Raw genomic sequence first — 115,343 nt, forward strand, 5'->3', positions numbered from 1 at the left:
ATTGCATCTGGTACATAAGCACGAACAACGCATGAAGCTGCGTGCGGAACTGGTTCAGGTGCTTGAGGTTTGCGAACCGGAGCTAAAGAGGAAAACAACGGAACTTTTTGATACAATAGTAGGGATCGATTAAAACATAGAAAGTCCAGAAGCAGGAGGTGAAGCGCATGGCATTTGAAGGATTGGCAAACCGGTTGCAGAACGTTTTCGGTAAGCTGAGAAGCAAAGGTAAGCTGACGGAAGAAGATGTAGGCGAAGCGCTTCGCGAAGTACGATTGGCGCTGCTTGAAGCGGACGTTAACTTTAAAGTAGTCAAAGACTTTATTGCTAAGGTGAAGGAACAGTCCATCGGACAGGAAGTATTGAAATCCTTCACGCCAGGCATGGTCGTTATCGATATCGTTAACAAAGAGCTGACAGCACTTATGGGCGGTACACAAAGTAAGTTAGCTCGTTCGAATCGACCGCCAACAATCATCATGATGGCAGGCTTGCAAGGGGCAGGTAAGACAACAACCTCTGGTAAGCTAGCGAAGATGCTCATTAAACAAAACCATAGACCGCTTCTTGTAGCCTGTGACATTTATCGTCCGGCTGCGATCAAACAGCTGCAGGTTCTTGGAGAACAGCTCAATGTTCCGGTATTTTCACTTGGGGATCAAGTAAATCCTGTTGATATTGCGAAAGCAGGACTTCAGCATGCCAAAGATAATGGTAATGATTATGTCATTATCGATACCGCAGGTCGTTTGCACATTGATGAAAACCTGATGGACGAGCTGAAAAATGTTCGAACTGCTGTTGAACCGGATGAAATATTGCTCGTTGTCGATGCAATGACCGGGCAGGATGCAGTCAATGTTGCAGAAAGCTTTCATCAACAGCTTGAACTTACAGGTGTTGTACTGACCAAGCTGGATGGCGATACCCGCGGTGGCGCGGCGTTATCGGTTAAAGCAGTCACAGGATGCCCAATTAAGTTCGTGGCTAGCGGTGAGAAAATGGATGCTCTAGAACCATTCTTCCCTGATCGTATGGCATCAAGAATTCTTGGTATGGGCGATATGCTTACTTTGATTGAGAAGGCACAAGCGGGTATCGACATGGACAAGGCGAAAGAGATGGAGCGCAAAATGCGCAACGCCGAATTCACCTTCGAGGATTTTCTTGATCAAATGGAGCAAGTAAAGAAGATGGGACCTCTGGATCAAATTCTTGAGATGCTGCCAGGAGCTAATAAGATCAAGGGCATGAAAGATATGAAAGTTGACGACAAACAAATGGCACGTGTTGAAGCTATTGTGAAGTCGATGACAACCGAAGAGAAACGCAAGCCTGAACTTCTCAATGCGAACCGTCGCAAACGGATTGCTCAAGGCAGTGGCAACTCGGTGCAAGAGGTCAACCGTTTCATCAAGCAGTTTGACGATATGCGTAAAATGATGAAGCAGTTTTCCGGCATGATGGGACCTAAAGGTGCCAAAGGAATGAAGAAGTTAGGCAAGGGTTTTAAATTTCCCTTTTAAATAAGCATTTTATTCTAAGTAGGAGGTGATTTTTCATGGCAGTACGTATTCGTCTTAAACGTGTAGGCGCTCATAAAGCTCCTTTTTACCGTGTGGTGGTTTCGGATTCCCGTTCCCCGCGTGATGGTCGTTTTATCGAAGAAATCGGTACTTATAACCCAATTGCTGAACCAGCAGCTGTAACTCTTGATGAGGAGAAAGCGCTGAAATGGCTTCAAACTGGCGCTCAACCGTCCGATACAGTTCGCAGCCTGTTCTCAAAAGCAGGTCTGATGACTAAGTTTCACGAGCTGAAATTACAGAAGTAATCTGTTATCTTTCGGAGGGTGGGTTCATGAAGGATCTTATCACCGTAATTGCTAAGGCTCTTGTCGATCATCCGGAAGAAGTACGTGTCGCTGTGGTGGAGAAAGATGACAAGATCGAGTACAGGCTTTCTGTCCACCCCGACGATGTCGGTAAAGTGATTGGCAAGCAAGGCAAGATTGCGAAGTCGCTCCGCACAGTTGTCACGTCGGCAGCAGTGAAAGAGACGAAACGGGTAGCCGTTGAAATCGTTTCATAAGAAACTAGGTTAGGATATAGTTCCTAACCTTTTTCTTGTATGGTTTTGAAGGTAAATTAATGTGGAGGTTGGGCAAGCGCATATGAGCGAAAAACTTGTGACAGTTGGTCGAATTGTGAATAGCCATGGTATTCGTGGAGAGCTAAAAGTGGTTCCGGAAACTGATTTTCCCGAGCGTTTTGATAAAGGAAACGCATTGATTATTGTAGATTCTCAAAATAAGCAAACGCCGGTGACGGTGCAAACCTCCCGCTTACATAAAAATATGTTTATCTTGCAGTTTGATCAATTCTCTAACATTAATGATGTTGAGAAATACAAAGGCTCGCTTCTCAAGATTGAAGCTAAGGAGCAACAGCCTCTTGAAGAGGGAGAATATTATTATCACGAGATCATTGGTTGTAAGGTCGTTACGGAAGAAGGCCAGGAGTTAGGGCTTGTTTCTGAGGTGTTGACACCGGGAGCTAATGACGTATGGGTCGTTTCTTTGCCGAAAGGCAAACAGTTGTTGCTTCCAGTCATCGATGATGTGATACTCGATGTGGACATTGCCAACAAAACGATTCGTATTCATCTGATGGAAGGATTAATGGAATGAGAATCGATGTATTGACCCTGTTCCCGGAAATGTTCGAGGGTGTGTTTTCGTCCAGCATTTTAGGGAAAGCACGTGACAAGGGAATTGTTGCTCTTAACACGGTTAATTTTCGAGATTATTCCAATAATAAGCATAACACAGTAGATGATTATCCTTACGGCGGCGGTGGGGGGATGGTTTTAAAGCCAGAGCCGATATTTGCTGCTGTTGAGAATCTGCCCGTACATCAAGAAGATGGACAAGACCCAGTGAAGCCGCGAGTGATTCTCATGTGCCCACAAGGTGAGACGTTCACACAGAAGAAAGCGGAGGAGCTGTCAAATGAACAGCATCTCGTGTTCATATGTGGTCATTATGAAGGCTATGATGAGCGCATTAGGCAGTATCTAGTGACGGATGAGCTGTCCATCGGTGATTATGTATTAACAGGCGGCGAGTTACCCGCAATGGTCGTTATAGACAGCGTAGTGAGGCTGCTGCCTGGTGTGCTTGGCAATGAGATGTCAGCGGTGACAGATTCGTTTTCCACAGGCTTGCTAGAGTATCCTCACTACACGAGGCCTGCGAAGTTCAGGGACTGGGACGTGCCTGAGATGCTGTTATCAGGGCATCATGAAAATGTGAAGCGTTGGCGCCGCAAGGAGTCTCTGTTCCGAACGCTAGAACGTCGTCCTGATTTGCTTGAAGGAAGAGAACTATCCAAAGAGGAAAAAGCTTGGGTGGTTGAATGGAACGGGCGGAAGCAAGAGGAGTAAGCCCCCAAAAACTTCTCTATTGAATTTCTTTCCTGTCTATGATAATATATATTCTGTTGTGAATTTTTCAACAGTTCGAGTCTGGTGGTCCTCTACGCATAACAACTAAGAACGACTATGCTAATAAGCGGAATGAACACCTGTGTGGAAGGAGGGAGTCAACTATGAATCTTATTCAAGAGATTACGAAAGAGCAACTCCGTACGGATATTCCTAATTTCCGTCCAGGAGACACACTTAAAGTACACGTAAAAGTTATCGAGGGTACACGTGAGCGTATTCAGCTGTTTGAAGGTGTTGTTATTAAACGCCACGGCGGTGGAATCAGCGAAACGTTTACAGTTCGTAAAATTTCTTACGGTGTGGGTGTGGAAAGAACTTTCCCATTCCATTCTCCGAAGATTGACAAGATTGAAGTGGCTCGCCGTGGTAAAGTTCGTCGTGCGAAACTTTATTATCTGCGTGGTCTTCGTGGTAAAGCAGCAAGAATTAAAGAAATTCGATAAGAAAACGGGGGGCTTGTTCAGGCAAGTCTCCTTTTCATTTTCATGGTACATAATGGTACATAATAGATATAAACCAAAACTGGAAAAGAGGCAATCAGTGATGGAACACAATAATCAAGAACAGCCTTACATAGAGCCGGATACAACTACAGAAACGACTCCCGTTAAAACAGCGAAAAGCGAAACATGGGAATGGATTAAAGCATTAGTAATCGCGGGAGTGCTCGTGATTATCATTCGTTGGTTCCTGTTCTCTCCTTTTATTGTTGATGGAGATTCCATGCGTCCGAACTTTCAAACAGGTGAACGACTCATTGTCAATAAAATTGTTTATGATATTCGCTCACCTAAACGCGGAGAAGTTATCGTTTTCCATGCACCGGAAGGTAAGGATTACATTAAACGCATAATTGCTCTCCCAGGTGAGACCGTAAGGGTTACTGGTGACAAGGTGTTCATTAATGGTCAAGAGATTGATCAGCCTTATATCAAAGATGCGATTGAGCAGGCGAAAAAAGAAGGACATGCGTATAATACGTTATCCGATTTTCAAGAGAAACAAGTGCCTGAAGGTGAAATATTCGCAATGGGAGATAACCGCGGAAACTCCAAAGACAGCCGAGCGATTGGCTTCATTCCTTACAACAAAATTGTAGGTCGTGCGGAAGTCATTTTTTGGCCAGTGAGCAAAATTAGTTTCATACATTTTTGAGGTGAAGTAGAATGACCATTCAATGGTTTCCCGGTCACATGACCAAGGCTCGACGGCAGATTGAAGAAAAGCTTAAGTTGATTGATGTTGTGATCGAGCTCTTGGATGCCCGCATACCGCTCTCCAGTCGGAACCCGATGGTAGATGAGATTTTAAAAGGTAAACCGCGCTTGGTTCTGCTTAACAAGAATGACTTGGCAGATCCGCAAGTGACGGCAGATTGGGTTAAGTATTTTGCTGATCAGGGCCTACCAGCATTACCGATTGATGCAGCAACCGGAACGCACGTCAAAGAAATTTTGCCGCGAGTTAAGCAGCTTTGGGCACATAAAATTGAACGGCAGCTTAGCAAAGGGATTAATCCTCGTGCTGTAAGAGCGCTTATAGTAGGTATCCCAAACGTTGGGAAATCGACGCTGATTAATCAGTTAGCAGGTAAAAAGATTGCAGCAACCGGAGATAAGCCGGGTGTTACGAAGGGGCAGCAATGGATTAAAGTTGGAACCGAAATGGACTTGCTTGATACGCCGGGTATTTTGTGGCCAAAATTCGAAGACCAATTGGTTGGAATGAGATTGGCAGCAACGGGCGCTATTAAGGAAGAACTTCTTCATTTAGACGAGATTGCACTCTTTGTCGTTAAATACATGGTTCAGAACTATGGGGCCGGTATTCAAGAACGATTTGGAGTTCAAGACCTTCCAGAGGATTTGGACGACATACAGGAAATGGTCAAAGTCATGGAAGCTATCGGTCGTAAGCGTGGAGCGATTGTGAGCGGGGGCAAAGTGGATTTGGACAAAGCCTCATTAATCATTATTCGTGAGCTTAGAGCAGGTAAGATGGGGCGCATTTCTTTGGAGAGACCCCTTGATAAAAGGTAGTCAGGTCATTAAATTATAGGTCACTTTTGGACTCAGCTGATTAGGCGGGTCCGGGGTGGCTTTTTCTTTTTATTCAGAGAATGTGAAAAAAATGGGTGTGGCTTGACTAAGCGCCAATCCTTTATAATGAGGAAATGGAAAGGGGCGAAAGCCATTGCTAGAGCATGAAAAACAACTGTGGGAGCAAGGGTTTACTCTTATTGCGGGTATCGATGAGGTAGGAAGAGGATGTTTATTCGGGGATGTCGTCGCGGCTGCGGTTATACTTCCAATGGGATATTTGCTGGAGGGTGTGGATGATTCCAAGAAGCTTTCTGAAAAGAAGCGAGATATCTTCTATGATCAAATCATGGCTGAGGCTTTGGCTGTTGGTGTAGGCATTGTGGATGTAGATAGAATTGAAGCGATCAATATCAAACAGGCGGCCAGACTTGCTATGAAGCAGGCAGTGGAGCAGTTAAACATAGCACCTGATTTTCTTCTTGTGGATGCGGAGAACGTTGATGTGGACATAGAACAATCCGCGATCATTCATGGAGATGCACTTAGTCAATCTATTGCAGCTGCATCGATTATTGCTAAGGTTACCCGTGATCGTATGTGTGTGGATTGGGATGAGCAGTTTCCCGAATATGGACTTGCTATACATAAAGGATATGCAACAAAGCACCATAGAGAGATGCTCTTGCGATATGGTCCTACACCGCTGCACCGGAAATTATTTATACGTAAAGTGATGGCGCAATTGGAAGAGAAAGAGATTGTGCTCGAGTCTGAACAGCTGGAATTGGATCTCATTTAACTTATTATTGTAACGAAAAGGCAACAAGCCGCCGATAATATACATAAGTGTTTAGGAAGATTTGAGGTGAGCACCATGAATATTAGTGGTTTAATTCGCAGTTTAGTCGGTGACTTAACAGCATCTGAAAGTAAGGTGCTTGAACTAAAAGTAGGACAAATTGTAAAAGGTGTCGTGCTTCAATTGCTCAGTGACCAAGAAGCGTTGATTAATATTGGCGGCGTGCAGGTGCGTGCCAAGTTGGAAACACCCCTTAAGCAAGGGGATGTTACGATGCTGCAAGTACAGCCCGAATCCAGTGGAGGTCAAATCCTGCTCAAGCCACTAACGGCATCGGATGTACAAATTACGGAGGATTCGCTTAGTGAGCTGTTAAAGGCATTCACGATAAAAGATACGGCTGGGAATCGTCAAATGGTACAGCAGATGCAGCAGGAAGGCGTTCCGGTATCAAAAGAGAATGTGAAGGCATTTGAGGCTGTGATGCGCAGCATGCCTGAGGGTGTCAATAAGGAAGAATGGGCACAGGCGGCTGTACTTGCCTATAAAAAGGGATTGCCACTTACAGAGGCGACGGTGGGGGCTTTGAGACAGGTTACCACGGGGCCGCCTGTGGGTAAGGTGCTGGAGCAGATAGAGCAGCAGGCGACAGCCCTGCTTGAGCAAGAACCGGCACATCCGGCGGCTGATACCGCGAAGCAGGTGGTATCGCTGCTTAAGGAGCTGCGTGCTTCTGCCGCTGCTACGTGGCCTTCTGCGCGGCCGCCGGAGGCGCCGGCCGCGGATGCCGTTACGCCAGCTGCTCCGCAGGCTGGCGGTGGTGCCAAGGCGGCTCCCGCAGGGGCGCCGCCTGCAGTAGTGCCCGGCAGCGCGCCTGCGGCCGCTGCCGTTACGGCTCCGCCCGCTGCAGCAGCTGCTGCGGGCGCGGAGCTTCCCGCGGCGGCTGCGCCACGCGCGGAGACCGCTACCGCCGCCTGGGCGCAGCCGGCGGCGGGGGTGCAGGCCGCCCGCGCAGCGGAGGCGGCCTCGCAAGAGGCTCAGGCGCGCAGCGCTGAGCCTGTAAAAGGCGAACCGCCCGCGGCGGGTTCGACAGTGAACTTAGAGCCGCCTGCGAAGCAGAAGGCAGCTCCACCAGAGGCGCAGCAGCGCAGCGCTGCTGCGGGCGTGCCCGAGGCTAATCCAGAGCCAAACTGGATCAGCCGCATGCTCAAAGCCGTAGGCGTGGAGCACGAGTCTCATCTAGCAGTGAAGCTAGATGAGCGCGCAGACGCTATCCTACGGGGGCGCAACAACACTGACGATCAGCTGCCTAATCTGATCGCCACAGCATCCCAGCAGGACGACTCCGTCAAGCCTGCTGCTGACACACTGAAGAGTCTGCTGCTGCAGCTTACAGCCTCTGATGACACTCCAGCGCCGCTCAAAGAGGCGGCGCAGCAAGCCATTGGGCAAATTACAGGGCAACAGCTCATGTTGACTGGCGACAAGAGTTCTATGTTTGCACATATGACATTGTTTGTCCCCTTCATGGATGGCACTGGTCAGCAATCTGCCGCCATTCACATCCAATCCCGCAAAGGAAAGCGCGGGGAAGTTGACGCGAGCAATTGTCGTTTGCTGTTCGACCTGCAAATGAAAGTGATGGGCAATACTTTGCTCGATGTGCATGTCGTCAATAAAATCGTATCTTTGAACATTCATAATGATCATCCTGCGTTAGCTCCCTTAATGGAGGAGTCCAAAGAAGAAATAACAGCAGCCATGCATAAAGCAGGTTATCAATTTATCTCATTAAAATGCTCGCCATATCCACAACCGCCTGTTGTGGAGAATGAAGCTTCCAAGCAAGGGGCATCTGATGGTAGAGTAGATCTTCGAGCGCTCTATCAGCCAAAAGCCTACAAAGGGGTGGATTTCCGAGCATGACTAAGCAAAGGAATGCATCTGTGGAGTCGCAACCGACTCCTCTTAAGAAGGCTGTGGCGCTTCGTTACTCACCTGAAGCACAAAAAGCCCCAACCCTCATTGCGAAAGGGAAAGGGCACATGGCAGAAGCTATTCTTCAGAAAGCCAAAGAGAATGGGATCCCCATTCAAGAGGATTCCTCTTTGGTTGAAGTGTTGTCTAAGCTGGATTTGGATCAAGAAATTCCCCCGGAACTGTATCAATTGGTCGCTGAGGTATTAAGTTTTATCTATCGTTCTGATAACCGAATGAGATCGTCGAGGAATAATGGATGACGGAACTTCGTAAAGATGACCGGAAGCAGTTGGGGAAGCTTGGCGAGGAGTTGGCTGAAGTATTTCTAAGTGAGCGTGATTACCGAATTGTGGAACGTAATTGGCGCTGTCGTACTGGCGAGCTTGATATTATTGCAGAGAAAGCCAATAAGTTAATTTTTGTTGAGGTCAGAACAAGGCGCCCTTCAAGTCGTTTTGGCTCAGCCAAAGAATCCGTCGATTATCGCAAGCAGTTGAAAGTCAAAGAGACAGCACAATTTTACTTGCATCGATTTCAAAAATATGAGCAGTCCATTCAATTTGATGTGATCACCGTAGAACTATCCGTGGATGGAGCAGCACCTCATATTGAACACATACAAGGAGCCTTTTGAAAGTCGTCTGTCGATATGACAACGCGTCAAATGGCTCTTTTTTTGAGGTATAAACATATTTAGATGCTATCAATCGTTTATAACATTAGATTTCAATCTCTTCAATCCGCTGCTTTTTATCCAAATTACGGTATTGGATTGCCTCTGCTAGGTGCTGCGGCTGGATACGGTCACATTCCTCAAGATCAGCAATGGTCAGGGCTAACCGGAGGATGCGATCATGGGCTCTTGCGCTAAGTCCCAAAGCTTCAAAAGAGGCACTGAGCAGTTGATCACCTTCTGGTGTTAGATGACAAATTTGTCTCATCCGCTTACCGCTCAATTCATTATTGTATTGGATGCCAGATCCTGCATAGCGTTGTTGTTGTCTTTGTTGTGCGCGCATAACTTGGATTAACATTTCTTTTGAGGACAAGTGATTGGTTCGTTCCTTTAGTTGTGTGTAACTTGGTTTAGGTACTTCGACATGAAGATCGATGCGATCAAGCAAGGGACCTGATATCTTAGAACGATAATGAACAATTTTTGCTGGACTGCAGATGCAAGCATTAGCTTCTGTTTCGGCTCCATAATACCCGCAAGGACATGGATTCATGGCGGCAGCCAATATAAAGTGAGAGGGGAATGTGTAAACCGCTCTTGCTCTTGCAATTGTAACATGACGATCCTCAAGCGGCTGTCTAAGTACTTCGAGGGCAGTTCTCGTGAATTCCGGTAGTTCATCAAGAAAAAGAATGCCTCGATGAGATAAGCTAACTTCTCCAGGTTTGGGTATTGTTCCGCCTCCGACAAGTCCGGCGGGTGAAATCGTATGATGCGGGGCTCTGAAGGATCTTGTACGCATGAGAGTTGAGCGATCAATAAGCTTTCCTGAGGCACTGTATATTTTCGTGACTTCTAATGCTTCTTTGTCTGACATAGGGGGCAGAATCGAGGGCATGCGCTTCACAAGCATCGTTTTCCCGGTTCCGGGAGGACCGATTAATAAAATATTATGCATCCCTGCTGCAGCGATCATCATGGCACGCTTCACTTGATGCTGTCCGTTCACATCGGCATAATCTTCGACAAAGTTGTGTTCTTCGGCAGAAATTGTCGAAAGTTCACTATGTTTATAATTAATGCCATTAAATATAAATTCGTGATGAGATTGCTTGTTCCAGGACTTAAAATCAGAAAGGTTAGTTATCGCACACACCTCAATACCTTCTATTAAAGCAGCTTCTGGAGCATTCGCGAGGGGAAGGCAGACGCGTTTTATCCCTAGCTTTTTCGCGGCATGCGCCATAGAAAGAACACCCGGTATGGGGCGAAGAGAACCGTCCAATGCAAGTTCACCTAGAAACAAAGTGTTAATAAAGCTGTCCATTGGCACCTGACCGGTTGTAATTAGAATTCCTACCGCAATGGCTAAATCAAAAGATGAGCCTTCTTTGCGTAAATCAGCTGGTGCGAGATTGACCGTAATCCGATCCATGGGGAATATGTACCCACAATTTTTGATAGAGGAGCGCACTCTTTCAACAGATTCCCGAATGGCCGAGTCGGGGAGACCAACCAAGTTAATTTGGGGTAAGCCACTTGAAATATCGACCTCTACTTCAATCGTTTGTCCTTCTATACCCTGCAAGCAAGCGCTCATAACTTTGCCATACATGAAAAAACACCTTCCTCTCCATAGTTATGCAGCTGTTTCGAGCTGACATAAAGTAGGATAAAAGGTGCTTCCTTATTGATCCGTTTTATACTTTGTCCTTATTGTATACGAAAATGGTAAAATTACGCAATCCGGAAATGATCACGGCGTACGTTTTAAAAATGCACGGCTTGCACATACTGGAACTAGAGGTGATGATATGCAGGAGAAACCGTATTTTTGTCCCAATTGTCGTTCCAATCGTATCAAGTTCAATGTAATTACTAGCTATTCTCAGTCGTTTTTGAAGGACGCTCTATCAGGAAATATTACAGAATTCAAGGATCCTGACGTAATTCCAGAGCCAGAACCTACGATTCAATGCTTGGTGTGCAGTTTCACGGGTAATGAGCTTCGCTTCATTAAACAAGCGGAACGTGAACCGCGGATGAATTCACCAACAACGCCGCTCTACTAAAAAAGTCGAAGTTAGACGTATTTTTCAGTAATTGAAAATGCGTCTTTTTTTATGTAGATAAGAAAGTATAAGTTTTATACTTTTGCTTCGCATCTACCTTGACAAACGCGCTCGCCCAAAAGGACGACGGAGTCGTTTATCCTTGGTTGTAAGTGATAGCTAAAGTTTTTCAGCCTGAAAGGAAAGTTTGAACGCATTAACGAAAAAAATAAGGAAACTGTCGAAAATTAGTGATACAATGGTTAGGGCTTGTGAAGAAGTGTGATACTAATTCCGGCAGCAAGATTTATTTCGTGCACTACACAAATAGGAAATTACACTTTTTCCCTGTATAGCACGTTTAGAAAGTCCATACTGATAGGAGGATTTTAGGAAATGAATATCCATGAGTATCAAGGCAAAGAAGTCCTGAGACAGTACGGAGTCAACGTTCCTAACGGAAAAGTTGCTTTTACCGTTGACGAAGCTGTTGAAGCAGCGAAAGAACTCGGAACATCCGTCGTTGTTGTAAAGGCGCAAATTCATGCCGGAGGTCGCGGGAAAGCAGGCGGCGTTAAGGTAGCCAAAAGCCTCGATGAAGTTCGTACATATGCAAGCGAAATTCTGGGTAAAGTTCTTGTCACTCACCAAACAGGTCCTGAAGGCAAAGAAGTTAAACGCCTCTTGATCGAAGAAGGCTGTGACATTAAGAAAGAATATTATGTTGGTGTTGTTGTTGACCGTGCAACAGGTAGCGTCGTTTTGATGGCATCTGAAGAGGGCGGTACGGAGATTGAAGAAGTTGCTGAGCATTCTCCTGAGAAAATCTTCAAAGAAGTTGTGGATCCTGCGATCGGTCTTCAAGCTTTCCAAGCACGCAGACTTGCATACTCCATCAACATTCCTAATGAGCTTGTTAACAAAGCGGTAAAATTCATGCTAGCTCTTTATAAAGCATTCGTAGAGAAAGACGCTTCCATTGCAGAAATCAACCCTTTAGTTGTTACTGGTTCTGGCGACGTTATGGCTCTTGATGCCAAATTGAACTTTGACTCCAACGCTCTTTTCCGTCACAAGGATATCGTTGAACTTCGTGACCTTGAAGAAGAAGATGCGAAAGAAATTCAAGCTTCTAAATTTGACCTGAGCTACATTGCTCTTGATGGTAACATCGGTTGTATGGTTAACGGCGCAGGACTTGCTATGGCCACTATGGACATTATCAAGCACTACGGCGGAGACCCGGCTAACTTCCTAGACGTAGGGGGCGGTGCTACGAAAGAGAAAGTAACAGAAGCTTTCAAAATCATCTTGTCCGATGAGCAAGTTAAAGGGATCTTCGTTAACATCTTCGGTGGCATCATGCGTTGTGATGTTATTGCTGATGGTGTTGTAGCTGCTGCTAGAGAGCTTGGACTTTCCCGTCCGCTTGTTGTTCGTCTTGAAGGAACAAACGTTGAACTTGGTAAAAAGATTCTTAACGAATCCGGTTTGAACATTGTTGCTGCTGACTCCATGGCAGATGGCGCACAAAAAATTGTTGCATTAGTTAAATAATAATTAAACCCGAGCGGTTTCAAATAATATAGGGGATGTGAACAAAAGATCATGAGTATTTTGGTTAATAAACATACAAAAGTCATTACTCAAGGGATTACCGGCGCTACGGGTTTGTTTCATACCAAAGGCGGCCTTGAATACGGCACACAAATGGTTGGTGGCGTAACCCCAGGTAAAGGCGGAACAAAAGTAGATATCACATTGGAAAACGGTGAGCTAGTTCAGCTTCCAGTTTTCAACACCGTTATCGAAGCTAAAAATGCAACTGGTGCAACGGCATCCGTTATCTATGTACCACCAGCTTTCGCTGCAGAGTCGATCATTGAAGCTATCGAAGCTGAACTTGATCTGGTTATCTGTATCACAGAAGGTATTCCTGTTCTTGACATGGTTAACGTGAAGCGTTACCTGGAAGGCAAGAAAACCGTTCTAATCGGACCTAACTGCCCGGGCGTTATTACACCAGGCGAGTGCAAAATCGGTATTATGCCGGGTTACATTCATACGCCAGGTCACGTAGGTGTAGTTTCCCGTTCAGGGACACTAACTTATGAAGCCGTTCATCAATTGACGACTCGCGGCATTGGACAATCCTCTGCTGTAGGTATCGGTGGAGACCCTGTTAAAGGCTCCGAGTTCATCGATATCCTTAAACGTTTTAACGATGATCCAGATACGTATGCTGTCATCATGATTGGTGAAATCGGCGGTACGGCAGAAGAAGAAGCAGCTGAGTGGGTTGCTGCGAACATGACGAAGCCAGTTGTAGGGTTTATCGGCGGTAAAACAGCTCCTCCAGGAAAACGTATGGGCCATGCTGGCGCTATTATTTCTGGTGGTAAAGGTACAGCTGCTGAGAAAGTTGCAACGATGGAAAGATGTGGTATCCGCGTAGCGGCTACACCATCCGAGATGGGCTCTACACTTGTTAGCGTGCTTGAAGAAAAAGGCATGCTGGATAAAGTTATTACAAAAAAATAGTTTTCTTCTAACGAAGGTAAGCAACCTTCCATCTCCCTGATTCAGGGATTTGGGAGGTTTTTTGTTTTTCATGGCTTTGCAATTATTTGTTATTCGAGAAGGGAGTGTATATACTTATGGATAATCGTTTTATTTTGTTTGGACTTCACGAGCTCGAGGGTGTTGGTTGGAAAACGATTCTTCAGCTACTGACCCGCTTTCCAGATCCTCACGTGCTGTTAGAGCTTTCGGCTGCAGCAATTGCCTCCAAAGGTATCCGAGCTTCCATTGCTGAACAAATCGCCACGCGGTTTACACCGTCTTTTATTGAGCAAAAGCTTCAGTTATATAAGAAGCAATCCATTCAAATTCTTACACTTTTAGATGAAGACTACCCTTCGATTCTTAAAGAAATTGCGCAGCCTCCCTGGGTGTTATATGTGAAAGGAAATGTGTCATTATTGAATGGGCGTCTCCTCGGTATGGTAGGAACACGTACCCCTACGCTTTATGGAAAGAAGATTGCTGAGGAGTGGGCAGCAGCCCTTTCTAGAGCGGGATTCAGTATCGTAAGTGGACTGGCAAGGGGAATTGATAGTAAGGCCCATATTGGTGCATTGCAAGGTAAATCCAAAACGGTTGCTGTTCTTGGATGTGCGATTAATCAAATTTATCCGCGTGAGAATGCATTATTATATCGAAATATAGAACAAGAGGGTGTCATCATTTCTGAATATCCTATAGGCACGGGCATGAGGCCAGGTATGTTTCCGCAGAGGAATCGAATCATAGCAGGATTGTCATTAGGAGTTACGGTTGTGGAAGCAGCAGAAGATAGTGGATCACTGATTACAGTTGAGTTTGCCGTGGATGAATCAAGAGATGTATTCGCCGTTCCCGGTCCTATTGACTCTAACCAAAGTAGTGGTGTCCACAAGCTTCTAAAGGATGGTGCTAAATTGGTTACCCGTGTTGAGGAGATTGTAGAAGATTATAAACATATGTTGAGCGAGGAAGATCAGGGTGCAATGAAGAAGCCTTTGCCGACATTTTCGCTTACGGATGAGGAAGGCGAAATCGTTCGAAAGTTGTCGAATGAGCCAGTCTCAATTGATACTCTGTTAGAGGACGGTCAATTTACGTTTGGACATTTGCATGCAGTTCTGTTATCTTTGGTAATGAAAAAGGCGATTAAACAGCTTCCGGGTTCTACTTACATACTAGCATAGGCTAATACGAAGCTTTTCTTCTCGCCAATAGACTTTACCTTGAAACCAAGAGGGGAGGAAGGACGATCCATGGCGGATTCTTTAGTCATAGTTGAGTCACCAGCAAAAGCCAAAACCATCGGCAAATATTTGGGAAGTAAATTTATCGTAAAAGCCTCAATGGGTCATATTCGCGACCTTCCGAAAAGCCAAATTGGCGTAGAAGTGGATCGTAACTTTGAGCCTAAATACATAACAATCCGCGGTAAAGGTTCTATACTGAAAGAATTAAAAGATGCGAGTAAAAAAGTGAAAAAAATATATCTGGCGGCGGATCCGGATCGCGAAGGCGAAGCTATTGCCTGGCACTTAGCTCATTATTTGGATGTAGGTCCCGAAGAACTCTGTCGTGTTGTATTTAACGAAATAACGAAGGATGCGGTTAAGGATGCCTTTAAAACTCCGCGTCGAATTAATCAAGATCTCGTTAACGCACAGCAAGCTCGACGCATATTGGACCGACTCGTTGGTTATAAAATCAGTCCTTTACTTTGGAAGAAAGTAAAAAAAGGATTATCTGCAGGCCGTGTACAATCGGTTGCAGTTAAATTGATACAAGACAGAGAGAATGAGATCAAGGCCTTCGAACCTGAAGAGTATTGGTCGATTACCGTTGTTTTGGATGCAGGTAAAACCCTGTTCGAAGCAAAATATCACAGCATTAACGGTGAGAAAAAGGAATTACATTCGCAAGAGGATGTCGATCTGATTTTAGCTGCGATGGGCAGTGAAGCTTTTACAGTGAAAGAAGTGAAAGAGAAAGAACGCCAACGTAATCCTTCTCCTCCTTTCATTACAAGTTCTATGCAGCAGGAAGCGGCGAGGAAACTTAATTTCCGTGCTTCGAAAACCATGTCAGTGGCACAGCAGTTATATGAAGGAATAGACTTAGGAAAAGAAGGCACGGTTGGTTTAATTACCTACATGCGTACCGATTCAACCCGTATTTCACCAGTTGCCCAAGAAGAAGCCAAAGATTTTATCTTTACTAAATATGGCCCTGCCTTCTATCCGGAGACACCACGCCAGTACACGAAGAAAAATGCTAACGCGCAAGACGCGCATGAAGGTATTCGACCTACATCTGTTCTTCGAGAACCTGATCAAATGAAGGCATTTCTCAGTAAAGATCAATATCGTCTGTACAAGCTAGTCTGGGATCGTTTCGTCGCAAGTCAAATGGCTTCAGCCGTCTTGGATACGATGACCATTGATTTAACAGCTGGTGAAACTGTATTTAGAGCGAATGGTTCCAAGATGAAATTTGCTGGATTTATGAAAGTTTATGTCGAGAGCAATGATGACGGGACGACAGAAGAGGACAAATTGCTGCCGCCTCTGACTAAGGGTGATTCCTTGCAGAAGCAAAGCGTGGATCCGAAGCAGCACTTTACTCAACCGCCTCCAAGGTATACTGAAGCGCGTTTAGTTAGGGCGTTAGAGGAAATGGGCATTGGACGTCCGAGTACGTATGCACCGACACTGGAGACGATTCAGAAGCGTGGGTATGTTGCAATCGAAGAGAAGAAATTCGTACCTACGGAGCTTGGTGAATTAGTTATCCAATTAATGCAGGAGTTTTTTCCAGAAATTCTCGATATCGAGTTCACAGCTCATATGGAAGAAGAGCTAGACTTTGTCGAAGAGGGAAAAGAGGACTGGGTTCGAGTTCTGGATACGTTCTACACATCCTTTGAAAAGCGGCTTATATTCGCTGAAGAAGAAATGAAGGAAATCGAAATCCAGGATGAAATTTCGGATGAGATTTGCGAGAAATGCGGTAAACATCTTGTCTATAAAATGGGGCGTTTCGGTAAGTTTCTAGCATGTTCTGGATTCCCGGATTGTCGCAATACGAAACCGATCATTAAAGATATTGGTGTTACATGTCCAACTTGTCTTACCGGGAAAATTGTCGAACGCAGAAGCAAAAAGGGGCGAGTTTTCTATGGTTGCGACCAGTATCCAACCTGTGACTTTGTCTCATGGGATAAACCGGTCAATAAGCCATGTCCTGTTTGCAGCTCGATGATGATCGAGAAAAGAAGCAAGAATGGCGTGAATATACAATGTACGCAATGTGATCATAAAGAAGAAGTTAATGACGATAATTCAGATGATATGAAAGATTAGAGGTGTCCTATTTTGCCAGAATATCCAAGAGTAACAGTCATCGGTGCAGGATTGGCTGGAAGTGAAGCCGCCTGGCAAATTGCCCGTCAGGGCGTGCCTGTTACTTTATACGAAATGCGTAATGTCCGTAAAACTCCAGCACATATAACTGATCAATTTGCTGAGCTAGTCTGTAGTAACTCTCTACGTTCGAATGGCCTTACCAACGCTGTCGGAGTGCTCAAGGAAGAAATGAGACGTATGGATTCACTTATTCTATCTTGTGCAGATGAGCATGCTGTACCGGCAGGAGGCGCATTAGCTGTTGACCGCGATGGGTTCTCTCAAGCTGTTACATCTACGCTCCGCAACCATCCGCTCATAGAGGTTCGCAATGAGGAAGTTCAAAGCTTGCCTGAAGGCATAACCGTTGTTGCCTCAGGTCCGTTAACATCACCTGATCTTTCTGCAGGCCTCAAAGAGCTAATGGGTGAGGAATATTTGTACTTTTATGATGCAGCAGCTCCGATCGTGGAGAAGGACTCCATTGATATGAATAAGGTGTACTTGGCTTCCCGTTATGACAAAGGAGAAGCTGCTTACCTTAACTGTCCTATGACAGAAGAAGAGTTCAATATTTTCTATGAAGCTTTAATAACTGCTGAGGTTGCTGAGCTGAAGGAATTCGAGAAAGAAATTTATTTCGAAGGCTGCATGCCCTTAGAAGTTATGGCGAAACGCGGTAGACAAACGGTACTGTTCGGACCAATGAAACCAGTAGGTTTAATAAATCCGCATACAGGTATGATGCCGCATGCAGTCGTTCAACTCCGTCAGGATAATGCAGCGGGAACTTTATATAACTTAGTCGGTTTCCAAACCCATTTAAAGTGGGGAGAGCAGAAACGGGTATTATCATTGATTCCAGGGTTAGAGCAAGCGGAGTTCGTACGCTATGGTGTTATGCATCGTAACACGTTTATTAACTCTCCGAAGCTTCTTGAACCTACTTATCAATTTAAACGTCGTGAAGATCTATTTTTTGCAGGTCAAATGACGGGTGTAGAAGGATATGTGGAATCTGCGGCTTCCGGTCTGATAGCTGGAATGAATGCGGGGCGTTTAGCTAAAGGGCAGCCATGTTTGGTTGTTCCGGAGGAAACGACTTTGGGTAGCATGGCACATTACATCACGACAGCTGACTTTAAACATTTTCAGCCGATGAATGCTAATTTTGGTTTGCTTCCACAATTACCCGAACGAATTCGCAATAAAAAAGAAAAATACGAGAAGCTGGCTAATCGAGCTTTGGAGAGTATTCAGAATTTTAAGAAAACATATGCAGAGTAGGTTGTAATTGGACTCTTTGCTATGGTACTATAATTATGTTTTGTAGCATTTTTCATTCGTTTCCTCATACATTTACCTCTAGATGCGGTCATTTCTCGAATTGACCTCGCTAGAGGTTTATCTCATTTATGAGACCGAAACCAACGTATAGAGTAACTTTCATGGTGTATGATTCCATTTGAGAGGTGAGAAGAGATGGATCCTAATCAAGCTACGTTTCATGCGACAACAATCTTTGCCATTCGTCATCAAGGTAAGGGAGCTATTGCTGGAGATGGGCAAGTTACATTTGGCAACAGCATGATTATGAAAAGCACGGCCAAAAAAGTTCGGCGTTTACATAGAGGGAAGGTCATCGCTGGTTTTGCTGGTTCTGTTGCCGATGCGATTACACTTTTCGAGAAATTCGAAGGCAAGCTGGAGGAACACCACGGTAATTTGCAGCGTGCTGCGGTAGAACTTACGAAAGACTGGCGTCAGGATCGCGTTCTGCGGCGGCTTGAAGCAATGATGATCGTTATGGATTCAACTGGTTTACTGCTGCTCTCGGGAAATGGTGAAGTTATTGAGCCTGATGACGGTATTTTGGCTATTGGCTCTGGTGGCAGCTTTGCACTAGCTGCAGGAAGAGCATTGCATCGCCATGCATCGTCGCTAAGTGCTAAGGAAATAGCCCACGCTGCCCTAACAACTGCAGCCGAAATATGTGTGTTTACGAATCATAATATTATTGTGGAAGAAATTGAATAGTTAACGATTGAAAAGTTAATGCTTACGATGTTAGTTTTGCTAAAGCAAAACTAAGCCAATGCTTACGATGCAAGTTTTCCTACGGAAAACTCAGTTTACGCTTACGATGTTAGTTTTGCTAAAGCAAAACTTTTAGGAGGGTACAAAATGGCAAACAGCTCCCTTACACCTAAACAAATTGTCCAAGAATTGGATCGATACATAGTAGGTCAGAAAAAAGCGAAGAAATCGGTTGCTATTGCTCTGCGAAACCGTTATCGGAGAAATCTCGTGGATGAGGCTATGCGGGATGAAATTGTTCCGAAGAATATACTCATGATCGGGCCAACCGGCGTTGGAAAGACTGAAATTGCGCGCAGACTAGCTAAGTTGGTTGGCGCACCATTTATTAAGATAGAGGCCACCAAATTCACAGAAGTCGGCTATGTTGGTCGCGATGTGGAGTCAATGGTACGTGATCTGATCGAAACATCCGTACGTATGGTAAAGGCTGAGCGAATGGAGAAGGTTAAAGACCGTGCTGAGAAGCTCGCTAACGAGCGTCTTGTTACCTTGCTAGCGCCAAGTCCTACGCGCGCCAAAACACAGCGTAACCCTCTTGAAATGCTGTTTGGAGGGCAAAACCAACCGGATCAAGAAGAAAGTACTCCAGATCCTTCACTTGCCGCCAAAAGGGCTCAAATCGCTGAGCAATTGACTAATGGTAAATTAGAGAATGAAGTCGTAGAAATCGAGGTTGAAGACTCTTCACCATCGATGATGGATATGCTGGCAGGTCAAGGCAATGAACAAGCTGGTATGAATATGCAGGAGATGTTCGGCAATCTTCTCCCGAAAAAAATGAAGAAACGTAAGCTGCTTGTAAAGGAAGCTAGGAAAGTGCTAGCTCAAGAAGAAGCGCAAAGATTGATTGACATGGATGAAGTGATCCAGGAATCTGTTAACCGCGCCGAACAATCCGGTATTATTTTTATTGATGAAATCGATAAGATCGCTAGTAATAGCCGCGGCGGTAGCGGACCGGACATCTCTCGGGAAGGTGTTCAACGTGACATTTTGCCTATTGTAGAGGGTTCGACGGTTGTAACCAAATATGGTCCAGTGAAGACGGATTATGTCTTATTCATTGGTGCAGGTGCTTTCCATATAGCTAAGCCTTCTGATTTAATTCCAGAGCTTCAGGGAAGGTTCCCAATTCGAGTAGAATTAAGTAACTTGACCTTGGAAGACTTTGTTTCTATTTTAAAAGAACCCAAAAATGCATTAACAAAACAATATACAGCATTGTTGCAAACGGAAGGTATAACGGTTGAGTTTGCGGACGAAGCTATTTATGAAATTGCTCGTATCGCGGTTGAAGTTAATCAGAATACGGAGAATATTGGTGCTCGGCGATTACACACTATTTTAGAAAAATTGCTGGAGGATTTATCCTTTGAAGCGCCTGAGATTACATTGGAGTCCATTGTCATTAACCCGGAATATGTCCGTGAGAAGCTTAGTGATATTGTTCAAAACCGAGATTTGAGTCAATATATCTTATAATAAAGAACTATCGCATGGTTATGTAAGTAGGAGGCAGTTAAATGAGTTTATTAAATAAAACAAGAAGGCTAAATCGCTTGCTGCAAAAAGAAGCTGGCAATGCAGTTAGCTTTATGGATATGGCCGAGGTTCTGCGTGATATTGTTATTGCGAATATCTACGTCGTTAGCCGCAAAGGCAAAATTTTAGGATATGCGGTAACGAATGATCCTGTTTCACCGGAAATGAATCAGACCATATTAATTGAACGCAGATTTCCGATGGAGTCCAACAATCTGCTCTTGAAGATTGAGGAAACTTCATCAACAGCTGAACCTGACAGTCCATATTTCTATTACACGGAGCAAATGAAAGATATGTTTCCATACACGCATACGACTTTAGTACCAATTATTGGTGGTGGCTCTCGTTTGGGAACGCTTATTTTAAGTCGGAGTGAAGGAACTTTCATTGATGATGACTTAGTTCTGGCTGAATATGGATCTACCGTTATCGCGATGGAAATATTAAGAGAACGTGCCGAAGAAATAGAGGAAGAAGCTAGAAGCAAAGCGGTCGTTCAAGTTGCGATCGGTTCCTTATCTTTCAGTGAAATGGAAGCGGTGGAACACATTTTTGAAGAATTAGACGGTAAGGAAGGTCTTTTGGTAGCGAGCAAAATTGCCGATCGGGTAGGCATTACTCGTTCTGTTATTGTTAATGCACTTCGCAAACTGGAAAGTGCCGGAGTTATTGAAACTCGCTCGCTTGGTATGAAGGGCACTTATATCCGTATTTTAAATGAGCAATTAATACAAAGTATCGAGCAATTAAAAACAAAATTGTAGATAAACACATAGAAAAGCCCTGTCTTGTAAAAGATAGGGCTTTTTTCTTATTGTAAGTTATCGTAATATCTTAGATGATAAGAAGGTCAGCGAAAGTTTTACATATTTCTACAATAAGGACCATTTCGAATTATTTTATGAAAATAATGTCGAAATAAGAAGGAATCGATAAATACAATGTTGAAGTATATGTCAAATATTCTATAGACGGGGGTATCGAAATGTCTTTGTTAGACAAACCAAGTTGGAACTTGATGGAGCGATCGCTTGATGCATCGACTCTAAGACAAAAGGTTGTAGCCAACAACGTAGCCAATGCGGATACACCCTTCTTTAAGCGTTCGGATGTCGTGTTCGAAGAACTTTTACAAGGTCAGATGAATTCATCAACACCCTCTATAGAAGGTTATCGGACAGACCCTAGGCATTTCTTAATAGGGAAATCCACAAATCTGCCAAATTCAGAAATAAAAACAGATGAATCGACAGCGATTAACAACAACATGAACAATGTCGATATGGATTATGAAATGTCGTTAATGGCCAAAAATCAACTTAAATACAATGCAATGATTCAGCAAATGAACAGCGAGTTCAAAAAAATGCGCACAGTCTTAGGAGGGAAGTAATAACCAATGAGGTTAACCAATGGATTTGACATCAGTTCATCGGCACTTACTGCTCAGCGATTAAGAATGGATGTTGTCTCATCTAATATAGCGAATGCGGATACAACACGTGCTAAGTTCGTAGATGGGAAATGGGTTCCCTATACAAGAAAGTTAGTTGCTTTTGAAACAAAGTCACAACCCAGTTTTGCGCAGTCGCTTAATTCAGCAATGGCTGATGGTACTGGTGAAGGTGTAAGGGTGAATAAAATTTTTGAAGATAAGTCGCCATTGAAGCAAGTCTATAACCCAACTCATCCAGATGCGGATGGGAACGGATTCGTTTATATGCCTAATGTCGATGTGCTTAAAGAAATGGTCGATATGATATCTGCCACTAGATCTTATGAAGCGAATGTAACCGCCCTTAATGCAAGTAAATCAATGATAACCAAAGCTTTGGAGATTGGTAGATAACCACTACAGGAGGTTGCATCATGATTGACAAAATAAGTTACAGTCCATTAAACATCATGAGTTCCATTCAACCAAAGGATAACTCCGGTGAAGGGGCTGCTGACCTTGGTAAAAGATTCGGTTCGTTCCTGAATGACGCAATGACAAACTTAAACACGCAACAAAAGCAAGTGGACAATTTGAATCAGAGTTTCATCAAAGGTGAGCTTTCCGATGTTCATCAACTGACAATAGCCTCTGAGAAAGCATCGCTAGGACTTGAGTTGACTGTACAAGTCAGAAACAAAGTTCTTGAAGCTTACCAAGAAATGATGAGAATGCAGCTGTGATTGACTTAGATGCTGCTAAATTTTGGTTCGATGAGGTGACAGAGTGAACGAGAACCTGCTCCAGTACTGGGAAAAGGTGAAGCAATATTGGAATCGTTATAGTAGAACTACGAAAATCACTTTTATAGCAACGGTTGTCCTACTGATTCTTACTGCGGCGATTATAAGTTTTAATTTATCAAAAACGGAGTATTCACTCGCATTTACAGAATTGCAGCCAAGTGATGCTTCAGCCATTAAATCATATCTAGATACAGCAAAGATTCCGTATCATCTTAGTGCTGATGGTAAAAGTATCGAAGTACCAACAAGCGAAGTAGCAAATGTAAAGCTTGGGGTAGAGTCTCAAGGTTTAAATAAGAACGGCTCTTTAGGCTTTGGGGCATTTAGCGACAGCAGCTCATTTGGTATTACAGACAACGAATTCAAAGTGAAATACTTGAACGCGATACAAGGCGAGCTTCAACAGTTGATTAACTCTAATCAAGCAATCGCTAGTTCTAAAGTTCTCATCTCACTTCCAGAAGAAGGACCTTTCTTACAGCAACAGCAAGAGAAAGCAACGGCATCTGTTGTCGTGCAAACCAAACAGGGCTATACATTAGATCAAGCAAAGGTTGATACGATCTATAACTTAGTATCGCACAGTGTTAAGAATCTCCCTCTAGAGAATATAACGATCTCAGACCAGTATGGACAGAGTCTTGTATCTTCGAAGGTAGGCGGAACGTCATCCACGAGTTTAGTCACTAGTCAAGCGGATATTAATAACCAGTTCCGAAATGATTTGCAGAAGAATATCAATACAATGCTGGGTACGATGTTTGGCCGTGACAAAGTGAATGTAAGTGTATTCTCAACAATGAATTTTGATCAAAAGAAAAGCAAAGAGCAGCTTGTCAGCGCTCCGAATCAAGTGGATCAAAAAGGGTTGGAAATTTCCCTGCAGGAAGCAAGTGAATCGTATCAGAACAATGGGGCTGATACGGGTGGTGTACCAGGTACAGGGACTACAGATGTTCCAGGCTATCCGGGGGCGGCCAGCTCAGGCAAGTCTAACTCAGAGAAAAATAATAAGACTGTCAATTATGAAGTCAATCGAATTACTAACGATATTATCTCTACACCGTATGTTGTGAAAGATTTAAGTATTAATGTAGGGATTGAGCCTCCAGTTAAAGATGATCCCAACTCATTGACGGCTGAGACCAAGGCTGCGGTCCAAAGTGCACTAGTAAACATCGTAAGAACAGCATTAGCGGATAATAAGGTTACATATACAGACGAAGATTTACAGAAAAAAGTTACAGTATTCGCACATTCATTCGCAAGACCAACGGACACACTCGCTTCGAAAACGACAACATACATAACGTATGCAGGTTTAGCTTTAGCGGCGCTTGCAATTGGATTAATTGCAGGGTTCGCAATTAGAAAACGTAGAAAAGCTGCGCAGCAACAATTGGAACAAGAAATGAATATTGCAGCAGGTAAGGCAGAGCTTCCAACGATTGATATCGAAAATGTTACTAATGACAATCAAGTACGCAAGCAGCTAGAAACTCTAGCCAAAAAGCGACCAGAAGATTTTGTCAATTTGCTTCGTACTTGGTTAGTAGACGAATAGAGGTGCACTTGTATGGCCAAAGCTGCTCTGCAAGGGTTAACCGGACGACAAAAGGCAGCCATTCTTTTGATCAGTTTAGGCCCTGAGGTGTCTGCTCAAATATTTAAACACTTGCGAGAAGAAGAAATTGAGCAGTTAACGTTAGAGATTGCAAATGTTAGAAAAGTAGATTCTTATGAAAAAGAAGCTATTTTATCTGAATTTCATCAAATTTGCTTAGCTCAAGAGTTTATTTCTCAAGGTGGTATTGCTTACGCCAAGGATATTTTGGAAAAGGCTTTGGGATCACAAAAAGCGCTTGATATTATCAATCGTCTGACAGCAACTCTGCAAGTGAGACCTTTCGATTTTGCAAGAAAAGCAGATCCTGCTCAAATTCTTAACTTCATTCAAAATGAGAATTCTCAAACAATCGCTTTAGTATTGTCTTATTTACAAGCAGATCAAGCATCGATCATCTTGTCGTCACTACCACAGGAAAAGCAAGCTGATGTTGCTAAGCGTATTGCACTAATGGACAGCACATCTCCTGAAGTCATTAGTCAGGTAGAACGCGTTCTTGAACAAAAGCTATCTTCAACTGTAACTCAGGATTACACAAATGCAGGTGGTATTGCTTCCATCGTTCAAATTCTGAATGGTGTCGATCGGGGTACAGAGCGTACCATTCTCGATTCCCTCGAAATTCAGGATCCGGAGCTTGCGGAAGAAATTAAGAAGCGGATGTTTGTCTTCGAAGATATCGTTAATATCGATAATCGTTCGATTCAGCGAATTATTCGCGACATTGAGAATGCAGATTTACAGCTTGCCCTTAAAGTTGCGAGCGAAGAAGTTCGCGATGCCTTGTTCAAGAATATGTCCAAACGTATGGCGGATACCTTTAAGGAAGAAATGGAATTTATGGGACCCGTACGTTTACGTGATGTTGAAGAAGCTCAGACCCGAATTGTTGCAACGATTCGCCGCTTAGAAGAATCTGGTGAAATCATCATCGCACGTGGTGGAGGAGATGATATTATTGTCTAATGTCATTAAATCTTTTGCTTATTTTCCGTTAGATGATAAGAAATTAGTAGAAACAATTTCACCACTTGAATTATTACGCGCAGGTATGTTAACGGATGAAGCCAATCAATTGACTCCTGAACAGCAGCAGGAACTGACAGAAGCCACAAGTATGAAGGAGCAGATCCTTCAAGACGCTGAGACTTTTGCCCATGAACAAATCGATCAGGCAATGCAGGAGTGTTCTGTGCTTCGTGAACAAACGCATGCAGAAATCACGAGTTGGTGGGAGAGCCGGCGTGCTGAAGATGAAGAGCACATCGCGCTATCCAGACAATCAGGATTTGAAGAGGGATACGAGCAAGGGATTGTTCAAGCCGAAGATAATCTCCGACAAGAATACGGTGAGATGTTATCAGAAGCTCGATCCATTTTGGAACAAGCTTACAAGCTTAAGCAGCAAATCATTCAAGAATCAGAACCATTCTTAATTGAGCTTAGCACTTCCATCGCAGAGAAAGTAATTGGGCGTCAGTTAACTTTAAATCCAGAATGGGTCATTGATTTAATTCAGATGGTACTTTCACGTAGACGAGAAAAAGGAATTATCGCGCTTTGTGTAGCACCTTCACAGTTTGCGTACATCCAAGATGCACGCGAAGAGTTATTAACTTCCATTGATTCACAAGCAGAATTACAAATTATCCCGGACTCTACGGTACAAGACCGTGGCTGTGTGATACGTTCCTCATTTGGAAGCATTGATGCCAGAATTGATACTCAGTTAAAAGAGATTAAGTCGGCGCTAAGACAATTGGCAACTCAAAGTGAGGTATCCGAGTTATGAGCAGCAAGCTGCCAAATGCTGATAAATACAAGGAGCATCTACATACGATTGATCCGATTCGAGTGAACGGTAAAGTGACGCAGGTGATAGGGCTGACAGTTGAGTCGGAAGGTCCTGATGTGAGCATTGGCGATCTTTGCTACATATATCCGCACAAGTCTAACAAGCCGCTAAAGGCTGAGGTCGTTGGATTTCGAAGCAATAAAGTAGTCCTAATGCCACTCGGTGATTTGGATGCAATAGGTCCTGGATGCGATGTCGTAGGCACCGGGAAGCCTCTTACTGTCCAAGTTGGGCATGAGCTGCTTGGTAAGGTTTTAGATGGTCTGGGACAACCCTTAGATGGTTCATTCCTACCTTCTAGAATGGCACAATATTCAACGAATAATGTGCCCGGAAACCCGTTAACACGTCCACGCGTTCTGATTCCAATTTCGGTTGGTGTTCGCTGTATTGATGGCTTATTAACAATTGGTAAGGGTCAGCGTGTCGGTATCTTTGCTGGATCAGGTGTTGGTAAAAGTACGTTGATGGGTATGATTGCCCGTAATACATCCGCTGATGTCAACGTAATTGCTCTTATTGGTGAGCGTGGTAGAGAGGTTCTGGACTTTATTGAAAGAGATTTAGGTCCTGAAGGACTTGCCCGATCCGTTGTGATTGTTGCAACGTCAGATCAACCCGCTTTGATCCGAATCAAAGGTGCGATGATTGCAACTAGTATTGCCGAATATTTCAGAGATCGCGGATTGAATGTCATGATGATGATGGATTCGGTCACTCGTTTTGCTATGGCACAGCGTGAAGTCGGACTTGCTGTTGGAGAACCTCCAGCCACACGTGGTTATACGCCTTCGGTTTTTGCCATGCTTCCGCGGCTTTTAGAACGTTCAGGTACGGGGCCAAAGGGCTCCATTACCGCTTTTTATACCGTGCTTGTTGATGGGGATGACATGAATGAGCCTATCGCTGATGCTGTGCGAGGTATTTTGGACGGACATATTGTCCTAAATCGCAGTATTGCTAATAAGGGTCATTATCCAGCCATCGATGTTTTATCCAGCGTAAGCCGAGTCATGAAAGAAATTGTTCCTACTGAACACATGGAAGCAGCTGATCAATTGAAGCGACTTCTTTCTATATATAAAGATTCGGAAGATCTTATCAATATAGGGGCGTACCAAAAAGGTTCTAACCCAAATATTGATATCGCTATGGATAATATCGAGGCAATATGGGATTTCACGAAGCAAAAAACCTCTGAGAAGTTGACGTTTGAAGAAGCTCAACAACGTTTGATTCATGAATTTTATAAGGGATGAGGCTCCTGAATGAATTTTCGTTATTCTTTCCAGCAAATTGTCGATTTGAAAAACAATGAACGAACACAGGCAGAGTGGATTCTGTCTGAGGCAATGGGGCAACTAAGGAACGAAGAAACGAGCTTGCATGGATTGTTTGAGCAAAAAGATAGCCTTCATGACGAAATGGCGAGTGTTTCTAGCAGTTCGGTGTCCATCTCCAAGATGCTGTTGATGCAAAACTACATGAATCATGTTGATCAACAGATTGCTCGCAAGCATTTGGATGTGCAGCAAGCACAGCATGTCGTGCTCAAAAAGCAGGAACATCTTTCGGAAAGAATGATTGATGAGAAGGTATGGTCGAAGGCAAGAGAGAAGGCTTACAACCAATTTCAATCTTTTGTCGCCAAAAAAGAGCAAGAAGCTCTAGATGAAATGGCCACCAACCGTTTCAGACGACTAACGTATTGAAGAAGGCAAAGGAGGGAAGAGGAGATGGCCGATACAAGCATAGAAGGTGCATCTTATAGTGCACTGGAACGATTTCTGATATGGTTTGTCATCCCCTTTGTGTTTACGGCAGTTTTGCTTTTCGTACTCTTGTCAATATTTGATTATGATATCAAAAGCAGTATACAGAAGGCTCTGCACAATACACCGGTCATTGGGACAATCGTCCCTGCTCCCAAAGAAAAAGCATTAGTGACTAGCGATGGTAAAGTACCGACTTCTGAGCAAAGCATCAAGAATAAAGATGAAGAGATTACGAAGCTAAACACAAGAATAGCTGAACTTCAAACGGCATTGCAGAAAGCTGATTCGACAACCGAACAGAAGGATCTTTCATTGAAAGATGCTCAGGCGAAGTTAACCGAACTGGAAGAGAAGCTGAAGAATAAGACGCAAACCGAAGAAGAATACAACAATCAAATTACTCAAATTGCGAGTATGTATTCTAAAATGAATCCAAGTAAAGCGGCCCCTATCATTGAAGCATTGACACCTAAAGAAATGGTACTAGTCTTTTCAATGATGAAAGCAGATAGCCGTGGAGCAATTCTTGAAAAAATGGACCCGACTAAAGCGGCTGAGGCATCTATTGGGGTTAAGGATGTTGTTCCAGCTCGCGATAAACAAATCGCTGCCTTGCAAGAGAGATTGGCAACGAATGGAGCAAAAGACTCGACCAAGGCTGCAACATCCGTAAGTAAATCAGATTTAGGGCAAACTTTTGCCAACATGACGCCAAAAAGTGCTTCAAATGTTTTACTGGAAATGAATAAATCTAATCCTGATAAAGTGTTAGCTATTCTCAGTGGGATGGATAACGCTTCTCGTTCTAAAGTAATGTCTTCTTTGTCAGACGCAAATAAAGAAATCGCAGCCTCAATTACAGCTAAACTTGTTCAGTAATGTCATTGATTTCACGAAGGGAGGTGAAAAAAATGGACGTACAAATGCCAACAGTACCTACTGGAAAAACGGTTTCAACAGCAACAGGTAAAGCAAGTACGACTGAAACGGCTACCAAAGATACTTCTTTTAATCAAGTATTAGATGGTCGAATTGTACAAGAGAGTGCTTCTGGTGATGTAAATGATTCCGATCCAGCCCTTTCTCTGAACATGCTGCTTCAAATGCTTCAAAGCTTGGTATTGCCCCTTCAAGGTGCCGCTGTACAGGAGGTCGGACAAGGGACGGAAGATCAACCTCTACCAGAAATGCTTTTGGAGGCAATGAACAGTAATCCTGCGCTAGCTGAACAATTATTACAAGATCCCAATGTAAAGAAGTGGTTTGAAGATGCTGAGCAATTGTTAAGTACACTTGGCGATGCTCAATCTAACGCGGCTTTCGCACTGCCGAATGGATTGAATCTTCAGCCTGCAGATACATTAAACTTACAGGCTCAGAATACTTTGCTTACACTGACAACTCTGACTAAACAGCAGCCTGACAATCCTATTTTGAAGTTTTTGAACGAGGATTTACTTAGCACTATTGGGCCTTTGCTTCCAGAATTGATGGCGACTCTGAAGGGACCAACATCAATAACTGTTGCAACAACGAATACGTCTAAGACTCTTGAAGGTTTAGTAGAAGGAAGTAAAAGTGATTCCTCATCTGTTGACAGAGCTAGTCATGTTAAACAGGCGAAAAAGTTTGGTGTTGAGCAGAAGATAGATGGAGATTCATTTACACTCGTGCAACCAACAAAGTCAAAACTTGAGCTTTTAGCAATCAAGAATGTACTTCACGCACCAGTTATCGAGTCAACTACAACATCCGAAGAGTCATTAGTAGATCTAGTTGATTTGCCAACTGAAACCGCTACTGCAACGAATAACATTGTTACGATAGGTGATCTGCAGAAATCACAACAGGCCTCTATTGCAGTTGATAAAGTGCCAACAACAACGATTAATGCAGCGAATTTTACAGAAGAAATGACAGAGCATGTTTTGAAGAATATGAAGATTACGATGGCTGGCGGTTTTTCTGAAGCTAAACTATCTTTATTCCCTAAAAATCTCGGTCATATTGATGTAAGAATTTCGATGCAGGATGGACAACTGATTGCACAATTTGCTGCAGATTCCTTAGCTGGTAAACAGATGTTGGAAAGTCAGCTTCCACAGTTAAGACAAGCACTTCAAACACAAGGTTTGCAAGTTGAGAAGCTTGAGGTCACTCAAAATCAAAACATGCAATCCAGTATGTTCCAAGATCAACGTCAACAGCAAACATTTGGTCAATCTCAGCATCAAAGCAAAAATGGATCAAGTAACTACGATGAAGATTCACTTGATTTTAATCAAGAAATAGAAAATGTAGCTCAAATACGAACTGCAGTTAATGGAAACTCCTTCGATGTTATTGCCTAGAAAGCAATAAATGTGAAGAAGTTGGAGGTGAAAGTGTGGCTACAGCCCCGATTTCAGGTAATGTTGCCGATTTGATCAATTCCGGCAAAAATGCAAAAAGCAAAGATAAAGACAACAATACATTAGGCAAAGATGATTTCCTTAAAATCTTGATTACTCAACTTCAAAATCAAGACCCAACGCAACCTTTGCAAGATAAAGAGTTTATTGCACAAATGGCGCAATTCACATCCGTAGAGCAACTTACGAATATGGCTGGTGAAATGAAGCTAATGCGTCAATCTCTTGGTTTTGTTTCAGGCTTGATTGGGAAATCGATCACATGGACGGATATCGATTCATCTGGAGCATCTGTCGAAAAGTCGGGTGTTATTGATTCCATTACATTCAAGGACGGAAATCAATACGCCAATGTGAAGGGAGTGGAAATTTCTCTTGACAAGCTCAAGAAAATTGAGAATGTTGGAGAAACCAAATGACAGAGAGAATATCCATAGGGCAGCTTTATCCTAATGCGGTTTCTCCTGCGTCTACGAGACGAACACCTGTACAGCAGCCGGCATCCAATTCCGGTATTCCAACTTTTCAGAAACTTCTTCAGGAGCAATTTGTTCGTTTCAGTCATCATGCAGAGGTTAGACTGAAAGAGAGAGATATTCAATTAAAGCCAGAGCAATTGGATAAGCTTAACAAAGCAATCGACAAGGCTGCTGCAAAAGGTGCTAAGGATGCGCTTATGATTCTGGGTGGCAATGCTTTAATTGTTAATGTTCCTAACCGAACTGTTGTGACGGCGCTTGATGGAAATGCAATGAATGAACATGTATTTACACAAATAGATAGTGCCATTATTATTTCTTAACCATCAGGCTCGACCGTGCAGGAAGCCTGGGGCTGTGGAGCGATAGAAGCAGCTCATTTTATTTTTAATCCGATTAGGAGGCCTATTAGATGTTAAGATCTTTGTACTCAGGCGTTTCAGGTATGCGTGGTTTTCAAACGAAATTAGATGTTATCGGTAATAATATCGCAAACGTAAATACCATCGGATTCAAAGGCAGCCGTGTTATGTTCAAAGATATTCTTAGTCAAACCGTTGCTGGTGTTAGTGCTGCCGATGAGAACCGCGGTGGTGTGAATGCTCAGCAAGTAGGATTAGGTGTTAGTTTGGCAGCTATTGATACAATACATACGGCTGGAAGTGCAATGACAACGAATGTGACTACTGATTTGCGTATAAACGGTGACGGATTCTTTGCTGTAGGGACAACGGAGCAGGTTGACACGCCATACTTGACAAGATCAGGTAATTTCACTTTAGATGCTACCAGAAATCTTGTTAATGCTGAAGGACTTCATGTTATGGGTGCTGAAGGTGCTGGTCCGATAGTGCTTCCTGATGATATTGTTTCATTCTCAATAGCACAAAACGGAGATATTATTGGTGTTAACAATACAGGAGCAACGGTTACTACAGGTCAGAAAGTTGGCGTCGTTAAAGTAATTAACCCTTCTGGTCTTGAGAAAATTGGTGGGAATTTGTATCGCATGACAGCTAATGCGAACCCAGACCCAGAGACAATTACAGTTGGTGCACCAGGTAATCCAGAAACGGGAACAGGGACACTGATCTCAGGACAATTGGAAATGTCGAACGTTGACTTAACAGGTGAATTCACCGAAATGATTATTGCTCAACGTGGTTTCCAAGCGAATTCTCGGATTATCACGACTTCGGATGAAGTGCTACAAGAAGTCGTTAATCTTAAACGTTAATCTTAAGGTGATGTGAAAGAGGGGAGCTAGTCTCCCCTTATCCTGATACAGGAGGAGAAACATGATTTCTCTCACTCGTTTAAACGGTAAAGCCATTATCCTGAATGCCATACTGATCGAACTTATTGAAGAGACTCCAGACACAATGATCACGTTGACAACAGGTAAGAAAATCACAGTACTCGAAAAGGCAGAGGTTGTGGTAAGCTTAGTGCGGACCTACATGCAGGAGATTGGCTCAGTGCGAGCGACAATAAAGTCCAGGGATGCGGAGGGTTCGTAAGTGTTTAAGAACAAAATTTTCATACTCATTGTTTCCATTCTAATTGCAATTACTCTGATTTTGACGGCTGCCTTCGTATTGTGGAACTTTATGGAGAAAAATAATCAATCCAAAGACCCTGCGGTACAAGCTCAGGAAGCTGTTGCAAGCGTGAAGCCAACGAAAGCGCCATCTGCGGAAGCTAAAAAGGCAAACACTGCTATTATTAAAGATATTTTGACGAATTTGTCTGGCAGTCAAAACTTCATTAAAATCAGTTTCGCTTTTGAACTAGAAAATTCAAAGGGTAAGGCAGAGTTTGATAGTTTGCTGGACTCAGCGGTTAAAGGAACAATCGTACAAGCGCTTGGAGATTTGACAAAAGATCAAATTGAAGGAAGTAAGGGTTCCGACAGTTTAATCTCTACGTTAATGAACAAATTAAACCCCTTGCTACATGAGGGTAAAATTAAGCAAATTTGGATAACCGATAAAGTACTTCAATAACTCGCTGTTGATTTTGCTTAAAGGAGGTGACTCGAATGGTTGATGTTCTGTCGCAAAATGAGATCGATGCCTTGCTAGCTGCTTTGTCCTCAGGCGAAATGGATGCGGATGAACTTAAAAAAGAGGAAACGCAGAAGAAGGTAAGGGCCTATGACTTTAAGAGAGCAGTACGTTTCTCAAAGGATCATATTCGTAGCTTAACCCGGATTCACGAAAACTTTGCACGATTTTTAACAACGTATTTTTCTGCTCAGCTCCGTACGTTCGTACAGATCAGTGTTGTCCAGGTTGAACAACTACCCTACGACGAATTTATTCGTTCGATCCCGAAAATGACCATTTTGAACATCTTTGAAGCGGAGCCTTTAGAGGGTCGAATGGTGCTTGAGGTTCATCCCAATGTCGCATTTGCTATGTTGGATCGTTTGTTGGGCGGTGCGGGTACGACCCCAACCAAAATTAATGCTTTAACTGAAATTGAAACGATTGTGATGGAACGTATTTTTAGCAGAGCATTCGATAGTTTACAAGAGGCATGGAAGACTGTCATTGATATTCAACCTCGTTTAGAGGCCCTTGAAACAAATCCGCAGTTCATGCAGATTGTTTCACCTAATGAAACCATTGCGCTAATATCACTTAGTACCAAAATCGGTGATACAACAGGGATGATCAACTTGTGTATCCCTCACGTGGTCATCGAACCCATTATGCCTCGACTTTCTGTACATCACTGGTTTGTTTCCCAGAAGAAGACGAGAGCACCTGAAGAAGTGGAAGCACTTCAATCGCGCTTGGAAAAAACCAAGCTGCCTCTCATTGTAGAATTGGGATCGTCCGAAATTTCCATACGTGATTTCCTTGGCTTAGTGCCTGGCGATGTAATCCCGCTGCATAAATCCGTCGAAGATTCGCTTCAAGTCAAAGTGGGTGAGAAGCTGAAATATCTCGGAAGCCCCGGTACCTTAAAAGGGAAGATGGCTGTACAAATTACAGAAATCGTAAACGAAGGAGAAGAAGATTATGACGAATAACAGAGATTATTTGTCCCAGGAAGAGATCGATGCTTTGTTGAGACAGTCATCGGACGATAGTTCAGCCTCTTCTTATAGCGGGCCTCCTAAAGTTGAAGACTATTTATCTCCCCTAGAACAGGATGCACTTGGTGAAATTGGTAATATCACTTTTGGAAGTGCAGCCACAGCTCTTTCGACACTGCTTGGAAAGAAAGTAGAAATTACGACACCGAAGGTTTCTGTTATTGGTAAAGAGGAATTGGAAGAGCAGTTTCCAAAACCTCATGTAGCGGTTCATGTTAATTATGTCGATGGTTTCGATGGTATTAATTTACTTGTAATTAAAACAAAAGATGCCCAAGTCATTGCTGACTTAATGATGGGTGGAGACGGTACAGGCGGAGATGAAAATCTCAGTGAAATTCATATTAGCGCTGTGCAAGAAGCCATGAATCAAATGATGGGATCTTCGGCTACATCTATGTCTACGATCTTCAATCGATTTGTCAATATCTCTCCTCCAGGAATAGACATATTAAATTTGTCGAAAGGAGAAGGAAAACTGCCCGACGAGGACGTATTTATAAAGATATCGTTCCGACTCACCATTGGCGATCTTATTGATTCTAACATTATGCAATTATTACCTGTTCCGTTCGCCAAAGAAATGGTATCGATTCTCATGGGTGGTGATTCTGATTCTTCGATGGAAGCAGCACCTGCTGCTCAAGTAACAGCACCGTCACCAGTACCTGTACAGGAAGCACTTACTCCGCCCCCAGCAGCTCCTGGACCGATGTACCAGCAGCAGCAGCCAGTTTATGAACAGCCGATGTATCAACAGCCACCAATGGGACAGCCGATGTATCCACCACAACAGCCTATGTACCCGCCTCAGCAACCCATGTATCAGCAGCCTCCGGCAGCTTATGGTGGGATGCCGAATCGGAATGTAAATGTTCAACCCGTACAATTCGGAAATTTACAATCAGGTTCGTTGGGACAGGCTGATGATACAAATCTTAATTTACTACTGGATATACCTCTTAAGGTGACTGTAGAATTAGGCAGGACGCATAAGGTGATTAAAGACATCTTAGAACTTTCCCAGGGATCGATCATTGAATTGGATAAGCTGGCAGGTGAGCCTGTAGATATCTTAGTAAATAATAAGTTGATTGCCAAAGGCGAAGTTGTCGTCATCGATGAAAACTTTGGGGTCCGTGTTACAGACATTGTTAACCAGTGGGAACGAATTCAAAAGTTACAATAATTTAAATTTAGGGGGATTTTACTCATGGCTAACCGTATTCTAATTGTTGATGATGCTGCATTTATGAGAATGATGATTCGTGATATTTTATCAAAAAATGGTTATGAGGTTTGTGGAGAAGCGAATGATGGTGCTCAAGCCATCGAAAAATACAAGGAATTGAAACCTGATTTAATTACTATGGATATTACGATGCCTGAGATGGATGGTATTCAAGCATTGAAAGAAATCAAAAAAATTGAACCTACTGCAAAGGTTATTATGTGTTCCGCAATGGGGCAGCAAGCCATGGTTATTGATGCCATTCAAGCAGGGGCAAAAGACTTTATCGTGAAACCATTTCAAGCAGACCGTGTTATCGAAGCGATTAAAAAGACTCTAGGCTAAGCCGTCTACGTTCGGTTGAGTCTTACATAAACCGAAAGGGTTGTGACTATGAGAAGACTCCAATCGAAACGACTGATTACTGCAATATTAAGTGTAGTCGCAATGTTATATACCAAATCCTTTACCTTTGCTGAAACAGAGCCGGGGCAAGGTCTTCCAACATCGGAATTTCCGACTACCGACTCGTTTAATTCGTTTGGCATGGTTGTTAAAGTTATTTTCTTTCTTATATTAATTATTCTCTTATTCTTTGTGCTTATGAAGTACATAGCTAAGAAAAATAAAGGTACTATGTTCGGGAACTCAATACGTTCTTTAGGTGGAGTTCCCCTCGGGCAAAATAAATCTATTCAGATTGTTGAAATTGGTCATTCGCTCTTCGTGGTTGGCGTCGGTGAGAACATTCAGTTGTTGGATAAGATCAATGACGCCGATGAAGTTGCGTATATCTCGGAATTGCTTACTTCTTCTCAGGATGATCGGGTGGGCTTTGGTGCAATAAGCAAATGGATAAGCAAGCTTCCTGTTAGAAAGAAAGAGATCGAGGAAGAAGTAGAAATTACTTCATCCTTTCAACAAGTATTTCACGATAGGCTGCAGCGAGTATCAAACCGTAATAAAGATGCTCACGAATGGCTTTCTGATCAAAAACAAACAGATCGGTTGAATGATGAATGAAAAGAAATAAATTAGTTCTTACGCTTCTGATTGTCATGATTTCAGTGTTCCTCTTATCACTGACAGCTTCTGCTGCTGAAACAGTTCCAACCAATCCGATACCTGGGTTAAATGTGAATATTGGGACTAGTGGCACTGCCGGTGGATCTTCTAACACAGTTACGTTATTGCTCTTATTAACCGTATTAAGTCTTGCACCATCTTTTCTTATTTTAATGACTAGTTTCACAAGAATTGTCATCGTGCTTGGATTCGTTCGAACATCACTTGGAACCCAGCAGATGCCGCCTAATCAGGTTTTAATCGGACTAGCTCTGTTTTTAACCTTTTTTATTATGTCTCCTACTTTGGGAGAGGTTAATCAGACAGCGCTGCAGCCTTATTTGAAGGGTGAAATTAATCAGACCCAGGCTTATGAGAAAGCATCCTTACCAATGAAGAAGTTTATGTTCAAGCATACACGTCAGAAGGATCTAAAGTTGTTCTTAGACTACACCAAAGCTAAAGCACCTACAGGCGTAGAAGATATACCGATTACTTCATTAGTTCCGGCATACGCAATAAGTGAACTGAAATCAGCTTTCCAGATGGGGTTCATGATTTTTATCCCGTTTCTGGTCATAGATATGGTTGTATCCAGTACCTTAATGGCAATGGGAATGATGATGTTACCGCCTGTTATGATTTCACTCCCTTTTAAAATTCTACTTTTCATACTTGTAGATGGTTGGTATCTTGTGGTGAGATCATTACTCCTAAGCTATGGTTGAGGATCAAGATATCGGAGGTTTCTAAATGGGATCAGAATTTGTAATACGGATTGCTGGTGAGGCTGTTTATACCGTGCTTAAAGCAAGTGCGCCCATGCTTATTATTGGGCTTGTCGTTGGTCTGATCATAAGTATTTTTCAAGCTACAACGCAGATTCAAGAACAAACACTAGCGTTTGTTCCCAAAATCGTTGCGGTTCTGCTGTCTATTTTAATATTTGGACCTTGGATTATGAATACACTGGTTGACTTTACCTTTAATTTACTCAACAACCTTTACAAATTCGTTGGATAGGTTGTGAGCGATATGACATACTTTTTCCAAGTTATCCCTATCTTTCTGCTTATTTTTTGTCGAATTACATCGTTCTTTGTCGTAGTCCCCATTCTTTCTTCAAGAAATGTTCCAATGATGTTCAAAATCGGTCTATCAGTATTCATCTCGTTAATCATTTTTGCGACTATGGGGTTGGATAAACCCATTCCCATGGATGGTGAATACATTCTATTGATTATTCGTGAAATGCTTGTTGGCGTTTTACTTGGTTTTCTCGCCTATATCTTTTTTACGGTTGTCCAGACAGCCGGCTCTTTTATGGATATGCAAATTGGCTTCAGTATGGCGAGTGTGATTGATCCTCTAACGGGAGTCTCAACCCCAATGTTAGGTAACCTTAAATATATGGTCGCCGTTCTGCTTTTTCTTTCTTTTGATGGGCACCATTATTTGATCAGAGCAATTATTGACAGTTACCGCTGGATACCGCTGGACAATCAACTGTTCTCACGCATCTATGATGGACAAATTTCGAATTTCTTGTTTCAATCGCTATCAAAAATGTTTTATCTCTCGTTTCAACTCGCTGCTCCTATCATAGCAGCCCTTTTTTTGACAGATTTAGGACTAGGGCTCTTAACGAGGGTGGCTCCGCAATTCAATATTTTCGTTATTGGAGCACCTTTGAAAATGATTCTTGGTTTTTTCCTGCTAGTCATTCTGTTTCCTGAATTAATATCACAATTTCAACATTTATTTGCAACAATTTTTGATTACATGGAGAAGTTGCTTCAACTGATTAGCGGCACACAGCAACCATCACCTAAGTAGGAGGTAAGCCGTGTCCCAAACATTTCGATTGAAGCTCGATTTACAATGGTTTGCTGGGGAAAAGACGGAACCTGCGACAGCAAAGAAAAGGCAAGATGCTCGTAAAAAGGGTCAAGTTGCGAAGAGCATGGACCTACCTGCGGCATTTATATTACTCTTTTCATTTCTATCATTCCTCATGTTCGGTGGTTATATGAAAGAGAAGTTGGTAAACATCTTTCGCAACGTCTATGAGAATCAACTGACGATGGACATTACAGCCGCAAACGTTCAGGTATTATTCGTAGATTTAGTCCAACAAGGGTTAATCATTTTAGCTCCTATTTTCATCCTTGTAGTTTTAGTAGCCTTTATTGGAAATTATGCACAAATTGGCTTTATGTTCATTGGCGACCCCCTGATGATGAAGTTTAACAAGATCAATCCGATCGAGGGTTTCAAACGAATTTTTTCACTGCGAACCGTCATGGATTTTCTTAAGTCGACAATGAAGATGTTAATTATCGGTTATGTCGTGTATACGACATTAATGGGTGAAAAAGCTAAACTGCTAGGTCTTGGCCACGCTCCTCTAGAGAGTACATTTTCATTTATTGCCTCAGTCACGCTAAAACTAGGGATCAAAATTGGAGCGATTTTAATTGTCCTTGCCATTTTTGATTTCATATATCAAAAGTATGAGTACGAGAAAAGTCTCAAAATGTCCAAACAGGATATCAAGGATGAGTATAAGAAGAGTGAAGGGGATCCACTTATCAAAGGAAAGATCCGTGCGAAGCAGCGTCAGATGGCCATGCAGCGCATGATGCAAGAAGTCCCCAAAGCAGATGTTATTATTACTAATCCAACCCACTTTGCGGTTGCTTTGAAATATGATTCGAACAATATGCAAGCCCCGACAGTTATTGCTAAGGGCGCGGATTATGTTGCTTTAAAGATTAAAGAAGTTGCGAAGAAAAACGGTATTATGACAATGGAAAATAAACCGCTTGCTCGAGCGATCTTTGCACAAGTGGAAATTGGTGACTCGATTCCCGCTGAGCTGTTCCAGGCTGTCGCAGAAGTATTGGCTTATGTATATAAAGTGAAGGGCAAAACGAACTAATGAGGAGGGAGGTACAATCAAATGAAGATCAAGGATTTATTGGTTCTTATAGGCATTATCGGTATTGTATTAATGATGATTGTACCGGTTCCAATCCCTTTGCTGGATTTTCTTTTAATTATTAATATATCGATTGCCTTAATGATTATTTTGGTTGCTATGAATACAAAAGAAGCTCTTCAGTTCTCAATCTTCCCATCTTTACTTCTGATTACGACTTTGTTTCGGTTGGCGTTAAACGTCTCAACTACGCGGAACATTTTGTCGCATGCAGAAGCAGGCGACGTGGTCAGAACTTTTGGTTCTTTCGTTGCTCAAGGCAATATCGTCGTGGGATTCGTCGTGTTTCTCATCCTTGTCTTGGTACAATTCATCGTAATTACCAAAGGTTCTGAGCGCGTTGCCGAGGTTGCAGCGAGATTTACACTCGATGCGATGCCGGGCAAACAAATGAGTATTGACGCAGATTTGAATGCAGGTTTAATCAACGAGGTCCAGGCTCGTGAACGTAGACAAAAGATTGAACGAGAAGCTGATTTCTACGGAGCAATGGATGGTGCGAGTAAGTTCGTAAAAGGGGATGCCATTGCCGGCATCATCATCCTTGTCATCAATTTGATTGGTGGCTTCATTATTGGGATGACTATGAAAGGGATGCCTTTTTCTCAGGCACTTGAAACATTCTCGATATTAACCATTGGTGATGGACTCGTCAGCCAAATTCCAGCCCTGTTGATTTCAACGGCTGCTGGTATTATCGTAACACGAGCATCATCTGAAGGTAATTTAGGCCACGATATTACGAAACAATTAACAGCACAACCTAAGCTTCTTTATATTGTTGCCGGGACTCTTATGGTGCTTGGCATATTCACTCCAATTCATTGGTTCACTACATTCCCGATTGCCGGATTGCTAATTTTCGCAGCATTTAGAATGCAAAAGAATCTAGAGCGCGAAGCGATCAAAGAAGAACAATTGGTGGAAGAGCAGCAAATTGAGGAAGTGCGGAGTCCTGAAAGTGTCATTTCCTTGCTACAAGTCGATCCCATTGAGTTTGAATTCGGTTATGGTTTAATACCCCTTGCTGATACTCAACAAGGTGGAGATTTATTAGATCGGATTATCTTGATTCGCCGACAGTGTGCGCTTGAGCTTGGGGTTGTCGTACCCGTTATTCGCATCCGTGATAATATTCAACTACGGCCGAATGAGTATATCATCAAAATAAAAGGCAATACGGTTGCACGCGGCGAACTACTTCTTAATCACTACCTAGCTATGAGTCCTGGTATTGATGATGATTCAATAGCAGGTATAGAAACGACTGAGCCAGCCTTTGGATTGCCTGCTATATGGATAGATGAAGTGACCAAAGAAAGAGCGGAGCTATCTGGCTACACAGTCGTTGATCCTCCTTCCGTAGTGGCTACACATTTAACCGAAATTATTAAGAAACATACACATGAACTTCTGGGTCGTCAAGAAACCAAAGCACTTATTGAGAATGTTCGCGAGTCTTATCCAGCACTTGTAGATGATCTTATTCCTTCCGTATTGTCAGTTGGGGACGTTCAGAAGGTGTTGGCAAAGTTACTGCGTGAGAAAATTTCTGTACGTGATTTGGTAACGATTTTGGAAACTCTTGCGGATTATGGCACTTATACAAAGGATCCTGAAATACTGACTGAATATGTTAGACAATCATTATCGAGACAAATCACTCAACAGTTTACATCTCTAGGTGATTCCTTAAAAGTGATTACGGTTGGTCCTTCTGTGGAAAAGAAAATTGCCGATTCTGTTCAGCAATCAGATCAAGGAAGTTACTTAGCACTTGACCCATCCTCTTCACAAATCATTTATCATCGCGTCAGCGAGCAAGTGACTAAATTGATTCAATCCGGACAACAGCCTGTTATTTTAACCTCACCAACAATTCGGATGTATTTAAGACAATTGCTTGAGAGAACTTTGCAAGATATACCTGTATTATCCTACAGCGAATTAGAGCCTAGCGTTGAAATTCAGAGTATGGGGGTAGTCAATTTATGAGAGTAAAAAGATATGTTGTCGATTCCATGCCGGACGCTTTGCAAAAAATTCGCACGGATTTAGGCAAGGATGCGGTAATCCTCAATACCAAGGAAATTCGCACAGGTGGTTTTCTTGGTCTATTCGGTAAAAAAAAGATTGAAGTTATCGCTGCAATTGATGGAGCAAACACGAATTCAGGTGGGGCCGCTCAGCGGTTTGCACCTCAGCCTCAACAACAGAAAGTCATGAGTCAAGATCAACCTGTAAGAGCCCAAACGCATCTATCCGATTTTCCTGATGTCCCAGATGTGATCGCTCCCATTTCAGCTAAAAAAGTACCAGTTACCGTTAGCGCAGGAGTTGAGACGCAGCAGGCTTATACATCACAGCAGTCTTACTCACCTGTTTCGGTAAATGCACCTAATAGAGTCAGTCTCAAAGATGAGCACCTCCTGGAGGAGCTCAAACAAATGAAGGAAATGATGAGAAAGCTTACTCACGCATCCGACGTGTCGAGTCTCCCTGAACCTTTACAGAAGATTGAACAACGATTATTTGACCAAGAAGTAGATCCTACGTTAGTTCGTCAAATTTTGGATGAAGTAGTGGCTGATTTTCAGCTTGCAGATGAGCCTGTAACGGATGAGTCAGCTCTTCAAGTCGTGCGATCCAAGCTGGGGCAAGTACTACAGTCCAATCGCAGCAAACAAATTTCACCACAAACACGCGTGGTACATTTCGTAGGTCCAACAGGTGTTGGAAAAACGACAACCATAGCAAAGTTAGCAGCGGAACAAGTGTTGAAGTATCAACGTAAGGTTGGTTTTATTACTTCGGACACGTATCGAATTGCGGCAATTGAGCAGTTGAAAACTTATGGAACCATCTTGAATGTACCCCTTGAAGTTGTTTTCTCACCGCAAGATTTAGCGAAAGCATTTCATAATCTAGAAGAATGTGACGTTATTTTCATGGATACGGCTGGACGCAATTTTCGAAATGAAATGTATGTTTCGGAGCTTAACTCTTTGCTTAAGACACAAGGAAATAGTGAGACCATTCTGGTTCTGAGCTTAACAACAAAGTATCGGGACATGAGAGCGATCACGAACAATTTTAATAAGTTTAAGCTAGATAAAGTATTATTCACTAAGATGGATGAAACAGATTCCTACGGTGCTATTGTAAATGTTGTTCACGAGTTCTCACTGCAGCTTTCGTATGTTACGAACGGTCAAAGCGTACCCGATGATATTACGGAAATGAATGAGTGGCAAATCATTGATTTGTTATTGGAGGAACCTAGAGCATGAAGGATCAAGCAGAAGGGTTGCGGAACCTGGTACAGATACAGAATGACAGAGGCACAAAAGCAACCAGGATTATTACCGTGACTAGCGGAAAGGGAGGCGTAGGTAAATCGAATTTTACGCTAAACTTTGCTTTAACGCTTCAGTCCCAAGGTTATAAGGTTCTTGTTTTTGATGCAGACATTGGGCTTGCCAACATTGATGTGCTGATGGGGATTTCCTCCAAATACAATTTGTATCACTTGTTGAAAAAAGAAAAAACGATCTGGGAAATTATCCAGAAAGGCTACAATGATTTAGATTTTATTGCTGGTGGATCTGGATTTAACGATTTACTTCGCTTAACCGATGAAGAACTGAACTACTTTGCCGAGCAAGTCATGCAGCTCAACGGGTATGTTGATTTTATCATTTTTGACACTGGGGCCGGATTGTCCAAAGAAACGTTGAAATTTATACTTGCCGCCGAAGAGGCCTTTGTTGTCACAACGCCTGAGCCTACGTCCATAACGGATGCTTATGCCATTATAAAAATGGTTAACTCAATGGGACATGACGTTTCTTTTAAACTTGTTATCAACCGAGTAACCGATGCAAAAGAAGGCAAGCACACGGCCGATAAAATTTCTTTAGTAGCTAAACAATTTCTGGATATCCAAATCCCTACCTTAGGATTCGTTGACGATGATGCGGCTGTATCTAAGGCGGTTAAAAAACAGATACCTTTTACTGTTGCTTTTCCGAATTCGGCAGCATCACGAAGTCTTCAATTATTAGTCGATAATTATTTGAATGGTTATCGAGTAATCGACGCACCAACATCCGGTGTCAAGGGCTTTTTAAATAAAATGATGAAACTTTTAAAATAGGATTTTCGCAAATCGTGTCGAATATGCTCATAAGAGGGAGGGAAGCAGCATGGCACCATATAACATTCTTGTCGTAGACGACTCCGTCTTTATGCGAAAAATTATAAGCGATTTGATTTCAGATAATCCTCAGTACAAAGTCATAGGAACAGCAAAAAATGGACAAGAAGCCATTGAACAAGTGAAGCTATTACGCCCCGATGCCGTTACGATGGATGTGGAAATGCCAATAATGAACGGTTTGGATGCTTTGCAGCGAATCATGGCAGAACAACCAACGCCTGTCATTATGTTAAGTTCCTTAACCCAGGAGGGGGCTTCTGAAACGATTAAAGCACTCGAGTGGGGAGCTGTCGACTTTATTCGAAAGCCGTCAGGTTCCATTTCCCTTGACCTGTATAAAGTAAAACAACTTCTTCATGAGAAGCTGCATATGGCAGTTCGAACGAAGTTAAGACCGGTACCGCAGCAGCCTGTGTCTCCGCGGGTTACTCAACTGATAATACCCAAAAGTAACGCCAGTTTGATGAAAGCACCCGATACTAAACTTGCAGTAAAGCATGGTTCAACGTATTTCGATCATCTAGTAGCCATAGGTACTTCTACAGGAGGGCCTCGTGCCTTACATCAGGTGATCTCTCATATTCCTGCAGGTTTTCCTGCGCCGATCTTAATTGTTCAACATATGCCACCTAATTTCACCAAATCATTAGCCCAACGTCTGAATGACATTTCTCAGATACAGGTAGTCGAGGCTGCGGAAGGGGATGTGCTCCAAACGGCAACAGCTTATGTAGCACCGGGAGGATGGCATATGGTCATCTACAAAGATATGGACAAAACGTACAAAATTCGATTGAACAAGGAAGAACCTCGTTCTGGTCACCGCCCCTCAGTGGATGTCATGTTTGAGTCCCTGCTTGGTATGAGTGAGTTGAAGCGGCACATCGTCCTGATGACAGGCATGGGCAGCGATGGAGCTAAAGGCATGCTCTCATTAAAGCAATCTGGCGTATCAACAACCATTGCAGAGTGCGAAGAAACCTGTGTCGTATACGGGATGCCTAGAGCTGCTGTAGAGATCCAAGCTGCGATGCATGTATTGCCACTACAGGATATTGCAACTCGATTAGCTCAATGCGTACTTAATTAAATGAAATTTAGCAAGCAGGTTACATAATGATTCTAATGGAGGTGTGTGGTTTTGGAACTTAGTCAATATTTATCCATGTTTATCGATGAATCGAAAGAGCATTTGCAATCTTTGAATGAGAACTTACTTAATTTAGAAAGCAATCCTCAGGATATTAGTATTGTTCATAACATTTTCCGCTCTGCTCATACGTTGAAAGGGATGTCTGCAACAATGGGCTTCGAGGATATCGCTGCCCTAACGCACGAGATGGAAAATGTATTGGATTTGGTACGTAACAGCAAAATTGAAATGAACCCATTCATTTTTGACTGCATTTTCAAAAGTCTTGATTCATTGGAATCCATGGTCGAAGATATTATTCAAGGTGGTACTGGGAAAGCGGATGTTTCACCTATCGTCGTTGCTCTTCGTTCCATCGTGACAGGTGACTATAAAACCGCACAAGCTCCAGCAGTGACAGCTGCGAAGGAACCAGCAAAAGGGATCGAAGTTGACGAGTTTCAATTTTCTATTCTTCAACAATCGATTGACTCGGGATTCCTTGTATTCTATATCGAAGTAAGTGTAAATGAGAATTGTGTACTTAAGGCAGCAAGGGCATATATGGTGTTCGATGCACTGGAGAGAATGGGCGAAATCGTAAAAGCGACGCCATCCGTACAAGAAATCGAACAAGAGAAATTTGATCGTTCTTTCTCACTATATTTTATTTCTAAAGTTGATCAAGTAACGTTAGAAAAAGAAATTTTGAACGTTTCCGAGATACAATCTGCCGTTATTATCACAGTTGATTCAGAATCACTTGCCGAATTATCCCGCCCAAGAAATGAAGTTGAGGCGGCAAGACAAGAAATAGCTGCAGCGGTAGCAGAAGCGATCACACCAGCTGTATCTGTTGAACCCATACATAATGCTGAGCCAGTTACAGCTGTTGCTAAACCAGCGGCCGGTGGGGCTCCTGTTGCAAGTCGTACAATTCGTGTTGATATTGAACGTTTAGATGCTCTTATGAATCTGTTCAGCGAACTATTAATTGATCGCGTACGATTAGAACAACTCGCTAGCGAGGTTAAACGTAATGATCTGACTGAAACAGTTGAACATATGTCTAGGGTCAGCAGTGATTTGCAAAATATCGTTTTGAAGCTCCGGATGGTTCCTGTGGATTCTGTATTCAATCGCTTCCCACGGATGATAAGAGACTTGGCTAAATCGCTAGATAAGAAAGTAGATTTGGTCATCACAGGAGCAGAAACGGAATTAGATCGGACCGTAATTGATGAAATCGGTGACCCGCTTGTCCATTTACTTCGTAATGCTGTGGATCATGGTATTGAGTCAATCAGCGATCGATTGGCTGCTGGCAAAAGTGAGCAAGGTACCATTCAGTTGCGTGCTTTCCATAGTGGAAATCATGTCTTTATAGAGATTGAAGAAGATGGTAAAGGGATTTATAGAGAAAAAGTATTGAAAACTGCACTCAAGAATGGCCTTGTAACAGCAGAACAAGCAGCGAAGTTAAGTGATTTGGAAGTATACAACTTGTTGTTCGCATCTGGTTTTAGTACGGCTGAGAAAATTTCTGATATTTCTGGACGTGGCGTTGGTCTTGACGTTGTGAAGACGAAGATTCAGATGTTGGGTGGACATGTTCAAGTTGATTCCAAACCAGGCTTTGGAAGTAAGTTCTCTGTCCAATTACCACTGACGCTATCTATTATTTCTGCCATGCTCGTGCGTCTTGGCAGCGAAAAATATGCGATACCGTTGTCGTCCATTGTTGAAACTTCAGCTATTCAGAAAAATCAGATTCGTAATATTCATGGTAACAAAATGGTGGAGTATCGTAATACGGTTATTCCTCTTGTATCGCTCAGTACATTGTTTAATGTACCTGATTTCAATGAGGATCTTGAGGAAGAGACTGAGATTGTTGTTGTGCGCAAAGGGGACAAGCAGGTAGCCTTGATGGTAGACGAATTTATTGGTCAGCAAGAAATCGTTCTAAAAACATTAGGTAAATATTTATCCGGACTATTTGCAATATCCGGTGCAACGATTCTAGGAGATGGACAAGTCGCATTGATCATTGATCCGAATGCATTGATTAAATAATTACATACTTTTAAGGAGGGTTTCACAATGGGAGAAGAGAAAAAGGTAATCGTCTTCGCACTTGGAACGGAAGAGTACGGCGTGGAAGTTGAGAAAGTTAGAACGATCGAAAGAATGCAGCCAATGACGCGCGTACCTAAAGCGCCGGCATTTATTAAAGGCGTTATTAATCTTCGCGGTGTTGTTATTCCTATTATTGATCTTCGTTCAAGATTCGGACTTGAAGAGCAAGTTAACTCAGATGCTACTCGTATTATCATCGTATCTGCCGGTGACTTTGAAGTTGGTCTTATCGTAGATTCAGCGAATGATGTTATTGATCTGGACACAGATAATATTGATAATCCACCAGAAATTGTGGGCGGTATCAAAGCCAAGTATCTGGACGGTATCGCACGTGTCGGCGAACAAAGATTGCTTGTTTTGCTGAATTTAGAGCAAGTCTTGGATCGCGATGAACTTCAACAGTTAGAAAGAGTAGAGGAATAGCTTGTGGATGTGTTTAGTCGTTTAGAGGATTTTCAAATGGACGTTCTCAAGGAAGTAGGTAACATAGGTGCGGGGCACGCTGCTACCGCACTATCTACTTTGCTTGATAAGCCGATTGATATGCTAGTTCCAAAGGTTAGAATGCTTCCTTTCGAAGAAATCTGCGAAAGTGTTGGTGGAGCGGAGACGGTAGTTCTTGCTATCTTCTTGCGTGTGGATGGAGACGCGCCTGGAAATATGTTTTTTATTCTTGATTTAGATGCCGCCAAAAATATGCTAAGGGATTTGATTGGGTTACATATCGAAGATCAAGAAGAGTATTCAGAACTGGAATTATCTGCTTTGAATGAGATCGGGAATATTCTAGCCGGTTCGTATTTATCCTCTCTTGCTGATTTTACGAATTTGAATATGCAGCCTACTGTCCCTGCATTAGCAATTGACATGGCCGGTGCTATTCTAAGCTATGGATTATTGCAATTTGGTCAGATGGGAGATCAAGCACTTCTCATTGATACCAAATTTATGGAAGGGGAAAATGAAGTACAAGGACATTTCTTCTTAATTCCTGATCCGGAATCGTTTGGCAAAATATTTTCGGCATTAGGGGTAGAGTCTCCATGACGTTAGAGAATTTAATTAAAGTAGGAATGGCTGACCTGAATGTTGCTCACCAGACAGGTGTATTGAAGACAACAGGGCTGGGTTCGTGTGTGGGTGTAACATTATATGATAGCCGCTTAAAAGTGGCAGGTATGGCTCATGTGATGCTGCCTTCCTCCGAGATAGCTCGTGAAGGCTCGCTGAACATTGCTAAATACGCGGACACGGCTATTCCTGAGTTAATTTCCAGAATGGAAAAGCTAGGAGCTGCTGTGAATAGGCTAGAAGCTAAGCTTGCTGGCGGTGCTCAAATGTTTGCATTTGCTGGTAATAATGATACGATGAGAATTGGTCCAAGAAATGTAGAATCTTGTAAGGAAATGTTGAATAAATACAAAATTCCGATTCGTGCTGAGGATACTGGGGCTAATTACGGTCGAACGATAGAATTCCATAGTGAAACCGGCATCCTGGTTATTCGAAGTGTCCAATTAGGGGTAAAGGAAATTTGATGATGATTGGAACCATTCGAATTAATGTCATCGTAGCATCATTGGCGGGCTTATTTACATTTGCCTTATCGATCGGCAATAATTTATTACTTTCTACTTGTCTTAAAAGTACATACAGCTTTCTTATTTTATTCGTTCTGACATTTGGTTTTAGATGGGTGTTGGGTGTAATGATAGGAGCTGAACATGCTGCAGGCGGAGCATCTTATGCGAATCCCACGATAGAATCGTCCGTTGGTCAATCATTGGATTTGACTACACCAGATGAGGATGAGGAAACACGTGAGCTGATGAAGGCTAACCTGGGCAGTAATAACTCTATACTATCTAACGAAGCGCAATTTTCACCACTGAATCCACCTAAGCTAGTCACCAAGAATAATTTGGACCCTGAACAACTGGCGGGTGCCTTAAGGCGAATGTCTGAAGACTAAGGATGGTGAAACATAAATCATGATCGAACAAAAGCAATCACAACTAGTCAATATCGATTTATGGAAGCAATGGAAGGAGCAGGGCTGGGTTCCCGCTAAGCAGTCGCTTATCGAGAGTTACCTGCCCTTAGTTGATTATGTTTCCGGACGTATGGCAATAGGACTTCCCAAAAGTGTTTCGAGAGAGGACCTATCGAGCTTTGGTGTGATGGGCCTTATCGATGCTGTGGAGAAATTTGACTATTCACGCGGACTACAATTCGAAACTTATGCTTCTTGGAGAATTCGTGGTTCTATTATTGATGGACTTCGACAAGGGGATTGGGTACCTCGCTCTGTGAGAGAAAAAGCCAAGAAGGTCGAAGATGCTTACCAGAAGCTAGAACAGCAGTATCTACGTTCCGTTACGGATGCAGAGATCAGCAACTACTTGCAAATTAGTGAGCAAGATTTTCAGCAGATGCTTCAGGATATTTCGATTACAACCGTTTGTTCGATTGATGATCCCATCCGAGAGGAAGATTCGGAAACGCGTCTTTCATTACTTGTTGACGAAAAGGCCAAGAACCCAGAGTTTCAAGTAAATGAGTTTTATTTGAAGGAGTCTTTGGCGAAGGCTATTGAAAGATTAACGGAGAAAGAGAGAACGGTTGTCTCGTTATTCTATTTCGAAGAGCTCTCCTTAAGTGAAATTGCTGAGGTTATGTGCTTGTCTCCTTCTCGTATTTCACAATTACATTCGAAAGCAATTCTTCGGCTTAAAGGCGTACTTGGTCGATTTAAGACGCAATTATTTCAAGATACTTAACATACAATCAGAAGGTATGAAAGGTGGTTTGTCTATGCTTGAGAGGAACATGCCTTTGGATTTTTACATTAGTATTTCCATCTCGGATGACAAATTAACAGCTTATTTGTTAATTAACAATGCTGATAACGACTTTCAAGTAACAGCAGGACAATTGGAAGAGTTAGTTCAAACGAATCACATCGTTCACGGTTTAAATCGACCTTTACTTGCTCAAATAGCTGCAAATCCGAAACCTTTTTATCATCAAAAAGTAGCGATTGCAACGGGGACAAAGGCAATAGAAGGACAGAGCGGCTATATTAAATTTATTTTTGATTTTGATGAGGATGAAAAGAAACCGATAGAGCTGGATGACGGCAGGGTAAATTATAAAGAAGTTGTATCTCTTCATAATGTAAGAAAAGGACAGCTTATCGGACAGCGTTTTCTGGCAACGGAAGGCACACCGGGAACAGCCGTTACAGGTGAGACCCTTTTTACTAAAGCGGGGAAAGAAGCTAGATTTAAATTAGGCAAGAATGTGGTTACAGACGCTGAACAAATGGGCCTTTATTCTACAATTGATGGTATGGTAGTAAGAACTGATCGTGACAAAATTAATGTGTTTCCTGTCTATGAAGTGAATGGAAATGTTGATTATAATATTGGGAATATTGATTTTATCGGTACAGTGGTTATTCGAGGAAATGTTCTTCCTGGTTTTAAAATCCGTGCAGCTGGGGATATTCGTGTCACTGGTGGCGTGGAAGCGGCTGAACTTGAAGCTGAAGGTTCTATTGAAATTAGTGCAGGCATTGTAGGGCAGAATAAAGCACATGTTAAAGCAGGGAAGAATGTAAAAAGTTCCTTCATTCAGGATGCTATTGTTGAAGTTACAGGAGAATTAACGGTTTCTCAGAGTATCATGCATTCAACGATTAGAGCAGGCAAGGCTGTAAATTGTAATGGTTCCAAAGGACTCATTGTTGGAGGCACCATACAAGCCGGGGAGCGTGTTACTGCGAGGACGATAGGGAATTCGATGTCAACGACTACAGTTGTTGAAGTTGGCGTTTTACCAGAGCTTCGTAATGAAATGATTGATCTACGCAACCAACTGAAGGTGTTCATGGAAAATATGGATAAAACGGATAAAGCGCTTACGTTATTAAATCAATTAGCAGCAGCAGGTCAACTAAGCCCGGATAAAGTGGCCATGCGAATCAAGTTGACGCATACGAAAAAGCAAGCTTTAGAAGAGCAAAATGCCATTAAAGAGCGTATTCTTGAGATTGAGAAATCATTAGAGGACTCCGAAAAAGCAAAAGTAGAAGTATTGTCTACCATTTATGGAGGAACGAAGATCGTTATTGGTCGGTATACTAAATTTGTCAAAGATCCAACAAACCGCATGACGTTCCGTTTAAGTGAAGGCGATATTTCTATGAGTGCCTATGTGTGAGTGAAGGAGAGGGTAAGCGATGAGTTTTAAAGCCATCGATTTACAGTTCGCCGTACACAAAAACGATGAAGCAGGCATCCGTCAAAATCAGCTTATGCAAAAACCGCGGCAAGACGAAACGATCTTGGAGAATCAAGCTGCTCAAACAACGGAGAAGGATCGCCATCGTAGCAGCAAGCTCGAAGAGAGCGTTCGTACAGATATCAAGGATCATGGCGACCAGCGTCAGCAGTCTAACAAGGGGAAGGCAAAGAACAAAGTTAAAACAGTTTCCGCTTCCCTTGAAGGCAGTCATCAGCCAGATCATCCGTATAAAGGGCATCATATTGATTTATCTTTATAACTAGTTATCTCACATATAGAAAAAGGTGAACCCAATGGCTATGCAGCCGTGGATGTATGTCGTACTTCTAGGACTTGTCTTGATTGTTTATGCACGTTTCCTGCCTAAGGAGCAAGCGTCAGCGTCCAATAAGACGAACGTAGTCCAAGAGATCGAGGAAACCATCGAGCATTTCGCTGCTGAGATGGATGAACAAAATCAAACGCTGCTCAATCTGTTCTCCAAAACGAAACAAGATTACGAGATAGAGCTTGCTAAGCTTGCAGGCAGACTGGAATCATTGGAAAAGCAAAAACATGAACTGTCGCAGGAATTAACGAAAGTGCATGTCAATCATCAAGTGAATCAAAGAACAAATGCGGCAACTGACGTTCTTTCTGATGATCAGCATGCTGTTATCTCGAAAATTCCTATTGCTAATCCAGCCCATTCTGTTCAAGTCACCTCTTCTGAACTTGTTGCGCCTTCTAAAGAATCGGTAGTGGAAGAACCCATCTACACTGGATTGAGCATGAAGAGTAGATACAGCGAGCTATTTTCACTGCATGATCAAGGAAAAGGCGTCGAAGCCATTGCTAAGAAGCTAGGCATGAATAAAGGCGAGGTCAGTCTAATCCTTCAATTATCCAGACAGGAGGAAAAGGCCCGTGTTTAAAAATAGGTCGTACGTTTCTGGAATAGGGACTGGAATTATCGTAGGAGCCTTACTTCTGCAAATTATGTCTGTGCGGGCTAGTGCACCTAGTCAATCGGGCATTGCATTGGATGAAATGGATCCTCAGAAGTTAAAGGTCGAAGCTACGAAATACTACCAAGTTTTCGATAAGAATACAAAAGTATTTACGCAAACTGAGTTCGATGGAGCCGTATTAAAAAAGGTCAAAGAGGAAACAGACAAATTGGCGGCAGCTAAACCTCAGGAACAACCCAAAGCAAATACACCTGAAGTTACTCCGAAAATAATTATATATGTACAGCCAAATCTTGATGCGACAGCTGTCAGTGAACTTCTGGTGAAATCTGGCATTATTACCGATCGTAAAGCTTTCATTACGGAGCTTGAAAAACAAGGTGGCAACACCAAAATTCAAATCGGTTACCATGTTTTCGAAGATGTTACGGATATCCCCAAAGTCGTGACCAATTTAATTACAGTTCAATAGATAGTCCGACAAATGGATCTTAATTATGAGGTCTGTTTTTGTTGTTTCTGTACATATACATGCCTTATGTAGGACAAAATGACTATCATGACAAAAGGTTGCATAGGCATTTCAGTTGTGGTATATTTATTCACGGTGTTAAAAACTCACGCCCGTCAATTTGCATAATGGTGCTTACTTCGGTAAGTTTTATGCAAAGATGCGACAGGCGGCGGATACCAAATAAACCATTTTAGAGGAGGGATTGGGGATGGCAGTTATCTCCATGAAACAGCTTTTAGAAGCTGGCGTACATTTCGGTCACCAAACACGTCGTTGGAACCCGAAAATGGACAAATACATCTTTACAGAAAGAAACGGTATTTACATTATCGATCTACAAAAAACGGTTAAAAAAGTTGAGGAAGCTTACAACTTTGTTAAATCCGTTTCTGAAGATAATGGTACGATTCTTTTCGTAGGAACGAAAAAACAAGCACAAGATTCCGTTGCTGAAGAAGCAGAACGTTGCGGAATGTACTTCATCAACCAACGTTGGTTGGGTGGTACACTAACAAACTTCCAAACGATTCAAAAGCGTATTGACCGTTTGAAAACTCTTGAAAGATGGGAAGAGGACGGTACTTTCGAAGTTCTTCCTAAGAAAGAAGTTATCATTCTCCGTAAAGAGAAAGATCGTCTTGAGAAATTCTTGGGCGGAATCAAGAACATGAAAGGTCTGCCTAGTGCACTTTTCATTATCGACCCACGCAAAGAGCGTATTGCTGTTGCGGAAGCTCGCAAATTGGGTATCCCAATCGTTGGTATCGTTGATACAAACTGCGATCCGGACGAAATTGATTACGTGATTCCAGGTAACGATGATGCGATTCGTGCCGTTAAATTATTAACAGCAAAAATTGCTGATGCCGTTATCGAAGCACACCAAGGCGAGCAAACAACAGCTTAATCTATAGGAATGTGAAAAGGGTGGTTGGAAGGTGTAACAGCCTGTCACCACCCTTTTTTTAAAGAATCAACAGGTATTACATACCAATAACAACTATCGGGAGGTTTCTTTCAATGGCAGTTACAGCAGCACAAGTGAAAGAGTTACGTGAAAAAACAGGCGCAGGGATGTTGGATTGTAAGAAAGCGCTCGAAGAAGCAAACGGTGATATCACCAAAGCAGGCGAATTGCTTCGTGAGAAAGGTCTTTCTGCTGCAGCTAACAAAGCAGGCCGTATTGCTACAGAAGGCGCTGTAGAATCTTACATTCACGCTGGCGGTAAAGTAGGCGTACTTGTTGAGATCAACTGTGAAACTGACTTCGTTGGTAAAACAGAGCAATTCCGTACTTTCTGCAGAGACATCGCAATGCATATCGCAGCGGCTAACCCGACTTATGTACGTCGTGAAGAAGTGCCAACAGAAGCTTTGGAGAAAGAGAAAGAAATTCTTCGTAACCAAGCTTTGAATGAAGGCAAACCAGAGAAAATCATTGACAAAATGGTTGAAGGCCGTATCGGTAAATACTACGAAGAGTTCTGCTTGATGGAGCAACAATTCGTTAAAGATCCAGACAAAACAATCGACCAATTGTTGAATGAAAAAATCGCAGCAATCGGCGAGAACATCTCCATTCGTCGTTTCGTACGTTTCGGCCTTGGTGAAGGTCTTGAGAAAAAACAAGAGAACTTTGCGGAAGAAGTTATGTCCCAAGTTAAACTATAATAGGCATTTAAAAAAGATGGAACACTTGGTGTTCCTTCTTTTTTAGCCAATAAGAGATCTGTACAAGCATTGAAACGGAGGTTATACAAGTTGGGTCAACCTTTTTATAAAAGAATAGTGCTAAAATTGAGCGGCGAAGCTTTGGCAGGACAGCAGGGTTATGGCATTGATTCGGAAGTTATTACTTCCATTGCCCAACAGGTGAAGGATGTTGTGGAGTTAAATGTAGAAGTCGCTATTGTAGTTGGCGGTGGAAACATTTGGCGTGGTATTGCAGGTAGTGAGAAGGGTATGGATCGTGCGACAGCAGATTACATGGGTATGCTTGCAACCGTCATGAATTCTTTGGCTCTGCAGGATGCACTAGAGAATCTCGATGTGCCTACAAGAGTTCAATCTTCCATTACTATGCAGCAAGTGGCTGAACCATACATTCGTAGAAGAGCAATGCGTCACCTTGAAAAGGGTAGAGTTGTTATTTTCGCGGCAGGTACAGGGAATCCATACTTCTCAACGGATACAACAGCGGCTTTAAGAGCAGCTGAAATTGAAGCAGAAGTTATTCTCATGGCCAAAAATAAAGTGGATGGCGTTTATTCAGCAGATCCATTCAAAGATCCAACAGCGAAGAAATTCGAGACGTTAACTTATATGGAAGTTATCAGTAACAATCTTGGTGTCATGGATTCCACCGCATCTTCCCTTTGTATGGATAACAACATCCCGTTAGTGGTGTTCAATATCACAGAAAAAGGGAATATCAAACGAGTGGTCCTTGGCGAGAAAATTGGGACTACAGTTAAAGGGAGTGTCTAAACCATGCCACAATCAGTAAAAAAAAATGCAGAAGATCGGATGGATAAAGCAATAGGCGCATTAAGAAGAGACTTAACTTCTCTTCGTGCAGGCCGTGCTACGCCATCTTTATTAGATCGCATCCAAGTGGAATATTACGGAGCGATGACACCTGTGAATCAACTTGCGAATTTAACAACACCTGATTCACGTACTTTACTCATTCAACCATGGGACAAAAGTTCGATGACATCGATTGAGAAAGCGATTATGAAGTCTGACTTAGGATTAACGCCATCTAACGACGGTTTGGTTATTCGAATTGTTATTCCGGCTTTAACAGAAGAGCGTCGTAGCGATCTTGTGAAAATGACGAAGAAATTTGGCGAAGAAGCAAAGATTGCTATTCGTAACATCCGTCGTGATGCCAACGATGAGATCAAAAAGTTAGAAAAAGCTGGGATATCTGAAGACGAGTCCCGCAAACATCAAGAGGATATCCAAAAGTTTACTGATAAATTCGTAGCTGAAGTTGAGAAAGTTTTGGCTGCTAAAGAAAAAGAAATCATGGAAGTATAAGATAGATATGCCCCCGGGTATTCGCTGGGGGTTTTTCATCTTTCCCTAGTTGGGAGGAACAACTGTGCTCAAGCTAATTAAGAAATGGTTAGGAATCAATGTTAAGTCTGTTTCTTCAGCTATACCAGCTATCGAATTAGATAAAGTGCCAGCACATGTCGCTATCATTATGGATGGAAACGGTCGTTGGGCTAAGCAAAGAGGCTTACCTCGCGTAGCAGGGCATCATTCCGGCATGAAAAATGTTAAGAAAATTACGATGGCTGCAAATGAGATCGGTGTTAAGGTGCTAACGATGTATGCTTTTTCAACGGAAAATTGGAAAAGACCGAAGGAAGAAGTTGAATTTCTGATGAAACTTCCTCAAGAATTTTTTCCTTTAGAAATTGAAGAGCTGATCGAAAACAATGTTCGTATCCGAATGACGGGTTGGAAAGAGGGCTTACCTGATTACACACTCAAAGCGATTGAAGGAGCTATCGAACGAACGAAAGAAAATACAGGACTCATTCTGAACTTTGCCTTAAATTATGGTGGGCGTAAAGAAATGATTGCTGGTGTTCAAGATATGATTCTTGATGTTCAAAATGGCAAACTACAAATAGAAGATTTGGATGAGGCAAGTTTTTCTTCCTATATGTTGACTTCGGATTTACCAGATCCAGACTTGTTAATTCGAACAAGTGGTGAGCTCAGACTAAGCAATTTTCTTCTTTGGCAATTAGCGTATTCGGAGCTTTGGTTTACGGAGGCTTATTGGCCGGAATTCACGGAATCATTATTTATGCAAGCAATTGCAGAATATCAGCGCCGCGGGAGAAGATACGGAGGTATCTAATTACTTCGTAAATTTCCGGCGCGTGTTCATCTAGGGGGATTCAACTTGAAGCAAAGGATCGTCACGGGAGTCATTGCCGGGATCGTTTTCATTACGTTATTAGTACTGGGTGGTTATTGGTACGCTGGGTTAATCGTGTTACTGTCTATTATCGGCTATCGTGAATATATGCAAATGAATGGCTACACGAAGTATAAATTAACAGTGGTTGTTGGTTTAATCTCCTTGTTATTCTTAACGGTGCCGTGGGAGGCGTTTGGTGGTTCACTTCCCGTTTCTTCGACCGCCATTATTTGGCTGACCATGTTTGTCTTGCTTTTCATTACAGTCGCTTCAAAAAATACGATCACAATCGATCAGGTTTCTGTTATTTTACTTGGTGTCATTTACATAGGTTTTGGATTCAATTATATGATTTCTTCGCGCTTAATGGAGCATGGCTTATTTTGGTCAATAGTAGTGTTTGTATGTATTTGGGCTTCGGATTCAGGAGCTTATTTTGTCGGTTCGAAGCTGGGAAAACATCTTCTATGGCCTCAAATCAGTCCTAAGAAGTCAATTGAGGGAGCCGTAGGTGGCGTCGTTATTTCGATGATTGCCGCACTAGGATTCGCCTTGTATGCACCGGATTTGCTTGGGTTTGGCAAGGCATTGGTGCTAGGCTTCGTAATTGCTGTTGTTGGACAAGTCGGAGACTTAATACAGTCGGCTTATAAGCGAGTAAAGGGTATTAAAGATACGGGAACCTTACTTCCGGGGCACGGTGGAGTACTCGATCGGATGGATAGTTGGCTTATTGTATTTCCATTTATTCATTGGCTTGGAATTCTTACTCACTAACAGTCATAGGCGAGGTGGAATATGATGAAACGGATTGCCATTCTGGGTTCAACAGGGTCTATTGGTACACAAACCCTAGATATTGTCCAGCATGCCTCAGATAAATTTCAGATTGAAGCATTATCTGGCGGTTATAATAGTCAATTATTGATTGAACAAGTTAAAAAGTTTCACCCAAAAGTAGTATCAGTAGCGACCAAGGAGCTTGCTGAGGAAGTTTCCAAGAATGTTTCGTCATCGACCAAGGTGTTATATGGTGAAGAAGGATTAATGGAAGTTGCTGCATCAACAGATGCAGACTTGGTTGTAACAGCTTTGGTAGGGAGTCAGGGACTTAAGCCTACAATGGCCGCGATTGAAGCTGGCAAACACATCGGACTCGCAAATAAGGAGACGTTAGTGAGTGCAGGCCATATTGTAAAGGATGCAATTCGTCGAAAAGGCGTGTCTTTGCTGCCTATTGATAGTGAGCATTCGGCTATATTTCAATGTTTGAATGGTGAGAATCGCTCGCAAATTGCGAAAATAACGCTTACTGCTTCTGGTGGTTCCTTTCGAGATCGATCTCGTGAAGAGTTAGAGGGAGTAACGGTCGAACAAGCCCTCCAACATCCGAATTGGTCGATGGGAGCCAAGATTACGATAGATTCAGCAACGATGGTCAATAAAGGTCTTGAAGTCATTGAGGCTCATTGGTTATTTGATCTCTCCTATGACCAAATAGATGTCCTCATTCATCCTGAAAGTGTCATTCATTCCTTTGTAGAATTTATTGACAATAGTGTTATTGCTCAGCTTGGTAATCCGGATATGCGAGTTCCTATCCAATACGCATTGACCTATCCAGACAGATATCCGACGCCGACCAATCGGCTAGATTTGGCTGCCATCGGAAAGCTTCATTTCCGTGAAATGGATTACAATCGGTATCCGTGTTTACGAATGGCCTTTGAGAGCGGCAAACAGGGAGGTACTACACCTACTATTTATAATGCAGCGAACGAAATTGCTGTTGCACGCTTCCTCAAAGGTGAGATTACGTTCTTGCAAATTGAACAGATCATTGAACTTGTTTTGCAGAAACACGAATCCCATTCAAACCCTCATCTAGAAGTCATTCATGAGCAGGATATTTGGGCAAGAGCCTTTGCATCATCCATCGTATTTTAATTTCATGAGAGCTTAGGTCAGCGAGGTTGGCTCGGCTCTTTTTTCAATCTATCACCTAGGCGCTTAATAAAGTAAAGTCTAATTCAAACTCCCAGCTCGTATACTGTGCTAAAAGGGCATAGCTTGTATTCAGCAGTTCAATAATGTTAATCTAAGAACATGCTGTCCATAAGTGGATGCTCAGAAGGCAGGTTTTCAAACGAAAACGTTATGGTTTTTGCAAACATAGGTAAGTTTTCTGAAGAAAACTCGAAGGAGGAAATACGACTTGTCAGCCATAGAAGTTGGATTGAAGGTTATTTTGTTGTTTTTCGTTCTCGTTACGATTCATGAATGGGGTCATTTTTACTTTGCGAAACGTGCAGGCATCTTAGTTCGAGAATTTGCAATCGGCTTTGGACCCAAAATTTTCTCATATAAAAAAGGGGAAACTCGCTATACTTTGCGTATTTTGCCAATTGGTGGATTCGTTCGCATGGCAGGGGAAGATCCGGAAATTGTCCAAGTGAACCCTGGACAAACGGTTGCCGTTAAATTAAATAAACAAAATCAAGTGTCATCTCTTTATCTTGATCAATTAGATCGACGGTCGAATGTTATCATTGGTGTTGTGGAACAAATTGATTTAGAAAGATCGCTTCGAGTATCACTTGATGTTGACGGAGAAAGCGTTACTTATCCCATTGATCCACAAGCTATGATGGTGACCAAAGGGACAGAAACACAGATTGCTCCATATGATCGTCAGTTTGGCTCGAAAACGGTTGGCCAGCGAGCAATTGCTATTGTGATGGGGCCTGTGATGAACTTCATACTTGCGATTGTGTTGTTCTTTATCGTTGTAATTATGTCGGGCGTTTTTACGAACGTTAAGCTAGATTCTGTGCTTGCAGGTAAAGCAGGCGAGAAGTCGGGTCTCCATAAAGGGGATATCATCATATCGATTGATAATCAGCCGATTGGTGATGACCGCGAGAAGCTTGTCACCTCGATTCAATCATCTGCTGGAAAGCCGATGACCTGGGTTGTGGATCGTTCTGGTAATCCAATTACACTACAGGTTACACCTGAAATGGAAGCAGGAGCTGGTAAGCTCGGCGTAGTCATTTCTGGGGATCGCAGAAGCGCAACCTTTAGTGAAGTGTTAACTGGCACATACGAACAAGTCGTTGGAACAACGATTGGCATTGTGACTGGTTTACAGAAGCTAGTTATGCTGCAGTTTAAACTTGATGATCTTGGCGGACCTGTCCGGACAGCTCAAGTATCAGCTGAGTTTGCCAAAATGGGAATAACTTACTTGATCTCATGGGCAGCTACATTAAGCTTGTATCTAGGTATATTTAATCTCTTGCCTATTCCAGCTTTAGATGGAAGCCGACTTCTATTTATGGGTCTAGAGGCATTACGCGGGAAGCCAATTGATCCGAATCGAGAAAGTATGGTTCATTTTGTTGGTTTTGCACTGCTAATGCTGCTCATGGTGGCAGTTACTTACAATGATATTTTAAGATTAATAAAGGGATAGTCCTAATATTGTAGGAGGGTTTATGTCAAACGATAAACAGTTTGTTAAAGAGATTACACCACAGGGAGAGGATTTCTCCCGTTGGTACATAGATGTGATCAAGAAAGCTGATTTGATGAGCTATTCGCCAGTGCGCGGCTGTATCGTGTTTAAACCGGATGGCTATGAAATATGGGAAAACATTCAACGTGAGCTCGATAGTAAATTCAAAGAAACGGGTCACAGAAACGCTTATTTCCCTTTATTTATTCCAGAGAGTTTTTTCCAGAAGGAAAAAGAACACGTAGAAGGCTTTAATCCAGAGCTGCCTTGGGTCACTGAAGCAGGTGGAGAGAAGCTCGAAGAACGTCTAGCTATTCGTCCAACTTCGGAAACGATGATTGGTCACATGTATTCGGAATGGATCAACTCCTATCGCGATCTTCCCCTTTTGATTAATCAATGGGCTAACGTAGTTCGATGGGAGAAGCGCACATTGCCTTTCCTTCGGACTACGGAGTTCTTGTGGCAGGAAGGCCATACCGCTCATGAAGATGAGCAGGATGCTCGCCGTGAAACGATGCAGATGCTGGATGTATACCGTCAATTTGCGGAAGATTTCTTAGCAATCCCTGTTATTGTTGGGCAGAAGACTCCTTCTGAGAAGTTCGCTGGTGCTATCGATACGTTCTCTATCGAGGCGATGATGAAAGATGGGAAAGCGGTGCAAGCTGGCACCTCACACTATCTGGGTACGAACTTTGCAGTCGCTTTCGATATCAAGTTCTTGGACCGTGAAAATCAGCATCAATTTGCTCATACGACATCATGGGGAGTTAGTACTCGACTCATCGGTGCACTTATCATGGTTCATGGTGATGATCGTGGGTTGGTATTGCCGCCTAAAGTTGCCCCAACTCAAGTCATCATGATTCCGATCGGTCCGCCAAAAACACGCGAACAAGTTATTGGCCGGGTAGACGAATTGTATGCAGAGCTTAAGAAAGCTGGCGTTCGAGTTAAAGTGGATGACCGAGCTGACCAAAGCCCGGGCTGGAAATTCAATGAATATGAAATGCGCGGTGTACCGATTCGTGTTGAATTAGGTCCTCGTGACATGGAAAATGGACAAGTTGTTCTCGTTTCTCGAGTAAGCGGGGAGAAGAAAACAGTTCAGCAAACAGATTTCGTTCAGGAAGTTCAAAATTTACTTGCTGAGATTCATCAGCAGATGTATGATAAAGCGAAGCAGTTCCGTGACGAGCATTACATAGCGGTGGATTCCATTGATGAGTTCAAAACATTCTTGGAGACCAAACGCGGGTTTGCTTTAGCTGGCTGGTGCGGCTCTAACGCTTGTGAAGAGCAAGTGAAGCAAGAAACAGGTGCGACTAGCCGTAACATTCCATTCACACCTTCAGAAACGAAGTCAACTTGTCTGGTTTGCGGTGATACTGCTAAACATACGGTCGTTTTTGGCCGAAGCTATTAATTACAATCAAGGGCAAATGGAAGCAACAATTCCATTGCCCTTGGTATTTTTATGGGGAGGCTGTTCATGAGTAATTTGGCTGATAAACGGAATCGCTTTGAGCTTTTGATGCAGCAAGCCGAGATTCCAGCCGATATCGTGCGGTCATTTTTTGCGGAAGGCTACATCGAGCAAGTAGAAATTAGTCGTAAAAATCGCGACTGGACCTTTTATTTGGTGAAAAATGAAATAGTGCCTCAGAATGTTTACCGTTCTTTTTGTAAAATGATTCAAGAGAAGTTCGCTCAGATTGCGAAGATTCGTTTTATTTGGAAATATGAGCAAGCTGATCCCGCTGCTTTGGTGGAGGAATACTGGAGCTTATTTATGGAGTGGCTGCAGCGTGAAGTAGCATCGATTAACGGTTGGATGTCGAAATCAAGGTTTGAGGTACAAGGTCATACACTAACGCTCATTATGCTTGATCAGATCGGACTTGAACTTGCTAAGAAGAAAAATGTAGATATGTTCATACGGAACTTTTTTCATAACTTTTTTCAAACAGAATTAACCGTAAAGTATGCGATGAGTGATTCTACCGAGATCGAAGCTGAGTACGAGAAATTTGCGAAGCAGCGCGAGCAAGGTGAGAAGACCATTACCCAAGAGATCATGATGTCCATCGACATGGAAGAAGAAGAATCCTCATTACCAGATACGGATCTCAAGCTTGTCATGGGTATTGATATCAAAGAGGTGCCGACGCCACTCAAGAACATTCAAGAAGAAGAGAAGAAACTGACGGTTCAGGGTACCGTATTTGGACTAGATGTCAAGGAATTGAGAAATGGAAACACGTTATTTACATTTAACCTGACCGATTTTACAGATTCTTTGGCGATGAAAGTATTTGCGAAAACCAAAGATGATGTGAAAATTATGAGCCTTCTTGCAAATGGAACATGGATTAGAGCGAGGGGGAAGGTCGAGTACGATCGTTTCATGCAAATTCCTGAACTTGTCATGATTCCGAATGACCTGAACGAAGTTATGGCTCCCAGGGATCGAATGGACGATGCAGCTGAGAAGCGTGTTGAGTTTCATTTACACACGACAATGAGTACCATGGATGCTTTGACACCTATTGATCAATATGTGAAAATGGCTGCTAAATGGGGGCATAAAGCCATCGCGGTTACTGATCATAGTAACATTCAATGTTTCCCTGATGCAGGTAAAGCAGCCAAAAAGCACGGAATTAAAGTGATTTATGGTGTGGAAGCAAACGTTGTGAATGACTCTGTTCCTATTGTGATGAATGGTAGAGATATGGATCTGAAGCAAGCAACATATGTGATATTCGACGTAGAGACAACGGGGCTTTCTGTTACCAATAACCGAATTATCGAGCTTGCAGGTGTTAAAATGCAGGACGGTAAAGAAATTGATCGGTTTGCAACGTTCATTAACCCCCACGAGAAAATTCCATATAACATTCAACAATTGACGAACATTAACGATGATATGGTAAAAGATGCGCCTGATATCGAGGATGAGCTACCTAAGTTTGTTGAGTTTGTTGGTGATTGTGTTCTCGTAGCCCATAATGCACGATTTGATATGGGTTTCCTTCAATCGAATTTGAAACGTATGGGATTGCCAGAGGTTACGAACTCCGTACTGGATACCCTAGAGCTTGCTAGATTTTTATTCCCATCAATGAAGAACCATCGATTGAATACATTGTCGGATAAATTTAAAGTAGGCTTGGACAACCATCACCGAGCGATTGATGACTCTATTGCCTTAGGTTTTGTTTTATATCATTTAATTAACGAGGCTAATGATCGACAAATAACGAATCTTGCTAAATTGAATGATTATGTAGGAAAAGATTTGTCTAATCAGCGTCCTTTCCATTGTTGTGTTTACGCGCTAAATGCTGTTGGGAAGAAGAACTTATTCAAACTTATATCCTTATCCCATACAACCTATTTGCAACGGTCTGCTACGATTCCCAAAAGTGTTCTAGTAGAGCATAGAGAAGGTCTTCTTATCACCTCCGGCTGTGAAAAAGGGGAATTCTTTGAAGCCGTTCTGAATAAATCAATCGAAGAAGCCGAGCAAGTGGCTGAGTTCTATGACATTCTCGAGATTCAACCTGTGAGCTATAACATGCATCTGGTAGAGAAGGGTCTCGTGGGGAGTGTCGAAGATTTAGAAAATGCTGTACGACGTGTTTGTGAAATTGGTTATAAGACCGGCAAACCGGTTATTGCTACAGGGAATGCGCATTATCTGAATCCTCGTGAGAAAGTATGCAGAGATATTGCCATTAATGGAATTACCGGGTTTAGTCCACTTAAAGCCATGAAAAAACCTGATGCTCATTTCCGTACGACCAAAGAGATGCTTGAAGAATTCAAGTTTCTTGGTGAAGAGAAGGCGATTGAAGTTGTTATTCGCAGTACGAATGACCTAGCGGATCGCTTTGAAGTCATTGAGCTTTTCCCTGACAAGCTGTTTACACCCATCATTGAAGGTGCCGACGAAGAAATTCGTACCACCTGTTACGATACAGCGAAGAAAATTTATGGTGATGAACTTCCGGAAGTTATTGTGGCCCGTTTAGAAAAAGAACTGGTTCCAATTATTAAGTTTGGTTTCTCTGCCAACTATTTGATTTCCGAGCGTCTTGTGAAAAAGTCGAATGCAGACGGTTATCTCGTAGGTTCAAGGGGTTCCGTTGGTTCTTCCGTCGTTGCGATGATGTTAGGCATTTCCGAGGTTAATCCGCTGCCTCCTCATTATATATGTTTATCTTGTCAGCATAGTGAGTGGTTCCTGGACGGGAGCGTTCCGAGTGGATTCGATCTTCCGAACAAAGTTTGCCCGAATTGCGGGGGTAATTTAAAAGGTGAAGGTCACGACATTCCGTTTGAGACGTTTCTTGGCTTTAAAGGGGACAAGGTTCCCGATATCGATTTGAACTTCTCTGGCGTTTATCAACCGATTGCGCATAATTTTACGAAAGAAATTTTTGGTGAGAAGAATGTATTCCGTGCGGGTACCATCGGTACTGTCGCCGAGAAGACGGCATTCGGATTCGTCAAGAAGTATGAAGAAGAGCAAGGCCAGAAATGGCGCGGTGCTGAGATTAGCCGATTAGCTGCGGGTTGTACAGGTGTGAAGAGAAGTACAGGTCAGCATCCCGGCGGTATTGTCGTAGTACCGGATTATATGGAAGTTGATGATATCACACCCGTACAATACCCAGCAGATGATAAGAATTCGGAATGGAAAACGACCCATTTTGATTATCATGCCTTTGACGCCAATTTGCTGAAACTTGATATTCTCGGACACGACGACCCGACGATGATGCGGATGCTGCAAGACTTAACAGGTATTGATCCAACGACAATTCCAATGAATGATGCGAAAGCGATGAGTATCTTCAACTCGACGGAAGCGATTGGGGTCAGACCGGATCAAATCCGATCTCCAGTAGCCACTTATGGTGTACCGGAAATGGGAACCAAGTTCGTTCGTCAGATGCTTCAGGAAACGCAGCCAAGCTCCTTTGCCGACTTATTGCAAATTTCCGGTTTGTCACATGGAACGGGTGTTTGGTTGGGTAACGCACAAGAGTTAATTAAAAAAGGGATATGTAACATTAAGACTGTTATTGGCTGTCGTGATGATATCATGCTCTTCTTGATTTATAAGGCGGGAATGGATGCAGGTCTTGCTTTCAAAATTACCGAGAGTGTTCGTAAAGGTAAGGGGCTAACAGATGAATGGAAAGATGAGATGAAACGCTGTAATGTGCCAGCTTGGTATATTGAATCTTGTGAACGGATTGAATATATGTTTCCAAAAGCGCATGCTGCTGCTTATGTTATCTCTGCTGTTCGTACAGCTTACTTTAAGGTTTATCATCCGATAGCCTACTATGCGACCTATTTTAGTGTTCGTGCGGCTGACTTTGATCTGGAGCTTCTGTGCCAAGGATATGATGCCATTCTTAAAAAGTTGATTGAGATTGAAGAGAAAGGCTTCCAGGCGCTGCCGAAAGAAAAAGCGATGGTTTCCATTTTGGAGATGTCACTCGAAATGACGTCCCGTGGCTTCAGTTTCAAACCAATTGATATCTATCGTTCGGATGCGACGCGGTTTATTATCGATGGTACGTCACTTATCCCGCCATTTGCGGCAATGTCAGGTATCGGAGATAACGCAGCCAAAAATATTGCCGCTGCCAAAGAGGAGGGCGACTTCCTCTCCATCGAAGATTTCCAGAATCGATCCAAAGCCTCAAAGACGGTCATAGAGATGCTCAGCTCGATGGGATGTTTCCGCGGACTGCCAGAATCGAATCAATTGTCCTTATTCTAATGCTTCTGAAGTCAGCTTTTCTAAAGAAAAACTCAAAAGGTAATGCTTCCGAAGTAAGTTTTCTAAAGAAAACTTTTAGCTGTCAAGTGAAAATGATTAACAAGTTTGCTATTGTAATGCAAAGAATGGTTATGGTATAATTTTTATTGGCAATAATGAGGATATCATCTTGTGATTAAAGAGTGGGGAAACCCACTCTTTACATTTTGATATAGGACTTTTCGGAATACGATATGGGAAAGTCAATTTAGGAGGTACATTTATCTGTGGCTACACAAGCGCAAATCAAATCCGTCATTGAGGACATGCTGAAGGATTTCATTGAACAAAATGGATTTGAACTCGTGGATATTGAATATGTCAAAGAGGGCAGCAACTGGTTCCTTCGTGTCTATGCAGACAAGGAAGGCGGAATTGATATAGATGATTGCGGCCGCATCAGTGAATACTTAAGTGTTCAATTGGATGAAAAAGATCCCATCGCTGATGCCTATTTCTTGGAAGTATCTTCTCCAGGCGCGGAACGTCCGCTTAGGAAGACTCAAGATTATCACAAGGCTGTGAATAGTCATGTATTTGTTACCACCTATGAACCGATAGACGGTTCCAAGGAATTTGAAGGTTTGCTGCTTTCCTTTGACGAGGAAGATCTCGTTATTGAAATTGGCAAAAAGAAAATAATTATCCCGTTCGCTAAAGTAGCAAGTGCTCGTCTAGCTATCGTTTTTTAGTGACCGTTACTTATTGAAAGGGGGGACTCAGTTCAAATGAACACGGATTTTATCGAAGCGCTGTCGGAAATTGAACGTGAGAAGGGTATCTCAAAGGAGTTACTTATCGATGCGATTGAAGCAGCGATGATTTCAAGTTATAAACGTAATTTCAACACCGCACAGAACGTGCGAGTTGATATCAATCGCCATACTGGCCTCATCAAGGTATATGCCCGTAAAACCGTAACTGAGGAAGTATTAGATCCAAGATTGGAAATTTCACTTCACGCTTCTCGTGAAATTAATCCGAATTACCAATTGGAAGATATCGTTGAAATTGAAGTGACTCCTCGTGATTTCGGACGTATTGCTGCTCAAACTGCCAAACAAGTGGTGACTCAGCGTATTCGTGAAGCCGAGCGTGGCTTAATTTATAATGCTTTTATCGACAAGGAAGAAGATATCGTTACAGGTATCCTTCAACGCCAAGATCAACGTAACATTTATGTGGACTTGGGTAAAGTTGAGGCTGTGCTGCCTTTGACTGAATTGATGCCTACTGATAAGTTCAAACAGGGCGATCGGATTAAAGCGTATATCACGAAAGTGGAAAATACGACGAAAGGGCCGCAAATCATTTTATCAAGAACACATCCAGGACTGTTGAAGCGTCTTTTTGAACTGGAAGTGCCTGAAATCTTTGATGGTGTGGTCGAGATTCGTTCGGTTGCGCGTGAAGCCGGTTTCCGATCCAAAATTGCTGTTCATTCTCGCAACGCTGAAGTTGATCCAGTAGGATCCTGTGTAGGACCTAAAGGATTACGTGTTCAAACGATTGTAAGCGAACTGCGCGGCGAAAAAATAGACATCGTTCGTTGGATGGAAAGCGTGGAAGAATACGTCGCCAATGCGCTTAGCCCTTCCAAAGTGCTTGAAGTGCAAATTCATGAAAATGAAAAAATGGCGCGTGTCATTGTACCTGACTATCAGCTTTCTTTGGCTATTGGAATCAAAGGGCAAAATGCTCGTCTTGCAGCCAAATTGACAGGTTGGAAAATAGACATCAAAAGTGAAACACAAGCCGAACAAGAATATGGCAGAGTGAAAACTTATTCAGAAGAAATGCATCAAGATTCTGTGAGTGTCGATTAAGTTTTTGTTTGGAGCAAGGGGTGATCGGAATGAAGCAGAGAAAAATCCCTCTGAGAAAATGCGTGGCCTGCCAGGAAATGATGCCGAAGAGGGACTTGATCCGCATCGTCAAAACGCCTGAAGATGAAATTCTCATTGATCTTAAAGGGAAAAAGTCTGGGCGCGGTGCCTACCTGTGCGGTAAAGTTTCTTGTTTTAAATTGGCAAAGAAAAGTAAAGCCCTGGATAGAGCACTGAAGCATGCCGTCGGTGCCGATATTTATGACCAATTGGAGCAAGATTTCATTCGTGTTGAAGATGAGTTCCTCTCTTCTAAAGAGGAGGAGTCTGAGGATGAATCCTAAATTTCTATCCCAATTGGGCTTGGCGATGCGAGCAGGGAAGCTAGTTACCGGTGATGAAGGTGTGTTTAAAGCGATTCGCTCGGGAGAAGCCAAACTTGTCATTATGGCGGAGGATGCATCCGCTAATACACGTAAGAAATTTCAAGACAAATGCCAATTCTATGGGATTAAACTCATGGAAATAGGTACGAAGTATGAATTGGGCCGCAGCATTGGGAAAGAAATGCGTGTCACCATAGGTGTATTGGACGGAGGCTTCGCGCAGATGCTGCAGAAGAGTCAAGATAATCCTGCGGAGGTGAAACATATTGACCAATAAACAAGACAATAAAGATAAGACTCGCGTTTACGAATACGCAAAGCAACTCAATATGAGCAGCAAAGAAATTATAACCATCCTCAAACGTCTGAATATTCCCGTTAACAATCATATGAGTGTAATGGAAAATGACGCAGTGAGCAGTGTAGAAAAGTTTTTTCGTGATATTAAAGCCAATGCGGCTGCCAAACGAGCAGCTACGGACGGAGGAAATGTGAGTTCATCTACGACGAATCAGAATCCTGCAATGCAGGCTCCAGCACAAGAGAATAAAGGTGCAGCAACACCGGCTTCGAAGCCAGTTGCTTCAGAACCAACGAACAGCACAACTACAAATGGTGCTGTAACAGCGCCTCAAGGACAATCTACGCCTAATACGGCTAGTCGTCCAGCTCAGTCTGGGCGCGATCAACGCCCAAGTGGTCAAGGATCATCGCAAGGTGGGCAACGTCCAAACAGTCAAGGCCAAGGTGGACAACGTACAGGTTATCAAGGTTCCAATCCAGGCGGGCAGCGTCCTAGCGGCCAAGGTTCAAGCCAAGGTGGACAACGTACGGGCTATCAAGGTTCCAATCCAGGTGGACAGCGTCCAAGTGGTCAAGGCGGGGGCCAAGGTGGACAACGTACGGGTTATCAAGGTTCCAATCCAGGTGGACAGCGTCCAAGTGGTTCTACTGGCGGCTACAATAGCCAACGTCCTAGCGGCGGTCAAGGCTACAGCCAAGGCCAAGGCCAAGGCCAAGGCGGAGCTCCACGCAGCAATAGTAACTATGCAGGATCCCGTCCAAGTCAGGGGACTGGTGGACCAGGAGCTGGTGGTGGACAAAGCGCGAATAGCGGCCGTCCGCAAAATGCAGGACCGAACCGCAGTGCAGGTCCAAACCGTCAGTCTAAACCGTTTGATAACCGTAACAATAATCAAAGCGGAAGACCTGTCATTCAAGAAGCTAAGCCGCAGTTCCACGTAGGAGCAACAGCAGCTGAATTGGATGATGCAGCAGCTAAAGCGGGTGTTATTACAACTAAGAAATCTAAACCAACACCTAAGCGTTTTGATGATAACCGTTCCGGCGGAAATCGTGGGCCTGGTGGACAAAACAGAGGCAATCAACGCGGTAACAATAGAGGTAGATACCAACAGGAAACTGTTAAAAAAGAGAAAATTGACAATACACCTAAGAAAATCATCGTTCGTGGCAGTATGACCGTTGGAGAAACAGCGAAATTACTTCACAAAGATGCTTCTGAAGTTATTAAAAAGCTTTTGTTCTTGGGCACAATGGCAACAATCAACCAAGAGCTTGATTTGGAAGCTATTCAACTGATTGCATCCGAGTTTGGTGTTGAAGTTGAAATTAAGATTAAAGTTGAAGAAGACAATTTCGAGACTTTCGAAGAAATTGACGATGAGGCTGATCTGATTGAGCGTCCGCCAGTTGTTACGATCATGGGTCACGTCGATCATGGTAAAACGACTTTACTTGATGCTATTCGTAAAACAAGTGTAACCGAGGGTGAAGCAGGCGGTATTACACAGCACATCGGTGCTTATCAAGTTGAAGTTAACCAAAAGAAAATCACTTTCTTGGATACGCCTGGTCACGAAGCTTTTACAACCATGCGTGCCCGCGGTGCACAAGTAACCGATATTACAATTATCGTTGTTGCTGCTGATGACGGCGTAATGCCACAAACCGTTGAAGCTATTAACCATGCTAAAGCGGCAGGTGTTCCGATCATTGTAGCAGTTAACAAGATTGATAAAGAAGGCGCAAATCCAGATCAAATCAAGCAAGCACTTACTGCTTATGAATTGGTTCCAGAAGAGTGGGGCGGAGATACGATTTTCTGTGAAATTTCCGCGAAACAACGGATTGGACTTGAAAATCTGCTTGAGATGATTCTGCTTGTTGCGGAAGTTCAAGAGTATAAAGCTAATCCGAACAAACGTGCTAGAGCGACTGTAATTGAAGCCGAGTTGGATAAAGGTCGTGGTCCAGTTGCCAGAATCCTGATTCAACATGGTACATTGAAAGTCGGAGATAGCTTCGTAGCTGGTGTGTGCTTCGGCCGCGTAAGAGCGATGGTGAATGATAAAGGTAAACGTCTGAAAGAAGCGGGTCCTTCAACACCAGTTGAAATCACGGGTCTTACAGAAGTTCCGCAAGCTGGGGATCCATTCCTTGCTTATGAAGATGAGCGTAAAGCAAGAGACATTGCAGATCGTCGTTCCATTGCACTTCGACAATCCGAGATGACGGCGAATTCACGCGTCACGTTGGATGACCTCTTTAAACACATTAAAGACGGCGAGATCAAAGAGCTGAATGTAATCATCAAAGGTGACGTTCAAGGTTCTGTTGAAGCCCTGAAAAGCTCACTTGAGAAGATCGAAGTAGAAGGCGTTCGCGTTAAAATTCTTCACAACGGTGTTGGTGCTGTTACGGAGTCTGATATTATTCTGGCTTCTGCATCTAATGCGATTATTATCGGTTTCAATGTTCGTCCTGAACCTGCTGCGAAAGCAACAGCCGATCAAGAGAAAGTTGATATCCGTCTGCATAACATTATTTACAACGTAATTGAAGAAATCGAGCAAGCTATGAAGGGCATGCTGGATCCTATCTTTAAAGAAGTTGTACTTGGTCAAGCAGAAGTACGTAATGTGTTCAAAATAACGGGTTCAGGTACAATTGCTGGATGTATGATTATCTCAGGCAAGATTGCTCGTAACGCACAAACTCGCTTGATCCGCAGTGGTATTGTCGTGCACGAAGGTAAAATTGACTCCCTGAAACGATTCAAGGATGACCAAAAAGAAGTGGCACAAGGTTATGAATGTGGTATATCTCTTGAGCGTTATCATGATATTAAAGAGGGCGACATTATTGAAGCCTTCATCATGGAGTCCGTTGAGAGGTGATGACAAATGGCTAGAGTTCGTGTAGGTCGAGTTGGCGAACAAATCAAGAAAGAATTAAGCCAGATCGTTCAGTCCGAATTGAAAGATCCACGTATTGGTTTCTTAACCGTAACTGGTGTAGAAGTAACGAACGATTTGTCCTTAGCTCGCGTTTTTCTAAGCGTAATGGGGACAGAAGAAGAGAAAGCAGCAACACTTAAGGCGCTTTCTGTAGGTTCCGGATATATTCGTTCGGAATTAGGCAAACGAATTCGTTTACGTAAGATTCCGGAACTGCAATTTAAGTTCGATGCTTCTATTGATTATGGAAGTCACATCGATAACTTATTGCACAAGCTTAATCAGGAAGGAAATACAAGCGTATGAGCAGTGGAATGAACCATGCCACCGAATACAGCCAGCAGCTGGCAGCAGCAGCTACGTTTATCGAGCAGCATGATGATTTCCTGGTGGTATCTCACATCCAACCGGATGGGGATGCCGCCAGTTCTACGTATGCAACCGGTTGGATTCTAACACAACTGGGAAAATCCTTTACAATGATCAATGAGGGCACTATGCCCTCTAAATTTTCCTATTTATGGGGAAGTGATCAAGTTCTTGATTATGGCAAGGAAGTTCCAGAAAGACTTTATCAAACCATCATAAGTGTAGATTGTGCTGATTTCTCCAGAATGGGTAGGATCAGCACTCTTTTTGATGACCAAGCACGGCTGCTCAATGTTGATCATCATCCAACGAACGATAGATTTGGTTCGTGCCATTTGATTAAACATGATGCCGCTGCAACCGTTCAAATTTTGTATGATTTGGCTATACATATGAAGCTTGTACCAAATTTGGAGTTTGGTGATTGCATCTACACTGGCTTGCTGACAGACACAGGTGGTTTTCGGTACTCGAATACCTCGCCTGAGGTTTTGCAGATTGGAGCAACGCTGTTATCACTTGGTGTTCAGGGATCTGTCATAGCTGAGCAAGTGCTGGAAAGAGTCACTTATTCGCAAATCGTACTTCTGCAGAAAGCTTTATCAACACTTTCATTTGCCAATGATCGTAAATTAGCATGGCTTGCTGTTTCTCTAGCTGATTTAGAGTTAACTGGTGCCTCGAGCGACGATCTGGATGGGCTTGTCAACTATCCGCGTAATGTGGAAGGTGTGGAAGTGGGCATGCTATTTAAAGAGAAAGCAGTCGGTGTAATTAAAGTGAGTCTCCGCTCATCAGGACTTGTTGACGTTGCTGCGATTGCGCAATCACTTGGCGGTGGCGGCCATGTTCGTGCATCAGGCTGTACAATCCAAGGTACGCTTGAGGAAGCAGTAGCCAAAATGGTTCAGGAAGTAGGGAACGAACTCATATGACGTTAGAAGGCATTTTGCCTGTATGGAAACCAGCGGGCTTCACTTCTCATGATGTTGTAGCCAAAGTTAGAGGTATCCTTGGGATCAAACGCATCGGCCACACGGGAACGCTTGACCCGCAAGTAACTGGGGTTTTGCCATTATGTATAGGTAGAGCTACTCGAATGGTTGAGTACATTCAGGAGCTGCCTAAGGAATATGAAGCTGAGCTCCGAATTGGTCTTTCTACCGATACGGAGGATATGACGGGTACTGTGTTGGAAGAAGTTCCAGATGTGACTTTGGATGAAATAAGAGTCCGTCAGGTTCTTCATTCATTTGTCGGAGAAATCGAACAGGTTCCACCGATGTTCTCAGCAGTGAAGATTGATGGGAAACGACTCTATGAATTAGCCCGTGAAGGCAAAGAAGTAGAGCGTAAGTCACGTAAAGTGACGATTCATAAGCTAGACATTCTTCATATAGACCTTGAGCAAAAGCATCCAGAGATTCAATTTCGTGCTTCTTGCTCCAAAGGAACCTATATAAGAACCTTGTGTGTGGATATCGGCAAGGCTCTCGGATATCCGGCGGTGATGAAAAGTCTAATTCGTACATCGACGGGCAGTATTCGCCAAGAGCAGTGCTTAACATTTGAACAGATTGAACAAATGAAGGTTCAAGGATTACTGCAGGCGCATATGATTCCTATGGATCAGGCGATTTCACATATCCCATTCATTGAACTATCTGCCGGGGAAGCTGTACATGCACTACAGGGGAAGAAAATAGCTATGACTGCGAATCGGACGGCTCATGCAGATGCATCACAAACCATTTTCAGGGCTTATTCGCCTGATGAACGGTTTCTTGGTTTGTATGAATGGAACAACGCTAGCCAAGTCTTGATCCCAGCCAAAGTTTTCCTCTAATTATAACGTCACGGGACAGGTTGAAATGGGTAGGTGAAATGAACTTATGCGCATAATACCAATATCATATCCCATTAATATGGATGATTTGGACCTAATAGTAGGAGAGCAAGTGGTGGCAATTGGTGATTTCGATGGTGTACATTTGGGGCATCAGGAAGTCATCGGACGAGCCCTTCGCACAGCTAAGAATCTTGGGCTGAAGGCGGCTATTATGACCTTTCACCCACATCCTAGAGCAGTAATGGGTCAAGATAGATATACGGATCTTATAACTCCGATGAGTAAGAAAATGAAGATGTTTGAATCACTGGGTGTGAATCATACCTACGTTGTTACTTTTGATGCCTCTTTAATGCGGTTATCCCCGGAACATTTCGTGGATCAAGTATTGGATCGACTTGGTGTTGAAAGTGTCATTTGTGGTTTTGATTTTACGTTTGGTTTTCAAGGTAAAGGTACCCCGGATTCGCTTTGTGAGTTGAGTCATGGGAAATTTTCTGTAGAAGTGGTGAGACCCTTTCATATGGATGGCGAAAAAGTTAGCAGTACACTCATTCGTGAATCATTACAGCAAGGGGACATAGACACAGTTACCAGACTTCTTGGGCGTCCCTATAGTATAAGCGGCATCGTTGTGGATGGAGAGAAGCGTGGGAGAACACTTGGCTTTCCTACTGCTAATATTCAACTGGATGAGTCTTACGTCATCCCTACCAATGGTGTGTATGCGATTAAAGCCTCTGTTAAAGGGGAAACCTATAAAGGGGTTATGAATATTGGTGTAAAGCCTACCTTCACAACCGGAGAATTGAAGCCCTCATTCGAAGCTCATTTATTTGATTTCTCCGAACAAATTTACGGCGAGCATATGAATGTTGAGCTTATAGCTTTCCTTCGACCAGAGCGGAAATTCTCATCTCTAGACGATTTGGTTACTCAAATTAAAATTGATGTCGAAATGGCTAAGAACAAATTATAACGTTGCAGTTGAAACAAGCATTTACTTTTACTGTGCGATTATGATATACTGAATAACGTTGCCAAAAGGATCTATACCTTCTGGCATGAACCTTAGCTTGGACATGCGCTATCATCGGCGATTTCTAGGCTAGCGGGGATACAATAGAATTTAGGAGATGAACAATCATGGCATTAACTCAAGAGCGTAAAACACAACTGATTCAAACTCACAAGGTACATGATACCGATACGGGTTCACCTGAGGTACAAGTAGCAATCCTTACAGAAAACATTGTCAACCTGACAAATCATCTGCGGACTCACAAGAAAGATCATCACTCCCGCCGTGGTTTGCTCAAAATGGTTGGTCAACGCCGTAAGCTGCTAGCATACGTGAAGAACAAAGATGTGAGCCGTTACAGTGCTTTGATCGAAAAGCTTGGTTTGCGTCGATAAAACCGACAATGAGAAGCAACCTGTTGCTCCTTTGCTGGGCTTGATAAAGCTTTGGCGAAGAAAAGCAACGAGGTTGCTTTTTCTTGTATTTTTAAAACGGAAAAAGAAGGAAATACTAGACATTACGCAGAAATAGTGGATGACTCCAGCGTTAGGCAATTTTTGAGTACATACGGAGCATAATATTAAAGGGTTCTGAACCTTACTTTCTGTGCATGTTTATCAAACACATATGAATTGAATAGAACAATTCCTTAGGAGGATGTTATGGAGAAAAGAGTACAAATGGAACTTGGCGGAAAACCGTTCATTCTTGAAACGGGAAGACTGGCCAAACAAGCCAATGCAGCTGTAACTGTACGTTATGGCGATACGGTTGTGCTGAGTACAGTAACAGCTTCAAGCGGACCGAAAGATCTGGATTTCTTTCCGTTAACGGTTAATTATGAAGAAAGATTATATTCCGTTGGTAAAATTCCAGGTGGTTTTATTAAACGTGAAGGACGTCCCAGTGAGAAAGCAATCCTAGCGAGCCGTTTAACGGATCGTCCGATTCGCCCTCTTTTCCCTGAAGGCTTCCGGAATGACGTGCAAATCGTTTCTATCGTAATGAGCGTAGACCAAGAGTGTCCGCCAGAAATGGCAGCAATGATTGGTACTTCTGCTGCACTAGCAATCTCTGACGTTCCTTTCAATGGGCCTGTTGGTGGCGTGATTGTTGGACGAGTAGATGGGCAATTCGTTATTAATCCGACGGGTGAGACAGCAGAGAAAAGTGATCTTCACTTGACAGTTGCCGGCACCAAAGATGCGATAATGATGGTAGAAGCAGGTGCGAATGAAGTTTCAGAGGAAGTTGTACTCGAAGCTATCATGTTTGGTCACGATGAAATCCGTAAGATTGTTGCGGTGATTGAAGAATTAGTTGAGCAAGCAGGTAAACCGAAAATGGAGGTCAAACTTCATACGGTTGATGCCGAGGTAAATAGTGCTGTTCGTGAATTTGCTCAAGCTAGACTAGTTGATGCGATTAAAATTCCTGAGAAGCATGCTAGACAAGAAGCAATCGATGTTGTGAATGCCGAAGCTGTGGAACATTTTACAGCCTTGTATGCAGAAACTCCTGGCTTACTAGGTGATGTGAAAGAAACGCTTTATGATATCGTTAAAGAAGAAGTACGTCGTTTGATCACACATGATAAAGTGAGACCAGATGGACGTAAACCAGAAGAAATTCGTCCAATTGATTGTGATATTGATTTGTTACCGCGTACTCACGGTTCAGGCTTGTTCACACGTGGACAAACACAAGCACTTAGTATCTGTACATTAGGCGCATTAGGCGATGTTCAAATATTGGATGGCTTGGACCTTACAGAAACCAAACGTTTCATGCATCACTATAATTTTCCTCCGTTTTCCGTTGGGGAAGCAAGACCGCTTCGTCCACCGGGTCGTCGTGAAATCGGGCATGGTGCATTAGGAGAGAGAGCTCTTGAGCCGATCATCCCTAATGAAGTTGAATTCCCTTACACAATTCGTCTTGTATCTGAAGTATTAGAATCGAACGGTTCTACATCCCAAGCTAGTATTTGTGCAAGCACACTTGCTCTTATGGATGCTGGTGTTCCAATTAAAGCTCCGGTTGCTGGTATTGCAATGGGTCTGATCAAAGACGGAGATCATTTCTCCATTTTATCCGATATTCAGGGTATGGAAGATCATCTTGGCGATATGGACTTTAAAGTTGCGGGAACGTCTGAAGGTATTACAGCCCTGCAGATGGATATCAAGATCGATGGGATTGATCGCAGCATCCTGCAGCAATCTTTGCAGCAAGCCAAAGAAGGTCGTTTGCACATTTTAGGTAAAATGGTATCTCGTATTTCTGAGCCTAAGAAGACTCTTTCCAAATACGCGCCTAAAATTCTTACAATGAACATCAACCCGGACAAAATCCGTGATGTCATTGGTGCCGGTGGTAAAATCATCAATAAAATTATTGAAGAAACTGGCGTGAAAATTGATATCGAACAAGATGGCCGTGTATTCATCGCATCATCCAACCAAGAGATGAACGAAAAAGCACGTTCTATTATCGAAGGCATCGTACGCGAGGTTATTGTGGGTGAAACTTACCTGGGTACCGTAAAACGCGTTGAGAAATTCGGAGCATTCGTAGAAATTTTGCCTGGTAAAGAAGGTTTAGTTCATATTTCACAAATCTCCACAGAGCGTGTAGCGAAAGTGGAAGACGTAGTGAACATTGGCGATCAAATCACCGTCAAAGTAACCGAAATTGACCAACAAGGAAGAGTTAATCTTTCTCGCAAAGCGACATTAACTTCGCAAGTCCCGGCTCAGACCTAAGCCGCGTGACTTGTGAAGTCCCTTTTAAATAGTTTTGGATAAAGAGTCAGATCAATCTGTCTCTTTTTTGCTATTTAGACATACTTGGACATGCCTCGTTCTACTCTTGTCCTTTCCTGCATAAAATCAGGAAATAAGGAAGGGGGATCTGTGTATGCTCCACAAAAAATGGCTTCTTCTTGGAAGTTTTTTTGCTATGGTTTTGCTTACATTGGATGCAATCCCTGGCGTAGGAACTTACATCAATGCAGTTAAGAATAATCAAATTCTAGCAGATACTAATTTGAGGGATGAAGAAGCACTCCCTGTCTTTGCCTCTACCACTTTAAATTCAATTGAACAAAAGAAGTCAAAGCAAAACATTTTACTAGAAACGATCATGAAAGAAGCTGAAAAACGAAAGATTCCCCCCATTAATGCTAAAATTGATCCCGTTTGGAAAGCTATTCCCGGTTACAATGGATTAGAAGTCGATATTGAGGAGACGCTCAAGCTAGCAGAGCATCACTTAACGCCGAATAAAATCAATTATGTAATGAAAGAAGTTCAACCTAGTATTCAATTAAACGATCTCGGTCCGAATCCGATATATAAAGGGAATCCCAAGAAGCCAATGGTTTCTTTCATGATCAATGTTGCTTGGGGTAATGAGTATTTGCCTAGTATGTTAGACACTCTCCGCAAAGAAAATGTACATGCGACTTTCTTTCTGGATGGCTCGTGGTTGAAGAAGAACTTAGAAATGGCAAAAAAGATCCAAACCGAAGGGCATGAATTATCTAATCACGCTTATTCGCACAAGGATATGAGAAGTATAACGCGCAGTAAAGCTGTTGAGGAAATTTCTAAAACAGAGGATCTGTTGAAGCAGCAGCTTGGTGTAAAGAACATGCTGTTTGCGCCTCCTTCGGGTTATTTTAACCAAGAAACGGTTCAAGTAGCATCGGAGTTCAGTCTGCAAACTGTACTTTGGACTTTCGATACGGTGGATTGGAAAAATCCAGGGTCTGATCGAATCCTTCAACGGTTATCGACAAGTGTCGAGCCTGGATCACTTATTTTGATGCATCCAACGACCTCATCCAAGGAAGCACTGCAAGGTATGATTAGTATCATTAAAAATAAAGGGCTGACGATTGGCACCGTATCTGAGCTTTTATCCTCTAAACGTGTTGCTGAAGCAGGTCAAATCGCGAATTAATCGATGAATCAGCTGCAAAGTTGAGTCGTTGGCACATTTTTGTTAGACTGAGTAAGTATAATTGGGGAAAAGGACTTTAGGTGCTACAATTCGAGGAGGAACCTTGGTGATCAAATATCGCTTACATAATGGCTTGAGAGTCGTCATGGAACAAATTCCTACGTTTCGATCGGTTACGTTCGGGATATGGGTGAAGACGGGCTCGCGTAATGAGTCTCAAGATAATAACGGCATTTCGCATTTTATTGAACACATGTTGTTCAAGGGGACAGAGCGCCATACAGCCAAAGATATCGCGGAGATATTTGATGGAATCGGAGGAAATGTGAATGCATTCACTTCCAAAGAGTACACATGCTATTATGCAAAGGTTCTTGATGATCATTTGCCTCTTGCCATGGATATGCTTTCGGACATGTTTTTCCATTCTGCATTTGATGAGAGTGAGTTAGAAAAAGAGAAGAACGTCATTTATGAAGAGATCTCTATGTATGAAGATACACCGGACGATCTGGTTCATGATTTATTGGCCAAAGCTTCTTATGGCTCACATCCGCTGGGGTATACGATCCTCGGAACCCAGGACAATTTATCGAAAATGAAATCCGAAGATCTGCGTAACTATATGAAGCAATATTATAATACCGAAAATACGGTTCTTAGTATTGCTGGCAATATTGATGATAGCGTGCGCGAGCTTATTGAGAAGCATTTCGGTGAATTCGCTCAAACGGGCGTGGAAACAAGTTATGACGCGCCGGATTTCCTTGGAGAACTGATTTTCCATGCGAAAAAAACGGAGCAAAATCACATCTGTCTATCGCTTCCAGGTCTTTCGCTTCAAGAAGAGAATCTATATCCGATGGTACTGCTCAATAATGCCATTGGCGGTGGAATGAGTTCTAGATTGTTCCAAGAGATTCGTGAGAAACGCGGTCTCGCTTATTCCGTATATTCGTACCATTCTTCGCATATCGACAGCGGCATGTTCACGATTTATACTGGCACAGCGCCGAAGCAGACGGAAGAAGTGCTCAAAGTGACTATGGAGCTGCTGCATGATATAGCGGTGAATGGAATGACGGATTCTGAACTAAAGAAAGGAAAAGAGCAGCTGAAAGGCAGCTTGATCCTCAGTTTGGAGAGTACCAGCAGCCGTATGAACCGATTCGGGAAAAATGAGCTGATGACTGGTAAGCATTACAGTCTCGACGAAATGATCGAGCGAATTGAAAGCGTTCAGATGGAGAACATTCGTCAATTGACGAAAACGCTATTCGGGGCACCTTTTGCTCTATCTATGGTAGGAAATTCGGATGATGTAATTAACGGCTTCAGGAGGGATCAGCTTGTCTCTCTATAACTTTGATGTTCAAATAAAACGGGTATCCGGACAGGAAGATATCCTTATGCCTCAGAAAATGTCCGCCGGTGCCAGCGGCTTCGACCTTCATGCTGCTGTGAGCGAGCCGATAGTGCTAGGTCCGGGTGAGCGTCAACTGATCCCGACAGGCTTTGCGCTCAGTATGCCGCCTGAGCTTGAAGCTCAGATCCGGCCGAGAAGCGGGCTTGCCTACAAGCATGGCATCACAACACTGAACTCACCGGGAACGATTGATGCCGACTACCGCGGGGAAGTGAAAGTGCTGCTGATTAACCATGGGCAGGAACCGTTCACCATTCAGCGGAATGAGCGAATTGCACAGATGGTTTTCCAACTTGTGCCGCAGATCCAGCTCAATGAGGTTTCGGAATTAACGGAGACGGAGCGAGGATCAGGCGGTTTCGGCCATACTGGACGGTAACAGCTCTACTACATACGTAAGCATATATGCCAGAACCCCTTCTAATTGAAGGGGTTCTTTTTGTATTCCAAGGAACTGAGCACGGAAAGTCACCCATCCTTAGGCGAACGCATACTATAACGTATCGAAACGGACCGAGAAAGGGGTGTAAGAATGCTCACTGGGATTTCGGTTGCTATTATGGGTGGAGACGCCCGGCAGCTTGAAGTAATTCAGAAATTTACTGAACTTGATGCTACGGTGACATTAATCGGCTTTGACAATTTAGGGAGGCAATTTAGCGGTGTTTCAAATGCTAAACTCGATCCCGTGCTGTTTCAAACCGTAGATGTACTTATTTTACCTGCAGTAGGTACGGATGATTCGGGACAAGTGGAATCTATATTCTCGAGTGAAGAGATGAGACTGACAGATGATCTTATGTCTTCACTGCCAAAGCATGCAAAAGTGTATACAGGAATGGCCAAAAGCTTTCTAAAAAAGCTTTGTGCGGCACATGGGATTGAGGTAGTGGAGTTATTCGAGCGTGATGATATAGCGATTTATAACTCCATTCCGACAGCTGAGGGAGCGCTAATGATGGCGATCCAGAACACCGATATTACCATCCATGGTTCAGTTAGTATGGTTTTAGGTTTTGGTCGTACAGGTTTTACAATGGCCAAAACGTTGCAGGGATTAGGGGCAACCGTGAAGGTTGGCGTGAGGAAACCGGAGCATTTTGCAAGGGCGTGGGAGATGGGTTTTCAGCCTTTTTATACAAAGGACCTGTACCCGGAAGTGGGGAATATTGACTTGCTTTTTAATACAATTCCGACTATGATAGTCACAGCGCAAGTTATTACTAATATCCCACATCGCGCGCTCATCATCGATTTGGCTTCTAAACCCGGCGGAACGGACTTCCGATTTGCCGAGAAAAGAGGCATCAAAGCGATGCTAGCGCCCGGTTTACCTGGCATCGTCGCCCCCAAAACAGCTGGCCGCATCATGGCAAACACACTTAGTCAGCTGATCGTGGAAGACTTCAAAGACAGGAGCGATGTGGAATGAATTGGCAAGGGAAAACAGTCGGATATGCTTTAACTGGTTCTCACTGTACGTTGGAAGAAGTCATGCCGCAGATTAAGAGATTTGTAGATGCAGGTGCACGTGTCATTCCGATTGTATCGAATACAGTCATGACTACCGACACACGTTTTGGCAAATCAGATGATTGGCAGCAACAGATAAAGGATATAACAGGGAACGAAATTATATCTACTATTGTAGCTGCAGAGCCTCTAGGTCCATCCAAGTTGCTTGATGTGATGGTTATTGCGCCATGCACAGGGAACACGACTAGCAAGCTAGCAAACGCGATGACAGAGAGTCCAGTACTTATGGCTGCAAAAGCACAAATGAGAAATTTGCGGCCGCTAGTTTTAGCGATTTCGACCAATGATGGGCTGGGTTTGAACGCGATGAATATCGCAAAGCTTCTCATTACCAAAAACATTTATTTTGTGCCCTATGGTCAAGATGCACCTGGAGCGAAGCCAAATTCGTTGGTAGCTCGGATGGACTTGATTATGGAAGCCTGTGAAGCTGCTCTTGAAGGTAAGCAATTGCAGCCCATGATTATTGAGAGATTTCTATACTAATTCATATATAACTACTTGAAGGGGAGAGTCCAGCTCATGTCGAACCAGAAGCTTTTTAACGTTGCAGTCGTAGGCGCTACAGGCGCAGTAGGAGAACAAATAATCCGTCTATTGGAAGAACGGAATTTCCCCATCAAGGAATTGAAATTACTCTCTTCCGCTCGTTCAGCGGGCGTAAAGCTTTCTTTCAAAGGTCAAGAAGTAATCGTTCAAGAAGCGACACCAGAAAGCTTCGAAGGCGTTGATATTGCTTTATTTAGTGCTGGAGGCGATGTTACGAAGGCATTAGCTCCTCACGCGGTTAAGGCGGGTACGATCTGTATCGATAATACGAGTGCATACCGCATGGATCCTGAAACACCACTTGTGGTGCCTGAGGTAAATGTTGAGAAAATTAACGAGCACAAAGGCATTATTGCCAATCCGAATTGTTCTACGATCCAAATGGTAGCTGCACTTAAGCCACTATATGACCGTTATGGGATTTCCCGTATCATCGTGTCAACGTACCAAGCTGTTTCTGGAGCTGGTGCTAAAGCGATTAACGAAATGTTGAGACAATCGAAAGAAGTGCTTGAAGGAAATGATGCGAATCCGGATATTTTGCCGGTTGGTTCTTTGCCAGTGAAACATCAGATCGCCTTCAATGCGATTCCGCAAATCGATAAGTTCCTCGATAACGGTTTTACGAATGAAGAAATGAAAATGATTCTTGAAACGAAAAAAATAATGGGTGATGAGTCCATTGAAGTTACAGCTACATGTGTCCGTATTCCGGTTGTTTATGGTCATTCTGAGTCTGTCTATGTTGAATTAAAAGCAGATTTCGACGTAGAAGAAGTGAAGACGTTACTTGCAAATGCCCCTGGTATTGTTCTTGTTGACAATCCGGCTGAGCAGCAATACCCCCTTGCTACAGATGCAGCGGGTAAACTGGAAACTTTCGTTGGTCGTGTACGCCGTGATTTGAGCAATCCAAAAGCGCTAAATATGTGGATTGTTTCTGACAACTTGCTAAAAGGCGCTGCATGGAATGCTGTACAAATTGCTGAATATATTGCTATAGAACAATAATCAGCAACAATGACTGCGATTATTATCGTGCAGTGAATATGGGGGAAACTCATGCGAATCCTTGTACAAAAATTTGGAGGCACTTCGCTTTCCACCGCTCATGCCAGAGAACACGTTATTGGACACATTCAAGACGCACTTATCAATCATTATAAATTGGTTGTTGTTGTATCCGCGATGGGAAGAAAAGGAGAACCTTATGCGACTGACACGCTCTTAGACCTCGTTCGAAAGAACGGGGAGGGGCTGCCAGCTCGGGAACTCGATATGTTAATGGGCTGCGGAGAGTTAATTTCTGCGGTACATTTGTGCAGCTTATTACAAGCAACAGGTATTCGTTCTACGGTTTTGACAGGTGGGCAAGCTGGTATTCTTACGAATGATGTTCACGGTAATGCCCAGATAGTAGCTATGCAGCCTAACAGGATCCTTGAATTGCTGGAACAAGATATGGTAGTCATTGTTACCGGATTTCAAGGTAAAACAAGTCAAGACGAACTAACAACATTAGGGCGCGGTGGTAGTGATACATCGGCTACTGCTCTTGGGGCTGCCCTTAAAGCAGAAATTGTAGATATTTTCACGGATGTCAACGGAATATTGACAGCGGATCCACGGATCGTTGAGGATGCTAAACCGCTAGTTCGCGTAAGCTTCGCTGAAATCTGCAATATGGCACATAATGGTGCTAAGGTTATACATCCACGCGCGGTAGAAGTAGCCATGCAGGCTAATATTCCGATTCGCGTGCGATCTACGTTTTCCAAAGAAGAAGGAACGTTGGTTACAGCTTCAGACAGTATCCCTACGGATATGAGTCAAGTGAGGGATCGATTCGTTACGGGAATTGCCCATTTTACGAACATTACTCAAATTCATGTTGCTGCGGTTGACGGTCAATTCGATCTTCAGCTTCGTGTATTTAAAACGATGGCGCTACATCAGATTAGTGTTGATTTTATAAACGTCAATCCATCGGGAGTCGTTTATACGGTGTTCGATCATGAAGCGGAACGCGCTCTAAAATTGCTCAGAGGTCAAGGCTATGATCCTAAAGCCGTGAGCGGATGTGCGAAAGTTTCGGTGATCGGTGGAGGTATGAACGGAGTACCAGGTATTATGGCGCAAATTGTTGAGGCATTAACGGTGGAGGACATACGTATCCTTCAATCAGCCGATTCAAATACAACGATTTGGGTGCTTGTCCATGGTGTTGATATGATTAAATCTGTTAGGGCACTACATCATAAATTCAATTTATTTAAGTGAAAATGTGAGATTGAGGAGGTAAGACGTTGGATTTTGGAAGAGTAATTACAGCTATGGTCACTCCTTTTGACGAGAACTTACAAGTGAACTGGGAGCAAGTGGAACCATTAATTAACTATTTGATCGAAGAGCAGCAGTCGGATAGCCTTGTTATTTGTGGCACGACTGGTGAGGCACCAACATTAACAGACGATGAGAAGCTGAAACTTATCGAACTATCCGTTCGGTATGCTGGTGGGCGATGCAAGATCATTGCAGGTACAGGAAGTAATGACACTGCGCACACCATTCATTTTTCCCGAATAGTTGAGAAACTTGGAGTCGATGCTTTACTGATCGTAGCTCCTTATTATAACCGCCCTTCCCAAGAAGGGTTGTACCAGCATTTTAAAGCAGTAGCTGAGTCTGTTCAGGTATCAATTATGCTTTATAATGTACCGGGTCGCACAGGTGTGAATTTGGATGCGGAGACAACTATTCGTCTATCCCAAATTCCGAATATCGTGGCTACCAAAGATTGCGCTAACACGGATCAATTGACACGTATACTTAATGATGCAGCTCCTAATTTCCTAGTGTACAGCGGGGATGACAGCAGTGCGCTGCCTGCTTTAGCGGTAGGATGTCAGGGAATTATTAGTGTTGCTAGTCATGTGATTGGAAAAGAAATGCAATCTATGATAAAGTATTATTTAGAAGGTAAAACTCAGCAAGCGGCAGAACTTCATCGTAAGCTTCATCCTGTTTTTACTGGCATTTTCCGTGTGCCGAGTCCTGCTCCAATTAAGCATGCTCTCGCATTGAAAGGCATTCAAACTGGAGGCGTAAGACTTCCGTTAGTTCCTGTATCCGAGCAAGAAGGACAATTCATCCAATCACTTTTTGTATGATAACGCCTAATGAATCGGTGCTTCCGGCATCGGTTTTCTTTTTTTGGGGAATCTAAAGTAATAGGTATTAACTTGTATTTGTTGTTTTTTTTCATGTATAATGGTTGCAAGTGACTAGTTCGGTTTTTTCATTTAAAATTCGTCGTCCAATCTTAGAAGGAGGTATATTCTTGTCCAAAAAAAATATTGATAAACTTTTGATCTTCGCTCTTGGCGGCGTGGGCGAAATCGGAAAAAATATGTATTGCGTTCAGTATGCGAACGATATCATCGTCATTGATAGTGGTTTGAAATTTCCAGAGGAGGACATGCTTGGAATCGACATCGTCATTCCAGACATTGGATACCTAACGGAGAATCGGGATAAAGTACGCGGCATTATCATCACTCACGGCCACGAAGATCATATTGGCGGCTTACCTTATGTACTTAAGCATCTTAACGTTCCACTTTATGCAACTAAGCTTACAATGGGACTTATCGAAGCTAAGCTGAAGGAAGCAAATTTACTCGGTACTACGAACCGGATCCTCATTAATTCGGAATCCGTTCTATCCTTAGGCGTTCTTACAGCAACATTCTTCAAAACCAATCATAGTATTCCTGATTCTGTGGGTGTCGCTTTAGATACACCAGAAGGTGTTGTTGTTCATACAGGAGACTTTAAGTTCGATCAAACTCCTGTAAATGATCAATATGCGGACTTGCATCGTATGGCAGAGATTGGGAAGAAAGGCGTACTTGCCTTGCTTTCCGACAGCACAAATGCAGAACGTCCTGGTTACACAGGCTCTGAGCGCAGTGTTGGGGTTGAGATTGAAGAAGTGTTCCGTAAGGCTAAGCAAAGAGTTGTTATTGCGACATTTGCATCCAACATTCACCGTGTTCAACAGGTGTTTGATGCAGCCGCAGCAACAAATCGCAAAGTAACAGTAATCGGTCGCAGTATGGTTAACGTGGTTTCGATCGCTAGCGAGTTAGGGTACTTGCATATTCCGGATGGCATGCTAATTGAGCCAGAGGAAGTTAACAAGCTTGCCGCTGATCGCGTTGTCATTCTTTCCACAGGAAGCCAAGGAGAGCCAATGTCTGCTCTTACAAGAATGGCACGTTCAACCCATCGTAAAATCGATATTTTACCTGGGGATACGGTCATTATTGCGGCAACTCCAATTCCAGGGAATGAGCGCTATGTAGGCCGTACCGTAGATGAGTTATTCCGTATTGGCGCTAATGTGATTTACGGTCCAGGTTCTGTTACTGGCGTACACGTATCAGGTCACGGTAGTCAAGAAGAATTGAAGTTAATGCTCAATCTTATGAAGCCTAAGTACTTTATTCCGATTCATGGCGAATATCGCATGCTGCGTCAACATGGCATCCTAGCCGAGTCTGTCGGCATTCCTAAAGAAGATATATTTATGTGCGATATCGGTGACACAGTAGAAATTCAAAATGGCGTTGCTCGCAAAGGATCTAAAGTTCAAAGCGGCAACATTCTGATTGATGGACTGGGTGTTGGAGATGTAGGCAACATTGTGTTGCGTGACCGTAAATTACTGTCTCAGGACGGAATCCTTGTGGTCGTAGTTACACTCAGCAAACAAGATGGCAAAATTTTATCTGGACCAGATATTATTTCTCGCGGGTTCGTGTATGTACGTGAATCTGAGGGTCTCTTGGAAGAAGCCAATCGTATCGTAACGAATACGTTAACGAAATTAATGAATGAAAATGTAAATGAATGGGCATCTTTAAAAACAAACGTGAAAGATGTTCTCGGACGCTTTTTATATGAACAAACCAGAAGAAGACCGATGATCCTTCCTATTATCATGGAAGTCTAGGCTCGAACAAGTCACTTGAACCTATGCAATAGTAAAGCTCTCTCCATCACTGGAGGGAGCTTTTTTTCTTGTAGTTCGTAGGGTGCGAATGCATGAAAGTACGCAAATTTATTCATACTATGGGAGATTATGAACAGTACATGCAAAGTTTGCTAGCACAATGCAGTTTAAGCTTATAAAGCTGTTTTTGCAAAAGCAAAACTCGAAGGGGGATTTTCAGTGGCAGCACCCACAGGACCGAAACAACAAGAACCGGAAACTGAAGAAGGTAAGAAGAACGCAGTCCTCGAAAACATTCAACAGTTAGGTCAAACAAATACGCTTTCTGGCGAATCTAATATTTTCTGCCTCACCATTATTGGACAAGTGGAAGGACATATCGTTCTCCCACCCCAAAATAAAACGACCAAATATGAGCACCTAATTCCGCAGTTAGTCGCCGCAGAGCAGAATCCGAAGATTGAAGGCGTTATGATTATTTTAAATACGGTAGGGGGAGATGTAGAAGCAGGACTTGCCATCGCGGAGATGGTGGCAACACTATCGAAGCCTTCCATTGCTTTGGTACTAGGTGGAGGACATAGTATTGGTGTTCCCATCGCAGTATCAGCGGACTACTCGATTATTGCCGAAACAGCAACAATGACGATTCACCCAATTCGATTAAATGGTTTAATTATTGGAGTCCCACAAACATTTGAATATTTGGATAAAATGCAGGAACGTGTTGTGCGGTTTGTAACGAAGCACTCTAATGTAACAGAAGAAAAGTTTAAAGAGTTGATGTTTAAGACTGGCGAGTTGACAAGGGATATTGGGACTACGGTCATTGGAATAGACGCCGTTAAATATGGCTTGATAGATCAAGTTGGCGGTATCGGTGATGCAATCCGAGAGCTTAATCAGCGAATAGAGATTAAGAAAGCAGCGGCGAGCGGAGGCATTGTACAATGATACATTACTCGGTTATACCGATGGATGTGATTTTTGAAGGAATGGAGACTTACGAACCCAAATTTATCGAAATCGATCAAGGTGGAGTCAAAATGCAAATAGAACCGATTAGTGGCTTTCAGGCTCGAATTGTTAGGCTGTTTAGTTGTAATCCTCAGGACTATTTGAATAATCAATATGCCCCTGGAACTATTATTTCATATAGTCCTGTAGTAGAGGCAACTTCAACTTTCTAGCTTGCTCTTCCTGTATCATCCCCCAAGTCAAATATGGTATAATGTGGACTTGGGGGTGGCAAGCGTGGCGAAACGCAAGAAAAAAGGTAAGGCTCTAAAAACAAGCTTGTTATTCGAGTTATATGGTATTCTCATTCTAATCTTTTCGGTCATTGCACTTGCTCATCAAGGGCATGTCGGGAATTCGTTGATTTACCTTTTTCGATTTTTTGTGGGAACGTGGTATTCACTTATACCGCTGATTTTCATATATGTGGCCTTATATGCGATGATCAAGAGAGCCTGGCCACAGATGGTTACGCCCAAGAAAGCAGGGATACTGCTGTTCATTCTTGGACTGCTAATAAAAAATCATATTGATTTGTTCGCTCAATTATATCCTGATGGCGGTTTCACGTCTGGTAAAGTCATAGCATCAACATGGAATGCCATGTTAGATGGTCTGAAACCAACAGAAGCAGGCAAAGCGGCACTCGAGCATGGTATTGGTGGCGGCATGATTGGCGCTATGCTGTACAGTGTCCTTTACTTTCTGTTCGACTATTTGGGCGCGAGATTAATCCAATATGCGCTGTTTGTCATGGGCTTTATTCTGGCAACAGGTATTTCTTACGTGGACGTTGGCAATATCGTGAAGGGTCGATTCAGTAATGTTGGCCAAAATTTTAAAGATAGAATGAAAGAGTGGCTGCAAGATCGCGAAACACGTCAGCCCCAAACAGTCTCCGCAGGTGCTAGTGCAACTAAGGCGAAGAAATCTTCTTATGTTCCTGTTGATGATGAATTCGATGAAGAGGTTTTTCAGCCTGTTAAACGGGCGAAAAAGACACCACTTTTCATGGAGCTGCTTCGTCCTAATAAGGAAAGTCGGAAAAAGGCTGCAGTCGAGAATAATTCCAATGCAGATGAATTAAATGATTTAGATGCTGCTGATGAAACCGAGCAAGTTCTTTATAAGTCAAGCGCGAAGCAAGCTGCTGAATCAGATTCACCATCCACAGATCAACCAATCACACCTATTATTCGTGATTTTCAGGAGCAGGTTTTTCAAGAAGCTCAGCAGGCAGTCAAACAACCTGCAGCTTCCTCTACAGCGCCGGCCTCTAAAGTTCAGGGAGCAGGGGCTATTGACACGGATGATGAGCCAGTTACGCTGGAATTTCAGGAGAATGTGCCAATTGTTCAAACACGGCCATATGAAATGCCTTCCCTTGATTTATTAGCGAAGCCTGCTGTTGGCAAAGGCAGTGAGATGGCCGACTATAAAGCGAATGCAAGGAAGCTCGAAGCCACCTTGGAGAGCTTTGGGGTTCGTGCCAAGGTGCTAGAGGTCGTCAGAGGCCCTGCCGTGACACGCTATGAGATACAGCCTGACGTGGGTGTAAAGGTCAGCCGAATCGTCTCCTTGACCGATGATATCGCGTTGGCGCTTGCCGCCAAGGATATTCGGATGGAAGCTCCAATTCCTGGTAAAGCTGCGATCGGCATTGAGGTTCCGAATCTGGAGGTTTCGATTGTGACCATGCGTGAAGTCATGGAAACATCCGCTTTTCAAGAATCCAGCTCGCGGCTATCGGTTGTACTTGGGCGTGATATTTCTGGACAACCAATCGTCGGAAATTTGGCAAGAATGCCTCACTTACTTGTAGCAGGAGCCACCGGTTCAGGTAAATCCGTCTGTATTAATGGGATTATTACGAGCATTTTGTATAAAGCAAAGCCTAATGAAGTGAAGTTTCTTATGATCGATCCGAAGATGGTTGAATTGAATGTCTATAATGGGATTCCACATCTACTGGCACCAGTTGTAACTGATCCTCGGCGAGCTTCGTTAGCTCTTAAGAAAGTCGTCGTTGAGATGGAAAAGCGTTATGAACTATTCTCGAAAAGCGGAACGCGAAATATTGAGGGCTACAATGCCATGTTGACTGAAAGCGGTACAGCAGTCCCTCTGCCATATTACGTGGTTATTGTGGACGAGTTAGCCGATTTAATGATGGTTGCTGCTAATGATGTGGAAGATTCTATCACGCGCCTTGCTCAAATGGCCCGCGCAGCAGGTATTCATTTAATTATTGCTACACAACGACCATCCGTTGATGTTATTACCGGCGTGATTAAAGCCAATATTCCATCGCGTATTGCATTTGGTGTTTCGTCTCAAGTGGACTCAAGGACCATTTTGGACATGGTTGGAGCCGAGAAGTTGTTAGGTCGAGGGGATATGCTTTATTTACCAGTAGGCTCGTCCAAACCTGTTCGTATTCAGGGTGCCTTTTTATCTGACCAAGAGGTTGAACATGTGGTTGGCTTTGTACGCACGCAAGAGCAGGCGAATTACCAAGAAGAAATGGTCCCGCATGTGGAAGAAATGCCGGAGCAGCAAAATGAATTTGAAGACGAGCTGTACGACCAGGCTGTTCAAATTGTATTGGAAGCCAAGCAAGCATCTGTTTCCCTGCTGCAACGACGTATGAGAGTCGGTTATACACGTGCAGCACGGCTGGTTGACTCTATGGAAGCCAAAGGGGTCGTTGGCCCTTACGAAGGCAGTAAGCCTCGAGAGGTGCTGATGTCGATTGAACAATATCATCATAATCGGATCAGTTCCTAACTTAAAAAGACGATTGTACAAGCACTCTCCTCAGGAGAGTGTTTTTTTTTGTATAAACAAAGAGTCCCTTTCTCATAATAAGCAAGAAAAGGCTGTAATTTGAAAAGTGAGGTTGAGAAGGGGAATGAATAAACGATTAATTGTACTTACATTTTGTATTGTTTTCGTACTAGTTGTCGCTTTTCAGTTGAAGGGAAAGTTCAATCCACCTGCAGAAGAAACGTTTAGTAAAAATGAAGTGCGTTATGGAGCCACAGGAGCTGACGTTAACGAGCTGCAAGGCAGATTGAAGTTCATTGGTTTCTATAACGGCAGTATAGACGGAGATTATGGGTATAAAACTTTAACGGCAGTGAAGCGATTCCAAGGTGAGTTTGGGATGAAAGTAGATGGTGTAGTAGGTCCCAAGACCAAGCTTAAACTGTGGGAAGCAACGAAGAATTGGAAGCCTACTGCACCATCCACAGGAGGACAAAGCGGCGCAGGCAAAGAGACAGCTACTTCAAATCAAAAGCCAGCCAATTTGCTGCCTTCTAATAACCTAGGCTTGTCTGAGCAGGATATTAATCTGATGGCGAATGCTGTACATGGTGAGGCTAGGGGAGAACCATATATTGGTCAAGTAGCCGTAGCAGCTGTTATATTGAATCGTGTAAAGTCAGCAAGTTTTCCTAATACGGTTTCTGGTGTTATCTTTCAGCCTGGCGCTTTCACAGCCGTAGCAGATGGCCAAATTTGGCTAACACCAGACGAATCAACGAAAAAAGCCGTAAAGGATGCGCTGAGTGGGTGGGACCCTACGGGCGGTTGTATCTATTATTTCAACCCGGTAACAGCGACATCCAAATGGATTTGGAGCAGGCCGCAAGTCAAAAATATTGGAAAGCATATTTTCTGTAAATAATTTAGACATGGGCAAGGAGAAGGAACCAGCTTTGGTTGCTTCTCCTCTTCGTATAGGAATATAATGGATTTATATCACGGACAAAGAAGGGAGACCGACCTTTGAAGCATATACAATTTGAGCGCACTACATGGAATCATATACGTTTACATGTGCTGCCGACAGACCGGTTTAAAACGTTTGCCATTTCAGTGTACATAGGCCGTCCTCTAGAGGAAGATACGGTCACGAGTACCGCATTAACACCATTTGTACTTCGTAGAGGTACGGAATTACGACCAGAAACGAAGCAATTTCGAGAATATTTAGATGATTTATATGGTGCAGGATTCGGCTTTGATATTTATAAACGTGGCGATTACCAAATTGTTCAGTTACGTATGGATATCATCAATGACCGATTCGTGAAATCGGCCCAATCTTTATTAAAGCAGGGACTTGATTTCGTTGGGGAAACTTTGACAAAGCCAGCCCTAGAAGAAGGACATTTTCGTAACAAATATGTCGATGCTGAGAAGCAGACTCTCCAGAAGCGCATAGAATCAGTCATTAACGATAAAATTCGTTACGCGGCTGAACGTTGTATCGAAGAAATGTGCAGTGATGATCCTTATCGGCTTCACCCTTTGGGTAAAATCGATGATTTGGACCCTATCAATGCTGAGCAACTGTACGAACAATATAAACACTGGCTTCAAACCGCACCAATCGATATTTATGTCGTTGGAAATACGACGCTTTCTGAAGTAGAGGGCATTGTAAAGCAGGCATTCTCCATTGAACGTAAAGAGGATGTCGGTTATATAACATCTGCCCCGCGGGGGGCATCAGGTGATGTGAAGACAATCGTTGAACGTCTGGATGTTAATCAAGGGAAACTGAACATGGGATTGCGTACCAATATTTCGTATCGAGATGAGCAGTACCCAGTAGCTCTTATGTATAATGGCGTTCTCGGAGGTTACCCGCACTCCAAATTGTTTACGAATGTTCGTGAGAAAGCGAGTCTTGCCTATTATGCCTCTTCTCGGTTTGATGGTCACAAAGGCATTCTGACGATTCAATCGGGGATTGAAATGGCGAATTATGAGAAAGCGGTTGATATCATTAAAAAGCAGCTGACTGCCATGGAGCAAGGTGAGATCAGTGATATTGAATGGAATCAAACCCGTGCCATGATTGCCAATCAACTGCGCGAAATTCAGGATTCCGCATTTGAATTAATTTCATTTGACTTTAATGCTATTTTATCTGGAAAAGAACGTACGGTTTCAGGCTTGATTGAATCTGTGGAGCAGGTAGATATTACGGCTATTGCAGAAGCTGCTAAGCGTGTTCAACTGGATACGATATACTTTTTGCGGGACCAGAAGGGAGAGTAGAAGATGCAGGTTATTCCTTATCCACACCTTGGTGAAACCATTTATCACGAGAAGCTTGATAATGGGCTACATGTGTTTGTACTACCCAAAGATGGTTTCCAGAAAACCTATGCGACGTTCACGACGCAATTCGGATCTGTTGACAACTTTTTTCAAGTTGAAGGGAAAGAGGCAGTCCAAGTTCCGGATGGCATTGCTCATTTTCTGGAGCACAAAATGTTTGAGGAACCTGAAGGTGATATATTCGCTACTTTCGCTTCAAACGGCGCTTCGGCTAATGCTTTTACAAGCTTTGATCGGACAGCGTACTTATTTTCATCCACGGATCACTATTTAACAAATTTAACGACATTAATTAATTTTGTGCAAAATCCTTATTTTACAGATGAAAATGTAGAAAAGGAAAAAGGTATTATTGGTCAAGAGATCAAAATGTACGAAGATAATGCGGATTGGAGAAGCTATTATGGATTAATTGAATCCTTATATGCTAAGCATCCTATCCATATCGATATCGCTGGTACAGTAGAGTCCATTGCCGAAATCTCAAAAGAAACCTTGTATGAGTGCTACAACACATTCTATCACCCCAGCAATATGAGCTTGTTTGTGGTTGGAGGCGTAGATCCAGAAGAGGTTATTTCGTTAGTTAAAGAGAATCAAGCTGCCAAAACTTTTCCGCCTCAAGGAAATATCCAACGATTTTTCCCAGATGAGCCATTAGAAGTGAAGGAAGCGCGCAGAGTGACATTACTTCCTGTTTCAATGCCAAAATGCTTAATCGGATTCAAGGAGCCTGCGCCTTCTGTAAGTGGGAAAGACTTACTAGTTAGAGAATTGACTACGAAATTAATGTTGGATGTTTTGTTCAGTTCAAGCTCTGATATTTATCAGGCACTATATGATGAGCAATTGATTTCTGATAATTTTGGTCATGAATATAATTGCAGTGAGGGTTATGCTTTCTCCATTCTTGGCGGAGATACCAAAGATCCGGACCAACTTGTAGCGCGCATACGCGAAGAGGTTGAGAAACGTAAGGATCCAGGACTAGATGAAGTCACCTTCGAGCGGAGTCGTAAGAAGAAAATTGGTAATTTCCTACGGATGATGAACTCACCGGAATCCATAGCGAATGAATTCACTAAATACCGTTTCAAAGATATTGATTTATTCGATATATTACCTGTTTACGAGCAAATTACACTTGATGACGTGAACCGTCGGTTCCGCGAGCATTTTGACTGGAGCAGACTTGCTATTTCGATTGTGCAAAGTCGTAAGCCATCGTGACGTTCCCTAAGCCATTCAGTGAACAAACAGTTCTTATAACAGGAGCTAGCCGGGGAATTGGTGCTGCGATTGCTGAGCGTTTTGCCGCGGTAGGCATGAACGTTGTTATTCACTACCGTGAATCACACGAAGCTGCTAATGAAGTGGCCAGATCCTGCATGAAGCATGGCGCCAAAGTGTTAACCGTATCCGCGGATGTAAAATCTCGTGAGCAAATCAATAAAATGCAAGAAAAGCTGGAACAAAGAGACATGGTCCCTGATATTATCGTCAACAATGCGGGTATTTCTCACTTTGGTATGCTTTCTGATGTTAGCGAAGAAGATTGGGACCTGGTAATGAATGTTAATCTTAAAGGCGCCTTTCTTTGTACACAAACTTTCATGACGGCAATGGTCAAACAAAAGTATGGCCGCATTATTAACGTATCCTCTATATGGGGCATCTCAGGTGCCTCCTGTGAGGTTGTATACTCAACAGCTAAAGGTGGGTTGAACGCCTTCACGAAGGCGTTAGCGAAGGAGCTGGCTCCTTCTGGTGTGACGGTGAATGCCGTAGCGCCTGGTGCGGTACATACCGAAATGATGGCAGGATTTCAGCCCGAGGAGCGAGAAGCGATTACCAATGAAATTCCGGCAGGTCGTTTTGCATTGCCTGATGAAGTGGCTTCGCTTGTATACTTTCTAGCACTTCCTGAATCCGGTTATATTACGGGTCAAATCATAAGTCCGAACGGTGGATGGTTAACCTGAGAACAGAGTAAGAAGCCTCGCGCATAATTTTAAGCTGGGAAGCGAATATTACGTATGTAATGACCATTTCTCATAACTCAAAGGAGGCTTCTTACAATGGCTACTGTACTTAAAGTATTTGATAAGTGGAAAGAGTTTTTGGCTGAACGTGTGAGTCAGGCTGGGCATGCGGGGATGAGTGAGGAAACCATTTCTAAACTCGCTTTTCAAATCGGTGAATTTCTAGCCAATAAAGTAGATCCCGAAAATGAACAAGAGCGAGTGCTCAAAGAGCTGTGGGATGCAGGAGATGAGCAAGAAAAGCTTACAATTGCTCGCCTCATGGTAAAATTAGTAGACAAAGGTTAATAACCGTTTTACAATTCAATAGGGTACTATGTGAAAGCCTCCTCTTTCGGAGGCTTTTGCACGCTTTATAAGGAAGAAAGGAATTGTAATATCATGGTAATCAAACGTTTTATGCTTGCTATATTGCTCTTATCTTTTATCTTAACAGGGTGTGGGAATCGTGGAATTCCAGCCATTAAGCAAGAATTGTTGGATAATAAATTATCTGTACTTATGCTGACAGGTACTAGTATGTCTGCGCCAGCTAAACAGTCGGTAGGAAATGCGCTTCAGCAGTGGAGAGATGCGAATTTTATAGCCTTCGATTGGATCAAGGATTTGAATCAACTGGATGAAAGCGTTATAACAAAGTTGAAAGCAAGTAAATATGATTACATATATGTCATTGGTAATGAACTGTTTCCTTCTGCTAATGGGGTGATTGGACAAGGGCTTTCGATGGGTAAATGGACCTTATTACAAAGTCAGCTTGATGCCAAAGGGATCACAAGCCAGGTCAATGAGCAAGCTTCGTTCTTGCAAATTGATGCTCTTCAGATTGAGACCTTGAAAAATAAATGGATTCAAGACCTATTAGCACAAAACGTTGTCGTGGAGTGGGTGACTCGAAGTGATCGTCCTATTCCCTCTGCTTGGGCACCTTCGGAGGAAGCGGATCATATCGTATTACTCGATAATAATGAACAATGGTTTCAGCAATTATCCTTCCAAACGAGGCAGCATCACTCGAGCAACATTATTTTCTATACACCAGTAGATGAGGCGCAAGTACAAAAGGCTAAGTCTATCGGAGTATCGGTTGTGGATATTACAGGAGCTGTATCGGCTGAACTTAACTGGGCCCAAATCCTGGACAATCGTCTCGCTATGATGAAAACCAGTTCATGGAAAAAAGGTGGTATGATTTACAACGAACAAGAGCTTAAAGAACTAAAAATGAAATAATTTTGTGAATTTTTACACGATAAAAGAAGGATATTGACGAAAATCATAGAAATTATTTGAATAGGTATCGACTTGTTCGTTACAGATATTGCGATGAGGTGGAAAGATTGGACGTTAAAGAATGGTATATGGAGTACAAGATTCACAAAAACCGTCCCGGCTTATTAGGGGATATTGCTTCCTTGATGGGGATGCTGGATATTAATATTGTGACCATTAATGGGGTAGAAGATCGTACCCGCGGTATGCTTCTACAAACCAATGATGAAGAAAAAATTGACTTAATGGGTAAAATGTTAAGAAAAGTAGATAATATTACTATTACCGCTCTTAGACCCCCAAAGCTTGTTGATATTTTGGCTGTCCGTCATGGTCGGTATATTGAACGCGATTCGGATGATCGTAAAACATTCCGTTTTACTCGTGATGAATTGGGGCTTTTAGTTGACTTCCTTGGTGAGATTTTCAAGAGAGAAGGGAACCAAGTTGTAGGTCTTCGGGGAATGCCGCGTGTTGGTAAAACGGAATCGATTATTGCAGGAAGTGTATGCGCAAACAAGCGTTGGACTTTCGTTTCCTCTACGTTACTCAGACAAACCGTACGTAGTCAACTATCAGAAGATGAAATGACTCCAAATAATGTATATATTATTGATGGAATCGTTTCAACTATACGTTCAAATGAGAAGCATTACAGCCTTTTGCAGGACATAATGGGTATGCCTTCTACTAAGGTTATCGAGCATCCGGATATATTTATTCGGGAGTCTGAATACACATATAATCACTTCGATTATATTATTGAGCTGCGAAATAGCCCGGATGAAGAAATCAATTATGATTCATTTACGTATACGTCCGAACCTTTTTAATGTCTGTAACGTCATTAAATAAAGAAGATCCCGCGGGGAGGTGACCATATGTCTGATCTAGGATACATTTTACGCAAAACACGTCTGGAAAAAAAGATCTCGCTTGACGATCTTCAAGAAGTTACGAAAATTCGTAAACGATACTTGGAAGCGATTGAAGAAGGAAACTACAAGGTTCTGCCTGGCAGCTTCTATGTACGTGCCTTTATTAAAAGCTACGCTGAAGCAGTTGGGCTTGACCCTGCTGAAGTTCTGAGCATGTACCAAACGACGAATCCCTCCCCAGCTGTAGAGAAACCAGTTGTAGAAACGATTCGTAAAAATAGAACAAGTGTCCGTAATACCGAGAAATTGAGCCGCTGGGCTTCTGGTACGATGTTTGTCTGTTTCATTCTGCTTATATTCGGTATCGTATACTACTATACATACAAGAATTATAAGGGAATGCCAGCGGATGAAAATCCTTCTCAAACGCAATCTCCGAGAATCACAGATTCTACGAATCCTGCGACTGGCACTGCTCCAAGTACGACAATGAATGCGTCCGGTGACGGTAAAGTGGCGCCTCTTGCGACGCCTACTCCAACACCGGTGCCGACACCAACGCCATCTGTTCAGGTAAAGTTTAGCAGCAGCGAGAAAGGTGTAGATAATTACACGATAACCGGTGCTTCCAATCTGAATATTCAGATGAAAATAACAGGTTCCTGTTGGATTCGTGTGGATTCTCTTACAGAGGCAGGCGGTAAAGAAATGCTTAGACAGAAACTTTACAAAGCCGGTGACACGGACTCTTTTGATTTAACCGGTTCTGCCTATTTAAATGTAGGTGCAGCCAGTGCTTTGGAGCTTACTGTGAATGGTACGATCGTTCCTGTCGGGGATACTCCAAACCCCAAGAGGGTACAGCTCAATTTGCAAAAAAACTAGCATTTTGACGTTTCCTGCGCTTTCCCGGGTAATGAATAATACCAAGAGTATCCTAGGCCGAGAGGGCTTAGGATGTTTCTTTTTTTACGGCTTCTTGCTATAATGCTATTGTAATTTGATGGAAAGGATGTTTTGTCTAAGATGAGTTCAGAATGCTCGTTTGATATCGTATCCAAGGTGGATATGCAGGAACTAAATAACGCCATACAGCAGGCGGAGAAAGAGATCCTTACCCGCTTTGACTTTAAAGGTAGTAAAAGCAGCATTAAATTGGATAAGGACCAGCTTGTTGTCACCTCAGATGATGAGTTTAAGCTTCAGAATGTCCTTGATATTATGCACGCCAAAATGACGAAGCGCGGAATCTCGATTAAGAATCTCGAGTACAGTAAAGTAGAACCAGCGGCTGGTTCCACCGTAAGGCAGAAAATTAGCATGAAGCAAGGTGTCGATCAGGAGAACTCGAAGAAAATTAACATTCTAATTCGTGACTCCAAACTTAAAGTTAAGACGCAAATCCAAGGGGATCAAATTCGGGTAACCGGGAAGAGTCGAGATGATTTACAAGCCGTTATTGCCTTGCTGCGTAAGGCGGAAATTCCTCTTGATTTGCAATTTGTAAACTTGAAATAGGCATACATAAGCTGTACTTTGGAGAGCAGCCCCCTACATGTAGGGGGCTTTTACATTTTGACACCCTATAGGGCTTGTATTATACTGGTAGGGAGTGTTTTTTAGGACTATTGGAGGTTGTTTCTTTCATGACAGAAAAGGTTAAAGTAGTTACTCTTGGATGCGAAAAGAATTTGGTCGATTCCGAGATTATGTCAGGATTAATTCATGGCCGTGGTTTTCAGCTTGTTGAGAACAAGGAAGATGCCACCGTCATTATCGTGAACACTTGCGGGTTCATTGATGCAGCAAAAGAAGAATCCGTTAATACAATTTTGGATATGGCTGAACTAAAAGAAACAGCGAATCTCAAAGCGCTTATCGTATCAGGGTGTTTGACTCAACGCTACAAAAAGCAGTTGATGGAAGAAATGCCTGAGATTGATGGCATCGTGGGCACCGGAGATTTCGATAAAATCAACCATATCGTAGATGAAGCGCTTCGCGGAAAGAAACCGGTTCTTGTTGGGAATCCGGTGTTTAATTATGATGCGGACCTGCCAAGACTTATGACTACTCCTCGATATACAGCTTATGTGAAAATTGCAGAGGGCTGCGATAACGCATGTACATTCTGTAGTATTCCTATTATGCGTGGTAGCTTCAAAAGCAGAAGCATGGAGTCCATCGTTGCGGAAGTAGCTAATCTTGCTGCACAAGGCGTTAAAGAAATTAGTCTAATCGCACAGGATTCCACGAATTATGGAACAGATCTTTATGATGGTTTCATGCTGCCTACTTTGCTTAATAAGGTTAGTGAAGTGGAAGGCATCGAGTGGGTGCGACTACACTATGCTTACCCTGGATTCTTTAGCGATGAATTGATTGCTGTCATGGCATCAAATCCGAAGGTGTGTAAGTATATTGATATGCCACTTCAACACAGTGAAGATTCTATTCTCAAACGGATGCGTAGACCTGGCCGCCAGAAGGATACGCGTGAACTTGTTCGAAAAATTCGTGAAGCGATTCCGGATGTGGCCCTACGCACATCACTCATTGTAGGTTTCCCAGGCGAAACTGAACAAGATTTTGAAAACTTAAAACAATTTGTTCGCGACATTCAGTTTGATCGTCTTGGTGTTTTTGCCTATTCCAAGGAAGATGATACGCCAGCAGCACGTTTGCCGGACCAAGTTCCTGATGATGTTAAAGAGTATCGCGCGAACGCGATTATGGAAATTCAGCGTGAAATCTCGAATCTGCGTGGCGGACGCCGCATCGGACAGGAAATTGACGTGCTTATCGAAAGATACGATGGCAGAAGTGATGTATACATTGGACGTTCCCAATTTGATGCTCCTGAGATTGATGGAGAAGTATTCGTGTCAAATGCGAAGCTTAACATTGGTGAACTTGCTAAAGTTCGTATTACCCACTCTTATGAGTTTGACTTATCCGGGGAGGTAATTGCATGAACCTGGCCAACCGCATCACCGTGGCGAGGATTTTATTAGTACCTATCATCATGTTTTTTCTGTTGATTAAGGTGAAATTCCCTCATATACGGATAGAGGAATTTAGCATAACGTATAATCAAATTATTGCTGCTTTAATTTTCATTATTGCAGCGAGTACAGATAGTTTAGATGGTTACATTGCCAGAAAACGTAATCTTGTAACTAACTTGGGCAAGCTGCTTGATCCTTTAGCGGATAAGCTGCTTGTTACGGCTGTGCTCGTCTCATTAGTGGAAATGGATAAAGTAGATGCTTGGATTGTCATTGTCATTATCAGTAGGGAGTGGGCTGTTACAGGACTTCGCCAAATTGCTCTATTGGAAGGCACCGTGATGGCGGCTAGCAAATGGGGAAAAGCGAAGACGGCAGCTCAAATTACAGCCATCATTGCTCTACTTATTAATAATTTTCCTTTTACGTTTATGCACTTCCCTTTTGATGTTATAGCTAGTTGGGCAGCAGCAATTATTACCGTGTATTCTGGTGTAGAGTACTTTGTAAAGAATAAGCATGTCATAGATTTTTCAGAAAAAGCACAATAGGACAACCTATTGTGTTTTTTCTACCACATAAGAATTGGCGGTAAAAGCTAAACTTTGAATGACCTCGATAGAGGTTTTCTCATTTTAAGGAGGGAATTCGAGATGAAAGCAGAAATTATCGCTGTTGGAACGGAACTTTTACTAGGTCAAATTGTAAATACAAATGCTCAGTTTCTCTCCAGAGAATGTGCTGCGCTTGGTGTAGATATGTATTTCCAAACGGTCGTTGGTGATAATGAACAGAGATTGCTAGATAGCTTCAAATTAGCCGTTTCAAGAGCTGATGTCGTTATATGTACAGGAGGTCTTGGACCTACGCAGGATGATTTGACCAAGGATGTGCTTGCTGCGTTTGTAGGCCGTGAATTGATTGTGCATGAGCCTTCTATGAAAATAATTACAGATATGTTCCAGTCCCGCGGGATCCATATGGTGGAAAGCAACAGACGTCAAGCGATGATGATTGAGGGAAGCGATCCTTTACATAACGAAACAGGGCTTGCTGTAGGTGTTGCATTTACATACGAAGGGACACATTTTATTCTTCTACCAGGCCCGCCAAAAGAAATGAAGCCGATGTTCACCAAGTATGTGGCTCCTTGGCTTCGTACAAGGATGACTGATGAGGTTCCGCTTTATTCCAAAATGCTCAAATTTGCCGGTATTGGTGAATCTAACTTAGAACATCAATTACTTGATCTAATCCAAGCTCAAACGGACCCAACGATTGCTCCATATGCCAAAGAAAGCGAAGTGACGATTCGCTTAACAACACGTGCACAGACAGCTTCAGAAGGCGAACGGAATCTTCAATCGATTGAACTAGAGATTAGAAAGCGATTAGGAGAGCATCTCTATGCCGACCAAGATGTTCCTATCGAAACGATTGTGCTGCAATTGCTTGGCGAGAAGAACCAGACACTTGCTGTGGCCGAAAGCTGCACAGGCGGCTTGCTAAGTGATTTGATTACTGCAGTGCCGGGGAGTTCCCAATCATTTCTTGGAGGAATTATTTGTTATTCAAATGCCTTGAAGCATAAGCTCCTCGGTGTTCCAATGGAAGTGCTGGAAGGGGAGGGTTCCCCAGGTGCTGTTAGCAGCGAGACAGCGACCCTCTTAGCGGAGCAATTGATTATTGTGACCGGAAGTGACTTTGGACTATCAGTCACGGGTGTAGCGGGTCCAAGTCCGTCTGAAGGTAAGCCAGTAGGGCTTGTTTATATAGGTTTTGCTCAAAAAGACGCAGCAACAAGGGTTATTACTTTGCAACTCTCTGGTAATCGGGAGTCCATCAAGCAAAGAGCGGCCAAAAGCGCACTCTATCATTTATGGAAACAGTTGAAAGATAGCTAGAGTTCGCATATAATGAGACTAAGTGTTAACGGAAGAACCGTAGCAAAGCGATAACTTTGTTGCGGTTTTTTGTTTGTTCGCTAAAAAGTCGAATGTATGTTCGAAAAAATGCTTGGCAAACACCTGAAAACAAGTTATCATATACCTATAATGATAGAAGAAGGAAGTGAGTGTTTTGTCAGATCGTCGCGCAGCACTTGATAATGCTTTACGTCAAATTGAGAAACAGTTCGGAAAAGGCTCCATTATGAAGCTTGGAGAATCTACACATATGCAAGTTGAAACGATTTCATCCGGCTCTCTTGCGCTTGATATCGCTCTTGGAATAGGTGGGTTTCCACGCGGAAGAATTATTGAAGTATACGGACCAGAGTCTTCCGGTAAAACTACGGTAGCTCTACATGCTATCGCAGAAGTACAGAAGAATGGTGGACAAGCAGCTTTTATCGATGCGGAGCACGCATTGGATCCTTCTTATGCTAGCAAGCTTGGTATTAATATAGATGAGCTTCTACTCTCTCAGCCTGATACTGGTGAACAAGCACTCGAGATCGCTGAAGCACTAGTACGAAGTGGTGCTGTAGATATTATTGTTATTGACTCTGTAGCGGCATTAGTGCCTAAAGCAGAGATTGAAGGCGATATGGGGGATTCTCACGTGGGTCTGCAGGCTCGCTTGATGTCCCAAGCACTTCGTAAGCTGTCTGGTGCGATCAACAAGTCCAAAGTTATCGCGATTTTCATTAACCAATTACGTGAAAAAGTTGGCGTTATGTTCGGTAACCCAGAGACAACACCTGGTGGCCGTGCACTTAAGTTCTACTCATCCGTTCGACTAGATGTTCGTCGTGTGGAAACTATCAAACAGGGTAATGATATGGTTGGTAACCGTACAAGAATTAAAGTCGTTAAGAATAAAGTAGCTCCGCCGTTCAAACAAGCGGAAGTGGATATTATGTACGGTGAAGGAATTTCACGCGAAGGCAGTATTATTGATATCGGAACAGAGATGGATATCGTTAATAAAAGCGGAGCTTGGTATTCGTATGAAGGTGAGCGTCTTGGTCAAGGCCGTGAGAATTCGAAGCAGTTTTTGAAAGATAACAAAAGTATTTCGGAAACGATTGAATTACGGATTCGAGAGAACAGTAATTTAATCAAAGCAATCCCTCTTAATGTTGACGAAGAAGACGATGAATTGGAACCAGATTTCGAATAAGTTTAAATGAGCATACAAGAAAGCACCTTAAACCTAGTGTTAAGGTGCTTTCTTCATTGAAGGAGTTGGTTAGTTTTGAATAGTGAAGAGCAACAACCATTGTTAATCATTACCAAGGTTGAGAAACAGAAGCGTGGTAAGCATCGATACAATATATTTTTAAATGAAGAATACGCATTCTCAGTTCATGAAGACATTTTAATCAAGCATCGGTTAAATAAAGGGGAAACCATACATCTACAAGAAATCGAAAGTATAACGCTTGATGAGGAACAGAATATGGCTTATATAAAGGCAATAAGCATGATAGGCAGACGACCACATTCATTAAGTGAAGTAAAACGTAAGCTGAAAGAGAAAGGATTTGAAGTGCCTATTATTGCATGGGCATGTGAGAAGCTAGTCCAGCAAAATTATATCAATGATGAGGAATTTGCGAAAATGTGGACAGATAATCGCATTATTTCGCAACGAAAAGGTCGTAATCTCATACGACAGGAGCTTCAACAAAGAGGCATTGATAAAGAATTGGTCAAAAATGCTATGGAGACTATCAATCCCGATGATGAGTATACGGGGGCGATGAAGTTGGGCCAAACGAAATGGAAACAAACCTCGGGCAAGACAATCGATCGTAAAAGAAAGACGGGAGCTTTTCTAATGCGGAGAGGTTATACGGGCTCTATTGTCAACAAGGTTTTGGGGGTATTAAGCAGTGAATCGAGTGAAGAGGAATTTGAAATCTCAGATGACCCATTTGATTGTTAATGTCATTAATTATATGTTCATTTAGTTAACGGCATTAAATATTTTACGAGTACTGGAAATACTTATTCCGTCATCTCAGGGACATTCGCTTGACAAGCTTCTTCGACAAAAGATAAAATAACAGTGTATATTTTCATAATGTATTCAAAATCATACTCAATTCATTGATTTTGAGGGGACAGATGTAGAAACCGCCAATTTTTACACTGTTGATTATGGATTATTAGCACTATAGTGCCTCTAACGCACGGTGCGCATTCATTTAAAAGCCATACTCTTTATTAAGTAGGGTATGTATGACTAGTCAAACAATTAAAAATCGGATTAAACAACCGAAGGGAATCCCAGGCTAACACCTTGGAGAAACCAACGAGGAGGTGAACAAGATGATGCCATTCATCTGGATCGCGATCATTCTCATTGTTGGAGCTGCATGCTTAGGGATTGGTTATTTTATCCGTAAATCTCTTGCAGAAGCGAAAATTTCCAGTGCTGAAACAGCCGCTGAACAGATTAGAGAATCTGCCAAGAAGGAAGCAGAAGCACTGAAAAAAGAAACGGTTCTGGAAGCAAAGGACGAAGTGCATAAACTGAGGTCCGAAGCTGAAAAAGACATTCGTGAACGTCGAAATGAAATTCAACGACAAGAAAGACGATTGTTGCAAAAAGAGGAATCGCTGGATAAAAAATTAGAATCTCTCGAGCGTAAAGAAGAGCAAGTTGCCAACAAAGAGAAGCGGATCGAGGATACACAATCACAAATTGATCAGCTTTATAAAAGCCAAGTTTCGGAGTTAGAGCGAATTTCTGGTCTTACAATGGATGAAGCTAAGAGTATCATTCTTACAAATGTAGAACAGGAAGTTCGTCACGAAACCGCACAGCTTATTAAAGAAATCGAACAGCAAGCCAAAGAAGAAGGCGATAAGAAAGCCCGTGAAATCATCACGCTCGCCATTCAACGTTGTGCTGCAGATCATGTTGCTGAAACAACCGTTTCAGTTGTATCACTGCCAAATGAAGAAATGAAAGGCCGAATCATCGGTCGTGAAGGACGTAATATTCGCGCACTGGAAACATTGACGGGTATCGACCTTATTATTGATGATACGCCAGAAGCAGTTATTTTATCAGGATTTGATCCAATCCGACGCGAAATTGCTCGCACATCTTTAGAAAAGCTTGTTGCTGATGGACGTATTCATCCAGCACGCATTGAAGAGATGGTCGAGAAATCCCGTAAAGAAGTGGACGAACGTATCCGCGAATATGGGGAGCAAGCCACGTTTGAGGTTGGTGTACACGGATTGCATCCTGACTTGATCAAAATTTTGGGTCGCTTAAAATTCAGAACAAGTTACGGTCAAAACGTGTTGAAACATTCCATGGAAGTAGCTTATCTGGCTGGTCTGATGGCCGGGGAGCTCGGGGTAGACGTAACTTTGGCGAAACGTGCCGGGCTGCTTCATGACATCGGTAAGGCGCTAGACCACGAGGTTGAAGGATCTCATGTGGAAATCGGTGTTGAGATTGGTAAGAAGTACAAGGAGCATCCAGTCGTTATTAATAGTATTGCTTCGCATCACGGTGACGTGGAAGCAACCTCTGTTATTGCGATGTTAGTAGGAGCTGCAGATGCTTTATCCGCAGCAAGACCTGGAGCACGCAGAGAGACACTCGAAACGTATATTAAACGTCTGGAGAAACTTGAAGAAATTTCGGAATCCTTCGAAGGTGTTGAGAAATCATACGCCATTCAAGCAGGTCGCGAAGTACGTGTAATGGTTCAGCCGGAGAAAGTGGATGATACCGAGGCGTTCCGTCTAGCCCGCGATATTACGAAGAAAATCGAGAGTGAACTCGATTATCCAGGACATATTAAGGTTACGGTCATTCGTGAAACAAGGGCTGTTGAATACGCTAAATAAGATACCAATGCGAAAAGTGGCTATTATAGCCACTTTTCCTTATTTTCAGGCTGGTCATTAAATACATCAATTGCTCGCCTTTGCATCTAGTGTTTATAAAGGAGCTATAATTTGTTATGAAAATAGTATTTATTGGAGATATTGTAGGATCTGTTGGAAGAAAAGCGTTAAAAAATATTATGCCTAGATTAAAACAAGCTCATCCTCACGCAGTGTTCATTGCTAATGGTGAGAATGCTGCTGCAGGGAAAGGTATTACATCGGCTATTGCTAAAGAAATCTATGAGATGGGCATTCAGGCTCTGACGATGGGTAATCATACATGGGATCAGAAAGAGATTTTTGATTTCATTGATCGTGACGAGAAGATGGTTCGACCCGCTAACTTTCCTCCTGGAACACCGGGTAGAGGACATACGGTCATTAAGGTCAAGGATCAGGAATTACTGATTATTAATTTGCAAGGACGCACATTCTTACCGCCGATTGATTGCCCATTTCGTAAAGTGGACGAAATTCTTGAAGCGGATAAGAAGAAACATAAATTTGTATTTGTCGATTTCCATGCGGAAGCAACCTCTGAGAAAATTGCGATGGGTTGGCATTTGGATGGTAAAGTGTCAGCAGTTGTCGGTACTCATACACATGTACAAACGAATGATAACCGTGTTTTGCCGCAAGGAACAGCTTATGTAACCGATGTAGGGATGGTAGGGCCGCGTGATGGTATTCTAGGCGTTGAACGTAATGCTGTACTGCAAAAGTTCAAAACACAGCTTCCAGTTCGATTCGTAACGGATGAAGGCAAATGGCATTTCCATGCTGTTGTGATTGAATTGAACGATCAGACAGGTTTGGCAAAAGGAATTAACCTTATCCGTTATGATGAAGATCAAGTTTTCATGGATTAGCAGATAATTCCAAATATTGCGAACTTTTAAATTGGATACGATAGCATGTTTGTTCAACCTTGAGAATATGATGGGTAATGGAATCTATCCATCATTCCCGAGGAGGTACTATTCATGGATGTATTAAAAGTTTCAGCAAAGTCCAATCCAAACTCCGTAGCAGGTGCATTGGCAGGTGTTCTGCGTGAGCGTGGAGCTGCTGAGCTCCAAGCTATAGGTGCAGGCGCCTTAAACCAAGCCATCAAAGCAGTAGCTATCGCAAGAGGATTTGTCGCGCCCAGTGGAGTTGACTTAATTTGTGTACCAGCCTTCACAGACATCGTGATTGACGGGGAAGATCGGACGGCCATTAAACTTATTGTAGAGCCAAGGTAATAAACCGTACCATACTAAAATACCTAGCCTGTTTACCTAGTAGACAGGTTTTTCACAATTCCTATCAAACCTCTGCTTAGGGGTTTTTGTGTTGTCTAGATGATGGTGTATAGGAGGCTGCTAGGATGAGAATAATGGATGGTCACTGCGATGCGCTTACGAAATTGTATATGAACCCCAAACTGGACTTCGATAAGGAAGAACAGGAGTTGGATGTTAGTTATCCAAGGCTTAAGCAAGCGGGTGTAAAAGTTCAGTGTTTTGCCATCTATTTATCGGACTCCATTCAGCAGCCTACATTCGAACATATTTTGCAAATGGTTGATTTATTTCATCGAAAAATTGTTCGTCATCCTGGGATGAAATTTATTCAGAATGTAGATGACTGGCGTGCTGTCGAAGCGGGGGAACAGATTGGAGCTATTCTCACTCTTGAAGGATTAGATGCTTTAGCTGGTAACATGACGCATTTAAGGATTCTTCACCACCTTGGTGTTAGAAGTATTGGATTGACCTGGAACTATGCAAATTGGGCTGCAGATGGTGTTATGGAGCCGCGTAAAAGTGGTTTTACAAGAAAAGGCAAACTGATGTTAAAAGAATTAGAAACTATGGGTATAATAGTAGATGTATCACATTTATCAGTTGCGGCGTTCTGGGAATTGGTTGAGGTGTATGCTAAACCATTCATTGCATCCCATTCGAATGCTCAAAAAGTTTGTCCTCATCCAAGAAATTTATCAGATGATCAAATCAAAGCTATCATCCAGTGTCAAGGACTGATCGGGATTACGTTTGTTCCTTACTTTGTAGATAGCGCTAATTTAGCTGTTCCCATTACGGCACTGCTAAAGCATATTGATCATGTTTGTTCATTGGGTGGGGAAAGGCATATTGGCTTTGGATCGGATTTTGATGGGATTGAGCAATGGATGAAAGGTTTGAGACATGTCGGTCAATACGGAAATATAATAGAAGCTTTATGTAAAAACTATAAGGAAACACAAGTGGAGGCATTCCTCTATGGAAATTGGCGGAATTTCATGCTCACCAATCTTCCGAAATGAAAGTTGGGAATCATTCTAATATTGATATGGATTCGATCTAAAAACTCTATGTTTTAGAATCGTTTAAACCCCTTGCAATTTGCTCTGTAAAGGCATAGAATTTGGATGACAAGTGAAAGAAAATTTTTATAGCGTCATCTTAAATTTCTACAAATTAGCTTTTTTAGATCTTCATGCAGCTACAATCAAAAGGAGTGGACGTACGGTGATTAGTCAGTTATCTTGGAAAATCGGAGGTCAGCAGGGTGAAGGGGTCGAAAGTACAGACCGTATTTTCTCTACTGCATTGAACCGTCTCGGTTACTATTTGTATGGGTACCGTCATTTCTCTTCACGGATTAAGGGGGGACATACAAATAACAAGATTCGCATCAGCACCAAGCCGATTCGCGCAATTTCAGACGACTTAGATATTCTTGTTGCTTTTGACCAAGAGAGTATCGATTTCAACGCACACGAACTTCGCGACAATGGTGTCATCGTTGCGGATGCTAAATTTAACCCTGTTTTACCTGAAGGAATCAAAGCTAGATTGTTCCCAGTACCGATCACTGCAATCGCAGAGGAGTTAGGAACTTCCCTATTTAAGAACATGGCCGCGTCAGGCGCTTCATGGGCTCTACTTGGCTTGCCGATTGACGTGTTTAATAAAGCTGTTGAAGAAGAATTTGGCCGTAAAGGCGCAGCCGTTGTTGAGAAGAATATTGAAGCGGTTCGTAAAGGTGCGGAATCTGTACTTGAACTCGCTGGCGGACCTATCGCTGACTTCCAACTTGAGCCTGCTGACGGACAACAAAAATTGTTCATGATCGGTAATGATGCAATCGCTCTTGGAGCTGTTGCTGCAGGTTGCCGCTTCATGCCTGCTTATCCAATTACACCAGCATCCGAAGTTATGGAATATTTGCAAAAAGCACTTCCTAAATTGGGTGGAACTGTTATTCAAACGGAAGATGAAATTGCAGCATGTACAATGGCTATCGGCGCTAACTACGCAGGTGCTCGTGCACTAACAGCTTCTGCTGGTCCTGGTCTATCTTTGATGATGGAAGCCATTGGTCTGGCTGGTATGACTGAAACGCCTGTTGTTATCGTAGATACACAACGTGGTGGTCCAAGTACGGGTCTTCCAACGAAACAAGAGCAATCCGACTTGAATGCCATGGTATACGGTACACACGGTGAAATCCCGAAAATCGTTCTATCCCCAAGCACGATTGAAGAATGCTTCTATGATACGATTGAAGCTTTCAACCTTGCTGAGAAATATCAAGTTCCAGTCATTCTGATGACGGACCTACAGCTTTCCCTGGGTAAACAATCTGCAGAGATGCTAGATTACAACCGCATTGTGATTGACCGCGGAGCGCTAGTATCAGAAGCTCCTGAACAAGAAGCGAATCAATTGTTCAAACGTTATGAGTTCACTGAGAACGGTGTTTCACCACGTGTTATTCCTGGCGTGAAGCATGGTATTCACCATGTTACAGGTGTTGAGCATGACCAAACAGGTCGTCCTTCGGAAAGCACTGAAAACCGTCAACGTATGATGGATAAGCGTCTTGAGAAGCTGAAACACATTCAAGTAACAGATGCTATTAAATTCGACGCACCTCATGAGAATCCAGATCTTCTTATTATCGGAATGGGTTCGACTGGTGGAACGATTGATGAAGCAAGAAGCCGCGTTGAACTCGAAGGAATTAAGACAAATCACGCTACAGTGCGTTTGATTCATCCGTTCCCTGCAGAGCAGCTTAGACCTCTTGTTGAAAAAGCGAAAACAGTAATCGTTGTTGAAAACAACGCAACTGGACAATTAGCAGATCAAATTAAACTGCATGTTGGTCATGCAGATAAAATTAAAAACGTACTTAAATACAACGGTAACCCGTTCTTGCCAGCAGAAATTGAACAAAAATGTAAGGAGTTGACTTTAGCATGGCAACATTAAAAGACTTTCGTAACAATGTAAAGCCAAACTGGTGTCCAGGTTGCGGAGACTTCTCCGTACAAGCGGCAATTCAGCGTGCAGCAGCTAATGTTGGTTTAGAGCCTGAAGGTTTAGCAATCGTATCTGGTATCGGCTGTTCCGGTCGTATCTCTGGCTACATCAATGCTTATGGTTTCCACGGTATTCACGGTAGATCTTTGCCAATCGCACAAGGTGTGAAAATGGCTAACCGCGATTTGACTGTTATCGCTTCAGGCGGTGACGGCGACGGCTTCGCAATCGGTATGGGACATACTGTACATGCGATTCGTCGTAACATTGATGTAACGTACATCGTTATGGATAACCAAATCTACGGTTTGACAAAAGGTCAAGCATCCCCACGTAGTGCGGAAGGTTTCAAAACGAAAAGCGTTCCATCAGGTACAATTGAGTCTGCGATCTCACCTTTAGAAGTTGCGATGGCTGCCGGTGCTTCTTTCGTAGCACAATCGTTCTCCAGTAACTTGAAACAGTTAACGGCTGTTATCGAAGCTGGTTTGAATCACAAAGGTTTCTCTTTGATTAACGTATTTAGCCCATGCGTAACTTTCAATAAAGTAAACACGTATGACTGGTTCAAAGAGAACATCGTGGATCTGGATGAAATTCCTGACTATGATTATACAAACCGTGTGATGGCAATGACCAAAATCATGGAAACAAACTCCATGTTGACGGGTATTATCTATCAAAACAAAGAGAAAAAGAGCTATGAAGATTCCATTCCAAGCTTTGCTAAAGAAGGACTTGCGAAACAAGACCTTAAGCTTTCAGAAGCTGATTTCAGCAAAATGCTTACTGAATTCAAATAATAGTTATACCTTGAGGGCATATGGAGATTTTCCGTATGCCTTTTTTGCTGAGCGGCAATACTGGCTACTATCACAAAAAGGTAAAGGATGGTTACTATGAAAACAGTCCCGGTAGGGGTTTCAGCTAGACATATACATCTATCTCACGCTCATATCGATATTTTATTTGGTCAGGGATATGAATTGACGACGTTTAAGGATCTATCACAACCAGGACAATTTGCGGCTCAAGAAACGGTAACGATTGTTGGACCAAAATGTAAGATCGAGAAAGTACGTATTCTTGGACCCGCCCGTCCAAGTACACAAATCGAGGTATCACGAACGGATGCTTTTTCTTTAGGGATAAACCCGCCGGTACGTGAATCCGGACAGATAGAACACACTCCTGGCCTCCGAGTCATTGGTCCAAAGGGAGAGGTAGATTTGGAGCATGGCGTAATAGTCGCGGCAAGACATATTCACTTTCATACTTCGGATGCTGAGAAATGGGGCATTCAAGATAAACAACTTCTGCGTGTCAAAGTGAATGGAGAACGGCCATTGATTTTCGAAAATGTCATTGCGCGTGTATCTGATCATTATGCATTAGACATGCACATTGACACGGATGAGGGGAATGCTGCTGGTGTGAAAACTGGCGATTTAGCTGAACTAATTGATTAATTCTGTAAGTAAATATTCATATATATGTTAATTTCCTTTTGTACTATGTAGGCTTGAGATGTTATAATAAAAGTTGCGTCAGTTTACCACAGCAAAACTCAGTCGACTTATGCAGAAATGTTTTCTACGAAAACTCTGCTTATGCTTACGAAGTTAGTTTTGCTAAAGCAAAACTTTTAGGAGGAAAGAAATTGGCTAACCAAGTGAAATCCGACAAGGATTATTCCCAATATTTTCAGCCTCCTTCACTGACAGATGCAAAGAAGCGCGGAAAAGAAGAGATCGCCGTACACTATGACTTCACCATTCCTGAGGACATGCAGGAGTTCGGCAAAGATAAATATTATTTGATTCGCACTTACGGATGTCAGATGAATGAGCATGATACAGAAGTAATGAAGGGTTTACTCGAGCAAATGGGCTATCAAACGACAGAGGACAAGTACCAAGCAGATGTTATACTGCTCAACACTTGTGCGATTCGGGAGAATGCCGAAGATAAGGTGTTCGGTGAGCTCGGCCATTTAAAGGCACTGAAAGCACAGAAACCAGGCCTTGTTCTTGGTGTTTGTGGTTGTATGTCGCAGGAGGAAGCGGTCGTGAATCGAATTATGCAAAAGCATGCTTTTGTAGATTTGATATTCGGAACGCACAATATTCATCGACTTCCGACATTATTGAAGGATGCCTTCTATAATAAGGAAATGGTCGTTGAGGTATGGTCCAAAGAAGGCGATATCGTTGAGAATTTACCAAAAAAACGTGAAGGAATCCGTGCTTGGGTGAACATCATGTTCGGTTGCGATAAGTTCTGTACATATTGTATTGTTCCTTATACGCGGGGTAAAGAGAGAAGTCGCCGACCACAAGACGTGCTTGCTGAGGTTAGAGACTTGGCTCGACAAGGGTTTCAGGAAATTACGCTGCTTGGACAGAATGTCAATGCCTATGGTAAAGACTTTGAGGATATTACGTATTCATTCGCTGATTTGATGGATGATATTCGTAAAATTGATGTGCCACGTATTCGCTTTACTACATCGCATCCAAGAGATTTTGATGATCGCTTGATTGAAGTACTAGGTAAACGCGGTAATCTTGTAGAGCATATACATCTACCAGTTCAATCGGGCAATACCGAGGTTTTGAAAAGAATGAGCAGAAAATATTCCAGAGATCATTATTTACAACTGGCCCGTAAAATTAAAGAAACGATGCCCGATGTCGTTCTGACAACAGATATTATTGTTGGTTTTCCAGGTGAAACGGATGAGCAGTTCGATGAGACCATGTCTCTTTATGAGGAAGTAGGCTTCGATTTCGCGTTTACATTTATTTATTCGCCGCGAGAAGGTACGCCTGCTGCCGATATGGAAGACAATGTACTAATGGAAGTAAAGAAACAACGTCTTTATCGCTTGAATGAGCTAGTAAATAAACACAGTAAAGCGAGCAACGAGAGATTGTTAGGGCAGACCGTTGAAGTGCTTGTTGAAGGCGAAAGCAAGAATAATGCTGATGTACTAGCTGGTCGCACGCGGACGAACAAATTGATCCATTTTACTGGCGACAAGTCTTTAGTTGGTCAAATGGTTGAAGTGGAAGTGACGCATGCACAAACTTGGATTTTGAAGGGTGAGATTGTACACAAACCCATGAAAATGTCCATTTAATTTGAAGCTGAAACTGATAGGAGCGTGTTTAGAAGTGTCTCAATGTGATCACAAACATAACGATAATGAGCCTCATGCTTTTAAAGTAGAGGAGTTTACAAATACGGAAATGATCGTACGCGAAGATATTTTAACCAAAGCCAAGGAATTGGCTGAATTGTTAACGACTTCGAATGAGGTGCAGTTTTATCAAAAGGCTGAGAAGCAAATCGCTACGAATCCTGATATTCAAGTGCTAATTGGTGCGATCAAAAAGAAACAGAAGGAAGTCGTTGCTTTCGAGACTTTCCAAAATGCTAAAATGATCGAGAAAATTGAGAATGAGATTGAAGTGCTGCAGGATCAATTAGATGAGATTCCGATTGTGAATGAATTCAAGCAAACACAAGAGGACATCAACTATTTATTGCAGCTTGTTATGTCGGTCATTCGTGATACGATTTCGGATAAAATTAATGTAGAAGCAGGCGCGGCGGAAGCTCCGACATCTTGCGATTAAGATAACATCCATTGGGAATTAGAAAATCGCCCTCTACTCAGGCTTATCGCTTGAAATGAGTGGCGATTTTTTCCCAAAAGATCAGCTTATGAAATGAGTCTTTCTATCGGAAAGACGGAAGAATAGACTTACTCGAAGGAGACATTGCCATGCTTACAGTTCGTAATTTAAGTAAAGTATATCCTCCGGACAATGAGGTACTTTCACAAGTGAGCTTTCAAGTAGATGAAGGCGAATTCATTGCGGTTATTGGGAGTAGCGGAAGTGGGAAAACCACATTATTGCGCTGTATAAGTCATCAAGAGAAATGGACTAGCGGTCAGCTGATTTATAACTCCAATGATATCTCGAAGCCAGGTCCATTCGAACGCTTCAAGTTAGGTAGAGATTTCGCATTTCTTGAAGAAAAGCCTGCTTTGAATCGAAATAAAAGCGCTGTCAAAAATGTCATGATGGGTCGTGTCTATCAAACACCTCTGCGTATTTTGACTGGGATGACTTCAAGAGATGAGCATGTGGACAGCATGGATTATTTGGAAAAAGTGGGTTTGCTTGATAAGGGAGAGAAGAAGGTTGGTCAGCTAAGCGGCGGTGAGCAGCAGCGCGTTGCTATTGCTAAAGCGCTTATACTAGGACCAAAGGTGCTTGTCGCCGATGAACCTGTGTCTGGTCTTGATCCGAAATCTACGGAATATATCTTGCAGGATTTGAAATCGCTTTGCAAAGATCGAAATATGAGCGTCATTGCTACTCTACACCAAGTTGAACTTGCGGAGAGATTTGCCACACGTATTTGGGGACTTTCTGAAGGTAAAATTGTGCTGGATATTCCGGCAAGGTCGCTCACCATGCGTGAAAAAAAGCTCATCTTTGGTGAAGTATGATCCAGGTCTTATTCGTTTGCTTAGGAAATATTTGTCGGTCCCCCATGGCTGAAGCG

General features: G+C 42.8%; 118 protein-coding genes (2 of these 118 only partly in view). 117 read left to right on the forward strand and 1 reads right to left on the reverse strand.

Translation table 11 applies throughout. The features are described 5' to 3' along the window. The 13 genes from GC098_RS34795 to GC098_RS34855 all read left to right on the forward strand — a co-directional run. A protein-coding gene (locus tag GC098_RS34795; protein WP_047672779.1) for a putative DNA-binding protein crosses the window boundary here: on the forward strand, positions 1-133 show its 3' portion. It extends 218 nt beyond the left edge of the window; 133 of the gene's 351 nt are visible here — the last part of the coding sequence; its start codon lies off the left edge, out of view; its stop codon occupies positions 131-133. 34 nt (positions 134-167) lie between these two features. After that, a complete protein-coding gene (gene ffh / locus GC098_RS34800) occupies positions 168-1,526 on the forward strand; it encodes a signal recognition particle protein (protein ID WP_171648803.1) in 1,359 nt (452 codons plus the stop codon). Between the two features lie 35 nt (positions 1,527-1,561). Further along, on the forward strand, positions 1,562-1,834 hold the full coding sequence (rpsP, locus tag GC098_RS34805; protein ID WP_029195333.1) for a 30S ribosomal protein S16: 273 nt from the start codon (positions 1,562-1,564) through the stop codon (positions 1,832-1,834). A gap of 26 nt (positions 1,835-1,860) precedes the next feature. After that, positions 1,861-2,091, forward strand: coding sequence for a KH domain-containing protein (locus GC098_RS34810; protein WP_047672782.1), 231 nt, complete (start codon positions 1,861-1,863; stop codon positions 2,089-2,091). An 82-nt stretch (positions 2,092-2,173) separates the two neighbouring features. Continuing rightward, positions 2,174-2,689 (forward strand): ribosome maturation factor RimM, encoded by a 516-nt coding sequence (gene rimM, locus GC098_RS34815; RefSeq protein ID WP_171648805.1) that lies wholly within the window; start codon positions 2,174-2,176, stop codon positions 2,687-2,689. After that, positions 2,686-3,444 carry a tRNA (guanosine(37)-N1)-methyltransferase TrmD gene (trmD, locus tag GC098_RS34820; RefSeq protein ID WP_171648807.1) on the forward strand — a complete coding sequence of 253 codons (759 nt, stop codon included), beginning with the start codon at positions 2,686-2,688 and terminating at the stop codon, positions 3,442-3,444. The genes rimM and trmD overlap by 4 nt, the downstream gene beginning before the upstream one ends. A gap of 164 nt (positions 3,445-3,608) precedes the next feature. Further along, positions 3,609-3,950, forward strand: a complete 342-nt coding sequence (gene rplS / locus GC098_RS34825; protein ID WP_028558249.1) for a 50S ribosomal protein L19 — start codon at positions 3,609-3,611, stop codon at positions 3,948-3,950. Between the two features lie 100 nt (positions 3,951-4,050). Continuing rightward, on the forward strand, positions 4,051-4,662 hold the full coding sequence (lepB, locus tag GC098_RS34830) for a signal peptidase I (protein ID WP_171648809.1): 612 nt from the start codon (positions 4,051-4,053) through the stop codon (positions 4,660-4,662). Between the two features lie 11 nt (positions 4,663-4,673). Further along, positions 4,674-5,546 (forward strand): ribosome biogenesis GTPase YlqF, encoded by an 873-nt coding sequence (gene ylqF, locus GC098_RS34835; RefSeq protein ID WP_171648811.1) that lies wholly within the window; start codon positions 4,674-4,676, stop codon positions 5,544-5,546. A gap of 154 nt (positions 5,547-5,700) precedes the next feature. Further along, positions 5,701-6,348 carry a ribonuclease HII gene (rnhB, locus tag GC098_RS34840; protein WP_171648813.1) on the forward strand — a complete coding sequence of 216 codons (648 nt, stop codon included), beginning with the start codon at positions 5,701-5,703 and terminating at the stop codon, positions 6,346-6,348. A 75-nt stretch (positions 6,349-6,423) separates the two neighbouring features. Continuing rightward, positions 6,424-8,274: a TP0910 N-terminal domain-containing protein gene (locus tag GC098_RS34845; RefSeq protein WP_512699034.1), complete on the forward strand. Its 1,851-nt coding sequence runs from the start codon at positions 6,424-6,426 to the stop codon at positions 8,272-8,274. Beyond that, the gene (locus GC098_RS34850) at positions 8,271-8,588 is read left to right on the forward strand and encodes an EscU/YscU/HrcU family type III secretion system export apparatus switch protein (protein WP_171648817.1); all 318 of its coding nucleotides are present in this window, start codon (positions 8,271-8,273) and stop codon (positions 8,586-8,588) included. Before GC098_RS34845 ends, GC098_RS34850 begins: the two co-directional genes overlap by 4 nt. Then, positions 8,585-8,962, forward strand: a complete 378-nt coding sequence (locus GC098_RS34855; protein WP_171648820.1) for a YraN family protein — start codon at positions 8,585-8,587, stop codon at positions 8,960-8,962. The genes GC098_RS34850 and GC098_RS34855 overlap by 4 nt, the downstream gene beginning before the upstream one ends. An 85-nt stretch (positions 8,963-9,047) precedes the next feature. Here GC098_RS34855 and GC098_RS34860 read toward each other — a convergent pair whose 3' ends face one another. Next, the gene (locus GC098_RS34860) at positions 9,048-10,619 is read right to left on the reverse strand and encodes a YifB family Mg chelatase-like AAA ATPase (RefSeq protein ID WP_171648822.1); all 1,572 of its coding nucleotides are present in this window, start codon (positions 10,617-10,619) and stop codon (positions 9,048-9,050) included. Between the two features lie 199 nt (positions 10,620-10,818). Here GC098_RS34860 and GC098_RS34865 point away from each other — a divergent pair, with 199 nt between their 5' ends. The 104 genes from GC098_RS34865 to GC098_RS35380 all read left to right on the forward strand — a co-directional run. After that, the gene (locus GC098_RS34865; RefSeq protein WP_171648824.1) at positions 10,819-11,076 is read left to right on the forward strand and encodes a hypothetical protein; all 258 of its coding nucleotides are present in this window, start codon (positions 10,819-10,821) and stop codon (positions 11,074-11,076) included. 375 nt (positions 11,077-11,451) lie between these two features. After that, on the forward strand, positions 11,452-12,612 hold the full coding sequence (gene sucC, locus GC098_RS34870) for an ADP-forming succinate--CoA ligase subunit beta (RefSeq protein ID WP_029195343.1): 1,161 nt from the start codon (positions 11,452-11,454) through the stop codon (positions 12,610-12,612). Between the two features lie 51 nt (positions 12,613-12,663). Beyond that, complete coding sequence (sucD, locus tag GC098_RS34875; RefSeq protein ID WP_029195344.1) at positions 12,664-13,596, forward strand: succinate--CoA ligase subunit alpha; 933 nt, start codon at positions 12,664-12,666, stop codon at positions 13,594-13,596. A gap of 116 nt (positions 13,597-13,712) precedes the next feature. Beyond that, a complete protein-coding gene (dprA, locus tag GC098_RS34880) occupies positions 13,713-14,804 on the forward strand; it encodes a DNA-processing protein DprA (protein ID WP_171648826.1) in 1,092 nt (363 codons plus the stop codon). A 69-nt stretch (positions 14,805-14,873) separates the two neighbouring features. Continuing rightward, complete coding sequence (gene topA, locus GC098_RS34885) at positions 14,874-16,976, forward strand: type I DNA topoisomerase (RefSeq protein WP_171648828.1); 2,103 nt, start codon at positions 14,874-14,876, stop codon at positions 16,974-16,976. A gap of 12 nt (positions 16,977-16,988) precedes the next feature. Further along, the gene (gene trmFO / locus GC098_RS34890) at positions 16,989-18,305 is read left to right on the forward strand and encodes an FADH(2)-oxidizing methylenetetrahydrofolate--tRNA-(uracil(54)-C(5))-methyltransferase TrmFO (protein ID WP_171648830.1); all 1,317 of its coding nucleotides are present in this window, start codon (positions 16,989-16,991) and stop codon (positions 18,303-18,305) included. A gap of 195 nt (positions 18,306-18,500) precedes the next feature. Next, entirely contained in the window at positions 18,501-19,055 is a 555-nt protein-coding gene (gene hslV / locus GC098_RS34895) for an ATP-dependent protease subunit HslV (protein ID WP_047672807.1), read from the forward strand. 147 nt (positions 19,056-19,202) lie between these two features. Continuing rightward, on the forward strand, positions 19,203-20,600 hold the full coding sequence (hslU, locus tag GC098_RS34900) for an ATP-dependent protease ATPase subunit HslU (RefSeq protein ID WP_171648832.1): 1,398 nt from the start codon (positions 19,203-19,205) through the stop codon (positions 20,598-20,600). 41 nt (positions 20,601-20,641) lie between these two features. Further along, the gene (codY, locus tag GC098_RS34905; RefSeq protein ID WP_029195350.1) at positions 20,642-21,427 is read left to right on the forward strand and encodes a GTP-sensing pleiotropic transcriptional regulator CodY; all 786 of its coding nucleotides are present in this window, start codon (positions 20,642-20,644) and stop codon (positions 21,425-21,427) included. Positions 21,428-21,648: 221 nt separating this feature from the next. Further along, positions 21,649-22,056: a flagellar basal body rod protein FlgB gene (flgB, locus tag GC098_RS34910; protein WP_029195351.1), complete on the forward strand. Its 408-nt coding sequence runs from the start codon at positions 21,649-21,651 to the stop codon at positions 22,054-22,056. 6 nt (positions 22,057-22,062) lie between these two features. Next, positions 22,063-22,512 (forward strand): flagellar basal body rod protein FlgC, encoded by a 450-nt coding sequence (gene flgC, locus GC098_RS34915; protein ID WP_171648834.1) that lies wholly within the window; start codon positions 22,063-22,065, stop codon positions 22,510-22,512. Between the two features lie 20 nt (positions 22,513-22,532). Next, on the forward strand, positions 22,533-22,841 hold the full coding sequence (gene fliE, locus GC098_RS34920) for a flagellar hook-basal body complex protein FliE (RefSeq protein WP_171648836.1): 309 nt from the start codon (positions 22,533-22,535) through the stop codon (positions 22,839-22,841). 43 nt (positions 22,842-22,884) lie between these two features. Further along, positions 22,885-24,468, forward strand: coding sequence for a flagellar basal-body MS-ring/collar protein FliF (gene fliF, locus GC098_RS34925; protein WP_171648838.1), 1,584 nt, complete (start codon positions 22,885-22,887; stop codon positions 24,466-24,468). Between the two features lie 12 nt (positions 24,469-24,480). After that, on the forward strand, positions 24,481-25,497 hold the full coding sequence (gene fliG / locus GC098_RS34930) for a flagellar motor switch protein FliG (RefSeq protein WP_171648839.1): 1,017 nt from the start codon (positions 24,481-24,483) through the stop codon (positions 25,495-25,497). Continuing rightward, the gene (locus tag GC098_RS34935; protein ID WP_171648840.1) at positions 25,490-26,323 is read left to right on the forward strand and encodes a FliH/SctL family protein; all 834 of its coding nucleotides are present in this window, start codon (positions 25,490-25,492) and stop codon (positions 26,321-26,323) included. The genes fliG and GC098_RS34935 overlap by 8 nt, the downstream gene beginning before the upstream one ends. Next, complete coding sequence (fliI, locus tag GC098_RS34940) at positions 26,320-27,645, forward strand: flagellar protein export ATPase FliI (RefSeq protein WP_171648841.1); 1,326 nt, start codon at positions 26,320-26,322, stop codon at positions 27,643-27,645. Before GC098_RS34935 ends, fliI begins: the two co-directional genes overlap by 4 nt. Before the next feature lie 9 nt (positions 27,646-27,654). After that, complete coding sequence (gene fliJ / locus GC098_RS34945; RefSeq protein WP_171648842.1) at positions 27,655-28,098, forward strand: flagellar export protein FliJ; 444 nt, start codon at positions 27,655-27,657, stop codon at positions 28,096-28,098. Between the two features lie 24 nt (positions 28,099-28,122). After that, entirely contained in the window at positions 28,123-29,040 is a 918-nt protein-coding gene (locus tag GC098_RS34950; RefSeq protein ID WP_171648843.1) for a hypothetical protein, read from the forward strand. Between the two features lie 32 nt (positions 29,041-29,072). Beyond that, positions 29,073-30,512, forward strand: coding sequence for a flagellar hook-length control protein FliK (locus tag GC098_RS34955; protein ID WP_246359128.1), 1,440 nt, complete (start codon positions 29,073-29,075; stop codon positions 30,510-30,512). 35 nt (positions 30,513-30,547) lie between these two features. Then, on the forward strand, positions 30,548-30,991 hold the full coding sequence (locus GC098_RS34960; protein ID WP_312880527.1) for a flagellar hook capping FlgD N-terminal domain-containing protein: 444 nt from the start codon (positions 30,548-30,550) through the stop codon (positions 30,989-30,991). Beyond that, a complete protein-coding gene (locus GC098_RS34965) occupies positions 30,988-31,374 on the forward strand; it encodes a TIGR02530 family flagellar biosynthesis protein (protein WP_171648844.1) in 387 nt (128 codons plus the stop codon). Before GC098_RS34960 ends, GC098_RS34965 begins: the two co-directional genes overlap by 4 nt. A gap of 89 nt (positions 31,375-31,463) precedes the next feature. Further along, positions 31,464-32,288 (forward strand): flagellar basal body rod protein FlgG, encoded by an 825-nt coding sequence (gene flgG / locus GC098_RS34970; protein ID WP_171648845.1) that lies wholly within the window; start codon positions 31,464-31,466, stop codon positions 32,286-32,288. A 61-nt stretch (positions 32,289-32,349) separates the two neighbouring features. Beyond that, a complete protein-coding gene (locus GC098_RS34975; RefSeq protein ID WP_029195364.1) occupies positions 32,350-32,571 on the forward strand; it encodes a flagellar FlbD family protein in 222 nt (73 codons plus the stop codon). Further along, positions 32,572-33,057, forward strand: coding sequence for a flagellar basal body-associated FliL family protein (locus GC098_RS34980; protein ID WP_171648846.1), 486 nt, complete (start codon positions 32,572-32,574; stop codon positions 33,055-33,057). It abuts the gene before it with no gap. Between the two features lie 35 nt (positions 33,058-33,092). Next, the gene (gene fliM, locus GC098_RS34985; RefSeq protein WP_171648847.1) at positions 33,093-34,091 is read left to right on the forward strand and encodes a flagellar motor switch protein FliM; all 999 of its coding nucleotides are present in this window, start codon (positions 33,093-33,095) and stop codon (positions 34,089-34,091) included. After that, the gene (gene fliY, locus GC098_RS34990; RefSeq protein WP_171648848.1) at positions 34,081-35,346 is read left to right on the forward strand and encodes a flagellar motor switch phosphatase FliY; all 1,266 of its coding nucleotides are present in this window, start codon (positions 34,081-34,083) and stop codon (positions 35,344-35,346) included. Before fliM ends, fliY begins: the two co-directional genes overlap by 11 nt. Positions 35,347-35,370: 24 nt before the next feature. Beyond that, entirely contained in the window at positions 35,371-35,733 is a 363-nt protein-coding gene (locus GC098_RS34995; RefSeq protein ID WP_029195368.1) for a response regulator, read from the forward strand. A 102-nt stretch (positions 35,734-35,835) separates the two neighbouring features. Then, a complete protein-coding gene (locus tag GC098_RS35000; protein WP_216625519.1) occupies positions 35,836-36,411 on the forward strand; it encodes a flagellar biosynthetic protein FliO in 576 nt (191 codons plus the stop codon). Beyond that, positions 36,408-37,181: a flagellar type III secretion system pore protein FliP gene (fliP, locus tag GC098_RS35005; RefSeq protein WP_171648850.1), complete on the forward strand. Its 774-nt coding sequence runs from the start codon at positions 36,408-36,410 to the stop codon at positions 37,179-37,181. The genes GC098_RS35000 and fliP overlap by 4 nt, the downstream gene beginning before the upstream one ends. Positions 37,182-37,206: 25 nt before the next feature. Beyond that, positions 37,207-37,476, forward strand: coding sequence for a flagellar biosynthesis protein FliQ (gene fliQ / locus GC098_RS35010; RefSeq protein ID WP_029195371.1), 270 nt, complete (start codon positions 37,207-37,209; stop codon positions 37,474-37,476). A gap of 12 nt (positions 37,477-37,488) precedes the next feature. Continuing rightward, complete coding sequence (gene fliR / locus GC098_RS35015; protein ID WP_171648851.1) at positions 37,489-38,289, forward strand: flagellar biosynthetic protein FliR; 801 nt, start codon at positions 37,489-37,491, stop codon at positions 38,287-38,289. 10 nt (positions 38,290-38,299) lie between these two features. Beyond that, the gene (gene flhB / locus GC098_RS35020; protein ID WP_171648852.1) at positions 38,300-39,394 is read left to right on the forward strand and encodes a flagellar biosynthesis protein FlhB; all 1,095 of its coding nucleotides are present in this window, start codon (positions 38,300-38,302) and stop codon (positions 39,392-39,394) included. Between the two features lie 21 nt (positions 39,395-39,415). Continuing rightward, a complete protein-coding gene (gene flhA, locus GC098_RS35025) occupies positions 39,416-41,449 on the forward strand; it encodes a flagellar biosynthesis protein FlhA (RefSeq protein ID WP_171648853.1) in 2,034 nt (677 codons plus the stop codon). After that, on the forward strand, positions 41,446-42,744 hold the full coding sequence (gene flhF, locus GC098_RS35030) for a flagellar biosynthesis GTPase FlhF (protein WP_171648856.1): 1,299 nt from the start codon (positions 41,446-41,448) through the stop codon (positions 42,742-42,744). The genes flhA and flhF overlap by 4 nt, the downstream gene beginning before the upstream one ends. Continuing rightward, positions 42,741-43,610: a MinD/ParA family protein gene (locus tag GC098_RS35035; protein ID WP_171648858.1), complete on the forward strand. Its 870-nt coding sequence runs from the start codon at positions 42,741-42,743 to the stop codon at positions 43,608-43,610. Before flhF ends, GC098_RS35035 begins: the two co-directional genes overlap by 4 nt. 49 nt (positions 43,611-43,659) lie before the next feature. Continuing rightward, a complete protein-coding gene (locus tag GC098_RS35040) occupies positions 43,660-44,763 on the forward strand; it encodes a protein-glutamate methylesterase/protein-glutamine glutaminase (protein WP_171648860.1) in 1,104 nt (367 codons plus the stop codon). A gap of 51 nt (positions 44,764-44,814) precedes the next feature. Next, the gene (locus tag GC098_RS35045; RefSeq protein WP_171648862.1) at positions 44,815-46,881 is read left to right on the forward strand and encodes a chemotaxis protein CheA; all 2,067 of its coding nucleotides are present in this window, start codon (positions 44,815-44,817) and stop codon (positions 46,879-46,881) included. 27 nt (positions 46,882-46,908) lie between these two features. Further along, positions 46,909-47,370: a chemotaxis protein CheW gene (locus GC098_RS35050; RefSeq protein ID WP_171648864.1), complete on the forward strand. Its 462-nt coding sequence runs from the start codon at positions 46,909-46,911 to the stop codon at positions 47,368-47,370. A 36-nt stretch (positions 47,371-47,406) separates the two neighbouring features. Further along, positions 47,407-47,994: a chemotaxis protein CheC gene (locus GC098_RS35055; RefSeq protein WP_216625520.1), complete on the forward strand. Its 588-nt coding sequence runs from the start codon at positions 47,407-47,409 to the stop codon at positions 47,992-47,994. After that, entirely contained in the window at positions 47,991-48,485 is a 495-nt protein-coding gene (locus tag GC098_RS35060; RefSeq protein WP_171648866.1) for a chemotaxis protein CheD, read from the forward strand. The genes GC098_RS35055 and GC098_RS35060 overlap by 4 nt, the downstream gene beginning before the upstream one ends. Next, positions 48,482-48,919 carry a hypothetical protein gene (locus tag GC098_RS35065; RefSeq protein WP_171648867.1) on the forward strand — a complete coding sequence of 146 codons (438 nt, stop codon included), beginning with the start codon at positions 48,482-48,484 and terminating at the stop codon, positions 48,917-48,919. Before GC098_RS35060 ends, GC098_RS35065 begins: the two co-directional genes overlap by 4 nt. 19 nt (positions 48,920-48,938) lie before the next feature. Further along, positions 48,939-49,727, forward strand: a complete 789-nt coding sequence (locus GC098_RS35070; protein WP_171648868.1) for a FliA/WhiG family RNA polymerase sigma factor — start codon at positions 48,939-48,941, stop codon at positions 49,725-49,727. Positions 49,728-49,761: 34 nt separating this feature from the next. Next, positions 49,762-51,171: a flagellar assembly protein A gene (locus tag GC098_RS35075; RefSeq protein ID WP_171648869.1), complete on the forward strand. Its 1,410-nt coding sequence runs from the start codon at positions 49,762-49,764 to the stop codon at positions 51,169-51,171. A 19-nt stretch (positions 51,172-51,190) separates the two neighbouring features. Then, positions 51,191-51,514: a hypothetical protein gene (locus tag GC098_RS35080; RefSeq protein ID WP_171648870.1), complete on the forward strand. Its 324-nt coding sequence runs from the start codon at positions 51,191-51,193 to the stop codon at positions 51,512-51,514. Positions 51,515-51,548: 34 nt separating this feature from the next. Next, positions 51,549-52,169: a hypothetical protein gene (locus tag GC098_RS35085; RefSeq protein ID WP_171648872.1), complete on the forward strand. Its 621-nt coding sequence runs from the start codon at positions 51,549-51,551 to the stop codon at positions 52,167-52,169. Then, positions 52,162-52,677: a hypothetical protein gene (locus GC098_RS35090; protein ID WP_171648875.1), complete on the forward strand. Its 516-nt coding sequence runs from the start codon at positions 52,162-52,164 to the stop codon at positions 52,675-52,677. The genes GC098_RS35085 and GC098_RS35090 overlap by 8 nt, the downstream gene beginning before the upstream one ends. Positions 52,678-52,927: 250 nt before the next feature. Next, the gene (gene rpsB, locus GC098_RS35095; protein WP_029195233.1) at positions 52,928-53,626 is read left to right on the forward strand and encodes a 30S ribosomal protein S2; all 699 of its coding nucleotides are present in this window, start codon (positions 52,928-52,930) and stop codon (positions 53,624-53,626) included. A 113-nt stretch (positions 53,627-53,739) separates the two neighbouring features. Continuing rightward, entirely contained in the window at positions 53,740-54,390 is a 651-nt protein-coding gene (tsf, locus tag GC098_RS35100) for a translation elongation factor Ts (RefSeq protein WP_029195234.1), read from the forward strand. A gap of 90 nt (positions 54,391-54,480) precedes the next feature. Further along, the gene (gene pyrH / locus GC098_RS35105) at positions 54,481-55,206 is read left to right on the forward strand and encodes a UMP kinase (RefSeq protein WP_029195235.1); all 726 of its coding nucleotides are present in this window, start codon (positions 54,481-54,483) and stop codon (positions 55,204-55,206) included. Positions 55,207-55,209: 3 nt separating this feature from the next. Further along, entirely contained in the window at positions 55,210-55,764 is a 555-nt protein-coding gene (gene frr / locus GC098_RS35110) for a ribosome recycling factor (protein WP_029195236.1), read from the forward strand. A gap of 64 nt (positions 55,765-55,828) precedes the next feature. Then, a complete protein-coding gene (uppS, locus tag GC098_RS35115; protein ID WP_376774051.1) occupies positions 55,829-56,602 on the forward strand; it encodes an undecaprenyl pyrophosphate synthase in 774 nt (257 codons plus the stop codon). 45 nt (positions 56,603-56,647) lie between these two features. After that, positions 56,648-57,442, forward strand: coding sequence for a phosphatidate cytidylyltransferase (locus tag GC098_RS35120; RefSeq protein WP_171648877.1), 795 nt, complete (start codon positions 56,648-56,650; stop codon positions 57,440-57,442). A 24-nt stretch (positions 57,443-57,466) separates the two neighbouring features. Further along, positions 57,467-58,612, forward strand: a complete 1,146-nt coding sequence (locus tag GC098_RS35125) for a 1-deoxy-D-xylulose-5-phosphate reductoisomerase (RefSeq protein ID WP_171649087.1) — start codon at positions 57,467-57,469, stop codon at positions 58,610-58,612. Between the two features lie 268 nt (positions 58,613-58,880). Next, entirely contained in the window at positions 58,881-60,140 is a 1,260-nt protein-coding gene (gene rseP, locus GC098_RS35130) for an RIP metalloprotease RseP (RefSeq protein WP_171648879.1), read from the forward strand. 22 nt (positions 60,141-60,162) lie between these two features. After that, a complete protein-coding gene (proS, locus tag GC098_RS35135; RefSeq protein ID WP_171648881.1) occupies positions 60,163-61,611 on the forward strand; it encodes a proline--tRNA ligase in 1,449 nt (482 codons plus the stop codon). A gap of 66 nt (positions 61,612-61,677) precedes the next feature. After that, positions 61,678-65,988: a PolC-type DNA polymerase III gene (locus GC098_RS35140; RefSeq protein WP_171648883.1), complete on the forward strand. Its 4,311-nt coding sequence runs from the start codon at positions 61,678-61,680 to the stop codon at positions 65,986-65,988. A gap of 266 nt (positions 65,989-66,254) precedes the next feature. Then, positions 66,255-66,719: a ribosome maturation factor RimP gene (gene rimP, locus GC098_RS35145; RefSeq protein ID WP_312880532.1), complete on the forward strand. Its 465-nt coding sequence runs from the start codon at positions 66,255-66,257 to the stop codon at positions 66,717-66,719. A 36-nt stretch (positions 66,720-66,755) separates the two neighbouring features. Then, a complete protein-coding gene (gene nusA / locus GC098_RS35150; protein WP_047672911.1) occupies positions 66,756-67,853 on the forward strand; it encodes a transcription termination factor NusA in 1,098 nt (365 codons plus the stop codon). Between the two features lie 29 nt (positions 67,854-67,882). Then, positions 67,883-68,197, forward strand: a complete 315-nt coding sequence (rnpM, locus tag GC098_RS35155) for an RNase P modulator RnpM (protein ID WP_029195245.1) — start codon at positions 67,883-67,885, stop codon at positions 68,195-68,197. Beyond that, positions 68,187-68,516, forward strand: coding sequence for a L7Ae/L30e/S12e/Gadd45 family ribosomal protein (locus GC098_RS35160; protein ID WP_171648885.1), 330 nt, complete (start codon positions 68,187-68,189; stop codon positions 68,514-68,516). Before rnpM ends, GC098_RS35160 begins: the two co-directional genes overlap by 11 nt. Further along, on the forward strand, positions 68,506-71,439 hold the full coding sequence (infB, locus tag GC098_RS35165; RefSeq protein WP_171648887.1) for a translation initiation factor IF-2: 2,934 nt from the start codon (positions 68,506-68,508) through the stop codon (positions 71,437-71,439). The genes GC098_RS35160 and infB overlap by 11 nt, the downstream gene beginning before the upstream one ends. A 6-nt stretch (positions 71,440-71,445) precedes the next feature. After that, positions 71,446-71,805 carry a 30S ribosome-binding factor RbfA gene (gene rbfA, locus GC098_RS35170; protein ID WP_171648889.1) on the forward strand — a complete coding sequence of 120 codons (360 nt, stop codon included), beginning with the start codon at positions 71,446-71,448 and terminating at the stop codon, positions 71,803-71,805. Beyond that, entirely contained in the window at positions 71,802-72,803 is a 1,002-nt protein-coding gene (locus GC098_RS35175) for a DHH family phosphoesterase (RefSeq protein ID WP_246359129.1), read from the forward strand. The genes rbfA and GC098_RS35175 overlap by 4 nt, the downstream gene beginning before the upstream one ends. Further along, positions 72,800-73,714, forward strand: coding sequence for a tRNA pseudouridine(55) synthase TruB (gene truB, locus GC098_RS35180; RefSeq protein WP_171648891.1), 915 nt, complete (start codon positions 72,800-72,802; stop codon positions 73,712-73,714). Before GC098_RS35175 ends, truB begins: the two co-directional genes overlap by 4 nt. 79 nt (positions 73,715-73,793) lie before the next feature. Continuing rightward, positions 73,794-74,696: a bifunctional riboflavin kinase/FAD synthetase gene (locus GC098_RS35185; protein ID WP_246359141.1), complete on the forward strand. Its 903-nt coding sequence runs from the start codon at positions 73,794-73,796 to the stop codon at positions 74,694-74,696. A 167-nt stretch (positions 74,697-74,863) separates the two neighbouring features. Beyond that, positions 74,864-75,133 carry a 30S ribosomal protein S15 gene (gene rpsO, locus GC098_RS35190; protein ID WP_029195252.1) on the forward strand — a complete coding sequence of 90 codons (270 nt, stop codon included), beginning with the start codon at positions 74,864-74,866 and terminating at the stop codon, positions 75,131-75,133. Between the two features lie 267 nt (positions 75,134-75,400). Then, positions 75,401-77,503 (forward strand): polyribonucleotide nucleotidyltransferase, encoded by a 2,103-nt coding sequence (locus tag GC098_RS35195; RefSeq protein WP_171648895.1) that lies wholly within the window; start codon positions 75,401-75,403, stop codon positions 77,501-77,503. Positions 77,504-77,657: 154 nt separating this feature from the next. Continuing rightward, complete coding sequence (locus tag GC098_RS35200; protein WP_246359130.1) at positions 77,658-78,704, forward strand: polysaccharide deacetylase family protein; 1,047 nt, start codon at positions 77,658-77,660, stop codon at positions 78,702-78,704. A gap of 106 nt (positions 78,705-78,810) precedes the next feature. Beyond that, positions 78,811-80,067 carry a M16 family metallopeptidase gene (locus GC098_RS35205; RefSeq protein ID WP_171648897.1) on the forward strand — a complete coding sequence of 419 codons (1,257 nt, stop codon included), beginning with the start codon at positions 78,811-78,813 and terminating at the stop codon, positions 80,065-80,067. Then, positions 80,054-80,509 carry a dUTP diphosphatase gene (gene dut / locus GC098_RS35210; RefSeq protein ID WP_281367166.1) on the forward strand — a complete coding sequence of 152 codons (456 nt, stop codon included), beginning with the start codon at positions 80,054-80,056 and terminating at the stop codon, positions 80,507-80,509. The genes GC098_RS35205 and dut overlap by 14 nt, the downstream gene beginning before the upstream one ends. Before the next feature lie 153 nt (positions 80,510-80,662). Further along, positions 80,663-81,562, forward strand: a complete 900-nt coding sequence (gene dpsA / locus GC098_RS35215) for a dipicolinate synthase subunit DpsA (protein WP_171648899.1) — start codon at positions 80,663-80,665, stop codon at positions 81,560-81,562. After that, positions 81,559-82,152, forward strand: coding sequence for a dipicolinate synthase subunit B (locus GC098_RS35220; RefSeq protein WP_171648901.1), 594 nt, complete (start codon positions 81,559-81,561; stop codon positions 82,150-82,152). Before dpsA ends, GC098_RS35220 begins: the two co-directional genes overlap by 4 nt. A 36-nt stretch (positions 82,153-82,188) precedes the next feature. Continuing rightward, positions 82,189-83,226 (forward strand): aspartate-semialdehyde dehydrogenase, encoded by a 1,038-nt coding sequence (locus tag GC098_RS35225; RefSeq protein WP_171648903.1) that lies wholly within the window; start codon positions 82,189-82,191, stop codon positions 83,224-83,226. A gap of 51 nt (positions 83,227-83,277) precedes the next feature. Then, entirely contained in the window at positions 83,278-84,495 is a 1,218-nt protein-coding gene (gene dapG, locus GC098_RS35230) for an aspartate kinase (protein WP_171648905.1), read from the forward strand. Between the two features lie 26 nt (positions 84,496-84,521). Next, a complete protein-coding gene (gene dapA / locus GC098_RS35235) occupies positions 84,522-85,385 on the forward strand; it encodes a 4-hydroxy-tetrahydrodipicolinate synthase (RefSeq protein WP_171648907.1) in 864 nt (287 codons plus the stop codon). A 170-nt stretch (positions 85,386-85,555) separates the two neighbouring features. Beyond that, the gene (locus GC098_RS35240; protein WP_171648909.1) at positions 85,556-87,232 is read left to right on the forward strand and encodes a ribonuclease J; all 1,677 of its coding nucleotides are present in this window, start codon (positions 85,556-85,558) and stop codon (positions 87,230-87,232) included. Positions 87,233-87,451: 219 nt separating this feature from the next. Continuing rightward, a complete protein-coding gene (locus GC098_RS35245; protein WP_171648911.1) occupies positions 87,452-88,186 on the forward strand; it encodes a ClpP family protease in 735 nt (244 codons plus the stop codon). Next, positions 88,183-88,422 (forward strand): YlzJ-like family protein, encoded by a 240-nt coding sequence (locus GC098_RS35250; RefSeq protein ID WP_171648913.1) that lies wholly within the window; start codon positions 88,183-88,185, stop codon positions 88,420-88,422. The genes GC098_RS35245 and GC098_RS35250 overlap by 4 nt, the downstream gene beginning before the upstream one ends. Before the next feature lie 64 nt (positions 88,423-88,486). Beyond that, positions 88,487-91,036, forward strand: coding sequence for a DNA translocase FtsK (locus tag GC098_RS35255; RefSeq protein ID WP_312880537.1), 2,550 nt, complete (start codon positions 88,487-88,489; stop codon positions 91,034-91,036). Between the two features lie 124 nt (positions 91,037-91,160). Then, the gene (gene sleB / locus GC098_RS35260) at positions 91,161-91,940 is read left to right on the forward strand and encodes a spore cortex-lytic enzyme (protein WP_171648915.1); all 780 of its coding nucleotides are present in this window, start codon (positions 91,161-91,163) and stop codon (positions 91,938-91,940) included. Positions 91,941-92,041: 101 nt separating this feature from the next. Next, complete coding sequence (gene yfmF, locus GC098_RS35265) at positions 92,042-93,322, forward strand: EF-P 5-aminopentanol modification-associated protein YfmF (protein WP_171648917.1); 1,281 nt, start codon at positions 92,042-92,044, stop codon at positions 93,320-93,322. Positions 93,323-93,325: 3 nt separating this feature from the next. Next, positions 93,326-94,615, forward strand: a complete 1,290-nt coding sequence (gene yfmH, locus GC098_RS35270; protein WP_171648919.1) for an EF-P 5-aminopentanol modification-associated protein YfmH — start codon at positions 93,326-93,328, stop codon at positions 94,613-94,615. Then, complete coding sequence (ymfI, locus tag GC098_RS35275) at positions 94,612-95,367, forward strand: elongation factor P 5-aminopentanone reductase (protein ID WP_171648921.1); 756 nt, start codon at positions 94,612-94,614, stop codon at positions 95,365-95,367. Before yfmH ends, ymfI begins: the two co-directional genes overlap by 4 nt. Before the next feature lie 96 nt (positions 95,368-95,463). Beyond that, on the forward strand, positions 95,464-95,715 hold the full coding sequence (locus tag GC098_RS35280) for a DUF3243 domain-containing protein (protein WP_047672971.1): 252 nt from the start codon (positions 95,464-95,466) through the stop codon (positions 95,713-95,715). Between the two features lie 93 nt (positions 95,716-95,808). Beyond that, positions 95,809-96,660 (forward strand): hypothetical protein, encoded by an 852-nt coding sequence (locus GC098_RS35285; protein ID WP_171648923.1) that lies wholly within the window; start codon positions 95,809-95,811, stop codon positions 96,658-96,660. A gap of 128 nt (positions 96,661-96,788) precedes the next feature. Beyond that, positions 96,789-97,532 carry a DUF3388 domain-containing protein gene (locus GC098_RS35290; RefSeq protein ID WP_373291262.1) on the forward strand — a complete coding sequence of 248 codons (744 nt, stop codon included), beginning with the start codon at positions 96,789-96,791 and terminating at the stop codon, positions 97,530-97,532. A 48-nt stretch (positions 97,533-97,580) separates the two neighbouring features. Continuing rightward, a complete protein-coding gene (locus tag GC098_RS35295) occupies positions 97,581-98,462 on the forward strand; it encodes a helix-turn-helix domain-containing protein (protein WP_171648924.1) in 882 nt (293 codons plus the stop codon). A 141-nt stretch (positions 98,463-98,603) separates the two neighbouring features. Beyond that, a complete protein-coding gene (locus GC098_RS35300) occupies positions 98,604-99,095 on the forward strand; it encodes a YajQ family cyclic di-GMP-binding protein (protein ID WP_047672977.1) in 492 nt (163 codons plus the stop codon). 128 nt (positions 99,096-99,223) lie between these two features. Beyond that, entirely contained in the window at positions 99,224-100,552 is a 1,329-nt protein-coding gene (gene rimO, locus GC098_RS35305) for a 30S ribosomal protein S12 methylthiotransferase RimO (RefSeq protein ID WP_171648925.1), read from the forward strand. Then, positions 100,549-101,136, forward strand: coding sequence for a CDP-diacylglycerol--glycerol-3-phosphate 3-phosphatidyltransferase (pgsA, locus tag GC098_RS35310; RefSeq protein WP_171648926.1), 588 nt, complete (start codon positions 100,549-100,551; stop codon positions 101,134-101,136). Before rimO ends, pgsA begins: the two co-directional genes overlap by 4 nt. A gap of 102 nt (positions 101,137-101,238) precedes the next feature. Then, the gene (locus GC098_RS35315; protein ID WP_171648927.1) at positions 101,239-102,489 is read left to right on the forward strand and encodes a competence/damage-inducible protein A; all 1,251 of its coding nucleotides are present in this window, start codon (positions 101,239-101,241) and stop codon (positions 102,487-102,489) included. 175 nt (positions 102,490-102,664) lie between these two features. After that, positions 102,665-103,708 (forward strand): recombinase RecA, encoded by a 1,044-nt coding sequence (recA, locus tag GC098_RS35320; protein ID WP_056832791.1) that lies wholly within the window; start codon positions 102,665-102,667, stop codon positions 103,706-103,708. A gap of 75 nt (positions 103,709-103,783) precedes the next feature. Then, positions 103,784-104,476 carry a regulatory protein RecX gene (locus tag GC098_RS35325; RefSeq protein WP_171648928.1) on the forward strand — a complete coding sequence of 231 codons (693 nt, stop codon included), beginning with the start codon at positions 103,784-103,786 and terminating at the stop codon, positions 104,474-104,476. A gap of 386 nt (positions 104,477-104,862) precedes the next feature. Further along, positions 104,863-106,404: a ribonuclease Y gene (gene rny / locus GC098_RS35330; RefSeq protein ID WP_057301499.1), complete on the forward strand. Its 1,542-nt coding sequence runs from the start codon at positions 104,863-104,865 to the stop codon at positions 106,402-106,404. Positions 106,405-106,520: 116 nt separating this feature from the next. Next, a complete protein-coding gene (locus tag GC098_RS35335; RefSeq protein ID WP_057301498.1) occupies positions 106,521-107,315 on the forward strand; it encodes a TIGR00282 family metallophosphoesterase in 795 nt (264 codons plus the stop codon). 114 nt (positions 107,316-107,429) lie between these two features. Further along, the gene (locus GC098_RS35340; RefSeq protein WP_028558349.1) at positions 107,430-107,690 is read left to right on the forward strand and encodes a stage V sporulation protein S; all 261 of its coding nucleotides are present in this window, start codon (positions 107,430-107,432) and stop codon (positions 107,688-107,690) included. A 125-nt stretch (positions 107,691-107,815) separates the two neighbouring features. Beyond that, positions 107,816-108,757 carry a dipeptidase gene (locus GC098_RS35345; protein WP_171648929.1) on the forward strand — a complete coding sequence of 314 codons (942 nt, stop codon included), beginning with the start codon at positions 107,816-107,818 and terminating at the stop codon, positions 108,755-108,757. Positions 108,758-108,962: 205 nt separating this feature from the next. Next, entirely contained in the window at positions 108,963-110,711 is a 1,749-nt protein-coding gene (locus tag GC098_RS35350) for a 2-oxoacid:acceptor oxidoreductase subunit alpha (RefSeq protein WP_171648930.1), read from the forward strand. After that, positions 110,699-111,565 carry a 2-oxoacid:ferredoxin oxidoreductase subunit beta gene (locus tag GC098_RS35355; protein WP_056832779.1) on the forward strand — a complete coding sequence of 289 codons (867 nt, stop codon included), beginning with the start codon at positions 110,699-110,701 and terminating at the stop codon, positions 111,563-111,565. The genes GC098_RS35350 and GC098_RS35355 overlap by 13 nt, the downstream gene beginning before the upstream one ends. A gap of 96 nt (positions 111,566-111,661) precedes the next feature. Then, the gene (pduL, locus tag GC098_RS35360; RefSeq protein WP_171648932.1) at positions 111,662-112,231 is read left to right on the forward strand and encodes a phosphate propanoyltransferase; all 570 of its coding nucleotides are present in this window, start codon (positions 111,662-111,664) and stop codon (positions 112,229-112,231) included. Between the two features lie 203 nt (positions 112,232-112,434). Then, on the forward strand, positions 112,435-113,904 hold the full coding sequence (gene miaB, locus GC098_RS35365; RefSeq protein ID WP_312880547.1) for a tRNA (N6-isopentenyl adenosine(37)-C2)-methylthiotransferase MiaB: 1,470 nt from the start codon (positions 112,435-112,437) through the stop codon (positions 113,902-113,904). A gap of 109 nt (positions 113,905-114,013) precedes the next feature. Next, on the forward strand, positions 114,014-114,403 hold the full coding sequence (locus GC098_RS35370; protein WP_171649093.1) for a YlbF/YmcA family competence regulator: 390 nt from the start codon (positions 114,014-114,016) through the stop codon (positions 114,401-114,403). A 149-nt stretch (positions 114,404-114,552) separates the two neighbouring features. After that, positions 114,553-115,287 (forward strand): phosphonate ABC transporter ATP-binding protein, encoded by a 735-nt coding sequence (locus tag GC098_RS35375; protein ID WP_171648936.1) that lies wholly within the window; start codon positions 114,553-114,555, stop codon positions 115,285-115,287. Then, positions 115,284-115,343: the start of a low molecular weight protein-tyrosine-phosphatase gene (locus GC098_RS35380; protein ID WP_171648938.1), read on the forward strand. 423 nt of this gene lie beyond the right edge of the window; 60 of the gene's 483 nt are visible here — the first part of the coding sequence; it begins with the start codon at positions 115,284-115,286; the stop codon falls past the right edge of the window. The genes GC098_RS35375 and GC098_RS35380 overlap by 4 nt, the downstream gene beginning before the upstream one ends.

The organism is Paenibacillus phytorum (genome assembly GCF_013141715.1).
In the GTDB taxonomy this organism is placed as follows: domain Bacteria; phylum Bacillota; class Bacilli; order Paenibacillales; family NBRC-103111; genus Paenibacillus_E; species Paenibacillus_E phytorum.

Bases quoted from the DNA above. Each gene is read 5' to 3' on its own strand.
- ffh (WP_171648803.1), top strand. From the start codon at position 168: ATGGCATTTGAAGGATTGGCAAACCGGTTGCAGAACGTTTTCGGTAAG.
- rpsP (WP_029195333.1), top strand. From the start codon at position 1,562: ATGGCAGTACGTATTCGTCTTAAACGTGTAGGCGCTCATAAAGCTCCT.
- GC098_RS34810 (WP_047672782.1), top strand. From the start codon at position 1,861: ATGAAGGATCTTATCACCGTAATTGCTAAGGCTCTTGTCGATCATCCG.
- rimM (WP_171648805.1), top strand. From the start codon at position 2,174: ATGAGCGAAAAACTTGTGACAGTTGGTCGAATTGTGAATAGCCATGGT.
- trmD (WP_171648807.1), top strand. From the start codon at position 2,686: ATGAGAATCGATGTATTGACCCTGTTCCCGGAAATGTTCGAGGGTGTG.
- rplS (WP_028558249.1), top strand. From the start codon at position 3,609: ATGAATCTTATTCAAGAGATTACGAAAGAGCAACTCCGTACGGATATT.
- lepB (WP_171648809.1), top strand. From the start codon at position 4,051: ATGGAACACAATAATCAAGAACAGCCTTACATAGAGCCGGATACAACT.
- ylqF (WP_171648811.1), top strand. From the start codon at position 4,674: ATGACCATTCAATGGTTTCCCGGTCACATGACCAAGGCTCGACGGCAG.
- GC098_RS34845 (WP_512699034.1), top strand. From the start codon at position 6,424: ATGAATATTAGTGGTTTAATTCGCAGTTTAGTCGGTGACTTAACAGCA.
- GC098_RS34850 (WP_171648817.1), top strand. From the start codon at position 8,271: ATGACTAAGCAAAGGAATGCATCTGTGGAGTCGCAACCGACTCCTCTT.
- GC098_RS34855 (WP_171648820.1), top strand. From the start codon at position 8,585: ATGACGGAACTTCGTAAAGATGACCGGAAGCAGTTGGGGAAGCTTGGC.
- GC098_RS34860 (WP_171648822.1), bottom strand. From the start codon at position 10,619: ATGTATGGCAAAGTTATGAGCGCTTGCTTGCAGGGTATAGAAGGACAA.
- GC098_RS34865 (WP_171648824.1), top strand. From the start codon at position 10,819: ATGCAGGAGAAACCGTATTTTTGTCCCAATTGTCGTTCCAATCGTATC.
- sucC (WP_029195343.1), top strand. From the start codon at position 11,452: ATGAATATCCATGAGTATCAAGGCAAAGAAGTCCTGAGACAGTACGGA.
- sucD (WP_029195344.1), top strand. From the start codon at position 12,664: ATGAGTATTTTGGTTAATAAACATACAAAAGTCATTACTCAAGGGATT.
- dprA (WP_171648826.1), top strand. From the start codon at position 13,713: ATGGATAATCGTTTTATTTTGTTTGGACTTCACGAGCTCGAGGGTGTT.
- topA (WP_171648828.1), top strand. From the start codon at position 14,874: ATGGCGGATTCTTTAGTCATAGTTGAGTCACCAGCAAAAGCCAAAACC.
- hslV (WP_047672807.1), top strand. From the start codon at position 18,501: ATGGATCCTAATCAAGCTACGTTTCATGCGACAACAATCTTTGCCATT.
- hslU (WP_171648832.1), top strand. From the start codon at position 19,203: ATGGCAAACAGCTCCCTTACACCTAAACAAATTGTCCAAGAATTGGAT.
- codY (WP_029195350.1), top strand. From the start codon at position 20,642: ATGAGTTTATTAAATAAAACAAGAAGGCTAAATCGCTTGCTGCAAAAA.
- flgB (WP_029195351.1), top strand. From the start codon at position 21,649: ATGTCTTTGTTAGACAAACCAAGTTGGAACTTGATGGAGCGATCGCTT.
- flgC (WP_171648834.1), top strand. From the start codon at position 22,063: ATGAGGTTAACCAATGGATTTGACATCAGTTCATCGGCACTTACTGCT.
- fliE (WP_171648836.1), top strand. From the start codon at position 22,533: ATGATTGACAAAATAAGTTACAGTCCATTAAACATCATGAGTTCCATT.
- fliG (WP_171648839.1), top strand. From the start codon at position 24,481: ATGGCCAAAGCTGCTCTGCAAGGGTTAACCGGACGACAAAAGGCAGCC.
- fliI (WP_171648841.1), top strand. From the start codon at position 26,320: ATGAGCAGCAAGCTGCCAAATGCTGATAAATACAAGGAGCATCTACAT.
- fliJ (WP_171648842.1), top strand. From the start codon at position 27,655: ATGAATTTTCGTTATTCTTTCCAGCAAATTGTCGATTTGAAAAACAAT.
- GC098_RS34950 (WP_171648843.1), top strand. From the start codon at position 28,123: ATGGCCGATACAAGCATAGAAGGTGCATCTTATAGTGCACTGGAACGA.
- GC098_RS34955 (WP_246359128.1), top strand. From the start codon at position 29,073: ATGGACGTACAAATGCCAACAGTACCTACTGGAAAAACGGTTTCAACA.
- GC098_RS34965 (WP_171648844.1), top strand. From the start codon at position 30,988: ATGACAGAGAGAATATCCATAGGGCAGCTTTATCCTAATGCGGTTTCT.
- flgG (WP_171648845.1), top strand. From the start codon at position 31,464: ATGTTAAGATCTTTGTACTCAGGCGTTTCAGGTATGCGTGGTTTTCAA.
- GC098_RS34975 (WP_029195364.1), top strand. From the start codon at position 32,350: ATGATTTCTCTCACTCGTTTAAACGGTAAAGCCATTATCCTGAATGCC.
- fliM (WP_171648847.1), top strand. From the start codon at position 33,093: ATGGTTGATGTTCTGTCGCAAAATGAGATCGATGCCTTGCTAGCTGCT.
- fliY (WP_171648848.1), top strand. From the start codon at position 34,081: ATGACGAATAACAGAGATTATTTGTCCCAGGAAGAGATCGATGCTTTG.
- GC098_RS34995 (WP_029195368.1), top strand. From the start codon at position 35,371: ATGGCTAACCGTATTCTAATTGTTGATGATGCTGCATTTATGAGAATG.
- GC098_RS35000 (WP_216625519.1), top strand. From the start codon at position 35,836: ATGTTATATACCAAATCCTTTACCTTTGCTGAAACAGAGCCGGGGCAA.
- fliP (WP_171648850.1), top strand. From the start codon at position 36,408: ATGAAAAGAAATAAATTAGTTCTTACGCTTCTGATTGTCATGATTTCA.
- fliQ (WP_029195371.1), top strand. From the start codon at position 37,207: ATGGGATCAGAATTTGTAATACGGATTGCTGGTGAGGCTGTTTATACC.
- fliR (WP_171648851.1), top strand. From the start codon at position 37,489: ATGACATACTTTTTCCAAGTTATCCCTATCTTTCTGCTTATTTTTTGT.
- flhA (WP_171648853.1), top strand. From the start codon at position 39,416: ATGAAGATCAAGGATTTATTGGTTCTTATAGGCATTATCGGTATTGTA.
- flhF (WP_171648856.1), top strand. From the start codon at position 41,446: ATGAGAGTAAAAAGATATGTTGTCGATTCCATGCCGGACGCTTTGCAA.
- GC098_RS35035 (WP_171648858.1), top strand. From the start codon at position 42,741: ATGAAGGATCAAGCAGAAGGGTTGCGGAACCTGGTACAGATACAGAAT.
- GC098_RS35040 (WP_171648860.1), top strand. From the start codon at position 43,660: ATGGCACCATATAACATTCTTGTCGTAGACGACTCCGTCTTTATGCGA.
- GC098_RS35050 (WP_171648864.1), top strand. From the start codon at position 46,909: ATGGGAGAAGAGAAAAAGGTAATCGTCTTCGCACTTGGAACGGAAGAG.
- GC098_RS35055 (WP_216625520.1), top strand. From the start codon at position 47,407: ATGGACGTTCTCAAGGAAGTAGGTAACATAGGTGCGGGGCACGCTGCT.
- GC098_RS35060 (WP_171648866.1), top strand. From the start codon at position 47,991: ATGACGTTAGAGAATTTAATTAAAGTAGGAATGGCTGACCTGAATGTT.
- GC098_RS35070 (WP_171648868.1), top strand. From the start codon at position 48,939: ATGATCGAACAAAAGCAATCACAACTAGTCAATATCGATTTATGGAAG.
- GC098_RS35075 (WP_171648869.1), top strand. From the start codon at position 49,762: ATGCTTGAGAGGAACATGCCTTTGGATTTTTACATTAGTATTTCCATC.
- GC098_RS35080 (WP_171648870.1), top strand. From the start codon at position 51,191: ATGAGTTTTAAAGCCATCGATTTACAGTTCGCCGTACACAAAAACGAT.
- GC098_RS35085 (WP_171648872.1), top strand. From the start codon at position 51,549: ATGGCTATGCAGCCGTGGATGTATGTCGTACTTCTAGGACTTGTCTTG.
- rpsB (WP_029195233.1), top strand. From the start codon at position 52,928: ATGGCAGTTATCTCCATGAAACAGCTTTTAGAAGCTGGCGTACATTTC.
- tsf (WP_029195234.1), top strand. From the start codon at position 53,740: ATGGCAGTTACAGCAGCACAAGTGAAAGAGTTACGTGAAAAAACAGGC.
- frr (WP_029195236.1), top strand. From the start codon at position 55,210: ATGCCACAATCAGTAAAAAAAAATGCAGAAGATCGGATGGATAAAGCA.
- GC098_RS35125 (WP_171649087.1), top strand. From the start codon at position 57,467: ATGAAACGGATTGCCATTCTGGGTTCAACAGGGTCTATTGGTACACAA.
- proS (WP_171648881.1), top strand. From the start codon at position 60,163: ATGTCAAACGATAAACAGTTTGTTAAAGAGATTACACCACAGGGAGAG.
- GC098_RS35140 (WP_171648883.1), top strand. From the start codon at position 61,678: ATGAGTAATTTGGCTGATAAACGGAATCGCTTTGAGCTTTTGATGCAG.
- nusA (WP_047672911.1), top strand. From the start codon at position 66,756: ATGAACACGGATTTTATCGAAGCGCTGTCGGAAATTGAACGTGAGAAG.
- rnpM (WP_029195245.1), top strand. From the start codon at position 67,883: ATGAAGCAGAGAAAAATCCCTCTGAGAAAATGCGTGGCCTGCCAGGAA.
- GC098_RS35160 (WP_171648885.1), top strand. From the start codon at position 68,187: ATGAATCCTAAATTTCTATCCCAATTGGGCTTGGCGATGCGAGCAGGG.
- rbfA (WP_171648889.1), top strand. From the start codon at position 71,446: ATGGCTAGAGTTCGTGTAGGTCGAGTTGGCGAACAAATCAAGAAAGAA.
- GC098_RS35175 (WP_246359129.1), top strand. From the start codon at position 71,802: ATGAGCAGTGGAATGAACCATGCCACCGAATACAGCCAGCAGCTGGCA.
- truB (WP_171648891.1), top strand. From the start codon at position 72,800: ATGACGTTAGAAGGCATTTTGCCTGTATGGAAACCAGCGGGCTTCACT.
- GC098_RS35185 (WP_246359141.1), top strand. From the start codon at position 73,794: ATGGATGATTTGGACCTAATAGTAGGAGAGCAAGTGGTGGCAATTGGT.
- rpsO (WP_029195252.1), top strand. From the start codon at position 74,864: ATGGCATTAACTCAAGAGCGTAAAACACAACTGATTCAAACTCACAAG.
- GC098_RS35195 (WP_171648895.1), top strand. From the start codon at position 75,401: ATGGAGAAAAGAGTACAAATGGAACTTGGCGGAAAACCGTTCATTCTT.
- GC098_RS35200 (WP_246359130.1), top strand. From the start codon at position 77,658: ATGCTCCACAAAAAATGGCTTCTTCTTGGAAGTTTTTTTGCTATGGTT.
- dpsA (WP_171648899.1), top strand. From the start codon at position 80,663: ATGCTCACTGGGATTTCGGTTGCTATTATGGGTGGAGACGCCCGGCAG.
- GC098_RS35220 (WP_171648901.1), top strand. From the start codon at position 81,559: ATGAATTGGCAAGGGAAAACAGTCGGATATGCTTTAACTGGTTCTCAC.
- GC098_RS35225 (WP_171648903.1), top strand. From the start codon at position 82,189: ATGTCGAACCAGAAGCTTTTTAACGTTGCAGTCGTAGGCGCTACAGGC.
- dapG (WP_171648905.1), top strand. From the start codon at position 83,278: ATGCGAATCCTTGTACAAAAATTTGGAGGCACTTCGCTTTCCACCGCT.
- GC098_RS35250 (WP_171648913.1), top strand. From the start codon at position 88,183: ATGATACATTACTCGGTTATACCGATGGATGTGATTTTTGAAGGAATG.
- sleB (WP_171648915.1), top strand. From the start codon at position 91,161: ATGAATAAACGATTAATTGTACTTACATTTTGTATTGTTTTCGTACTA.
- yfmH (WP_171648919.1), top strand. From the start codon at position 93,326: ATGCAGGTTATTCCTTATCCACACCTTGGTGAAACCATTTATCACGAG.
- GC098_RS35280 (WP_047672971.1), top strand. From the start codon at position 95,464: ATGGCTACTGTACTTAAAGTATTTGATAAGTGGAAAGAGTTTTTGGCT.
- GC098_RS35285 (WP_171648923.1), top strand. From the start codon at position 95,809: ATGGTAATCAAACGTTTTATGCTTGCTATATTGCTCTTATCTTTTATC.
- GC098_RS35290 (WP_373291262.1), top strand. From the start codon at position 96,789: ATGGAGTACAAGATTCACAAAAACCGTCCCGGCTTATTAGGGGATATT.
- GC098_RS35295 (WP_171648924.1), top strand. From the start codon at position 97,581: ATGTCTGATCTAGGATACATTTTACGCAAAACACGTCTGGAAAAAAAG.
- GC098_RS35300 (WP_047672977.1), top strand. From the start codon at position 98,604: ATGAGTTCAGAATGCTCGTTTGATATCGTATCCAAGGTGGATATGCAG.
- rimO (WP_171648925.1), top strand. From the start codon at position 99,224: ATGACAGAAAAGGTTAAAGTAGTTACTCTTGGATGCGAAAAGAATTTG.
- pgsA (WP_171648926.1), top strand. From the start codon at position 100,549: ATGAACCTGGCCAACCGCATCACCGTGGCGAGGATTTTATTAGTACCT.
- GC098_RS35315 (WP_171648927.1), top strand. From the start codon at position 101,239: ATGAAAGCAGAAATTATCGCTGTTGGAACGGAACTTTTACTAGGTCAA.
- rny (WP_057301499.1), top strand. From the start codon at position 104,863: ATGATGCCATTCATCTGGATCGCGATCATTCTCATTGTTGGAGCTGCA.
- GC098_RS35335 (WP_057301498.1), top strand. From the start codon at position 106,521: ATGAAAATAGTATTTATTGGAGATATTGTAGGATCTGTTGGAAGAAAA.
- GC098_RS35340 (WP_028558349.1), top strand. From the start codon at position 107,430: ATGGATGTATTAAAAGTTTCAGCAAAGTCCAATCCAAACTCCGTAGCA.
- GC098_RS35345 (WP_171648929.1), top strand. From the start codon at position 107,816: ATGAGAATAATGGATGGTCACTGCGATGCGCTTACGAAATTGTATATG.
- GC098_RS35355 (WP_056832779.1), top strand. From the start codon at position 110,699: ATGGCAACATTAAAAGACTTTCGTAACAATGTAAAGCCAAACTGGTGT.
- pduL (WP_171648932.1), top strand. From the start codon at position 111,662: ATGAAAACAGTCCCGGTAGGGGTTTCAGCTAGACATATACATCTATCT.
- GC098_RS35370 (WP_171649093.1), top strand. From the start codon at position 114,014: ATGATCGTACGCGAAGATATTTTAACCAAAGCCAAGGAATTGGCTGAA.
- GC098_RS35375 (WP_171648936.1), top strand. From the start codon at position 114,553: ATGCTTACAGTTCGTAATTTAAGTAAAGTATATCCTCCGGACAATGAG.